The sequence below is a fragment of the Olsenella sp. SW781 genome, assembly GCF_012027725.1.
In the GTDB taxonomy this organism is placed as follows: domain Bacteria; phylum Actinomycetota; class Coriobacteriia; order Coriobacteriales; family Atopobiaceae; genus Thermophilibacter.
This window is the reverse complement of record NZ_SJOU01000005.1, coordinates 57,672-170,467: the sequence shown is the minus strand read 5'-3', so window position 1 is coordinate 170,467 and position 112,796 is coordinate 57,672. Positions and strand designations below refer to the sequence as shown.

Here is a 112,796-nt window from a genome sequence, read left to right as displayed (position 1 = left end):
CCCCAGGCGATTGGCTCCCGGAGCGGCTGGCTTGCGACGTAGAGAACCTCCGCTCCGCCGTCGCCCGCGGCGATGGTCAGCCGGTCGCCCCTCGTGAGGCGTGCCGCCGTCTTTTCCGAGACGGGCTCGCCCGCAACGCGCACGCTGCCCGTCAGCGTGAAGACGAAGGCGGTGCGCTCGGGGTCGAGCACGAGCGAGGTCTCAGATTCCGGCTCAAGATGGATGTCGTAGTAATCGAGAGGCAGGTAGGACCCTTCAAAGCCATGGACGTCCCCATATGTTCCCGCGAGGACGCGCAGGCGGCCGCCCGCAAGCGTAACCTCGGGGATGCTCTCGCGGCGGATGGCGTGATAGCTCGGGGGAACCATCTTGTCCCGTGCGGGGAGGTTGAGCCAGAGCTGGACCCCGAGCAGGCGCGTGACGCCCGGCATCATCTCCTCGTGCAGGATGCCGGAGCCCGCCGTCATCCACTGGACCTCGCCGTCGCGCACGGTGTCCTCGTGTCCGAGGCTGTCGCGATGCCGCATGGCCCCACGCGCGATGAAGCTGATCGTCTCGATGCCGCGGTGCGGATGCAGTGGGAAGCCGGCCTCCCAGTCCGCGGGGTCGGTGCTGTCAAATGAGTCGAGCATGAGGATGGGGTCAAAGCGCTCGGTTGTCTGCGGTCCGAGTACGCGCACGAGGCTCACTCCGCCCCCGTCCTCAGTGCGAAATCCCCTCACGCGTTCAGCAACGGTGCGTTCCATCGGATACCTCCCTTTCGTGTCCTGACGGGCCTATACCCGACGTCCCCCGGATGATTCATATGCTATTGCGATGCTCACATTTTGTGCATCGGTTGCGGGCGGGGGGATGACGAGAGGACGGGGCGGCGGGACCTCCGTCCCGACCCGCGTGTCAAATTGGCGTTGAGAGGCGCTCGTCCTTCTCGGCTGCTATGCTTAGCTGCGGATATACAGCCCTGTCAACGCCACGCAAGGGGGACCAATGCTCAAGGACAACGCCATCTGGATGGGCGTGGGCGCCGAGCCCGACAACAAGCCCGTCAGCCTGCTGCTCGACCAGGCCAACCGTCACGGCCTCATCGCCGGCGCGTCCGGCACGGGCAAGACCGTGACGCTCAAGGTCATGGCCGAGGGCTTCTCCAAGGCGGGCGTCCCCGTCTTCATGGCCGACGTCAAGGGCGACATCACCGGCATGTGCTCAGCCGGCGAGGACACCGAGGACATGCAGAAGCGCATCAAGAAGTTCGGCCTTGAGGGCTTCACCTACGAGGGCTGCCCCGTGCGCCTGTGGGACATGCTCGGCGGCCAGGGGATTCCGGTGCGCATCACCGTCTCCGACATGGGCCCCTCGCTCCTCTCGCGCCTGCTCGAGCTCACCGAGGTCCAGGAGGGCGTGCTCGACATCGTCTTCCGCATCGCTGACGACAAGAACCTCCTGCTGATCGACCTCAAGGACCTGCGGTCGATGCTCAACTACGTGGCCGAGAACGCCAAGCAGTACGAGACCACCTACGGCAAGGTCTCAAGCCAGTCCGTGGGAGCCATTCTGCGCAAGCTCATCTCGATTGAGGACGAGGGCGGTGACGTCTTCTTCGGCGAGCCGGACCTCGACCTCGCCGACTGGTTCGCGTGCACCCCGAACGGGCAGGGCTACGTGAACGTCCTCAACGCCGCCAAGCTCATCCAGAGCCCGCAGATCTACGCGATGTTCCTGCTGTGGATGCTCTCGGAGCTCTTTGACACGCTGCCGGAGGAGGGCGACCTCGAGAAGCCCAAGTTCGTCTTCTTCTTCGACGAGGCGCACCTGCTCTTCAATGACATGCCGGGCGAGCTTCTGGACAAGATCGTCCAGGTGGTCAAGCTCATCCGCTCCAAGGGCGTGGGCGTCTACTTCATCACGCAGTCGCCGAGCGACATCCCCGACGAGGTGCTCGCCCAGCTCTCCAACCGCGTGCAGCACGGCCTGCGCGCCTACACGCCGGCCGAGCAGAAGGCGGTACGCGCCGCCGCGCAGTCGTTCCGCGAGAACCCGGCGTTCAAGAGCGAGGACGTCATTCTGGAGCTGGGCACCGGCGAGGCGCTGGTGAGCTTCCTGAACGAGGACGGCCAGCCCGAGGTCGTGGAGCGCGCAAAGATCCTGCCGCCGCAGTGCCTCATGGCCGCCGCGCCCGAGACCGACCTCAAGGCCGCGCTCGATGCCCAGGCCGACCTCATGGAGAAGTACGGCGAGGCCGTGGACCGCGAGAGCGCCTTCGAGCAGCTGAGCGCGGAGGCCGAGAAGGACGAGGAGGCCGAGCGCCTCGCTGAGGAGCGCGCGGCCCTTGAGAAGGAGAAGGCCGAGCTCGAGAAGTTGAAGGCCAAGGAGGCCGCCAAGGCCGAGCGGGAGGCCGAGAAGGCCGCGGAGCGCGAGGCTCGCGCCCGCGAGAAGCAGCAGGAGCAGATGATGAAGGGCATCGGCAAGATTGCTGGCCAGATCTTCGGCACCTTCGGCCGCGAGGCCACGCGCCAGATCACCCGCAATCTCTTTGGCGGTCGCCGCCGTTAAAGGGCGCGTGCCACTGGCGTCAGGTTTATTTGGCACGCGGCCTACGCGTGCCAAATAAACCTGACGCCAGTGGCACGCCCGCCCCCTTTTACGCGCGGCGTCTGAGCTGACGCTCGCGCATCTCGCTCACCTCGGAGATCACCCAGAAGGCCGTGGGGTCGACGGACGTTATCATCTCGCGGATGGTCCAGAGCTTGCGCCGGGGGATGACGCTGAGCAGTGCCCTGCCCTCCTGGCGCGTGTAGCCCTGCTCGATGGGGATCACGGTGACGCCCGCGTCCTGCTCCCGCAGAATGTTCTCGCGAATCGCCTCATGCTCGGTCGAGAAGATGAGAAGCTGGACCTGCGAGCGGCCCATGACCATGACCCGGTTCATCACGATGGTGAGCAGCGTCAGGGCGAGCACGCCCAGCAGCACCTGCTCGAAGTTGGAGAAGGGGAGCTGGCAGGCGATGACGCAGACGTCGATCGCCCAGAGCAGGGCCGAGACGTTGGCGTGCAGGTACTTGTGCGCGATGAGGGCGATGACGTCGCTGCCGCCCGACGAGCCGCCAGCGCGCAGGATGAGTCCCGTTCCAGCTCCCATGAGCGCCCCGGCGCAGACCGCCGCGAGCATGGGCTCATCGGTGAGGTGACCAAATGGCAGCGTCTCGAGGACGGACATGGCAAGCGGGTAGGCGATTGTGCTGAAGATGGTCGACGCGGCGAAGTGCCGTCCGAGGATGAGCGCGCCCAGCAGGAAGAGCACCCCGTTGACGGCCAGCACCACGAGCGAGAGCGGCAGGGGCGCCAGATGGGTGATCACGAGCGAGATGCCGGTCGACCCGCCGAGCACGAGGCCGTGCGGGACGATGAAGAAGGTGACGGCAACGGCCACGAGCGCGTTGCCGAGCGCGATAGAGAGTAACTTGATCAGCCTGTGCGACATGGTTCTCCATCTGTGCGTTGGGGGCAGTTCCCAATGTACCGATGGGCAGCCCCTTTGTCATGTCATCCGGCCTGCACGGCCCATTCGCGGAGGAGCGCGCGGTAGCGTCCGGCATAGCGGCTCCCGCGCTGCCAGATGAGCGAGAAGTCATGTTCGATGGGAAGGTCCCTCGGCGTCACGTCCACAAGCGTCCCGGCTGCGAGCTCTCGCTCAACGGCCACGCGGTAGAGAAAGCTCACGCCCGCTCCGGCGGCCACGCAGGCCTTGATCGCGGGGATGCTCGCGAGCTCTATGACACCGGCGAAGTCATCCACGGAGAGGTCCCGTGCCGCGAGGTGGCGCTCGAGGATCTCTCGGGTGCCCGAACCCGGCTCGCGCAGCACGAGCCGCCGGGCGAGAAGTTCGGTGACGCTCGCGGGACGCTTCCCGGAGGCCGCCACTGCCAGGTACGGCTCGCGCGAGAGGACCTCGCCCTCGAAGAGCTCCCCGTCGAACGAGCCCTCAACCAGCGCGAAGTCGATCTCTCCGGCCTCGATGAGCTCCACGAGCTCGGCCGTGTTGCCCGTGCGCAGGTAGATGTGCTCGTCCGGGTGGCGTCCCAGGTGCTCTGCCAGCAGGCGCGGCGCCACGTAGTCCGCAATCGTGCGGGTGCAGCCGAGGCGCAGTGGCGGGCGCTCGTCCTTCTCGCCCTGCAGGGACCCGAGCTCTGCGCGTAGTCGCATCTCGTCGTTCTCCGCTACGTCAAGCGCGCGGTAGAGCAGATGTCCCGCCGGCGTTGGCTCCACGCCGCGGCCGGCCTTCGAGAAGAGGGCGCAGCCGTAGTATGCCTCGATCTGTCGGATGTGCTGCGAAACCGCTGGCTGGGTGACGTGCAGCTGCTCCGCGGCGCGCGTGAAGCTGCCGGAGCGATACACGGCGAGGAACGTGTGCGTGCGGTAGTCGAGCATGTCCTCGTCCTCCGGATATCGATAGAAACGCTTATGGGTTCATAAGCAATACGACAGAAAGAATTATATATACAGGGAGTAGGCTTGCGTCAGACAGCTAGGCCGACGGAGGGACATCCGCATATGGAACTCATCAAGGACTTTGGAAAGATGTGGAGAGGTGTGCTGTTTGCGCTGGCCATCGCCGTGCCGGCATGGCTTCTGGGCAAGCGGTTCGAGGTCATTGGAGGCCCGGTCTTCGCCATCCTCATCGGCATGGTGCTCGCCCTGCTGGTGCCGGCCGAGAAGGGCGATTCGCTTGTCGCCGGCGTCAAGTTCACGTCCAAGAAGGTGCTTCAGTGGGCGGTCATCCTGCTGGGCTTTGGCCTCAACCTCGCTCAGATCGCGCGGGTGGGCCTGACGTCGCTGCCCATCATCCTCTCGACCATTGCCACCTCGCTCATCGTCTCGTACGTGCTCTGCCGCACGCTCAACATCCCGAGCAAGATTTCCACGCTCATCGGCGTGGGATCTTCCATCTGCGGCGGTTCGGCCATCGCGGCCACCGCTCCCGTGATCGAGGCGGACGACGAGGAGATCGCCCAGGCCATCAGCGTGATCTTTCTCTTCAACGTGATCGCCGCGCTCGTGTTCCCCACGCTCGGCGGGATGCTCGGTCTCACCAACGAGGGCTTCGGTCTTTTCGCGGGCACGGCGGTGAACGACACCTCCTCCGTTACCGCGGCCGCGGCCGCGTGGGACGGCATGCATCCCGGTGCCAACACGCTCGATGCCGCCACCATCGTGAAGCTCACGCGCACGCTGGCCATCATCCCCATCACGCTGGCGCTCGCGTTCTGGCAGCTCCGTCAGGCTCGCCGCGCGGGCGGCGAGGTGAGAAACACCTTCAGCCTGCGCCGGGCGTTCCCGACGTTCATCGTGTTCTTCGTGCTGGCGAGCGTGGTGACCACGGTCTTTGCGCTGCCGGCGGTCGTGACCGCCCCCATCAAGGAGCTCTCCAAGTTCCTCATCGTCATGGCGATGGCGGCGATCGGCTTCAACACCAACATCGTCAAGCTCGTGCGCACGGGCGGCAAGCCGATCCTCATGGGCCTCTGCTGCTGGGTTGCCATCGCGTGCGTGAGCCTCGGCATGCAGCACCTCCTCGGCATCTGGTAGTCGGGTGCGGGCCGTGCCGCTGGCGTCAGGCTTATTTGGCACGCGCGGATCGCGTGCCAAATAAGCCTGACGCCAGCGGCACGGGAGAGAAACCCGTCCCCGATTACCACGCCCAGGTGCGGAGCTCGTCTGCGCTGGGATCTCCGTTGAGCATCCTGCCCTCGAGGACCGTGGCGCCCGGCGCGAGCGACGCCATGCGCCGCGGCGCCTTGCCCAACCCGCTGCTGCCGCTCGTGGCAAACGGGATGACCTTCTTGCCGGAGAGGTCGTGCGCCTCGAGGAAGGTGTCGATGATGCGCGGCTCAACGTACCACCAGATGGGGAAGCCCACGAATACGGTGTCGTAACCGCTCACATCGAGAGCGTCGCCCGCAATGGCCGGGCGGCACTTCTCGTCGGTCATCTCATGTGAGCTGCGGCTGTTCTTGTCGCGCCAGTCGAGGTCGGCGGCGGTGTAGGGCTGCTCGGGCACGATCTCAAAGAGGTCGGCGCCGACGGCCTCCGCCAGCCTGCGAGCGGCGCGCGCCGTCGTGCCGGTGGCCGAGAAGTACGCAACGAGGGTTCTCATGACAGCTCCAATCATATAAGAAACACTACGTCGCTTATATGATATCCCACCGATGTTCAGGCTAACCACTTTGCGAAGACTCCGTCTGTCTTAGCGGCTGCGGGACGCTTCTCGTGATATCAAGGTAGCCGGCCGACTCCCCGCGCTCCTTGGGAAGACAGACATTTGCGTTGTTGTCCGGTCGCGCCGATGGCCTCTCTGCATGGGATGCCCTGGGGGTCGGAGGGCACATGAGCGGGGGCGAGAAGAGCGAGCTGGCGGCGGAGGTCGCGCCGGGCGGGGCCGAGCGCGCGGAGCACGGTGAGGCGCCGGTCAAGGAGCCCTCCCGACGGCTTGGGGAGGACTTTGGGAAGGGGTTTGACGAGCGCAATTTCCGCTTCACGCGTCGGTTCTATCTCGCCTTCCCGATTCGGAACGCGCTGCGTACCGAATTGAGCTGGACGCACCACCGCCGACTTATGCGCGTCGCGGATTCCGAGGTGCGCATGTGGTGCACGAACGAGTGCGCCGAGAGCAACTGGAGAACGCGCGAGCTCATGAACGAGGGGGACGATCCGCCCGTGGGCATCGTGCTCCGCGCCGACAGGAGCGACTCGCTCGTCGAGTACACTCTCCTTGAGGACAACGCACAGTTATTCGCCGCCAAGGATCTCTCGCGCCCGCCCTCCAGGGAGGAGCTGGCGCTCGAGCTGAGCGCGGAGTACCGCGCGCTTGACGAGGCGGCGGTGGGCTGACGGGGAGGTTGCTTGATCTACGTCATCGACTCGCCGGAGCATCCGCTTGACGTGGCGGCGGCTGCGGAACGGCTGCGCTCACGTGTGGTGAGCGTGCCGGTGGCCGACTGGGGCGATGCGCTCACGCCGTGGCCCGCTCCGGCGCTGCGCCCGGGCGAGAAGGACTTTGGAGGGCATGCGGACGAGACGCTCGCCTCGCTCGCCGATGCGCTTGACGCGGCGCCCGGCCCTCACGCCATGTGCGGCTACTCGCTCGGCGGGCTCTTCGCGCTCTACGCGTTCGTGCGGGAGCCGCGCCTTGCGGCGTGCGCGTGCCTCTCGGGTTCGGTCTGGTACGAGGGCTGGGTCGAATGGCTGCGCGCGAACGCGCCGGACTGTACCGGGCGCTACGCGTACCTCTCGGTGGGGAAGAAGGAGAAGCGCGCGGGCCTGCCGTTTCGCCACGTGGAGGAGGACCTTGCCGCCTGTGCGGACATCCTGCGCGGCTGTGGCTGCGAGGTGGATGTGGCGCTTGGTCCCGGCAGCCACATGCAGCACGTGACCGAGCGCCTCGCCGCGGGCCTCACCGCACTCGACGCCAAATAGGGGACGGGTTATTTCTCTCAGGGGAAACGGGACAGGCCTCGGCGCAGGCCTGTCCCGTTTCCCCTGAGAGAAATAACCCGTCCCCCTTTACGTTATGAAGTGCATCACGAGTGCCACCATCACGTCCTTCTCCTCCGGTTTTGACTCGGCGATGAGGATGGTCATGGCCACGAGTGCGCTGTCGTCGATGGCTTTCTCGCCCGTCGACGTGAACAGCGCGTCATTGCGGTCGAGGAAGTACAGGAATACCGCGGCCGCGATGCGCTTGTTGCCGTCGAGGAAGCTGTGGTCCTTCACGACGAAGTAGAGCAGATGCGCGGCCTTCTCCTCAAGGGTGGGGTAGAGGTCATGGCCGTCGAAGCTCTGGAAGACGTTTCCGATGGCGCCCTTGAACGACGCGTCCTTCTCCACGCCAAAGAGCGTGCTATCTCCGCCGAAGCGCAGGGAGTCGATTACCTCGCGGCACTCCTCGTAGGTGATCTCTCGTGTAGAGGGCGTGCCCTCGGGCGCCGTCACACTGAGGTGGTCGTAGTCGTCCAGCAGGTCGAGCGCCCCGGTGTAGCTCTGGACGATGTCGAGGATCTGGCGGGACTCCAGGCTCTCGGGGACCCGCGCCATGATCCTGGCGACCTGACCCAACTGTTCGAGCCGTCGCTCGTTCTCCGCGTGGCCGGCTACGATGTAGCGACGCAGCACGTCCGTGGCCCAGCGGCGAAACTCGACGCCGCGCGCGGACTTCACGCGGTAGCCGACGGAGAGAACCATGTCGAGGTTGTAGTGCTCCGTCTGGTACGTTTTGCCGTCGCGGGCAGTTGTCGCAAATTTTGCGACAACTCGACTCTCGGACCCGGCAAGCTCCTCCCGCAACGCGTTGGCGACGTGCTTGCCGATGGTCTTGACGTCGCGCCCAAAGAGGGTCGCGAGCTGCGCGCGGCTTAGCCATACGTCCTCACGTTCCGGGTCAAGCATTACCGGCAGCTCGACCGACCCGTCCGCGGACTCAAACAGTACGATGCTCTTCTCCGTGCCCATGCGTGCCTCCGTTCTACCGCTCCTTCGATAGAACAAACGTACGCCATAGGCCGGACAATAATGAGGTCTCGTCCGGTCTGTAGGCTGGGGGCAGCCCCCAATCTACAGACGCATGTAGAGCAGCGGGTAGGGGCGGCCCTCCTCGTCCGTCTCCGTGCGCTGGTATGTCGAGAAGCCCATGTGCTCGTAGAAGCCAACGGCCTGCGGGTTCTGCTCGTTGACGGTGAGCTCGCTGACGCCGAGGCTCTCGATGCCGTAAGTGAGAAGCGTGCGACCGAGCCCCTGGCCGCGGGCGCTGGGGTCGAGGAAGAGCATCTCGAGACGACCGTCCTGCACGCCCATGAAGCCTGCGGGCGCGCCGTCCTTCTCGGCAACGACGAGCGTCTCCACCCCCATGAGCGCCTGCGGGACGAACGGCTTGATCGTCGCGACCTCCTCCTCGGAGAGAAACGCGTGCGTGGCGCGCACGGAGCGCCCCCATACGGCGACGAGCTGCTCAACGAGCTTCGGCGTGCGCTCGGTGACAGGACGGATCTCCACGTTGCTGGCGTCCATGCGGGTCCTCTCTCCCTGGCTGACAGGGCAGATGATAACCGACAGGGAAAGGGGGACGGGAAAGGGGGACGGGTTATTTCTCTCAGGGGTTCTGGGACAGGCTAGCGGCCTGTCCCAGAACCCCTGAGAGAAATAACCCGTCCCCCTTTCCCTAATACAGCGTTGCGCCGCCGAGCTGCTGATGGCGCACGAGGTCGCCGAGCAGCCACTTCACCGTGCCCAGATCAAAGTGGTCGAAGATGGGCGGGAAGCTCGGGTCCTCCATGCGGGCGAACGCGGCGAGGTCCTCGGCGTCCAGCGCGAAGTCAAAGACGTCGAAGTTCTCCTCCATGCGCTCGCGATGCACGGTCTTGGGGATAACGATGACGTCGGACTGGACGAGCGCGCGCAGGATGACCTGACCCACGGTCCGCCCGTGCTTCTCGGCAAGGGCGAGAAGGGCCGGGTTCTCGAAGATGTGGTTGCGCGCCTCCGCGAAAGGCGCCCATGCCTCGTGCACCACCCCGAGCTCGGCCATGTTCTCATGTGCGACGCGCTGCTGGCGGAACGGGTGCGTCTCGATCTGGTTGACTGCGGGCGGCACCTCCGCCAGGCAGCAGAGGTCCACGAGGCGCTCCGGATAGCAGTTGGAGACGCCGATCGCGCGCAGCTTGCCAGCATGATAGGCGTCCTCCATCGCACGCCAGGCGCCTGTGTAGTCGCCCATCATCTGGTGAAGCAGCATGAGGTCGATGTGGTCGGTCCGCAGGCGGCGTAGGGACTCGTCGATCGAGGCCGCAGCGCGCTCGTAGTTCATGTTGGAGACCCAGACCTTGGAGGTGATGAAGACCTCGTCACGCGGCACGCCGGACTTGGTAACGGCGGCGCCCACGCCCTCCTCGTTGTCATATGCCTGCGCGGTGTCGATGAGGCGATAGCCCACGGAAAGGGCCTCGGTCACGCAGCGCTCCGTATCTGCCGGCGGCGTCTGGTACACGCCAAAGCCGAGCACGGGCATCCGTACGCCGTTGTTCAGAATCCTGTACTCCATCGTTCCTCCTCTGCGTGCAAAAGCGTGCAAAAGTGCCTGTCCCTTTCGCACGCCCTACGCCTGCTTGCTGTAGTCGTTGTGCGTAAGGACAAAGTCCGGCGCGTCCTCGGGCACCACGTAGTACGGGCGCTGCGGCAGGGCGTTCACGCGCGCCATCTCGTCCGCGGTGAGCTCAAAGTCAAAGACGTCGAGGTTCTCGCGTAGGTGCTCCGCGCTGCGCGTGGTGGGGAAGACCACGTTGCCCTCCTGCAGGTGCCAGCGCAGCACGACCTGCGCCGGCGTCTTGCGGTGCTTCTCGGCCAGCTCCTGGAAGAGCGGCTCGGCGAGAAGGCCCTTGTCGCCATGGCCGAGCGGGTACCAGCCCTCAAAGACGGCGCCCTCGAGCCCGCGAGAGGCGAGCGCGGCCTTGTACTCGTGCTGGTTCCAGTAGGGGTTGATCTCAACCTGGAACACGGACGGCTTGATCGTGGCGACCTCGAGGATCTGGTCGACCTTGTGGAGCGGGAAGTTGGAGAGGCCGATCGCGCGGGCCTTGCCGGCGCGCACCGCCTCCTCCATGGCGCGCCAGCCGGAGACGTAGTCGCCGTAGGGCTGGTGGAAGAGCATGAGGTCCACGTAGCCCAGGCCCAGGCGCTCGAGGGAGGCGTCGATGTCCGGGCCGCACTGCTCGTAGGGGTAGCTCTGCGGGAAGAGCTTGGTGGTCACGAAGAGGTCCTCGCGGCGGGCGCCGGACTCGCGGATGGCGCGGCCGACCGCGACTTCGTTGAAGTAGGCGTTTGCGGTATCGATGTGGGTGTAGCCGGCGGCGATGGCCTCGGGCAGGCAGCGCTCGACCTCCTCGGAGGTCATGGTGTAGACGCCGTAGCCGAGCTGTGGGATGGGCCGACCGTTGGAAAGCGTGAGGCTCTGCATGTCCTTCTCCTTTGATTGATTGCGTATATGCATATGATTTGACGAGAAGAACCTGTTGTAAAATGCCAACCTAGAAAGTAATGATGCGTCAAACGCATGAGACAAAGGGGACGGGTTCATTTGTCTCACCAGACTCATGAGACAAATGAACCCGTCCCCTTTGTCTCATGCAAGAAGGATGGTGCCCATGGAGCTCGAGCAGCTGCGCCAGCTTGATGCCATTGCGCGGGAGGGGACGATGTCGGCGGCGGCGCGGGCGCTGCACATCTCGCAGCCCGCGCTCAGCCGCTCCATCCAGCGGCTGGAGGCGGACCTCGGCACATCGCTCTTCTCGCGTGCGGGCAGGGGCGTGACGCTCAACGATGCGGGGCGCGCGGCGGTGGAATGGGCCCGGCAAATTCTGCGCGACGAGCGGCTCATGCGCGATGCGATAGATGCCGCGGCTCGTCGCGCCCGCGCCCTTCGCGTGGGTACGGTGGCCCCGGCGCCGCTCTGGCGCCTCACGAGCCTCATGGTCGAGGCGTTTCCCCGCGAGACGCTCACCTCGGAGATCGCGGAGGGGTCGGCGGTTATCCGCGGCGTGCTCGACGGAACCTTTGACCTTGGCATCGTTTGCGAGCGACCGGCGAGCCCGCTTCTGCGCTCCCGCGAGCTCATGCGCGAGAGCCTCTCGGTCACGCTTCCGCCAAACCACCCTCTTGCCTCGCGTTCGTCCGTACCGCTGGCGGAGCTGGACGGCAGCACCTTCCTCATTCTCACGGGCATCGGCTTCTGGAGAGGGCTCGTCGAGCGCGCGCTCCCGCACGCGACCTTTATCGAGCAGGATGACCGCGTGGTGTTCACGCAGCTCGCGCGCACCACGCCGCACTGCACCTTCGTGACGGACGCACCGTACATGGAAAACGACGCCGTTCCCGGCCGCGCGGTCGTGCCGCTCGAGGACGACGAGGCTCGCGTGACGTTCTATCTTGTGGCGCGCTCTGGCGCGGCGGGCCTCGCCTCCCGGCTCTTCGACTGGGTTGCGTAAGCGGGAAGGGGGACGGGTTATTTCTCTCAGGGATTCTGGGACAGGCCGCTAGCCTGTCCCAGAATCCCTGAGAGAAATAACCCGTCCCCCTTCCCGCTAGCTCGTCATGAAGTGGAGGGCGATGTTGCTCAGAAGCGAGAGCACCGGGGCGAGGAAGCACAGGAGCGCTCCCGTGATCGAGCAGAGCATGCCGATGGCCGTGGTGAGGCTCTTGCGGTAGTCGGCCTTCTTCGCGCGCCGCGCGAGCACGATGCCGGCGACGCCGACGAAGCCGCCGATGACCTGCAGCCAGATGAACGGGGTGAATGCCGTCGCGAGCGAGAGCGCGCCGAGCACGATGGACGCGATGTCCATGGGACCTCCCGAAAGAAGCGTGAACGATTCCATACATCATACGCCACGGCGACCTGGCGTGCCTGAGCGAGGCTACCCCTCGTAGTCGTGGAGCACGGCCTCGATGTTGTTGCCCTCGGGGTCCAGCACGAAGCAGGCGTAGTAGCCGGGCTCGTAGTCGCGCGGCCCGGGCGCGCCGTTGTCCGTGCCGCCCTGGAGCGCGGCCTCGTAGAAGGCCTGCACGTCGTCGGTGGTCCTGGCGAGCCAGGCGTAGTGGCTCGGCGACGGGGTCACGCCCTCCTTGGCGGGGGAGATCCAGACGGAGTCGCCGTCCTCGTCGTTCACGAACTGCGTGCCGCCGGGGTACTCGACGCCCTTGCGGTAGCCGAGCGTCGCCATGACGCGCTCGTAGTAGGGGACCATGACCTCGGGGTCGGACACGCGGATGATCAGGTGGTCGAGCATCGGGGGATCCCTTCTCGCGGACTCGTCGTGACCCCATTGTGCCGGGACGGGCCGCTCGGCGCCGCGTGCCGTCGGCGAGCGAGATTTCCGAGGCCGGGGGTGGGAATTCCCGTTGACAACTACCTTGCGTCGTTTCGTAGCGTTGGCCGAGTACAGCCATAACGCGTCAATCGGCAGACACGAGAAACGAGACCGAACATGAGACATGCCAAACCGCTGTTGCTGACAGTACTTCTCGCCCTCGTCATCGGCGTCGCGCTCCCCGCGGGCGTGGCCCGGGCGGAGTCCTATCCCGGGGACTCGCTGGACAACCCCTATCTTCTCGACGCGAGCCAGACGGTAGAGAACCCCTTCCCGGACAAGATCTCCGACGAGGACATCGCCACGATGAGCAAGCAGGGGCCCCTGCTCTCCGATAGGGTCATCCGCAAGCTCGAGGTCGAGCTCACCGACGGCGAGCGGATCCTCCTGCCGACCAACTTCGAGGGCGGCACCGTGACCACGCCCGGCAGCGTGATTCCCCACGACTTCGTCCAGGAGCACGAGGGGCGCATCCGCAGCATCACCACCTACTACGTCTTCCCCGCCTCGGAGGACCACGAGAGCACTGTGTGCCTGGGCACCTGGGCGTATTCTGCCTATCTCCAGGGGAGGGTGTCCGGCGACCCGGATAACCACGTGGTGCGGGCGGCCCCGCGCACGCGGGTCCTGCACAACGGCCAGGAGATGGACCCCAAGCTCAACTACTTCTCCTTCAAGACGATTCCCACCACCCAGTACTTCGAGACGACGACGGAGTTCCCGGAGGACGCCAAGATCTCGAACATCTACACCCTTGACCTCCACGGCGTGCGCCGCTCCTTCAAGTACGGGTACGGGCGGGTCGGCGTGAGGATCTACATGCACCGCACGTACCTCTTCCCCACGGCGACGTTCCACTTCGTGGACGAGGCGGCCTATCGCGGCCTGACGGGCCAGCCGTCGGGCGCCGTCGCCAAGCGCAGCGACGGCGAGCCGGTCTTCTCGGTCGGCCCCTTCACGCGCCTGGACCTGACCGACCTCGCGCCCACGCTCACCACGAGCGACTTCTATGACGACAGCGGCGCCATCGACACCGAGCCCATGCTCAACCCCGAGGGCGGCACCGCACGCTCGCGCTACTGGGATCCCAAGGGCGCCGTTCCCAAGGGCGACGTCAAGCCCACCTACGCGCAGCTCACTGCCACCGAGATCCCCGGATACGTCTACGTGGACGACGACATCGACCAGCCGACCGGCGCGGGCGACCTCGACAACGCGACCCTCGACCCCGCCATCGTCGACGGCAACTGGAAGTACGACAAGGACTACTACCTGCTCTATCGCCCGCTTCCCGTGCCCGTCACGGTGCGCAAGGTCGACGCGGAGAGCGGGTCGGGCGTCGGCGGGGCGTCGTTCAGCCTGTATGCCGTCAGCGACGGCAAGGAGGTGCTCGTCCGCTCCGGCCTCATGAGCGACGGCGAGGGCCGCGTGTCCGGCCTTGTGGGGGCGGATGGCAAGACGTATGACGACCTCGTCGCCATCGCCAAGGGAGACGCCTACGACCCCGCGACGGGCGCATACGCCGTCGGTGAGTCGCTCTACCTCACGCCGGGAGACTACGTTCTGCGCGAGGACATCGCCCCGCGTGGGTACGACCGCGCCGACGACCTCGCCTTCACGGTCCAGCCGCTTCCGTTCACGACCTCCGGGGAGGGCGAGGCCGTGACCCACGAGCTCGGGGAGCTTCCCAGCTACACGGTCTCCGAGCAGCGCTCGCGCGCGGTGCGGGTGGTCATCCACTACATCGACGTCACCGGGTCGGGCAAGGGGTCCGGGCACGTCCCCACGGACGGCACGGAGCTGACCGAGCACGTCCAGAACCACGACGCGGTCCCCGGGGGGTCGTTCGATAACGAGCTCTGGGACTACGCCTCTGCCGGGTACCGGCTTGTCGAGAAGGACGATGGCGCCGACGGGGACACGCTCCCGCCGGATGCCCCTGACGTGACGCACTACTACGTCTACCTCACGCGCGAGAAGGACGTCGTTCCCCCGGAGCCGCCCGCGGGCGGGGGCGGCAAGACGACGACCCCGGGGACGAAGGAGGCCGCCGGGCGCCTCGCGCGGCCTGCCGTCCCGGATACGGGCGACGCCTCGACCGCGGCCCATCTCGCGCCTCTCGCGCTTTTTGTGGGTGCCGCTGCTGTTTGCGGGTCATGGCTGATGTGGCATACAAGCTCGAAGAAAAATTGAGACTAGGTTTGTGGCAAAAACATCATTTTTGGAAAAGTGTGGTCTGAGTGATAACAGACTGGGTAACCGTTACGTATAGTCACGAACCACGCGAGGGGGCAGAGATGTCAGAGTATTGGACCGTTGGAGAGTTCGCGCGGCGCGCCGGGGTGACGGTGCGCACCGTGCAGTTCTATGATCAGCAGAAGCTGCTCGCCCCTTCCGCCAAGGGGCCGCAGAACCGTCGCCTCTACTCGGAGGAGGACGAGCGCGAGCTGCAGAGGATCCTCGTCCTCAAGTTCCTGGGAAACTCGCTCTCCGACATCAGGAAGGTGCTCGCGCACAAGCTCGACGGCGTCGAGCTCTCGGAGCTCATCGACCGGCAGGTCGAGCTGCTCGGGCGCGACCTCGTGCGGCTCATGCACCGCATGTCCGCCCTCCGCGCCCTCAGGGCGCAGGTCAGCGACGGCGAGAGCCCCGACTGGGCGGGCATCGCCGGGCTCATCGACGAGGCTGGGTCCAACCCGTCCACGCTCAGGCACTCGATGCACGAGCAGGACTCCCGCCAGCCCGCCGACGGTCGGGACGAGCTCGCGCAGTGGCAGGACGTCATCGTGACGGCGCTCGGTCTCATGGCGGCGGGCGTCTCGCCGGACGACCCGTGGGCGCATGAGATCGCCCTTCGCTACGTGCGCCTCTGCGACCGGTTGGGACAGCATCGCCCGAGCGAGTTCATCCCGCTTGACGACTCGACGACGGTCCCCGACCGCGAGTCGCTCGACGAGCTGCGCCGCTCCGTCGACGAGTATCTCGCCTCTGCGGGGGCCGAGGCCCTCTCCCTTCCGGAGGACCGCGCGGCCGAGCAGGACGAGCTGATCGCCTGACGCTTGCGGCCGCGCTCGGCGGGAACGCGGCGACCCCCAGAAGCCAGCGGGCCGCCTGGCCGCGACGCCTTGCGTGTCGCTCCAGGCGGCCCGTTCTTCTCGCCCAACGTCCGCGGTCGGCACGAGGGGCGGTGGGGGCGTCGGCGGGCGTGCGGCCGGCTACATCCCCGGGAAGCCCGTCTGGCGCAGCGCCTCGTAGAGCACGATCGCCGCGGCGTTCGAGAGGTTGAGCGCGCTGATGCGGTAGTCCTCGGGGTTCACGAAGTTGCCGCAGACGTCCCGGGCGAGCAGCGCAGGGTGCCCGTCCTTCTCGCCCGGCGCGTGCCAGCTCTCCGCGTTGTCGAGCGATGCGGCGTCCGGCAGCATGGGGATGCGCTCGCAGCGACTCGCGTGCGCCGCGAGAAGGGCCTCGGGCAGCCCCACGCTCTCGCAGCCAAAGACGAGGAAGTCCCCGTCGGCGTAGCGCGCCTCGGCATAGGTGCGGCGCGCCTTCTTGGTGAGGAGGTGCAGGCGCGAGTCGTCTGCGGAGAGCCCGTTCCTCTCGACAAACTCATCCCAGCTTGCATACACCGTGACATTGAGGCTCTCCCAGTAGCCGAGGCCCGCGCGATGCAGCGCCCGCTCGTCCAGCGAGAAGCCGAGCGGGCCCACGAGGTGCAGCCGCGAGCCCGTGACCACGCAGGTGCGGCCGATGTTTCCGGTGTTCGCCGGGATCTCCGGAGCTACGAGCACGACGTTGAACAAGCCTGTCTCCCTCTCGGTTGGTCGGGGCGTCCGCCGTCCCTGAAATCGGTGTGCAATCACCGGGATAGTGCGAAGCTCGGGGGCGTGCGTAATGCAGTCATCGGGATAGTGTGAAGCAATTTCCTCAGATTCGCTCATTGTAATTAAATACTAGATACATTCAACTGAGCTTTTGTTGAGGGGGTACTTGAGGTGGGCCCAAAAACGCTTCGCACTATCCCGGTGACTGCACAGCACACGCCCCCGAGCTTCGCACTATCCCGGTGACTGCGCACCTTGCCGCCGGCTTCCGTGGAAACGCATGCGTCAGAAGGTGGATGAGTCTGCGCCCAAGGGCTCAGTCCGGAGTCGTGCTGTGCGGTCGCTATAATTGCCAGTGCAGCATACCCCAATCGAAAGGGATTCCCATGATCAAGGAGCTGGTGAAGGACGAGGCCGTCCTCTCCGTGCCGTGCGAGCCCGCCACCGCCGAGGATGCCGTCGTGGCGCAGGACCTCGTTGACACCCTCGCGTCCATCGATGACGCCGTCTGCCTCGCCGCCAACCAGATCGGCGTGACCAAGGCCGTCATCGCCTACCAGGACGACGACGGCAACGCCCACGTCATGTACAACCCCAGGGTCCTCATGGGCCTCGGCGGCGCCAAGGTCGAGGAGGCCTGCCTCTCCCACGAGGAGCCCGTGCGCGTGACGCGCTTCGCCAAGATCAAGGTGTCCTTCGACGAGCTCGTGGACGGCCAGCTCAAGCCCCGTCGTCGCGACTACATGGGCTGGACCGCGCAGATGATCCAGCACATGGTCGACCACTGCAAGGGCAAGCTGGTCTAGCATGCCCGCCCGCGGCGGCGCGGCGCCCGACCACATCGAGGTTCGCGGCGCCCGCGTGCACAACCTCAAGGGCGTGGACGTCGACATCCCGCTGAACGAGCTCGTGGGCGTGGCCGGGGTCTCCGGCTCCGGCAAGAGCTCGCTCGCGTTGGGCGTGCTCTACGCCGAGGGCAGCCGACGCTACCTGGAGTCGCTCTCCACGTACACGCGCCGCCGCATGACACAGGCGGGGCACGCCGCCGTCGACGACGTCCGGTACGTGCCGGCGGCGCTGGCGCTCCATCAGCGGCCGGCGGTGCCGGGCGTGCGCAGCACCTTCGGCACCATGTCCGAGCTGCTCAACAGCCTGCGCCTGCTCTTCTCGCGCGTGGCGAGCCATCGCTGCCCGCACTGCGACTCCTACGTCCCGCCCTCGACGGCGGTGGCGACGGACCAGCCCATCGCCTGCCCCGCCTGTGGCGAGAAGTTCTTCGGCCCCGGAGCCGAGGACCTGGCCTTCAACAGCACCGGCGCATGCCCCGCCTGCGGCGGCACGGGCATCGTGCGCACGGTGAACGAGGCCTCGCTCGTGCCGGACGAGTCCATCTCCATCGACGACGGCGCCGTGCTGCCCTGGGGCAGCCTCATGTGGGACCTCATGAAGCAGGTCTGCGGCGCCATGGGCGTACGCACCAACGTGCCGTTTAGCGAGCTCACGCCCGAGGAGCGAGACATCGTCTTCCACGGTCCCGCCGTCAAGAAGCACATCCTCTATCGCCCCAAGAAGGGCGACGACTTCGCCGAGCTGGACTTCACCTACTTCAACGCGGTCTACACCGTGGAGAACGCGCTCGCCAAGGTCAAGGACGAGAAGGGCCTCAAGCGCGTGAGCCGCTTCCTCACGGAGGGGCCCTGCCCCGACTGCGGCGGCACGCGCCTCTCGGAGGCGGCGCGCGCCCCGCGCGTGGCGGGGATCAGCCTCGTCGACGCCACGGCCATGACGCTCGGCGAGCTGGTGGCCTGGGTCGCCGCGGTGCCCGCCGGGCTGCCGGACGACGTGCGGCCCATGGCGGAGAGCATCTGCGAGTCCTTCCGGCACACGGCGCGGCGCCTGCTGGACCTGGGGCTCGGCTACCTCTCGCTCGACCGCGCGGCGGCAACGCTCTCAACGGGCGAGCGCCAGCGCGTGCAGCTGGCCCGTGCCGTGCGCAACCGCACGACGGGCGTGCTCTACGTGCTCGACGAGCCGTCCATCGGACTGCACCCCGCCAACGTGGACGGGCTTCTCGGCGTCATGCGCGACCTTCTGGTGGACGGCAACTCCGTCGTGATGGTCGACCACGACGCGCGCATCCTCGCCGAGGCGGATCACCTCATCGAGCTGGGCCCCGGCGCGGGCGCGGACGGCGGGCGCGTGATCTGCCAGGGGACCGTGGCCGAGGTGGCGGCGGACCCGGCCTCGCGCGTCGGCGGCTTCCTCACGGGCGAGAAGGACGTGCTCTCGCGGCCGCGCGCGGACGCGGGGGAGATGTTCGACCTCGGCACCATCTCGATGGAGACGTCGGCGCTGCATACCGTGCGCCCGCTCTACGTGGAGGTGCCGCGCGGGCGGCTCGTGGTGGTGACGGGAGTCTCGGGCTCGGGCAAGACGACGCTCGTGCTGGAGACGCTGGTGCCCGCGCTTTCCGCCGCGGCGGCGGGGGAGCGGCCGCCCGCGCACGTGCGCTGGGTGGACGCCGAGGGCGTGCGGCGCGCGAACCTCATCGACGCCACGCCGATCGGCATCAACGTGCGATCCACCGTGGCCACCTATGCGGGCGTCCACGACGAGCTGCGGCGTGCCTACGCCCGCACCGACGAGGCCCGCGCCGCCGGCTACAAGGCGGGGGACTTCTCGTACAACACCGGGCGCCTGCGCTGCCCCACCTGTGACGGCACGGGCGAGGTCTCGCTCGACGTGCAGTTCCTGCCGGACGTGGACATTCCCTGCCCGGACTGCCGCGGGTCGCGCTATGCCGCGGCGGCAGACGCCGTGCACCGTCCGCGAAAGGGCGAGCCTGCGGGTACGGGCCTCACGCTGCCGCAGCTGATGGCGCTCTCCGTGGACGAGGCGCTCGATGCTTGTCCTGATCTGCGGCGCGTTGCCACGCGACTGCAGGTGCTTCACGACCTGGGCCTGGGGTACCTCACGCTCGGCGAGGCCACGCCGGCGCTCTCCGGCGGCGAGGCGCAGCGCCTCAAGCTCGCGAGCGAGATGGGCCGCGCGCAGGATGACGCCGTCTTCGTCTTTGACGAGCCCACGATCGGTCTCCACCCGCTCGACGTGCAGACGCTGCTTGCGGTGTTCCAGCGGCTCGTGGAGGCGGGCGCCACCGTCATCGTGATCGAGCACGACCTCGACGTGATCCGCAACGCGGACTACGTGATCGACATGGGTCCCGGCGGCGGCGAGGAGGGCGGTCGCATCGTCTGCGCCGGCACGCCCGAGGAGGTTGCCGCCTGCCCCGACAGCGTCACCGGCCGCTACCTGTGAGACAAGGGGGAGACAAAGGGGACAGGTTCATTTGTCTCATTCAAAACGAATGAGACAAATGAACCTGTCCCCTTTGTCTCCCCCTTGTCTCACGACTCAGCAGCGGTGGGCGCTCGGGCAGATGTCCTCGAGGACGCAGCCGTCGCAGCGCGGGCCGCGTGCCACGCAGGTGTCACGGCCGTGCTTGATCCACTGGTGGTTCACGGGCCCCCAGAGCTCGCGCGGCAAAAGGCGCAGCAGGTCCTGCTCGGTCTTGAGCGGCTCCTTCTCGTGCGTCTTGGGCGAGAGCGCGAGGCGATGCGCGATGCGGTTGACGTGCGTGTCCACCGCGATGCCCTCGACGATGCCAAACCCCACGTTCATGACGATGTTGGCCGTCTTGCGCCCCACGCCGGGCAGCCTCGTGAGCTCCTCCATCGTGTGCGGGACCTCGCCGCCGAACTCGGAGACGATCATCTGCGCGCACTCCACGCAGTGACGCGCCTTGGACTTGTAGAAGCCGAGGCTGTGGATGTACTCGGAGACCTCCTCGGGCGTGGCGGCGGCCATGGCCTCCGGCGTGGGAAAGCGCTCAAAGAGCGCGGGCGTCACCTTGTTGACCTGCGCGTCCGTGGTCTGCGCGGAGAGCAGGACGGCGATGGTCAGGCGAAACGGGTTCGCGTGGTCGAGAAAGCACTCGACCGGGCCGTACTTCTCGTCAAGGCGTCGGCACACCTCGACGGCGCGCTCGACCTTGGCCTTCTTGGTCTCTCTCGGCATGATGCCCCTCCTGGTGGTTTGGGTTCATACTACGGGATGATAGGCGAGAAGAACGGGGGAGTCATGAACATCGGCTGGAATGCGGGCGGATACGAGCGGGATTTCTCGTTCGTTCCCGCGTACGGGAGGGACGTCGTCGGCCTCGTTGACGTGCAGCCCGGCGAGACGTGCCTCGACCTTGGCTGCGGAAACGGCACGCTGACGGCCGAGCTGCGCGAGCGCGGCCTCGACGCGTTTGGCATGGACGCGTCGCCGGAGATGCTTGCGCTCGCGCGCAAAAGTCATCCTGAGCTGCGGTTCATTGAGGGTGATGCGACGAGCTTCACGCTCGAGCGGACCGTTGACGTGGTCTTCTCCAACGCCGTGCTGCACTGGATCGACCGCGAGCGACATCCCGAGATGCTCTCGCACGTTGCCGCGGCGCTCAGGCCGGGCGGTCAGTTCGTCTTTGAGTGCGGAGGCCATGGGTGCGGGGCGCGCATCCACGCCGCCCTGGCAGACTCCTTCCGGCGGCGCGGCCTCGTCTACGAGATGCCGTTCTACTTCCCGACGGTCGGCGAGTACGCCCCGCTCGTGGAGGCTGCGGGCATGCGCGTGACGGACGCCGCCCTCTTTGACAGGCCCGCCGCGCTCAAGGGGCCGGATGGCATGGCGGACTGGATTCACATGTTCGTGCGACGGCCCTTCGACGGTGTGGACGAGGCGGTGGCGGGGGAGATCGTCGCCGAGGCGGTCGAGGGGCTGCGGCGCGAGATGCTGCGGGGCGACGTGTGGTATGCGGACTACGTGCGCCTGCGTATGCGCGCTGTGAAGATTGGCTGATCTGAGGCGCTCTCTGGAGTTCAATTTATCCTTGTGATAGAGTTTCCGCATTGAACTGTTTCAAACGAAGTTCAAAATCGTTACCGAAATTGAACTCAAGGAGGTATGATGGCTCAGGGGACGCTCGCGGACCGGTTGCGCGCCGTCATGGCCGAGCGGGGGCTCAAGCAGGCGGACCTCATCCACATGGCCGCCGAGAAGGGCGAGAAGCTCGGAAAGAGCCAGGTCAGCCAATACGTGAGCGGCAAGGTCGGGCCACGCCCGAACGTGGTGCGCCTGCTCGCCGACATTCTCGAGGTGGAGGAGGGCTGGCTTGCCACGGGGGAGGGCACGCGAGCTGCCGCGCGGCCTGAGACCGCGAACGAGACCGCTTCCCGTATCCCGCGTCAGCAAAGGAGCACTTCCATGCGAGAGTTCAAGAAGTCCTCAAAGCTCGAGAACGTCCTCTACGACGTCCGCGGACCCGTCGCCGACGAGGCGGCCCGCATGGAGGACGAGGGCCTGCGCATCTTGAAGCTCAACATCGGCAACCCGGCGCCCTTCGGCTTCCGCACGCCCGACGAGGTCGTCCACGACATGCGCCAGCAGCTGCCCGAGTGCGAGGGCTACTCGGACTCGCGCGGCCTCTTCTCCGCACGCAAGGCGATCATGCAGTACGCCCAGCTCAAGCACCTTCCCAACGTGAGCATGGATGGCATCTACACGGGCAACGGCGTCTCCGAGCTCATCCAGCTCTGCATGAACGCCCTTTTGGACACCGGCGACGAGATTCTCATCCCGAGCCCCGACTACCCGCTCTGGACGGCGTGCGCCACGCTCGCCGGCGGCACGCCCGTGCACTACCTCTGCGACGAGCAGGCCGAGTGGAACCCCGACCTCGCCGACATGGAGTCCAAGGTCACGAGCAACACCAAGGCCATCGTCATCATCAACCCCAACAACCCCACGGGCGCCGTCTACCCGCGCGAGGTGCTCGAGCAGATCGTGGAGATCGCGCGCCGCCACCAGCTCATGATCTTCTCGGACGAGATCTACGACCGCCTGTGCATGGACGGTCACGAGCACGTCTCCATCGCCTCGCTCGCGCCCGACCTGCCGTGCGTCACGTTCTCCGGCCTCTCCAAGTCCCACATGATCGCGGGCTACCGAATCGGCTGGATGGTCCTCTCGGGCAACAGGCGCTGCATGCGCGACTTCGTCTACGGCATCAACATGCTCTCCAACATGCGCCTGTGCTCCAACGTGCCCGCCCAGTCCGTCGTGCAGACGGCGCTCGGCGGCTACCAGAGCGTGGAGCGATACGTGGAGCCGGGCGGGCGCGTCTACGAGCAGCGCAACTACGTCTACGAGGCCCTCAACGCAATCGACGGCATCACGGCCGTGAAGCCCAAGGCCGCGTTCTACATCTTCCCCAAGATTGACGTCAAGAAGTTCAACATCACCGACGACGAGCAGTTCGCGCTCGACCTGCTGCACGAGAAGCGCATCCTCATCACGCGTGGCGGCGGTTTCAACTGGCCGGAGCCCGACCACTTCCGCATCGTCTACCTGCCGCGCATGGAGGTCCTGCGCGAGGCCATGACCGATCTCGCGGACTTCTTCGCTCACTACCGTCAGGGTTAAGCGGGGCGTGCCAGCGGCGTCAGGTTTATTTGGCGTGCCAGCGGCGTCAGGTTTATTTGGCACGCGCATGATGCGCGTGCCAAATAAACCTGACGCCGCTGGCACGCCAAATAAACCTGACGCCGCTGGCAGGGCTAGGGAATCGGCCTCACGCTCCAGATGTCGTCGAAGCGGATGCGCCGCCGCACGACCGTGAGCTCGCGGGCCACGGGGTCCATGCCGGTCACGATGCCCTCGGTCGTGACGTAGGCGTCGTGCTCGTAGTGCGTCACGCGGACGAGCCACCCCTTGTGCACGGCGGCAAGCTCGGCCGAGATGCGCGCGGCCTCCTCCTCGGAGGGCTCGCGGCGTGGCTCGGTCACGCGCTCGCGCTCCCGCACGAGGTCGTAGTAGCCGGTGAGCGCGGCGAACGGCATGAACTGCGCGGCGCGCTCGGCATGGCGCCTCGGCGCCCCATCCCTACTCATGATGGCCCCCAACCTGCACGTTTCGCTCGAGCCCGGTGGCGCCGGGCCGGTAGCTGACGCCGCGGACGAGGGCGTTCTTCCCAAAGCGCCGCTTCACCGCGATGGTGGCCTCGGCGAGCCGGTGCTCGGCCCCCTCGGCCTGCGGGTCCGTGAAGAGCGTGATCGAGGACAGCTCCTCCGGTAGGAGCCCTCCCATGCCGATGTTCAGGCGCCTGATCGGGCGGTTGGGATCGACGACCTCGTCATAGAGGTCAAGGAAGTATCGCGAGAGGCGCGAGCGGGAGTTGGTGAGCTCCCCGAGCTTGCGCGACGCGGATGAGCGCGGCATGTCCCGACCGATGCGCCGCGTGCCGTGCTCGCCCGTGAAGGTCCGCGTCGGCGCGTCGTCCCAGCCGCGCTCGATGGCATGCCCCACGGAGAGCGAGATGTGCCCGCAGACCACGCCCTTCTCCACGAGGTCGAGCACGGAGGCGTCGACCATCTCCCGCAGGACGACGCGCGCCTCGTCGAAGTCGTAGTCGCGAGCGAGCACCTGGCCGTTGCACGTGGACGTCGCCTTGGGCCGATAGGCGTGGATCTCGGCCATGGTGCAGGGCTCGATGCCCCAGGCGTGATCGATGAGCAGCTCGGCGTTGATGCCGAACTCGTCGTAGAGCGCCTTCTCGGGAAGGAGGGCCACGCCGCCAAGGTCATGCGCCCCCATCGCGGCGAGCCGGCGCGCGATGCCGGGGCCGATCCCCCAGATGTCCGTGATCGGCCGGTGGGGCCAGATGAGGCACTTGAAGCGCTCCTCGTCGAGCTCGCCGATGTTGTCCGGGGCGTGCTTGGCCGTGACGTCGAGGGCGACCTTGGCGAGGAAGAGGTTGGTCCCGATGCCGGCCGTGGCGCAGATGCCCGTCTCGCGGCGAACGAGCCCGATGAGCTCCACGGCGAGCTCACGCGGTCCCTTGCCGTAGAGTGCCAGGTAGGGGCCGGCGTCGATGAAGACCTCGTCGACCGAGTAGACGTGGATGTCCTCGGGCGAGAAGTACCTGAGGTAGAGGCCGTAGATGTTGGCCGAGACCTCCATGTAGCGCCGCATGCGCGGCTTGGCCATCTCGTAGGAGACCCCGTCCGGTATCTCGAAGACGCGGCAGCGGTTGCGCACCCCCGCCGCCTTCATGGCGGGGGACACGGCGAGGCATATGGTCTTGGACCCGCGCGTCGGGTCTGCCACCACGAGGCGCCGCTCGAACGGATCGTACCCGCGGTCCACGCACTCGACGGAGGCATAGAAGCACTTGAGATCGATGCAGAGATAGGCGTGCTCCATAGCTGCTCCCAAACAGACGTTCTTATCGTGAGACCATGATGCAACGCGCCCCGGACGCAAATCATCGTGCCCGGGGCGCTCACCATTTCTGCAACACTCGTTCGGTTTGGTGCGGGGCCGTGCAAAGGGGGCGTGCAAAGGGGACAGGCGTGCAAGGGGGGCCGCGCGAAGGGGACAGGCGTGCAAAGGGGACAGGCACTTTTGCACGCCTGTCCCAGCGTGCAAAAGTGCCTGTCCCCTTTGCACGCCTGTCCCCTTCGCACGGCCTCGGCGCCTACAGGTCGTCCACGAGGGCGGTGGACTTGGCGTAGGCGGTGCTCTTGGCCTCGAAGAAGTCGGTCTTGACCATGTTTGCGTTGCTGTACTGGGAGACCCAGGCCATGTCGGCCGGCTCGCGATCGCACCCCTCGAAGAGCGTGCCGAATCCGAGCGAGTGCCAGCGGAGGTTGCCGAGGTAGCGGATGTAGTCCTCGACCATCTGCCCCGTGAGGCCGTCGATGCTCTCCCCGATCACGTAGCGCCCCCAGGCAATCTCCTGGCGCAGGCCCTCCTCGAGCATGCCGCGCAGCACGTCGACGCGCTCGGGCGTGAAGAGCTGCGGCTCCTCGCGCTGGAGCTCCACGATCATGTTGCGGAAGAGCCAGAGGTGCGTGTTCTCGTCGCGGTTGATGTAGCGGATCTCCTGGGCGCTCCCGGGCATCTTGCCGTTGCGCGCGAGGTTGTAGAAGAACATGAACCCCGAGTAGAAGTACACGCCCTCGAGGATGACGTTGGCCATCATGACCTTGAGCAGGGTGAAGGCGTCCCGATGCTCGAGGAACTCGTTGTACTGCTCGCCGATGAAGGTGTTTCTCGCCAGCAGGCGCTCGTCGGTCCGCCACTGATAGAGGATCTCGTCGCGCTTCTCGGGGGAGCAGATCGTGTCGAGCATGTAGGAGTAGCTCTGCGAGTGGACGCACTCCTGGAAGGCCTGGATGTGCAGGCACAGGTTGACCTCGTTGGCCGTGACGTACTCGCCCACGTTGGGGAGGTTCGCGGACTGCAGCGAGTCGAGGAACACGAGAAACGAGAGGATCTTGTCGTAGGCCGTGCGCTCCGCCTCCGAGAGCCGCGGGTAGTCCTTCACGTCCTGGGAGAGGTTGATCTCCTCGGGGATCCAGAAGTTGTTCATCGCCTGGCGGTACCAGTCGGATACCCACGGGTACCTGAGGTTGTTGAAGTCGTTGAGGTTGGTGGTGTTGCCCCCGATCATCCTCCGCAGCCTCACGTCCGTGTCCCCGCCCGGGTTGAACAACGGCGTTCTCGTAAGCTTCTCGGTCACGATTCCCTCCTGCGTCTAGAAACGGTTGTAAAGATTCGACTCGAGAGGCCGCCGTTCTTCTCGCCGCGCGCAGTTTTGCGCAGCAAGCTGCTTGAGCACGGCGAGAAGAACGGCGGCTATGCCGCGAGGGACGCTAGCTGCTGCAGCTCTCGCACTCCTCGACCTCGAGCGACTTGCTCCGCACGTAGTAGATCGTCTTCACCCCGGAGCGCCACGCCTCGAGGTAGAGCTCGAGCACCTGCCGCATGGTGTGGTCGTTGGTGATGTAGAGGTTCACCGACTGCGCCTGGTCGATGTGGCGCTGGCGAACCCCGGCCGCGCGCACGCTCCAGCGCTGGTCGACGAGGTGGGCGGGCTTGTAGTACCAGTAGGTCTCGGGCGAGAGGTCGGGTGCCACGCGCGGCAGCATGGAGCCCTTCTTCTCCTCGAGGAAGAAGCGCCGCATGACGGGGTCCACGCCGGCCGTGGTTCCGGAGATGATGGAGGTCGAGCTCGTGGGGGCCACGGCGAGCAGGTAGGCGTTGCGCATCCCGTGCTCGGCCACGCGTCCCGCGAGCTCGCGCCAGCGATCGGACGCGTAGCCGCGCTTCTCGAAGAAGGCGCCCGTGGCCCAGTCGCTGCCGGGGAAGAGCGGGTAGGAGCCGCGCTCCTCGGCCAGGCGCTCCGAGGCGTCGATGGCGTGGTAGGCGATCCGCTCGAACAGCTCGTCCGCAAAGGCGAGGTGCTCGTCGCTCTCCCAGGAGATGCCGCGGCGGGCGAGCAGGTGGTGGTAGCCGGAGACGCCGAGCCCCACCGAGCGGTAGCGCCGGTTGGTGAGCCGGGCGTAGGGCAGGGCGTAGAAGTTGAGGTCAATCACGTTGTCGAGGGCGCGCACGGCGGTCTCCACCACCTCGGCGAGCGCGTCGTCGTCCTCAACGGGGATGCGGCCCAGGGTGAGGCTCGCGAGGTTGCAGACCACGAAGTCGCCGGGGCGCGTGGTGGTCACCACCACGGTGTCGCCGTCCTCGCCCACGACCTCGCGGCTCACCTCCTCGATCGCCGAGGTGTTCTGGGCGATCTCCGTGCAGAGGTTGGAGCAGTAGATGACGCCGGCGTGCGGGTTGGGGTTGGCCCGGTTCACGGCGTCGCGCATGAAGGCGAAGGGGGTGCCCGTCTCGACGGCGCTCCTCAGCACCAGGCGCACGAGGTCCTTGACGGAGATGACGCGCTTCTTGATGCGCGGGTCGGCCACGCAGTCCCAGTAGCGGCGCTCCCACTCCTCGCCGAAGCTGTCCTCGAGCGCGTAGCCCTTCGCGACGAGGATGTCGTGCGGGCACATGAGGTACCAGTCCTGGTCCAGGTCCTTCTCGGCCATTCGCCAGAAGAGGTCGGGCCAGCAGACGGCCGGGAAGACGTCGTGCGCCTTCATGCGCTCGTCGCCGTTGTTGGTGCGCAGCTGCAGGAACTCCGGAAGGTCGCGGTGCCAGGCGTCCAGGTAGACGGCCACGGCCCCCTGGCGCATGCCAAGCTGGTCGACGGCCACGGCGGTGTCGTTGATCACGCGGATCCAGCGGGTGGTGCCGCCCGCGACGCCGGCAAAGCCGCGGATGGAGCCGCCCTGCGCGCGGACCTTGCCGAGGTACATGCCCATGCCGCCGCCGTACTTGGAGACCTGGGCGAAGTTGTCGATGCTGCGGTAGATGCCCGTGAGGCTGTCGGGGACGGTGTCGATGAAGCAGCTGGAGAGCTGGTGCTGGGGCTTGCGGGCGTTGCCCATCGTGGGCGTGGCCATGGTGAGGCGCAGGGTGGAGAGCGCGTCGTAGAAGCGGCCGACCCAGTCCATGCGGACGTCCGCGGGCTCCTCCATGGCGAGGTGCAGCGCGATGCCGAGGAACATCTCCTGGGGGCTCTCCAGCGCCACGTGGTCGTGCGAGCGGATGACGTAGCGCTTGAGCAGGAGGTCAAGCCCGGCGTAGGTGAGCAGGTCGTCGCGCTCCGGGCGGATGAGGGCGGCCGCGCGCTCGAGCTCCTCGGGGGCGTAGCGCTCGAGGATGTAGGCGCCGTAGAGGCCCTCGTCCGCGAGGTGGCGGACCTTGTCGGCAAAGCCGGAGATCCCGCGCCGCGCGCAGGCGTCCGCGATGGAGCGGCGGGCGGAGAGCGAGAGCAGCCGCCCGGCGATCATCTCCCAGCGCGGCGCCTCCTGGCTCGTGAGCTCGACGGCGGCCCGGACGAGCGCGGAGAGTCGCTCGTCCGGGCGCATGCCGTCCTTGAGGAAGCCGCGCAGGCGGGCGAGAAGGGCGATGAGGGAGTAGGCCTCGTCGGGATAGTCGCGCTGCGCGCGAGAGAGGACGGCCGAGAGCTCGGGGGCGAGCGCGGCGTCGTCCCCCGCGACCTCACGCACCACCTCGTCGCGCGCGGCGCGCAGCTCGGAGCGGCGGTGGCGGTAGAGGATGTAGCGCTTCGCCACGTCGAAGTGACCACGCCGCATGAGGGCCTGCTCCACGAGGTCCTGGATCTCCTCGACGCGCGCGCCGTCCCCGAGGCGGGCCTCCACGTCGGCGAGGATCGCGGCAAGCTCCTCGCGCGCGGGGACGGCGTTCCCGTCCGCAAAGGCCCTGGTCACTGCCGAGATGACCTTCTCACCGTCATAGCGCTCCACGCGCCCGTCCCTCTTCACTATGTCCACGGGGTCTCCCGTCTGTCGCTGCCATGCCTATCGTCCGGTGGCCGTTAATGATAGTCAATCGGTGGCATTTTGGGTAGCGAGGAGGGGTGCCGGACATGATACCCTCGGGATGTCGGTCCGGCCCGTGGTGAGGAGGCTGGCATGAGGGCATTCATTGCGCTTGAGCTGCCGGAGGCGTTTGCGGACGAGGTAGACGCGCTCGTGAGGTGCCTCGAGGCCGCGTGCGCGGGCCGGTTCGTGCCGGCCGAGAACCGCCATCTCACGCTGGCGTTTCTCGGCGAGGTGGGGGAGGCGGACGCGCGGCGCGCCATGTCGGCGCTCGACGCCGCGTGCGCAGGCGCGGGACCGGTCCCGCTCGCCGCGGCCGGGCTCGGGACCTTCGGGCGGGGGCGTGACGCCACGCTCTGGCTGGGCATCGAGAAGAACGACGAGCTCCAGAGCCTTGCCGCGCGCGTGCGGGCAGAGCTTGCCGCTCGCGGCCTCACCTATGACGAGAAGGACTTCCTGCCGCACGTCACGCTTGCGCGACGTGCCCGCATGCCCCGAGGCGACCTCGGGGACCTGGCGTTTCCGCTGCCCGACGAGGCCCGTGACGTCACGCTCTTCCGAAGCATCCTCGGGCCGTCCGGCGCTCGCTACAAGCCGCTCTACACGGTAGGTCTCTGAGCGGGCGCGGTCGGGGTTGGGGCCGCGAAGCGCGGTTCTTCTCGCCGGGGCGCCGCGACGCCTCCGCACGGCCGGGTTGCGGGTCCCTCGCGACGGTCTGCCCCGCGGAAACGTCGCGAACCGCCCGCACGGCCGGGTTGCGGGGCCTTCGCGACGGTCTGGCTCTCCGGAGTATCGCGAGCCACCCGCACAGCCGCGCCGCGGGGCCTAGGCGACGCTTCCGCCCGCTGGAGTGTCGCAAACCGCCCGCACGGCGGAGCTGCGGGGCCTTGGCGACGGTCTGCCCCGCGGAAACGTCGCGAACCGCCCGCACGGCCGGGTTGCGGGGCCTTCGCGACGGTCTGGCTCTCCGGAGTGTCGCGAACCACCCGCACAGCCGCGCCGCGGGGCCTAGGCGACGCTTCCGCCCGCGGAAACGTCGCCAACCCTCCGCACGGCCGCTCCGCGGGGCTGCGGCGACACTCCCGTCCGCGCTCAGCCGTTGATGCGCGCGAGGAAGAGGTCGCCGTATCGCTCGGCCTTCTTGGCGCCCACGCCGGAGACGCCGAGGAACTCCTCGCGCGTCCGCGGCCGCTTGGCGCACATGTCCACCAGCGTCGCGTTGGAGAAGATGAAGTAGGAGGGCACGCCCTGCTCGCGCGCGAGCTCGCCGCGCAGCTCCGTGAGCTCGGCGTAGAGAATCTGGCCGAGCTCGTCCAGCTCGGAGACGTCCGTTGCCGCCCGGGTCTTGTCGGGTGCCGCCGGCACGTGCGCCGCCTTGGGCGCGCCGCGCGCCACCTTGAGGACGAAGGGCTCGTCCCAGGGCGCCTCGCGACGCAGGAACGCGCCAGAGGACCCCGTGAGCACGATCGTGGGGTAGTCCCCTCCCGTCCGCGCGAGCACGCCGCGGAAGACCAGCTCGTCAATCAGCTCGCGCACGCGGCCGACGGGGACGTCCGCCATGATTCCGTACGTGGAGAGCGTGTCGAACCCGCGGCGCAGGACCTTCTCGTTGCGCGACCCGCGCAGCACGTCCACGATCATCGACGCGCCCACGCTGCGCCCGCGCTGCGCGATGCGCGCCACGCAGCTCACCACCTTGAGGGCGTCGGTGGTGGCGTCCACCTCCTCGAAGTCCGTGAGGCAGTTTCCGCAGTTGCCGCAGAAGGCCGGCGCCTCCTCGCCGAAGTAGCGCAGGATGTGGGCGCGCAGGCACTCGGTGGTGGTGGCGTAGAAGACCATCTGGCGCAGGCGCTCGGCGTCGCGCTCCGCGAGCGCCTCGACCTGCTCCGGGGTGAGTCCCTCGCGCGGCTCGCCCCGGGAGAGCAGGAACTCGGCCGTGTGCACGTCGCCGGGGGAGTAGAGCAGGAGGCACTCCGCCTTGGTTCCGTCCCGCCCGGCGCGCCCGGCCTCCTGGTAGTAGTTCTCCAGGCTGAGCGGCAGGTTGTAGTGGACCACGTAGCCCACGTTGGACTTGTCGATGCCCATGCCAAAGGCGTTGGTGGCGACCATCACGCGGGCGCGGTCATAGAGGAAGTCGTCCTGGTTGCGGTCGCGCTCCGCCGCGGAGAGGCCCGCGTGGTAGCGCGTGGCGAGAAGCCCCTCGTCGCGCAGCTCGTCGCAGACCTCCTCGACGGCGCGCCGGCTCGAGCAGTAGACGATGCCGGAGCGCTCGGCGCGCTGCCGGCAGAAGGCGACGAGCATGCGGTCCTTCTCGGCGCGTCCGCGGGGGCGCGAGACGGCAAAGGAGAGGTTGGGCCGGTCGAAGCTCGCTATGACCACGAAGGGGTCCGCAAGGCCCAGCGCGCCCACGATGTCCTTGCGCACGGCGCGCGTGGCGGTTGCCGTGAGCGCCATCACGGGCGGACGTGCGGGAAGCGCCCCAAGAAACTCAATGATCCGCTGGTAGCTTGGGCGAAAGTCGTTTCCCCACTGCGAGATGCAGTGCGCCTCGTCCACGGCGACGAGCGCCACGCCGCGCGCGGCGACCGTCTCCGCGAAGGCCGGGTCGTCGAGGCGCTCCGGCGCCACGTAGACGAGCGTGAGCGCGCCGGAGGCGATGCCGTGGAGCACGCTCGCGCGCTCGGCGGCGGAGAGGGTGGAGTTGAGGTAGGACGCGGCCACGCCCGCCTGGCGCAGCGCCCCCACCTGGTCCGCCATGAGCGAGATGAGCGGCGACACCACGAGCGTGAGCCCTCCCGACCGCGCGGCGAGGGCGAGCGCCGGCACCTGGTAGCAGATGGACTTGCCGGCCGAGGTGGGCATGACGGCCAGCACGTCGCGCCCGGAGAGCGCGGCGTCGACGATCTCCGCCTGGTGCGGGCGGAAGCTCTGGTAGCCGAAGGTCTCTCGCAGGATGTCCAGGGCGGTTGGCGGTGTGGTCATGGCGCTCCTCGTGACGTGTGTCTTACGCCATGGTACGCCTCGGGCCGGACGGACGAGCCGGGCGGCTGACTCCTGGGAACGAGAAATAACGCGCACTCGTGCACGGTTCTTCTCGCGTTTTCCCAGTTGGCATTTAAGAACCCGTGCACGAGTGCGCGTTAATCGCAAGACGCCGGACGAGTGCCCACCCGAGTGCTATCTGTGTGACACTATAGCGCTTCGCGCACGCGCGCGTACGGCGTCTGACCACGGCCTCGTTTGCTACCGCCCGCGGATTGGGGGGCCGCGTCCGCCCGGCGATGCCCCATCATGGCGGCGCATCCAGCGAACCCGACGAAGGGACATTCATGAACTTGCGCGAGAAGTACGGCGAGTGGGCGGTCATCCTCGGCGCCACCGAGGGCGTGGGCAAGGCGTTCTGCGAGAAGGTCGCCGCCGGCGGCATGAGCGTCGTCATGGTGGGCCGCCGCGAGGAGAAGCTCCGCGAGCTCGCCGCGCAGATCGAGTCCGACTACGGCGTCGCGACCAAGGTGGTGCGCGCCGACTTCTCCGAGGAGGGGGCCGCCGAGACCGTCTTCACCGCGACCGAGGGCCTCGACATGGGCTTCATGAGCTACGTGGCCTGCCTGCACTCCTTCGGCAAGATCCAGGACACCCCCTGGGAGAAGCACCAGGCCATGATCAACGTCAACGTGGTCACGTTCATGAAGTGCTTCTATCACTACATGCAGATCTTCGCCGCCCAGGACCGCGGCGCGGTGATCAACGTCTCCTCCATGACCGGCATCTCCAGCTCCCCGTGGAACGGCCAGTACGGAGCCGGCAAGGCCTACATCCTCAAGATGACCGAGGCCGTGGCCTGCGAGTGCGAGAAGACCGGCGTGGACGTGGAGGTCATCACGCTGGGCACCACGCTCACCCCGAGCCTGCTCTCCAACCTGCCGGGCGGCCCCCAGGGCGAGGCCGTCATGAAGATCGCCCAGACGCCCGAGGAGGTTGTCGACGAGGCCTTTGAGAAGCTCGGCCACGAGCTCTCCGTGATCGCGGGCGAGCGCAACAAGGCCTCCGTCCACGACTGGAAGGCCAACCACACCGAGGACGAGTACATCCGCTACATGGGGTCGTTCTACTCGGAGTAGCGGACGCGCGACAAATTGGGTCGTTCGTAGCGCGCACCCCGCGCGAAGTCCCTCTTGCCATCCCGGGAGGATGCGCGGGGGAATCGCGCGGGGTGCGTGCCATGCGCCTCCGGGCAACCGTCCGCGACCCCTTACGCTGCGCTTACATCGCAGGCGGATAACCCCGGTAACCTGAAAAAGTTCAGACGAATTCATGGCGCGACCCCGAAAACGGGATGCCCCGTGCGCACTCTATCGCCGAGGGGGGACGATGAGACGGGACAAGGACCTGGCCGCCCGCGTCCGGGCCGCGAAGGGCGACTCGCGGGCAGCGGACGGCCTGGTGCGCGACTACCTTCCGTTCATCAAGGCGGAGACGGCCCGGTTCACGGGCCGGCCCGCGCGGGAGGGAGACGACGAGCTGGGGATCGCCATGTTCGCATTTCACGAGGCGGTGCTTGCGTACGACGAGGCGCGGGGCGCGTTTCTGCCCCTCGCGTCCATGAGCGTGAGGAACCGGCTGATTGACTTCCGGCGCCGGGAGCGTCGCCATGCCGAGGTGACCTCGCTGGACGAGCGTGCCGGCGGCGCGGATGACGGGGACGACCGCCCGCTCGTGGAGCGGCTGGCGTCGGAGCGCGACGAGATCGGGGAGCGCGAGACGCGCCGCGCCAGCCGGGCGGAGATCGCCGAGTTTGCCCGCCAGCTCGAGCGCCTGGGGGTGAGCCTCGCGGACGTGGCCGAGAACAGCCCCCGCCAGCAGCGGACCCTTGAGGCGTGCCGGGGTGCCCTTGCGTACGCGCGCGGTCGCCGGGAGCTGCTCGACAGGGTCGCCGAGACGGGCAAGCTGCCCATCGCGGAGCTTGCGCGCGGGGCGGGCGTCGAGCGCAAGACGCTCGAGCGGCACCGACGCTACCTCGTGGCGCTGCTCGTGGCCTACACCAACGGATACGACATCATCCGCGGGCACCTCCACAAGATCGTGGGGCCGACGGGAGGTGACGTTCGATGAGCTACCTCATCATGGAATGCGCCGCGAGCTATGCCGTGGCGCTCGACGAGGAGGGCCGCTTCGTGAAGGTCCCCAACCTCGGCTACGAGGTGGGGCAGGAGGTCGACGACGTCGTCGCCTTCGAGGGGAGCCCGTTCGGGGAAGCCGACGTCATCCCCTTCGAGGCGCGCCGGGCGAGAAGAACGCGCGGGCGCCGCGTGGCGCTGCTGGCTGCCGCGGCTTGCCTCGCCGCGGCCGTGGTCGCCGGCGCCGCGGTCTGGCAGGTGCCGGTGGGCACGGTCTACATGAGCATCAACCCCGAGGTGAGCATCGCGGTCAACCGCCTTGACCGCGTGGTGGGGCTCGACGGAGAGAACGATGACGGCGACGACCTCATCGAGGGGTTTGCGTACTACGGCCGGACGATCGACGAGGTCTCGGACGACCTCGCGGACCGCGCCGAGGATCAGGGCTACCTCGATGACGGCGGGACGATCGAGCTCACGGTGGAGTCCGACGACGAGGAGTGGAAGACCGCGACCGAGGACCGGCTGATCGTGGAGCTCGAGGTGCACCTCGACCACCGAGTGGTGGTGACGGGTGCCACCGGGACCGAGGATGCCGCGCCCGCGCCCCAGGCCGAACAGGTGACGGCCCCCGAGCCCTCGACTGAGGTGGCCGCGCCTCCCGTGGTCGATGACGATGACTGGGGAGAGGACGACGATGACGGGGCCGACGACGAGGATGACGACGATGACGACGACGGTTGGGATGACGACGATGACGGCTGGGATGACGACGGCGACGACGATGACGATGACGACTAGACCGGCCTGATGTTCTTCTCGCCCGGGGCCGCCGAAAAAAATTTCCGGTGACCCCGGTTTTGAGAAGGTGCCCACGCAACCTCTCACTGCAAGGCAAAGAAGAGGCTTCCCGACACCCAAGGAGGACACCATGAAGACCACGAGCCTGAAGCGCATCCTCGCCACCGCCACGATGGGCGCCGCCCTTGCGGCAGTTCTCGCCGGATGCGGAACCGCCCCCACCGCCCCCGCCAACCAGTCGGCGGGCGGCGCGGGGGAGACCCCCGTCGCGCAGGCCGCGGGGACCCTGCTCCTGAGCGTCAACCCCGAGATCGAGATCGAGTACGACGACGCGGGGCTCGTCACCGGGATCGAGGGCGTGAACGACGAGGGCAGGGGCGTCGTGAGCGGCTACTCGGACTACCGGGGCAAGGAGTGCCGCACCGTCGTCTCCGAGCTCGTGGGGGAGATCTACGAGGCCGGCCACTTCAACCAGACCGTTGACGGGCACGACCGCAACGTGGTGGTCAAGCTCGAGCAGGGGTCGGGCTATCCGGGGGACGACTTCCTGCGCGGAATAGAGGACGACGTCCGCAGCACGGTGGGCGGCTTCGGGCTGGAGTCCGACGCGCTCGCTGTGGCCCCCGAGCAGCTGGACGACCGCGGCTACATCGGCCTGGACGCGGCGAAGGACATCGTGCTCTCTCAGCTGGGACTTTCCGAGGCCTCCTTCAACGACCACGAGTACGAGCTCGATGACGGCGTCTACGAGATGGAGTTCACCTCCGGCGGCGTTGAGTACGAGTACGAGGTCGACGCCCGCACGGGCAAGGTTCTCGAAGCCGACATCGACGGCAACGACGACTGGGACGACCGCGACGACTGGGACGACTGGCACGATGACGGCTACGACCGCGACGACGACTGGGACGACGCCGATGACGACTGGGATGACCGCGACGACTGGGACGACGACCGCGATGACCGCGACGACGACCGCGATGAACGCGACGACGACCGCGATGACTGGGACGACGACCTGGACGACCGCTACGACGACTAGCCGCTAACGGCATCGAATGCGCGCGGGCGCCTCTCGGGGCGCCCGCCTCATCTCTCATTGGGCCATTAACGCGCACTCGTGCACGGGTTTTTCTCGCCCAACTGGGGAAACGCGAGAAGAACGTGCACGAGTGCGCGTTAATCGTGGGTCGGGCGTGCCGGGGGTGCCGGGTCGCCGGTCGGTCGCGGGCCCTACGTGGGCCCTAGAACGCCACGCCGAGCGCGATGAGCGCCACGCAGCACGCGAGCGCGAGCCAGTCGCGCGCGGCGAGCGGGTAGCGCTTGTAGCTGCTCTCGCGCGTGCGCAGGTAGAAGCCGCGCTGCTCGGCGGCGAGCGCCGTGGCGTCGGTCCTGCCGACGGAGCTCACGAGCAGGGGCACGCAGAGGGGCAGCATGAGCTGCAGCTTCTTGAAGGGGTTCTTGGTGTCGTACTGCACGCCGCGCGCCGTCTGCGCCTCCATGATGGCGTTCATCTCCTGGGAGAACACGGGGACGAAGCGCAGCGCGGTGGTGAACGTGAACGCGTAGCGGTACGGCACGTGGAGCACCTCCACGCACGCGTTGGCGAGGTCGGTGAGCTTGGTCACCATGAGCACGAGTATGAGCGGCAGCGCCACGCCCAGCAGGCGCAGACAGACCTTGGAGCCCGTGACCAGGCCGTCGGTGGTGACGACCCCCCAGACGGGCGCGCCGGTGCGCACGAAGACGAGCTGCAGCGCAAACATCACCACGGCAAGCGGGATGAGCACCTTGAGCAGGGGGGCGAGCCTTCCGGCCACCCCGGCGTACGCCGCGAGCGCAAACGTGAGGGCGAGAAGGCCGAGGAGCAGGGCGTAGGAGTCCGCGAGGAAGGTGGCCGCGATGATGGCGGCGGCCAACGCGAGCTTGGCCACGGGGTTGAGGCGGTGGAGGAGCGTCTGCCCGGGAACGTAGTCGATGATGTTAATCATGGCTGACCAGCTCCTTCACGAGGTCGACGATGCCCGAGACCTGGCTCACGCCCGCGAACTCGCGCGAGACGTCGCGCGCGAGCGCGGTCGAGAGGGCGATGATCTGCGGCGGCTCCACGCGGGCGCGGTCCATGAGCTCGACGTCCGCGAAGACCTCCGGGGTCTCGCCCTGTCCGAGGATGCGCCCGTCCGCCATGACCACGAGCCGTTCCGCGAAGTCGGAGACGACCTCCATGTCGTGGCAGACCATGACGACGGCGCAGCCGCGGTCGGCCATCTCGCGCACCGTCTCCATGACGGTCATGCACTCGCGGTAGTCGAGGCCGCTCGTGGGCTCGTCGAGGAGGATGACCTCGGGCTCCATCACCACGACGGAGGCAAGCGCGACCATCTGGCGCTGCCCGCGGGAGAGCGAGAAGGGCGCCTCGTCGAGCGGCAGGCCAAAGCGCTCGGCCACCGCGCGGGCGCGCTCGCGGGCCTCGTCGGCCGGCGTGCCCGTGAGCTCGAGGCCAAAGGCGACCTCCTCGAGGACGGTGTCCTTGCAGATCTGGCGGTCCGGGTTCTGGAAGAGCGTCGAGACGTGCGCGGCCACGGTGCTCGTGGGCGTGTCGCGCATGTCGAGCCCTGCCACGCGGATGGAGCCGGACGAGGGGCGCAAAAGGCCGTTCAGGAGCTTGGTGAGCGTGGTCTTGCCGGCGCCGTTCTGGCCGATGACGCCCACCAGCTCGCCAGGATAGACGTCGAAGCTGAGGTCGGTCACGCAGGCGCCGCTCCCCGGGTAGGCAAAGCAGACGTCGCGGAAGCTCACGACGGGCTCGGCCCCGGGCGCGCGCGTCGCTGCGGCGGGGATGTGGCGCGAGCCCGCGCGGAAGGGGGCGATGTCGGCGCCGCGCCCGGTGCGGCCGCGCACGAGGTCGGCCACGAGCGCCTCCGCCTCCTCGACGCTCAGGCAAGGGGGCATGGGCGGCATGACGCCATGCTGTGCCAGGCTGTTGGAGACGCGCGCCACGCGCGGGCTGTCCACGCCGAGGGCGCGCAGCTCGTCGGCGTGCGAGAAGACCTCGCGCGGCGCCCCGTCAAAGGCGACGCGACCCTCGCTCAGGACCATCACGCGGTCGCAGTAGGCGGTGAGCAGCGCCACCTTCTGCTCGACCACGATGACGGTCACGCCCTCCGCGTTGAGGTCGCGGAGCGTCTCGAAGACGGCCGTGGAGGAGGCGGGGTCGAGCGCCGCCGTGGGCTCGTCGAGCACGAGGACGCGCGGGCGAAGGGCCAGGATGGCGGCGATGGCGACCTTCTGCTTCTGGCCGCCGGAGAGCGTGGCGATCTCGCGGCCGCGCAGGTCGAGCACGCCGCACGCCTCGAGCGCGCCCTCGATGCGCGCCTCGATCTCGTCGTGCGGCACGCCGAAGTTCTCAAGGCCGAAGAGCATCTCGTCCTCCACGGCGGAGGCGACCATCTGGGAATCGATGTCCTGGGCCACGCTGCCCACCACGCGGGAGATGTCAGTGAGCGTGACCTCGCAGGTGTCGCGGCCGTCCACGAGCGTGGAGCCGAAGAGGGTCCCCCGGTAGTGGTGGGGGATGGCCCCCGAGAGCAGGGCGGCGAGCGTGGACTTGCCGGCGCCCGAGGGGCCGATGACGCCGACGAAGCCTCCCTCGGGAATCTCAAGGGAGACGTGGTCGAGCGCCGGCTCGACGGCGTCCGCGTACGTGAATGAGACGTCGTCGAGCCGGATTATCGTGGGCGAATCCTCGGTCATGAGAGCCTTTCAGTTACTGACAAAGGTGACGGGGTCGTTTGCCATGACATTGTCACACTAGTCGGCGAGCTTGAGGGCCTTCCTGATGGGAAGGTAGAGGGCCTGCACCAGAACGGCGTTGAAGACGGCGGTGAGCAGGACCACGGGCAGCATGGCGGCGGCGAGCTCGCCGGCGGCGCCCACCATGGCGATCTTGATGAGCATGAAGATCACGCCGGAGACGGCCGTGGTGACGAAGGAGCCGATGAGCGGGATGGCCTTCTTGGCGCCGCTCCCCATGCCGACGCGGACGATGAGGGCCATGAGCATGGCGGCGATGCCCTCGGCGGCGAAGTCGATGAAGGGCGAGGTGGTGGTGATCTGGATGACGGCGGCCGAGATGAGGCCGATCACGAGGGCCTGGCCCACGTTGGGACGGACAACGAGGATGGTGAGGCAGAAGGCGGAGATGATGAACTCGGGGCTGATGAGGCCGCCCGAGATGCCGGAGATCGCCTTGCCGACGGTGAAGTTGAGGATGAAGCCGGCGGCGAGAAGGACGGCGAGAAGGACGAGGGCCTGGATGTCGAGCTTGCCGTGGTCGGCGGCGGCGACGGTGCGGGCGACGGGCTGGGCGTTCTGACCGGAGGCGTTCTGGGACATGGCGGTTCCTTTCTGGAGGGGGTTCTTCTCGGGTTGGGCGCTTCCGGCGCCCGGGCGGCGTGGGCCCCCTCGTGGCCACGAAAAAAGGGCCCCCGGTCTCCCGGGAGCCCTTCAAGCGCTATTTTCGGCGCAGAAGACTCACGATCGACCGACCGCGGAGAGGCTGCGCCACCACCAGTTCATGGACGTGCGTGCGATGCGACTCATGTTTGGCGCCCCTCTCTCTGCTCGGCCCGAAGGCGTCCCTGTGCTTGGCGTCACAATACGCGCCTGACGTCCTGCGCGCAAGGGTGTTTTCTCGGACGAAACAATCCCTCTTGACTAATACAAACAAATGTTCGATAATCGAACAATCCCAACTCAAGATATTGATGCAGTGCGCGCCCTGCCGCCCTCGTTGTTTTATCTACTTGTAAGTAGTAAAGTGGAGGTGCTCGATGTGGGAGATTGAGTTCTTTCGGTCTGAGTCTGGTGAGTGTCCCTTCGAGAAGTACCTGAGAGAATTGCCTGCGTCTATGAGGGCTAAGACCCTCAGGTCGGTCCAGCTGCTCAGGCTGGAGGGGACCCGCCTGAGGGAGCCGGATACAAAGTCGCTGGGCAACGGATTGTTTGAGCTGAGGACGCAGGCGGGAGGCCTGCAGGGGAGGAGCGTCTTTTTCTTCTTTGCAGGGAAGCGAATCGTAATCACAACTGGCTTTCTCAAGCGTACGCGCAAGACCCCCTCGCGCGAAATCGAGAGGGCCCAGAAGCTGAGGGCAGATTATTTAGAAAGGTGCGGATGATGGGAGAGATGGACGATTTTGAGAGGGAGTTGGCCCATCAGCTCGAGGATGCTGACTTTCGTAAGGAATGGGAGGCCGGTGAGGAGGACTTCCAGATTCGGCTTGCCATCGTCCGCGCCCGCTCCCGCAAACGTATGAGTCAAGTGGAGCTCGCGCGTGCGTCTGGAATGGACCAGCGTGTTTTGAGCAGGATAGAGACGGGGGCGGTTGCGCCCACTCTCAAGTCACTGAGAAAGATTGCCCATGGCCTTGGAAAAGTCCTCTCGGTCAGCTTTGTTGACCCTACGCGCGCGGATTCCACGAACACGTAGGAAGGCATGATGCCGTGTGGATATCGCGTGACCTCGGTTGATGCCCCGTCCTTCTCGCCCATAATGTTGATTGGTTAACATCGTCGGCATGGGCCGGGAGGTCCTGACGGGGGAGAGTTGGCGTGACCGAGCAGCGCTTCGAGGACTTCGTGGGAATCATCAGCGCCCTCAACAAGGAGATCCAGCGCATCAAGACGGCTGAGGCCAGACGGCTCGGCTTCCGCGGCTCGGACGTGATGTGCCTCTACTACCTGGTCAAGCATCCCGAGGGCCTCACCGCCGCCGAGCTCGCCCGCATGGTGGACGTGAGCCGCGCGGCGATGTCTCGCACCGTGGCGCACCTCGCCGAGGACGGCTTCGTCGAGGTGGGGGGCTCCGACGAGGAGGCGTCTCGGTATCGCGCCCCCATCACGCTCACCGAGAAGGGCCGCGAGGCCGCGCGTCCGCTCGACGACATCATTCACCGAGTGCTTGACGAGGCTGGCGGGGAGCTAGCCTTCCGCGAGCGCCTCCAGATGTACGATTCCCTCAACCACATCCTCGAGCGCCTGAGGACCTTCGCGCGCGACTAGCCGCGAGGGCAGATCGGGCACGGCTCGCCAGGGGCAGAGAAAGGAACGACCATGGCCGTCCGCATCATCACCGACTCCGGCATCGACCTTCCCGGCGAGGTCGACCCTCGCGTCACCGTGGTGCCCCTGGGTATCACCTTTGGGACCACCACCTACGCGGACGGCGTCGACCTCACCAACGACCGCTTCTACGAGCTGCTCATCGAGAGCGACGAGCTGCCCAAGACGAGCCAGGCAACGCCCTTCGCCTACCAGCAGATCTTCAAGGACGTTCGCGCCGCCGGCGACGAGGCCGTGGTGATCACGCTCTCCTCGAAGCTCTCCGGCACCTATCAGAGCGCCGTCACGGCTGCGGCGGACTATCCCGAGGTCCGCGTGGTCGACGGCAAGAACGTCACCATCGGGCAGAGCCTGCTCGTGCTCTATGCGCTCAGGCTCCTCGACGAGGGCCGATCGGCCGCGCAGATCGCCGACGAGCTGACCGCCGCCGCCGACCGCGTCTGTCTGCTCGCGCTCCTGGACACGCTCGAGTACCTCAAGCGCGGCGGGCGCATCCCCAAGAGCGTGGGCACCATCGGCGAGCTGCTCTCCATCAAGCCCGTGGTGGGGGTCGAGGACGGCGAGGTCGTGATGCTCGGCAAGGCGCGCGGCTCCAAGAACGGCCGCAACCAGCTGCACCAGCAGGTCGAGAAGTACGGCATCGACTTCACGATGCCGGTCCTGCTGGGCTATACGGGCCTCTCCCAGAAGCTGCTGAGGAAGTACCTCGATGACAACCGCGCCATCTGGGAGGGCAAGGTCGCCGAGGAGGATCTGCCCATCGCCTCCGTTGGCGCCACCATCGGCACGCACGTCGGCCCCAACGCCATCGCGCTCGCCTTCTTCCGCGCGAACTAGATACGTCGTTTCGTTCCGTCTGCGTCGCGCCACTGGCGTCAGGTTTATTTGGCACGCGGCCCGCGTGCCAAATAAACCTGACGCCAGTGGCGCAAGCGGCAGACGCCGGTGGCATACGCGAGCGACTACGAGAAGATCTGGGCGAGCTCGGTGGCGTCGCTTGCCGCCCAGCCTTCGTCGGTCTTGGAGTAGCCAATCTCGATTGGGGTCTGCTGGAGCTCGACCCCGTCGAGCGTCTCCATGATGACCTCGCCGATGCGGGCGTTGAGGGCCTCCGTGTCACCGAGCAGCTCCAGGCCGGACGGGTCGTCCATCAGCTCGGTCATGAGGTCGGCCGCGGCCTGCTCGATCTGCTCGTTGAAGTCGGCCGCGGACTTGCAGGTCACGGTTACCGAGGCGACGGCACTCGTGCCCTCGTCGTCGACCGCGATGTCATCGATCGTGTAGTCGAAGCCGTCGAGCAGGGACGTGACCACGTCCGATGCCTCGATGCCATAGTCCTCGAGGCCGATCGTGCCCATGCTGCCGACGAGCTCCTCGACCGTGGCGTCATCGAGCTCCTTGACGCGGTCGAGGTTTGCCGCGAGGTCCTCGCGGATGAGCTCCTCAGGGCTGGGGCCGGAGCACGCCCCCAGCGCAAGGCCCGCGCCCAGGGCGAGCACGGCGGCAATCGAGCAGACCAGCACCTTTAGGACCCGGTTCTTCATGACGCTCCCATCTCCCTTCGTTGCCTTCCTTGGCGGGAGTGTATCAGCTTTCTTTCAGCTATGAGCCTGCGTACGGCGGGTGGGGGAAATGGCTCGGCAGGGTGCCGTCCGCGTAACCAAACGGACACCTCACCGATTACGTTGCGTAATGATTCGGGACGTTGACTAACATTTCTCATACTGTGCCGAGGTCGAGGGGACCCGGCGCGTACGACTCCCCGATGTGCAAGGAGAGGGCCTATGGCAAGAATGCACGTCATGGAGCAGAGCGAGACCCAGGCAATCATGTCGAGCATGCACGAGATGCTCGAGAAGCGCCTCTCGGTGAGCTCGCTCGCTCCGTGCCCCGTCGAGTTCACGGCCTCGTACGTGGCCATGTGCGCGACGCAGAGCTGCGGCAAGTGCACGCCGTGCAGGAACGGCCTGCGCATGCTGCGTCACCTGTTCAACGACGTCCTGAACAACCGCGCCACGATGGAGACGCTCGACCTCATCGAGTCCACCGCCCGCACGGTGTATCTCTCGAGCGACTGCGCGATCGGCTACGAGGCCGGCGAGGTGGCCCTCATGGCCATCCGCGGCTTCCGCGACGACTTCGAGCACCACGTGCAGAAGCACGCCTGCGGCTTCTCGCAGCACCAGACGGTGCCGTGCGTCTCCGGTTGCCCGGCCGGCGTGGACATCCCCGGCTACATCGCGCTCGTCGAGGCCGGCCGCTACACCGAGGCCGTGCGCCTCATCCGCAAGGACAACCCGCTGCCGCTGGTCTGCGGCCTCGTCTGCGAGCACCCCTGCGAGATGCACTGCCGCCGCGGCATGGTGGACGACCCGATGAACATTCGCGGCCTCAAGCGCTACGCCGTGGACCACGCCGGGGACTACCGCCCCATCATCAAGGCCCCCACCAAGAAGACCGTCGCGGTCATCGGTGGCGGCCCGGCGGGCATCTCCTGCGCCTACTACCTGACCCTCATGGGCCACAAGGTCAAGATCTTCGAGCAGCGCGCGCACCTCGGCGGCATGCTGCGCTACGGCATCCCCAACTACCGCCTGCCGCGCGAGCAGCTTGACTCCGAGATCCAGTGGATCCTCGACTGCGGCATCGACGTCGAGCTTAACCACAGCGTGGACGGCGAGGAGATGAACCGCCTGCGCGAGGAGTTCGACGCCGTCTACCTGGCCATCGGCGCCCACGCGGACAAGAAGCTCGGCCTTCCGGGCGAGGACGCCGAGGGCGTCATGTCCGCGGTCAAGCTCCTTCGCGACATGGGGGACAACAACCCGCCCGACTTCAAGGGCCTTACGGTCACCGTCGTCGGCGGCGGCAACGTGGCCATGGACGTTGCCCGCACCTCCGTGCGCCTGGGTGCCGAGAAGGTCATCATCGCGTACCGCCGCCGCGTGGCCGACATGACGGCCCAGGACGAGGAGATCGCCGGCGCCGAGGCCGAGGGCTGCGAGGTCATGGACCTCAACGCCCCCAAGGAGGTCGTCGTCGACGAGAACAACCACGTCGTCGGCCTTAAGGTCGAGCCGCAGATCATCGGCGGCCTCAAGCGCGGGCGCCCCGCGCCGCGCGCGGCAGAGGGCGGCGACATCGTGGTCCCGTGCGACCGCGTGATCGTGGCCATTGGCCAGGACATCGACTCCGCGACCTTCGAGGAGCAGGGCGTGCCCTGCAAGTGGGGCCGCATCGTCACCGACTCCGACGGCGCCGTGCCCGGCCAGGACGGCCTCTTCTCCGGCGGCGACTGCCAGAGCGGCCCGGCCACCGTCATCCGCGCCATCAACGCGGGCAAGGTCGCTGCCGGCAACATCGACAACTACCTCGGCTACAACCACCAGATCGAGCTTGACGTGGAGCTGCCCCCCGTGCAGTTCAAGGGCAAGATCTCCTGCGCCCGCTGCGAGATGCGGGAGCGCGAGGCCGCCGAGCGCATCAACGACTTCGACATCGTCGAGAACGGCCTCACCGACGAGGAGGCGCGCCAGGAGGCATCCCGCTGCCTGCGCTGCGACCACTTCGGCTTTGGCGCGTTCCGCGGGGGGAGGATCGAGCAGTGGTAAACCTCACCATCGACGGCCGCGCCGTGAGCGTGGCCGAGGGCACGTCCATCCTCGACGCCGCCGCCACCGTGGGCATCAAGATCCCCACGCTCTGCTACCTCAAGGACCTCAACGAGATCGGCGCCTGCCGCGTCTGCGTGGTTGAGATCGAGGGCATCGACCAGCTCGTCGCCGCCTGCAACAACACCGTGCTCGAGGGCATGGTCGTGCGCACCAACAGCCCCAAGGTGCGCGTTGCGCGCCGCATGAACATGGAGCTCCTGCTCGCGACGCACGACTCCGAGTGCACGAGCTGCGTGCGCTCCGGCAACTGCACCCTGCAGTCGCTGGCGGCCGACCTCGGCATCACCGAGCTGCCCTACGAGAAGCGCCTCATGCACGACCCGTGGGACAAGAGCTTCCCGCTCATCCGCAACAACGACAAGTGCATCAACTGCCTGCGCTGCATCCAGGTGTGCGAGAAGATCCAGGGGCTCGGCGTCTGGGACCTCGCCAACCGCGCCACGCACACGAGCGTGAACGTCCGCGGCGGCATGACCATCCAGGAGTCCGACTGCACCCTCTGCGGCCAGTGCATCACGCACTGCCCGACGGGGGCCCTGCGCGAGCGCGATGACACCCAGAAGGTCTTCGACGCGCTCGCCGACCCGGAGAAGGTCGTCGTGGTGCAGATCGCGCCGGCCGTGCGCGCCGCCTGGGGCGAGAGCCTGGGACTCCCGCGCGAGGAGGCCACCGTCGGCCGCCTCGTGGCCGCGCTGCGCCAGATGGGCGTGGACTACGTCTTTGACACGGACTTCTCGGCCGACCTCACCATCATGGAGGAGGGCACCGAGCTTCTGCACAAGCTCGCGCACCGCGCGGAGGATCCCACTGACGAGAAGAACACGTTCCCGATGTTCACCTCCTGCTGCCCGGGCTGGGTGCGCTACGTCAAGGCGGTTCGCCCCGAGCTCACCGACCAGCTCTCCACGGCCAAGTCCCCGGGCCAGATGTTCGGTGCCGTGACCAAGAGCTACTTCGCCGAGCTCAAGGGCATCGACCCGCACAAGATCTTCTGCGTGGAGATCATGCCGTGCACGGCCAAGAAGCACGAGGTCGCCATCCCCGTCATGAACGACGCCTGCGGCGACCCGGACGTTGACGTCTCGCTCACCACGCGCGAGGTCGACCGCATGATCCGTGCCGAGCACATCGACGCCACCACGCTCCCCGAGGAGGAGTTCGACCAGCCGCTCGGCACCGCCACCGGCGCGGGCGTCATCTTCGGCGCCACCGGCGGCGTCATGGAGGCCGCGCTGCGCACCGCCTATCACGTGGTGACCGGCGAGACCCCGCGTCCCGATGCCTTCTCCGAGGTCCGCGGCCTCGACGGCTGGAAGGAGGCCACGTTCGACCTCGCGGGCACCCCGGTGCGCGTGGCCGTGGTCCATGGCCTCGCCAACACCGCGTTCCTTCTCGACGCCATCGCCGAGGGCGCCGTGGAGTACGACTTCGTCGAGGTCATGGCCTGCCCCGGCGGCTGCGCGGGCGGCGGCGGCCAGCCCATCCACGACGGCGAGGAGCTGGCGGGCGTCCGCGGCGACGTCCTCTGGGGCCTCGACCGCAGGGCGAAGCTGCGCAACTCCTACGAGAACCCCGCGATTCAGGCCATCTACAAGGACTTCCTGGGCGAGCCCAACTCCGAGCTCGCGGAGGAGCTCCTCCACACCGACCACCACGCCTGGTCCATGCATTAACGTGGAAAAGGGACAGTCCCTTTTCCACGCTTGGGCCCGAGCCGTCTACCCCCGCGGCTCGGGCCCTCTCTTGTGCGCCTATGAGGCAAAAGGGACAGCCGCCTTTGGGTTATGCGAGGGGCCACTGCGCGACGCGGGCCCGCATGCCCTCCACGTCCAGCACGCCCTCGGCAAAGCCCTTTCGAATGAGGCTCTCGGGAACGAGTTCGTCGTACTTCTCGAAGTAGGGGACCTCGGCGGGGTAGAGCAGCTCCATCGGGTCCGTGAGGCGCTCCGCGGCGTCCTTCACTACCGAGAGGAACGTGCGCTCGTCCGCCTTCATCACAAACGTGATGAAGTAGGGGCGAGACGAGCTGAACGCCTTGATGCCGAGCTCGTCGGCGCACTTGATCTTGATGAGGCGCTCGAGCGCCAAGAACGCGTAGCTCCCCAGCCAGGGAAGCAGGCACCACATGGTCTGCTCCCTCTCGTTCTCGCCGAGGCAGACGAGGGGGCCCGCGGTGAGGCGGGAGGCCTCCGCGACGTGGCGCGCCTGGCGCAGGCGGGCGCGGGCGTGCGGCATGAGGTAGGGATAGGCGGCGTGCTCCTCGAGGGAGCGCCTCATCCGCTCGAGCACGTGCGTGTTCACGTCCCCGGCCACCTCGCCGAAGTAGGCGGGGACCTTGCCCTTGACCTGGGTCACGTAGAGCAGGTGACGCTCGTGGTCCACCTCGTCGACGATCCACACGTGCCCTGCGATGGCGACCTTCTCGCCGGGCGGCGGCGGGGCGCAGAGGGTGCCGATCTCCGTCGAGTCGCACCGCACCGTGTACTCCACGTTCTCCTGGAAGACGGCGAAGAACTTGTAGGAGTTCGTGACGCGCTCGCCGGCGAGGCCCACGATGAGGCCGCCTCCCTCGGTCTGCTCGACGTAGTCATTTCGGATGAGGTGGCGGAGAAGCTCGCGGAAGTCGTCGGTGGAGACGCGGTGGAAGTAGGTGAGCGTGAGCACGCGGCTTGCGAGCTGCGCGGGGGAGAGCTCGCCCTCCGAGGCGAGAATGGCGAGCGTCTGATGGCAGAGCAGGCTGTAGGGCAGCCGGTCGAGGCGCGGGGGCTCCACCCAGCGCTCCTCTCGGTAGAGCTGTACGAGCGCTATGCCCTGGAGGAGCTTCCAGGGGATGGTCTCGGGCAGGAGCGTGCGGGGCTCGGGCTGGTCCTCCCGCATGACGAACCACATCTCGGGCGGCCGCTCCCGGCGTCCCGTGCGGCCCATGCGCTGCAGGAAGCTGGAGACGGTGAAGGGGGCGTCAATCTGGAACGCCCGCTCAAGCCGCCCGATGTCCACCCCCAGCTCGAGCGTGGACGTGGCGACGATGCTCACGTCCGAGGCGTCGTCGCGCATCTGCTCCTCGGCCGACTCGCGAATGGCGGCGGAGAGGTTGCCGTGATGGATGAGGAAGCGGTCCGGCTCCCCGTTGAACTCGCAGTACGCGCGCAGCGTCGTGCAGACCTCCTCGGCCTCCTCGCGGGAGTTGGAGAAGATCAGACACTTGCGCCCGCGCGTGTGCTCGAAGATGTAGCCGATGCCCGGGTCGGCGTTCGCCGGCGCCGGGTCCGTGGGTGCCTCAGGAGGGGCGGGCGTTACCTCCGTGCTCAGACAGCTTCGCCCTTCGGGCTGCAGAACTGCGCGCGGGGATAACCCCCGGCCCTCTGATGTGGTCCTCTCGGCTTCGACTGCGAGGACGTCAGCCTCGACTTCCCTTCTCGTTGTCAGGAATTCTGATTCGTCTGCCTGAGGGTCGGTGTTGTAGAAGTGCTCCATCGAGATGCGCCAGGTGCGCGGGGGCTCATCCACGCGAGGTATCACGCAGTCGCGCCCGGTGCCGGTGGCAAGAAACGCGCCCACGGCCTCGGGGTCGCCGATGGTGGCGGAGAGGCCGATGCGTCGCGGACGGACGCCCGCGATTCTCGCCAGCCGCTCTATGAGGCAGAGACACTGGCCGCCGCGGTCCTGTCGCAGCAGCGCGTGCACCTCGTCGATGACGATGTAGCGCAGGTCGCAGAAGAGCTTGGCAACGGCGGCGTGACGGCGCATGAGGAGCGCCTCGAGGGACTCGGGGGTGATCTGCAGGATGCCCGACGGGCGCTTCATGAGCTTGGCCTTGTGCGAGGAGGAGACGTCCCCGTGCCAGTGCCAGACGGGGATGTCGGCCTCCTCGCAAAGCTCCTCGAGGCGGTAGAACTGGTCGTTGATGAGGGCCTTGGTGGGCCCGATGTAGAGCGCGCCCACCGATGCGGGAGGGCTCTCCCAGAACTCCGAGAGGATGGGGAAGAAGGCCGCCTCGGTCTTGCCCGACGCCGTGGAGGCGCACAGCAGCACATGGTCGTCCGTGTCGAAGATCGCCTCGCCCGCAGCCACCTGGATGCCGCGCAGGCTCTCCCACTCGTGCGCATAGATGAAGTCCTGCACGAACGGCGCGTATCGGTCGAAGACGCCCATGATGACCCTCCCTTCGGTGGGACCAGTATACGAACAAATGTTTCTGATTGCAAGAAAGTGGCCTAACTGATGCTAGACGAATATGCTAGCATCTGCTTTACGATTGAAAGGAGCGGTATGGACGCATCATCTGCCCAGATTAACGCACGCATAGACGCCGGACTCAAGGCTTCTGGTGACTCTGCCCTTGCAAAGGCCGGACTCACGCCCACCAAGGCGATACGGGCTCTATGGGAGCGCTTTGCCGAGCTGGCGGACCGGCCCGAGAAGATCAGGGAGCTCATATCTAGGGCGCCCGACGAGTTTGCAGCGGACGAGGTTATCGAGCGAGACCGTAAGCTCGCCCTGGCGCGAGAGGGGGCAACGATTGTCTCGCAATCACTGGCCGCGCGCGGCATGGCGGTGCCCGAGGGGTTTGAGGGGCTCCCCTACGAGGAGCTCAGGGAGCAGACGCTGATCGAGCGCCTGCACGAGAGGGGGCTGGACGCATGAGCCAGCGACTTGCGATGCTCTTGGACACCAACGTCTGGCTTGACTACTATCTCCCGTGGAGAAGGGGTAGCGCGAAGGCGCGTCGGCTCATAGAGCATGCGGTCGAGCATAATCAGACGCTCGCATATGCCGTTCCGTCTATCAAGGACGTCTTCTATATGATTGCGGCGGAGCACAAAAACGTCGAGCGAGCCGCGACGGGGACGCTCTCCGAGTCGGCCGCCAAAGCGGCTGCGGTGACGGCGTGGGGGTGCGTCAACAACATGCAAGGAGTCGCCTGCGCCGTCCCGCTGGACCACACGGATGTGTGGGTCGCCTCCAAGCAGCGCGCCCTGCACGGGGACTTCGAGGATGATCTTGTCATCGCCGCGGCGATGCGCGGCAAGGTCGACTACCTCGTGACCAATGACGAGAAGCTTCTGCGGCACTGTCCCGTGGCAGCGCTGAGTGCGTCCGACATGTGCAAGGTGCTCGAGATGCGCTCACGCTAAAGCATGCCACCCACGTCGAGAGGGACGACGTGGGTGGCAGTTTCTGGTGTGTCAGCTCGTTACGCCACGTGACGTGAGCGGCTTCTCCAGTTGAGGCCTATGCCGAGAAGCGCAAGGCCCGTGCAACCGAGAAGGGCGCCAGATGTGCTTGCGTCGCCAGTTGCGGGAACGGCCTCGTCGGAGATGGGTGTAGAGTCACCTTGGTCTGTCGACCCGTCAGAGTTCCCTGTGGGAGGCGTGGTGGTTTGCTCGGGTGCCGTTGGCTTCTCAAGCACGATGACGGTGCTCCCCATGAGGGTGTCATAGTTGGCAGAAGTGGGGACAAAGGTCCACCACAGCGTTACGAATCCGTCCTCGGCAAGCGTGATAAGCTGCGCGTCGGCTGAAAGCGCGTCAACGTGTCCCTCGTCGGAGTACCAGTTGAGGGTTCCTCCCACCGATTCGATTGTGCCGTCGGCCAGCGTAACTCCGCCGGCGGCGACAGGGGTCTCCACCTCTGCGAGGGTAGCTGAGATGCTAAGAATCTGATTGACAATTCTATATGTCGGCGGGGCAGGCTTGATAGTGAGGGTGGTCTCTGCGGAGGCAGGGGCATACCAGACACCCTCGACGTTCTTCTGTGGAGCGCTCGCGCGAACGCGGTATGTGCCCGCATCTTGGGGGAGCCCCTTAACAAACTCATCGGACTCCTTGGGAGCATAGGAAAAAGAAAGCTCATTGGGGCTGATTGCCTCGGTCCCATAGCTCGCCTTGGACACGACGTCAGCGGCCTCGACTGCATGCCCGTCGAATATGGTCATGGCGTCCTGAGCAAGCTCGAGAGATGCCTTCCTGTAGAGGCTTTCATCGTTCACGAGCACGGGGTAGGTAGTGGACGTGATGGGGTCGGGGTTGGGGACAACGATATAGCCGTCGGCGGGCGTGATGCCGTAGATTGAGTTGGCCGCCACAGCCTCTTCGGCGTTTGTCGCGAAGCAGCCTCCCGTTATCGAGACTCTTGAGGTCCCGCCGTCGGCATCTGTGGTAAGCAGTGGGTTTAAAGGCTCGAGGGTGTAGATATTAATGAGTCCACCTTCGAGAGAAATCGAGCAGTCGGAGCCACCGATAACTGGGGCCGTTGCGTAGGCGTCCGCTCCGACGTTGAGTGAGCCCGGGCTGCTGGAATCGCTCTTGATGGTGAGTGAGGAGCCTTCCTTGAGGCAGATTGCCTCGCGCGCATAGGACTCCTTAATGAAGAGAGAGTTTGAGCTGTCCGGCGCGAGGGTAATCTCAAGTCCTCGTCCGGGTTGAATGGTGATGGGACGATGCGAGGAACTAAAATTGACTCCGTCGAACACTAGGCGAGCAGGATTATCGGGCGATCCGGCGTCAATGGCGATGTGGTCAGCGTTGTTATTATTCAGCGAGCGAATGGTGAGTTGCTTAGTCGAGGTGATCCAGAGCGTTTCGGAATAATCGAAGTAGTAGTCAACGTCCTCCACGCCTCCGGTCACATCAAAACTTGTCGCTTCCCACGCCCGTGCTCTCGCGGGCAGGGCGAAGACCGTTGCGATGAGGATGAGCGCTGCTATGACAAGGGCGAGGAGCATGTTGCTCGGGCGGTGTCTTGCGGGAGTGCGACAGTTCATGGCATGCCTTTCGGAGAGGGTGTCGTGCAAACATAACCCCTCCTGCAGACTCCTCGACCGAACGGTCGATATGGCAACCGAATGGTAGGGTGTTAGCCCTGGGTTTTGCCCAGCGCCTCGCGTAGCTCCGCCATCCGTCGACGGCTGACGGGGAGCACGGTCCCGTCATCAAGTGCGAGGTCGCTGGCGCCCAGAGCACGCACGTGGCGAAGATTGACGACCACGGATCGATGGCAGTAGGCGAAGCGGTCCTTTGGTAGAGCGTCGGCGATTTGTGCGAGCGTCATGCTCATTTGGATGGACTCGCCGTCTCCAAAGTGGATGGCGCGAACGCGATTGAGCGAGTCGACGTACGTGATGTCGTCGGGCATGAAGCTTACCGCTTGGCTGGGCGTGGAGAGCACGACGGGTGTCTCCTCAGACGTCGGCTCATTTGCCCGCTCGAGCTGCGTCATGCGTTCGCGCGCAAGCGACAGCTCGTTCTCGAGCTCCTTTCGCGCATGGTCGTGCTCGCGCAGCGCCTGCTCGAGCGTCGCCTGACGCTGCGCCTGCTCGCTCACCTCACGGATGACGCGGAGCATCCACCAGACGAGGGCGACGCTGTCTATGACGACCACGAAGCTCAGGGTAAAGTACATTCCCTCGTTGTCGAGCGGGGGCAGCCACGCCCTACAAGCAGGGTGGCGACGATTCCCAGAAGGAACAGCGCCATGCGTAGCCACAGTCGAGGGGAGACGCTCGCGGAGAACGCTCTCTTGACCGAGCGCATTACGAGCCCCATGGCGCCGAAGAACACGATGTTGGTCAGCGCTAGAACCGCAAGGCGTGGTGGATAGTACATATAGCCGTCGCTCTGCTCCGCAAACCCCAGGAGATGCGAGACATTGGATGAGGTGGACGTCACCAGGAAGCCGTAGAGCATGACGACCGAGAACACAAAGACCTTGTGTGCCGTCTCGGCATCAACGACGCGCAGGTAAAGCATGAAAAGCGCGCTGACGGTAACGAGAAAAACAAGGTTTTGCAGCGGGTTGTATACCTCGAAGGGAACTCCGCCGGGGACGATGAGCGGCGAGACGGCCACGAGAAGGAACGGTACGAGGCCGATTGCGACGACAAGGGACGCCATGAGCCATGCCCGCCTCGCCCCGCATCGGAACCTCCCGTTAAACGGCATGAGACACAGGGCCGCGGCGGGCACGATCTGAACGAGGAATCCAATGACGTTGCGGACGATGATCTCAGCCATGCTCTTCTCGCCTAGATGGTGAACTCAGCGAAAGCGGCGTCCACGTCCTGGGCGCCCGCGGCGGCGACGGGGGCGGCCACGGCGCCGGAGAACGCGTCCGTCTTGAGGAGCGCGTCGACGTCCGCCCCCGGGTTCTGGCAGACGATGTCGAGAAGTTCGATGAAGTCGCGGATGACCTCGCGTGGCGTGAGGTGGGTGTCCGCGCCCACGCGGCCGAACTCGACCTTGAGGAAGCTCACGAGCTGCTCCTCGGTGAGCGTGCGCTCGTAGCCGAAGTAGCCGGCGTGGATGTCCGCGAGCTTCTCGATGAGCACGAGCAGCTCCTCGTAGGTGAGCGGCTCCAGGTGGATGACCGGCGCGAGCATGTCCGCGAGGCCGGCGCTCGCAAAGCGCCCCTGCGTGAGGCGGCTGCGCAGGGCCTCGTAGGAGAAGACGCCCCGGCGACGGTCCTCGATGGACTGCGGCGTGCCGCCCATGATGATGCCCAGGTGGTGCGCCTTGCCCTGGAGCGTGTCGTTGTACATGGTGAGGATCTTCTCGTAGTTGTACTGGCGCGAGGTGGCGTTGGGAATCTTGTAGAGGTTCACCAGCTCGTCGATAAGGACGACGAGGCCCCGGTAGCCGGCGCCCACGAGGAACTGCGCGAAGAGCTTGAGGTACTCGTACCAGGTGTCGTCGGTGATGCAGGCGTTGACGCCCAGCTCCGCGCGAGCCTCGGTCTTGGTGCGGAACTCGCCGCGCAGCCACTTGACCACGCCGGCGCGTGCCTCGTCGTTCCCCTCGAGGCTCGCGCGATAGTAGAGGCGCAGGACCTGCGTGAAGTCGAAGCCGCAGACGAGCTCCTGGATGGGGGAGAGCTGCGCCGCGAGCGCCGCCTCGGCGTCCGGCTGCTCGCGCAGGGCCGCCACCCAGCGGTCCAGCACGAGCGCCAGCGCGCCGCCCTCGGGGCGCGTCTTGGTGGAGAGGTTGCGGATGAGCTCGCGGTAGGTGGCAAGGCCCTGGCCCTGCCCGCCCTGGAGTCGTCGCTCGGGGGAGAGGTCGGCGTCCGCCACCACGAAGTCGTTGCCCATCGCGTGCGTGCGGATGGTCTGCAGGAGGAAGCTCTTGCCCGCGCCATAGCGACCAACGAGGAAGCGGAAGCTCGCGCCGCCGTCCGCCACGAGGTCGAGGTCGTGCAGGAGCGCCTGGATCTCCCGCTCGCGGCCCACGGTGATGTAGGGCAAGCCAATGCGCGGCACCACGCCGCCCTTGAGCGAGTTGATGATGACCGCCGCTATGCGCTTGGGGACCCTCGGTGCGCCTGTCATGTGCCCTCCTCCCTGTGGAAGATTCAGTCTAGCACACATGTTCGGTTAAGGAAGGGTTCCCATGGGACTATCCAAAGGTGCGCGTCACGGTGCTGGCGATCTCAAGTTGGATTTCCTTGACACGCCGCTCCGGGATGGGGATGGTCTCCCCGGTGGAGAACAGGATGCCCTCGCGCCCGACGCCCTGGACGTAGCGAACGTTGACCACATAGAACCGGTTCGTCCTCACGAATTGGTCGGGCAGCATCTCGCAGAGCTCTCTGAGGAGCACGCCTGCGGTCACGGTGCGATCCCTGAGATGCACGACGCAGCGCTTTCCTGCCGACTCGGCATAGACGATCTCCTCTGGGTCAACGAAGACGATCCCGCCCTCGGCGCGCAGCTGCAGCCGTCCTGGGGTGCGCCTCTCGGTCATCTGCTGCGCCTCGCCGTCGGGCCTGCGGCTCGGCCACTCGTTTGAGAAGTGTGCGAGGGAAATCTTCCAGTCATCGTCCACGCGGCGCAGGTTAATGGTGACGCGCTGCCTGACGGTGCCGTCTATGCACGGTCCGCTCAGGAGATAGGTCCCGGCCACGATCGCCTCGTCGGGACGGTTGGTGTAGAGGGGGCTGAAGGTTACGTTGCGCGCGCGGACGCCGGGTGGGTTGGGAGGCCAGCACTCGTATGCGGAGCGCCCGTTGAAGACCTTGGAGCCGGCGGAGACGAGCACGCTCCTCTCGTCCAGAAGCTCGAGAAAAGCGGCTCGTTCGTTGACAAAGACCCCGAGGACGCTGTCCCTCACGCGCCCAACAAGCTCGTCCCTCTCTGCTGTGCCCTCCATGGCCGCACCTCCCTCGCTGGCGTATGGGCGCTCTTGGCTGACCGTTCGCTCGTGCTCGCTGGCAGTCGAATCTCGTTTGCGGTGTGCCCGCGCTCTTTTCACGCATGGAGAAGAGTTTAGCAACCAGTTCGTTGCGTGCCATGCGGCATGCGTTGGAAAGCGGCTCAGCCGCGCGGGCGTCGTCCTATCGCATGGGCGGGCGTGGCGTTGTTTCGTTCTTTGGTGGGGTGTGTTCGTGACGAGAAGGACACCGTGCTGAGGATGAGGCGTAGGTTTGACCCTGCTGAGTTCTGGCTATCGAACGAGAGGCTGGCTGCATGAGGGACATTACGAGAAGAGGCTTGGGCATTCTGACGGCGCTCTTGGTTGCGCTGACCGCGGCCGTTGCGGCGCCGCCGGCCGTCGCGCTCGCCGATGAGGCGGGAACGGTCACGATCGTCCACACCAATGACTCGCACGGCGGCTACGGCTTCACCGACGAGTCCGGGGCGCCCGTGGGCTACTATGCCGCCGTCGCGGGCCTTGCTCGGTCAGTCGATGCCGACCTCGTGCTCGACGCCGGGGACACCTTCCATGGCGACTCCTTTGCCACGATCACCAACGGCACGAGCATCGCGCGCCTCATGGCAGCAGCGGGCTACGATGCCACCACGCCCGGCAACCATGACTGGAGCTATGGCTCCGAGCAGCTGTTGACGCTCTCCGAGCAGGTGCCCGTGCTCGCCGCCAACGTGCTGGGCGCAGACGGCGCGCCGTACTTCTCGACGCCCTACCTCGTGGAGGACGTGGAGCTGGAGGGCGGCGAGACCATCCAGGTGGGCGTGCTCGGCGTGATTGACGAGGCGTTCTATACCTCCACTCCCTCCTACAACGTCGAGGGCCTCACGTTTGCCGACCCCGTGACCTATGCCAACGAGCTTGCGGAGGAGCTGCGTTCCCAGGAGGGCTGTGAGCTGGTGGTCGTTATCACCCACAACGCGGACCCGCAGGAATTTGCGCAGGAGAGCAAGGGCATCGACGCGGTCATCGCCGGTCACGAGCACGTCCTTATCGATGATGTGGTGACGAGCGAGGATGGGCGCGAGGTCCCGGTGGCGGAGGCCGGTTCGCACATTGGCTACGTGGGGGAGCTGGAGCTCACGGTGGACCGCGCCGAGGACGGGACCTATTCCGTCACGGGTCACGAGGAGACGCCGCATGCCTCGACAAGCCTCGCTGCCATCGCGGACGCCGGCATCACGGATCTCACGATGCAGATCATGGCCGAGAACGAGGGCGTGCTCGAGGAGGCGGTGGGGGAGAGCTCCCAGGCCTATCCGTACCCCGATGCGGACTACGACATCCCCGCTCCCGGAGGCTGGGAGATGGTGCGCACCGAGGACACCCCCATCGGCCACGTGATCACCGCCTCCTATCTTGCGGCAACTGGTGCGGACCTTGCCTTCGAGAACGCGGGAGGCATCCGAGGGGGCGTGCCCGAGGGGACCGTCACCAAGGGCGACCTCGTGTCCATCTCCCCGTACGGAAACACGCTCTCCACGTACCAGATGACGGGCCAGCAGATCCTGGACGTGCTGGAGACCTCGCTCGAGATCAGCTCCCGGTGCCGCGACGTGCTGGCGCAGCAGCTCGAGGCGCTTGAGGCCGGCGAGGATCCCATGGCCTACACCTGGCCCGACAACAGCGGCAGCGTGCTCGTGAGCGGCGGCGCCACGATGGAGATCGACTGGTCCAGGCCCGAGGGCGAGCGCATCCGTTCCATCACCATGGGAGGGGAGACGCTTGACCCGGAGCGCGCCTACACCGTGGCCATGAACAGCTACCTGCCCGGATGCGACGACTACCCGCTCTTTGCCACGCTGACCGCGGTGCAGGACTTCGGCACCTGCGAGCAGGCCTTGAGGGCCCTCATTGGGCAGGATGGCTGGGAGGACCGGGTCTACGAGCTCTCCGGTACGGTGAGCTACGTTGACGCGGAGGACCCCGAGCCCGTGGACCCCGAGTCCACCCCCAGCCCCGCGGACCCGGGGCAGAAGCCCGGACCCGCCGATTCCGAGGCCGGACCGGAGCAGGGGCCCGCTGCCAAACCGGCGACCAGGCCCTCTGCCGAGCCAATTCCCGCCACGGGAGATTCGGGCTCGTTGGCGGGCGTCATGGCGCTGCTTGGGGGCTCCGGGCTGGTGTGCGCCGGCATGATGGCGCGCGGGCGGGCGGCTTGCCGGGGGCGTGGCCGTCGCTAGCCAAGCGCCTCGCGCACGTCCTCGGCATAGTCCTCGACGAGGCGGGGCGTCCCCGTCTCGTCAAACTCGACCACGACGTCGCCCACGAGGTCGAGGAGCTTCTCGTTTATGGCATCGACGAGCAGGTCGGCAGACGCCGTCTGCGGCGCTTGACCGGCGAGGAGGGCGTCGAGAAGGGACAGCTCCTCGGCGGTGAGGCCAAGCGCTCTGCTCTTCTCGGCCTGCGTCGGGGCGGGCTCGGGCGCTGTCGTGGGCACGAGCCCCGCGGCGGCCCCCGATTCGCGCTCCTCGTCGATTAGCAGTGCCTCGCGGGTCTCGGCGGCGGCGGAGCGGATGTCCGCGAGCTTTGAGAGGTCTATCTCCACATGCCGCGGCTCGTGCGCTCGCCTCCATGCGAGGTACTCCGCAATCACGCGCTCGATCATCTTCGTGAGGTACTTGGGGTCCCCGTGCTCCTTGAGGGGGTGGGGGTAGTCGAGCGAATCGCGGAGCTGTCGGTCGACGGCCCTGAGAATCTGGCCGAGCTTGGCGCTCCTCCCGCCCCCGTCATGAAGGGCCGTGCAGGTCCAGAGGCCGTTTCTGCACTCGTAGCGCCTGGTCTTGCCAAGGTCGTAGACGCAGTCCTCATGCCGTCCGGCGGGATAGAACACCGCCGAGGCGAACATGAGGTGAGGCATCGTCTGCCGCGTGCCGAAGAGCGACTCCACGAGGTCTTGCTTGCGGCCCGTGTGGTAGTAGCGCACGAGCTGCCGAAAGACGGCACAGGTGACGGCCCGCAGGTCGTCGGGGCTGTCGTGGTAGAGGCGCGAGCCGGCGGGGCGATAGGTCGAGAGCTGGTCGAGGGCGGAGAAGAGCTTCTGGTCGTCGTCTGGGTCGGCAGGAAAGCTCGCGGGGGAGCGGCGTCGGCCATGGGTGGCCTCGGACGGCCGGGACAGGACGTCGGCCTCGGCGTCCATGAGCGCCATGACCGCCTCGTCGTGCTCCGAGTTGGCGTAGGGGAGCACGAGCCGCTGGTCGAGCGCGTGGTAGGCGGCGTAGTCAACGAGCCAGGGGTGGACGTAGCGGTCGAGGCTCGGCTCAAACTCACGGTATGCCCTCCAGAAGGCCTCGATGGCGCGGAACCCCCGCTCCCCGGGATCGACGCCGATGCCGTTCAGGAGCTCGTAGACGTATACGAACGCGAACGACGTCGAAGTCTGCTGGATGTCGCCCCCGCGTACGCATGTGCGCCAGGTGAAGTAACCTCTGAGCTGTCGGTCATCCATCGCGTCGTAGGTCGGGAAGTAACTCGAGAACGTTCCGGCGAAGGGGCAGTCGTCCGCGTAGTCCTCCATGAGGCGGGCCTGCTCCACGAAGAGGCGCGCCTCGGACCATGACCTGGCCTCGGGGCGGCGTGCGAGCGCGCGCATCTGCCGTATCTCGTCGGGGACGTAGCTTCTGAGCTGCGAGCCGCGCATGAGGATGGGCTCGTCGGAGTAGGTTCTGGTGCCGGTGACGGCGCGCCCGCCCTTGGCCCGGCTTGCCGCCAGGATCTGCTGAATGAGCGCGTCGATGTTCGTCATTCCGCTCCCGCCTCCTTCCCTCGTGGGTCAATCATACGCGTCAGATCGGCGTTCGCATGGGGTGCGGCTGTGCAGTCAGGGGGCCGTCTTTTCGCACTATCCCGCTAATTGCACGGCCGGCATGCCCTATGCCGAGGCATCCCGGACGAACACGAGCGTCTGCTCGTCCGAGTCGTCGGCGCGGAGTCGGTAGCCGCGCTCGGAAAACGCGGCAAGCTCTGCCGCATCTTGGACTCCCCGCTCCGCGCACCAGCGGATGAAGGTGCCGCGCGCCGCCTTGGCCTCGGTGGCCGGCTGGCGGAGGCGTCCCGTGCGCTCCACGCAGAAGAGGCAGGTCAGCATCTTGGGGCCATCCGGGCGCATCCAAGGCGTGACGGCGCGGGTATACTCGACCGAGGCAACGTTGACGATGAGGTCGCACTCTGCGGCGAGGGCGTCATGGAGCGTCGGCCCCCAGAACTCGTAGAGGTTGCGCGCGCCGCCGACGGCCAGCCGGGCCTGCATCTCCAGGCGATATGGCGTCACGCCGTCAAGCGGGCGCAGCATGCCGTAGAAGCCAGAGAGGATGCGCAGGTGCTCGTCGAGCCAGGCGAGCTCTCCCTCGGTCATCACCTCGGGGGCCATGTGTTGATACTGGATCCCCTCGTAGGAGACGGCGGCCGCCGTGAGGCCGCGATCGAGGTCCATGGACCGCAGTCGGTCGTAGTTGAGCGCGGCGAGCCGGTCGCTGCACGCCCAGAGCTCCTGCGCCTCCGCGGGGGAGAGCCGGCGGAGCGCCTCGAGGAGAAGTCTCGTCCTCCCGAGGAGGGCGGGCGTGCTCCGGGGCAGAGGCGACGCGTCGATGACGCGCATCTTCTTCGCGGGGGAGGTGATGATCCTGAGCGTCACGGTTCCTCCTGTCAGGCACGTGCGTTTCGGGGAGATTCTAGCAGCGGGGAGGTTGCGCGGCATATCATGGTCGCGAGGCATCTCGCGGGACGGGGGTCGCATGGGCGGGTGGAGGCGCACAAGGTTCGTCGCGGCGACGGTCGCCGCCATCGCGGCGCTCGGCGCGGCCGTTCGCGTCCGGATGCTCGACCCGCACGTCGTCCGCACCATGGGCGGTCTTGCGCTCGTGTACACCATCAGGGGTGACGGCGCCCGCGTTCGCGTCCTGCGCTGCGGGGGCGTCTACCAGTCTGCGACCTATCTCGGGGACCGTAGGATGGAGCCCGTCTTCGAGTACTATCGCGCCTTCGGGCGGCTCTTTGACCTGCGCCCCGACGCTCGTCGCGTCCTTGCTGTCGGCGGGGGAGGGTTTGCCTTCCCCAAGATGGTCGCCTCCGGGCACCCGGGGGTCAGGACCGACGTGGTGGAGATAGACCCCGCGGTCATCGGCGCCGCGCGCAGGTGGTTCTTTCTCGACGAGGCCATCGCCCGGGCCCGGGCGGACGGCGGGGACCTGCGCGTCATATGCGACGACGGCCGGGCGCTCCTCGAACGTGGGGCGGGCCCCTATGACGCGGTGGTGCTCGACGCCTTCGTCGGCGCGGATCCGGTGCGCTCGCTCGCCACGGTGGACGCCCTGCGCGCCGCCCGGCGATCGCTCGCCCCCGGAGGGGTTCTTCTCGCCAACGTGGTCTCGCGCGATGGCGGTTCCGACGTCAGCTTCCTCCGCTCCTTCGTGGCAACGTCGCTTACGGTCTTCTCGCATGTCGAGGTGGCGCTTGCCACGGATGACGACCACGCGGGGGAGGACAACTACCTCGTCGCCGCCTCTGACGGGCCTCTTGGCCTGCGGGATGCCATCCCCTATGACGCCGACTTCCTCGGGCCGGTTCTTCTCGACTAGACGCCGGAGGGCCGGCCCTCTTTTCTTTTTATATATCTAAGCGCTCCAGACTGAGATTATCTAAAAACGGGTACACTACCCCTCGTTCAACAACGCAGCACGAAAGGGGAGCGCCGCATGCGCAAGTTCAAGACAGAGAGCAAGAAGCTGCTCGACCTCATGATCAACTCCATCTACACCAACCGCGAGATCTTCCTGCGCGAGCTGGTATCCAACGCCTCGGACGCCATCGACAAGCTCTATCTCAAGAGCCTTACGGACAGCTCCGTGCAGGTTGACCAGGCAAACCTTGCCATCAACGTGGCCTTTGACAAGGACGCGCGCACCATCACCGTCTCCGACAACGGCATCGGCATGACGGCCGAGGAGTTGGAGAAGAACCTCGGCACCATCGCCCACTCCGGCTCCGAGGAGTTCAAGGCAGCCAACGCCGAGGCCCAGGGCGACGCCGTGGACATCATCGGCCGCTTTGGCGTGGGCTTCTACTCCGCCTTCATGGTGGCGCGCGAGGTCAGCGTGATCAGCCGCGCGTACGGCTCGGACGAGTGCAACCGCTGGACCTCGGACGGCGTGGAGGGCTACACGATCGAGCCCGTCGCCGCCGACGATCCCGCCTGGCGCTCCGAGCCCGGCACCTCCGTCGTCATGACCCTCAAGGAGAACGCCGAGGAGGCCAACTACGACGAGTTCCTCAGCGAGTGGAAGCTCCGCGAGCTCATCAGGAAGTACAGCAACTACGTGCGCTATCCCGTGCAGATGTTCGTGACCAAGAGCCGCGAGAAGGAGAGGCCCGCGGACGCCGGCGACGACTACAAGCCGGAGTGGGAGGACTACACCGAGCTCGAGACCATCAACTCGATGACTCCCATCTGGAAGAAGCGCGGCTCCGAGGTCACCGACGAGGAGTACGCCGAGTTCTACAAGTCCACGTTCCACGACTGGGTGGACCCCGCGCGCACCTTCAGCCTGCACGCCGAGGGCACGCTCGAGTACGACGCCCTGCTCTTCATCCCCGGACAGGCGCCCTTTGACCTCTACAGCCGCGACTACGAGAAGGGCCTCGAGCTCTACAGCTCCAACGTCCTCATCATGGAGAAGTGCGCCGACCTCCTGCCCGACTACTACAACTTCGTCCGCGGCGTCGTGGACTCCTCCGACGTCTCCCTCAACATCTCGCGCGAGACGCTCCAGCAGACCCGCCAGCTCCAGGCCATGGCGCGCCGCATCGAGAAGAAGATCACCTCCGAGCTCGAGGCCATGCGCGACAACGACCGCGAGGCATACGAGAAGTTCTTCGAGAACTTCGGCCGCGGCCTCAAGTACGGCATCTACTCCAGCTACGGCATGAAGAAGGACGAGCTTGCGGGGCTGCTCCTGTTCTGGAGCGCGCGCGAGCAGAAGATGGTCACGCTCCAGGAGTACGTGGCCGCCATGGCGGACGGTCAGAAGGCGGTCTACTACGCCGCCGGCGACGACCGCGAGCGCCTGGCCAAGATGCCCGTGGTGGAGTCCGTCCTCGCCAAGGGCTACGACGTGCTCCTGGCCACGCAGGACGTGGACGAGTTCTGCTTCCAGGCCATGCGCGACTTCACGGCAAAGGGCCTGCCCAAGGTCTACGGGGACGACGCCGCGCGCGAGGCGGCGGAGAAGGCCGTGGCCGACGGCGCCGAGCCCGAGGTCGAGGACCGCACCGTCGAGCTCAAGAACGTGACCTCCGGTGACCTGGACCTCGCGAGCGACGAGGAGAAGAAGGAGGCCGAGGAGGCCACCAAGGCAAACGAGGGCCTGTTCGACGCCATGAAGGACGCGCTGGCAGGCCAGGTCGAGAAGGTCGCGGTGTCCACGCGCCTCGCCGCCGACGGCGCGCCTGCCGTGATCACCTCCGAGGGCCCGCTCTCCCTTGAGATGGAGAAGGTCCTCGCCGCCGGTCCCGAGGCCGGTGAGGCCCCCAAGGCCGTTCGCGTGCTCGAGGTCAACGCCAAGCACCCGGTCTTCGAGAAGCTCCGCGCCGCTCAGGAGGCGGGCGACGCCGAGAAGGTCAAGCTCTACGCGGGCCTGCTCTACAACCAGGCCCTGCTCGTGGAGGGCATCCTGCCCGAGGACCCCGTGGCCTTTGCCACCCAGGTCTGCGAGCTCATGTAGGCGCGTCATCTCCGCGCGGACCCGGCGTTGCGTGATTGGGGCTTGTGGCAATCGCGCACCGTCGGGCGTTGGGAGATGCGGGGTTATGGCAGGACAGTAAAGGTTCGACCTGCGCGTTTGTTGAGGTGCGTTGTGAAAGATGGGGCCGTGGCAGCCGTCGGACTGCCACGGCCCCATTTCTGTCAACGCCCGCTCTCGGACCTCTGCCACGGCCCCGCCTCGCGCAGCGCCCCCTCGGTCAGCCAGCCGTGTCACATCTCTGAAAACCGCTCCCCGAAGCCGAGAACTCGGCGAACGGCTAAGGGCTATGCTGAAAAGTCGTTGGCAGCGAAGGACGGGGGACACATGGTCAAGACGCTGGTTCTCGTTCGGCACGGAGACCCCGAGGCGACGTCCGCCTCGGGAACGGACCTCGACCGCAGGCTCACGGCCTCGGGCGCCCGCTCCCTCAAGACGGCCTACCCGCGCACCTTTGCCCTGCTCGGGGAGGACGTCGAGGCGGCGGTGTGGAGCAGCCCGGCGATTCGCGCGCTCGAGACCGCACAGATCGTGGCCGACGCCATCGACGCCGAGGACATCGAGGTCCACGACTCGCTCTATGCCCAGGACGTCTCGGCGTTTCTCGCCGAGCTCTCGGAGGCCGAGGGGCCGGTCGTGATCGCCGTCGGGCATGCGCCCTTCGTCGACCAGCTCTCGGCGCGGCTTCTGGGCGGCTCCCCCGGCTTTGGGAAGGGCGCGGCCGCGGCCATCGCGCTTCCGGAGGGCTTCTCCGGCACGGGCAGGCTCCTGTGGTTCGTCGCCGGCCCCGAGACCCGGACGTGGGACGAGCTTGCCATCGTCGAGCATGAGATCGGCGGCGCGGCACGCGACCTCGTTGCCCTCTCGGAGGCGTTTCTCGCCAAGCCGGAGGACCCCGAGGGGCTGCTGCGCTTCAGGATCGGCCTCAGGCGCATGAGGTCGCTCCTGCAGTTCATCGCTCCGTGGCAGACGAAGAAGCAGAACCGCCGCTGCGAGCACGTCCTCAAGGAGCTGCAGGTCGCCTCGGCGCACCTGCGCGCCCTCGACATCCTCTCCCAGAGCGTCGACGGCCTCGTTGAGAGCGGCGAGCTCGGCGACAACAGCCTCCTTCCGATGGCGTGCGCCAAGGAGCGCTCGCTCGAGTGCGCCTCGCTGGTGACGCTCATGCGCAAGCGCCATTCCGGCAAGCAGCTCGTCAAGATCGCCAAGGACCTCGCACACGTGGGCTGGAAGTCGAAGGTCTCCGAGCGCGGGCTCTCCGCCGACGACCTGAGGAGGCACTTCGACGCGGAGTTTGCGGAGCTTGACGAGGACCTCTTCGGCCTTGACCTTCGCGACGGCGACGCGGTCTACTCCGCGCGCCGGGACGCCAAGGAGATGCACTACGTCGCGGAGCGTCTGGGGGCCGTGCTCGGCCCGGACCGCGCCGTCATGAGCGAGTACATGGACGAGATCCAGCGCGAGCTGGGCGCCCTCTCGGACGCCTGGGGCAACCGCCGCCTCGCCGAGGAGTACTCGAAGAGCCCGCGCTTCCGCGGCGTGCGCGCCGACCTCGGCGTCGTCGGCCGCGACCAGGCGGAGATCGTCTCCGCGATCACCTCGGGGCTCGAGCGCTTGGAGGCGGACAGCCGTGCCGACGAGGACCGGGACGATGATGGGAAGAAGGACGGGGAGGACTAGCAGGTGGCCGAGAAGAACGACGGGTGGCGCGTCGAGCGTGACTCGATGGGCGAGATGCTCGTGCCGGCGGACGCGCTCTGGGGCGCGCAGACCGAGCGCAGCCACGAGAACTTCCCGATTGGCACCGAGCGCATGCCCGAGGAGATCGTGCGCGCGTTCGCGCTGGTGAAGAAGGCGGCGGCACGGGCCAACTGCGGCCTCGGACGTCTTGCGCCCGAGGCGCGCGACCTCATCTGCGAGGCTGCCGACGAGGTGCTTGCTGGCTGCCATGACAGGGACTTCCCGCTCGTGGTGTGGCAGACGGGCTCCGGCACGCAGTCCAACATGAACATGAACGAGGTGCTGGCCAACCGCGGCAACCAGCTCGCCGGCGAGAAGAACATGGCGCTGGAGCGCCCGCTCCACCCCAACGACTCCGTCAACATGAGCCAGTCCTCCAACGACACCTTCCCCACGGCCATGCACGTGGCGGCCGCGGTTGCGGTGACGGGACGCCTGCTTCCCGCGATCGACCAGCTCGTGGGCACGCTGCGCCGCCTCGAGGAGGAGAATGCCGGCGTGGTCAAGAGCGGCCGCACGCACCTCCAGGACGCGGTGCCCATCTCGTTTGCGCAGGAGATCTCCGGTTGGCGCGGCCTGCTCGAGGGCAGTCGCGAGGAGCTGCTCGCCGCGATGCCGGGGCTCTATCGCCTGGCGCTCGGCGGCACGGCCGTGGGCACGGGCCTCAACGCCCCCGAGGGCTTCGACGAGGCGGTGGCGGCGGAGCTGGCCGAGCTCACGGGCCTGCCCTTTGAGACGGACCCCAACAAGTTCCGCGCGCTCACGGGCAAGGACGCGCTCGTGTTCAGCCATGGCGCCGTGAAGGGCCTCGCCGCCAACATGATGAAGATTGCCAACGACGTGCGCTGGCTCGCCTCGGGCCCGCGCCTCGGCCTGGGGGAGATCACGATTCCGGCCAACGAGCCGGGCAGCTCCATCATGCCGGGCAAGGTCAATCCCACGCAGTGTGAGGCCGTCACCATGGTGGCCGTGCAGGTCATGGGCAACGACGCCGCGATCGGGATGGCGGCGTCCCAGGGCAACTTCGAGCTCAACGTCTTCATGCCGGTGATCGCCTACAACTACCTGCAGTCCGTGCGCCTGCTCGCCGACGCGATCGCCTCCTTCGACGAGCGCTGCGCGAGCGGCATCCGCGCCAACCGCGAGAAGATGGACGAGAACCTCCACCGATCGCTCATGCTGGTGACGAGCCTCAACCCCCACATCGGCTACGACAACGCCGCGCGCGTGGCCAAGAAGGCCTTCGCCGAGGGGACGTCGCTCAAGGAGGCCTGCGTGGCGCTGGGGCTTCTCACCCCGGAGCGCTTCGACGAGGTCTTTCACCCCGAGCAGATGGTGTGAAAAGGGGACGCGTTTTTTCTCTCAGGGTTTTTGGGACGGGCGCGCCACTGGCGTCAGGCAAAAGGGGACGGGTTATTTCTCTCAGGGAGTTTGGGACGGGCCTGCCACTGGCGGCAGGCCCGTCCCAAACTCCCTGAGAGAAATAACCCGTCCCCTTTTGCCTGACGCCAGTGGCGCGCCCGTCCCAAAAACCCTGAGAGAAAAAACGCGTCCCCAATCAGAGCGCTCTTCTCGCCAGCTCGAGGCAGCCCATGATGCCCTGGCGCCCCTCGAGGCTGTTGTTCACGATGTAGGAGTCGACGTCCTCGAGCTCGGGCGTGACGATGTAGCCGCCCAGGGCCTCAAGCGTCTTGGCGCGCGCGAGCTGGACGATGGGGGTGTGGTCCGCCACGCCGCCGCCGATGATGATGCGCTTGGGCGAGTAGCAGAGGACGTAGGTGGCGAGCGCCTGGCCAAGATAGCCGGCGAGCAGGTCCATCGCCTCGGCGTCATCGGCCATGTCGCCGGCGCTCTTGCCGTCCCAGCGCCGCTTGATGGCGGGGCCGGCGATGAGGCCCTCGAGGCAGCTGGGGTGATAGGGGCAGCCGCTCTCGTCGGCGGGCAGGGTCTCCCGCGGGTCGCGCGTGACGAGGACGTGGCCGGCCTCGGGGTGGAGCATGCCGTGGACGAGCTTGCCGTCGATCATGACGCCGGCGCCCACGCCGGTCCCGATGGTGAGGTACACCACCGCGTCGAGGCCGCGCGCGCAGCCGAACGTCGCCTCGCCGAGGCAGGCCACGTTGACGTCGGTGTCATAGCCGCACGGGACGCCGAGCGCCCCGGAGAGCGTGCCGAGGAGGTCGAAGTAGCGCCAGGCGGTCTTGGGGGTCTCGAGGATCTGGCCGTAGCGCGGGGATGCGGGGTTGACGGCCGTCGGGCCGAAGGCGCCGATGCCAAGCGCCTCGACGTTCTTCTCGGCAAACCAGTCGACGATCGCGTCGCACGTCTCCTTGGGCGTCGTGGTGGGGATCTGCTCGGACTCCAGCACCGTGCCGTCCCCGTAACCGATCGCGCACACCATCTTGGTGCCGCCCGCCTCAAGCGCCCCGAGAAGCCTCTCGCTCATCCCGCCATCCTTTCCCCGGACCCATAATGTTTCAGTAATAGTAACTACTTGAAACACAAAGAATAAGCACAAGCGGTGTGAGCGCACGTGAACGAGCGGTGGACGGCAGGTCGGGCGGCGTCGGAACGCCGATGACCAAGGACTTGAAAGAGGCAATTACCTATCAAACAACTGGGGATATTCAGAATGTTTCACCGGAAGGCGTCTCCTTTGAACCCTAAGGGCGACGTAAGGTACCGCTCACGCCCCAGAATTGACCGTTTACCCGCAAATGCGGAGAAACAATGCGATTTGTTTCAGAACAATCTATAGTTATGAAACAACGAGGGGATCAACACACAGAGAGGAGGGAACGATATGGCAGAGGGAACCAGCCAGGAGTTCAACATCTCCAACGTCATCGACGAGGAGCTCATCGCGCTCGACCTGGACGTCAGCAGCAAGGAGGAGATGCTGACCCGACTGACCGACCTGCTCGAGGAGCAGGGCAAGCTGAATGACCGGAAGAGCTTCTTCGATGACGTGCTGTGGCGCGAGGAGCAGGGCCCGACCGGCATCGGCATGGGTGTCGCTATCCCGCACGGCAAGTCCTCCGGCGTCAACCAGACCGCGCTCGCGATCGGAACGTCGAAGAACCCGATCGAGTGGGAGTCGCTCGAGGACGAGGCGGTCACCGTGGTCATCCTGTTCGCCGTCACCGACGGCGACTCCAACGTGCTTCACATCAAGCTGCTGCAGCACGTTGCCATGCTGCTCGCGCACGAGAGCTTCGCGGAGAAGCTGCACGCCGTCAAGACGCCGGCGGAGATGCTCGCGCTGCTCGAGTCCAGCCCGGATGACTACGACGACTAGCTCGTTTCGGCGAGAACGGCGCCAAGGCCAGCCCGCCCGGCGCCGAGACAGGTAAACAGGTACGAAGCAGAGGGGGAGAATCATGAAGCTCGTGGGAGTCTGCGCCTGCACGTCCGGCATCGCGCACACCTACATGGCCAAGGAGAAGCTCGTCAAGGCCGCCCAGTCGCTCGGTCACGAGATCCACGTGGAGACCCAGGGCACCATCGGCGTCGAGGACGAGCTCACGCCGGAGGAGATCGCTGAGGCCGACGCCGTCATCCTGGCCGTCGACATCAAGATCGACCACTCGCGCTTCGAAGGCAAGCGCGTCATGGAGGTCCCGACCTCCGTGGTCCTCAAGGCGTCCAAGCAGATCATCAACAAGATCGAGGAGAGCCTCAACGCCTAGCGCGCCCCGGCTCACACCCGCACAGCACAGAGAGGAGCATCAATGAGTGGCAAGCTCAAGGGCAAGTTCACCATTGCCGAGATCAAGAAGCACCTGCTCACCGCGATCAGCTACCTGCTTCCGCTGATCGTCGCGTCCGGCCTGCTCATCGCCATCGGCAACCTGACCGGCGGCACCACCATCTCGTCGCTTGACGACCTCGGCTCCATGACCGTTCCGTCCGCGTTCACCACGCTCGGCGGCATGGGCATGGGCCTCATCCCGGCCTTCATCGGCGGCTACATCGCCTACTCCGTCGCCGACCGTCCCGGCATCGCCCCCGGCTTCCTCATGGGCGAGATCGCGTCGTTCCTCGGCGCGGGCTTCCTCGGCGGCCTCATCGGCGGCCTCATCGTGGGCTACATCGCCCTCGTCATCGAGTCCTACCTCAAGGTTCCGAAGTGGGCCCAGGCGCTCATGCCCATGATGATCATCCCGCTGCTCTCCGCGATGCTCGGCGCGCTCATCATGTTCTTCATCCTCGGCGGCCCGCTCACCATGTTCACCGCCGCCCTCACCAACTTCATCACCGGCCTCGACCAGAGCCAGAAGGCCCTGTACGGCTTCGTGATCGGCTGGATCGGCTGCCTTGACTACGGCGGAGCCATCTCCAAGGTCCCGAACCTCATCTGCGACGGCCTCATGGCCGACGGCATCTACGGCCCCGAGGGCATCAAGGTCCTCGCCGCCATGGTCCCGCCCATCGGCGTGACGCTCGGCTGGCTGCTCTCCAAGGCCATCAAGAAGCCGATCTTCAAGCAGACCGAGGAGGAGAACATCAAGGTCGCCTTCCCCATGGGCATCTGCATGATCTCCGAGGGCGTCATCCCCATCGCCATGAACGACCTCGTCCGCACCGTCATCTCCACCTCCATCGGCTGCGGCGTCTGCGGCGCCATCTCCTTCTCCATGGGCGTCGAGTCCATGGTCCCCTCGGGCGGCGTCTTCGTCATCCCGGCCATGACCAACCCGCTCTGGGCCGTCGTCGCCCTGCTCGTTGGCTCCTGCGTGACCGCCCTGCTCCTGGTGCTCATCAAGAAGCGCCTCACCCCCGAGCAGGTCAACGACCTCGACGTCCCCGAGGACGACGAGGAGCAGGAGGTCGACCTCTCCGGCTTCAGCCTCTCGTAGGCACGCTCTAGCACCATCCCTGCGGGAGGGCCTCTCCCCGGCCCTCCCGCACCGAGTCACAGATCAGGAAAGGATGTCAGCGCATGTACGAGTCGATGAAGGGCATGCTTGCCAAGGCCAACGCCGAAGGGTATGCCGTCATGGCCATCAACGCGTTCAACCTGGAGACGGCGCGCGGCGTCATCACTGCGGCCGAGGAGATGGATGCCCCGATCATCATCGACCTGCTCCAGGACCACGTGAAGTCGTTCTTCGACTGCGACATCCTCACGCGTCCGATCATCAAGATGGCGCAGGCCGCTCACGTCCCCGTGGCGATCAACCTCGACCACGGCAGCGACATCGCGCACCTCAAGCGCTGCCTGCACGAGGGCTTCTCGAGCGTCATGTGCGACGCCTCGGCCTACGACGCCCAGGAGAACGCGCGCATCACGCGCGAGATCGTCGAGCTCGCCCAGGTCTACGGCGCCTCCGTCGAGGCGGAGGTCGGCAACATGGGCCGCATCGACGAGTCGGGCGCCCTTCTGACCGATGACGACATGTACACCGACCCGGACGTCGCCATTGAGTTCATCCGCGCGACCGGCGTCGACTGCCTCGCGGTCTCCTATGGCTCCACGCATGGCGACTACCCCGAGGGCTACGTCCCCACGTTCCACTTCGACATCGTCGAGAAGATCAAGCAGGCCACCGGCACGCCGCTCGTGCTCCACGGCGGCTCCGGTGCGGGCGACGACAACATGCGCCGCTCCGTCGAGGCCGGCATCAACAAGATCAACGTGGGCACCGACTACATGATCGCCCAGCGCGAGTTCGTCGCTCGCGCGCTCGCCGAGAACCCCGGCTACGACTATCCCACGCTCGTGGAGGACAGCTGGCGCGCCGGAGTGGCGACGATCAAGCACTACATCGAGATCTCCGGATCTGCCGGCAGGGCGCGCTAGGGAGGGAAGCGCCCGACCGGAATGGTTTCACGCCCCGCCAGGGGCTGGGACATATGGGTTCAACCAAGGAACGACTAAGGAGAAAGACAGATGCTCATCAACATGTCACAGATGCTCGAGGTGGCCAAGGCCAACCACTTCGCCGTGGGCGCCTATAACGTCTCCGAGAGCAACCTGTTCCGCACGGTGGTCGAGACCGCCGAGGAGATGGACGCCCCCGCGATCATCGCCGTGCACCCCACCGAGCTCGCGTACTGCAAGGACGACTTCGTGAAGTACATGGTCGCCCGCTGCGCCAACAGCCCCGTGCCCTTCGTCATCCACATGGACCACGGCGACAGCATCGAGAGCATCATGCGCGCCATCCACGACGGCTTCACCTCCGTCATGATCGACGGCTCCGCGCTCCCCTTCGAGGAGAACATCGCCAAGACCGCCGAGGTCGTGCGCTATGCCCACATGGTCAACGTCTCCGTCGAGGGCGAGCTGGGCACCATCGGTGACACCGGCACCTCCATCGAGGGCGGCATGACCGAGGTCATCTACACCGACCCCGACGACGCCAAGAAGTTCGTCGAGGAGACCGGCGTTGACACCCTCGCCGTCGCCATCGGCACCTGCCACGGCCTCTATCCCAAGGGCGTCACGCCGAAGCTGCGCATGGACGTGCTCAAGGCCATCAAGGAGAAGGTTGACCTGCCGCTCGTCCTCCACGGTGGCTCGGGCAACCCCGACTCCGAGATCGCCGAGGCCGTCGAGATCGGCATCCAGAAGGTGAACATCTCCTCCGACTACAAGAGCGCCTTCTTCATCAAGGCTCGCGAGATCCTCTCGCAGGAGGGCTCCGGCTGGGATCCCAACAACCTCTTCCCGGAGTGCATCGAGGCCGGCAAGGCCGTCATCCGTCACAAGATGGACCTCTTCAACTGCGTGGGCGCCGCGAAGTACTATCGCGACCCCGTCACCCCGCAGTGGCGTCAGGACCTCGCGTAGGCGAGAAGAACCGCGTGGCGTTCCAGTTTTTTCGCTGACGTGAGACAGGAGGGGGCCCGTCGCCGGGCCCCCTCTTTGCTATCATGTCCCCCGAGTTGAGGGGTGGGAGCACTATGCAGCAGCGTAGAGGCAGTGTCATCAACGAGATCTGTTCCCTGTACGACCGCATGAGCGAGAGCGAGAAGCTCATCGCCGATTTCATGATGGCCAACCAGGGTGACATACCCTCCATGACCACGCGCGAGATAGCGGCGCGCAGCGAGACGTCGGCCGCGACGGTCTCGCGCTTTGCGCGCCACCTCGGCTACGAGAGCTTCACCAAGCTCCGCGACGCCATGCAGCAGGAGAACGGCTTCGTGGCGGATGCCGGCGAGCTCCCCTCGACGCGCATCGCGCTCGACGACCCGCGCGGCGCGATGGAGACCGTCCTTAGCGCAAAGAGCCGCGAGCTCCACGACACCCTGAGGCTCGTTGACGAGAAGGACCTGATCGCGGCGGTGCACCTCCTCGAGCAGGCCGACTCGATCGTCTTCGCCGCCGTGGGCAACACCATCCCCGCCGCGCTCTCGGCGTCGTTTCTCATCGCTCAGCTCGGCCTCAGGACGCACTGCGCGCCCACGACCGAGGCGATGATGCTCTCCTCGCTCTCCCTCACGCCCCGCGACGTGATCGTCTTCATCTCCAAGTCCGGTCACTCGAAGCGCCTCAACAAGATGATGGACAACGTCATCGACTCGAGGACCCCCTCCATCGTGATCACCAACATCCCCGACTCGCCGCTCGCGTGTCGGGCGACGTGCGTCCTGCAGGCGGCCACCCTCGACAAGATGCTCAACAGCAACCTGCCCTTCTCTCACAACTCGATCAACTTCATCATCGAGGTCATCTTCCTGCTGCTCTGCTCCGACGTGCCCAACTTCGAGGCGCGCGCGGGCCTGCTCTGGAAGTCGCTCGGCGAGGACAAGGGCGTACCGGGCGAGGTCTTCGGCGCCTGATTCGTTCCAAAAGGGGACGGGTTATTTCTCCCGGGGGGCTTGGGACGGGCCTGCCACCGGCGTCTGCCACTGGCGTCAGGTTTATTTGGCACGCAGCCCGCGTGCCAAATAAACCTGACGCCAGTGGCAGACGCCGGTGGCAGGCCCGTCCCGAAAACTCTGAGAGAAAAAACCCGTCCCCGAATCAGGCGCCCGAGCGACTGGGAATATCATGGGAAGCGCCGCAATCGCGGCACCAACCCGAGAGGAGTCCCATGGCAGACCAGAGCATCGCGACCCGCTGCGTCCAGGCCGGCTACACCCCCGGCGACGGCGAGCCGCGCCAGATTCCCATCGTCCAGTCCACCACGTTCAAGTACGCCACCTCCGAGCACATGGGTCAGCTCTTTGACCTCGAGGCCGAGGGCTACTTCTACACGCGCCTGCAGAACCCCACCAACGACGCCGTCGCGGGCAAGATCTGCGCGCTCGAGGGCGGAGCCGCGGCCATGCTCACGAGCTCCGGCCAGGCGGCCAACTTCTTCGCGCTCTTCAACATCTGCGAGGCGGGCAGCCACATCGTGGCGAGCTCGGCCATCTACGGCGGCACGTACAACCTGATCGCCCACACCATGGCCAAGATGGGCGTCGAGTCCACGTTCGTCTCGCCCACGGCGACCGAGGAGGAGATCGCGGCGGCCTTCCGCCCCAACACGCGCGCCGTCTTCGGCGAGACGATCGCCAACCCCGCGCTCGACGTGCTCGACATCGAGCTCTTCGCCAGGGCCGCGCACGACCACGGCGTGCCGCTGATCGTGGACAACACCTTCGCCACGCCGGTCTTCTGTCGTCCCATCGAGTGGGGCGCCGACATCGTGACCCACTCCACCACCAAGTACATGGACGGGCACGGCGTGGGCGTGGGCGGCGCCATCGTGGACTCGGGCAACTTCGATTGGATGGCGCATGCCGAGAAGTTCCCTGGCCTCACCACCCCGGACGAGTCCTACCACGGCATCGTCTACGCCGAGAAGTTCGGCCAGGCCGGCGCCTTCATCACCAAGGCCACCTCGCAGCTCATGCGCGACCTCGGCTCCATCCAGAGCCCGCAGAACGCGTTCTACCTCAACATGGGCCTCGAGAGCCTGCACGTGCGCATGCCGCAGCACTTCAAGAACGGCCTCGCCGTGGCCGAGTACCTCGAGAAGAGCGACAAGGTGACCTCGGTGCGCTTCCCGCACCTGCCGAGCGACCCGTACTACCCGCTCGCCCAGAAGTACCTGCCCGAGGGGGGCTCCGGCGTGGTCTCCTTCGAGCTGGCCGGCGGCCGCGCGGCTGCCGAGAAGTTCATGGCGGCCCTGCGCCTCGCCGCCATCGAGACGCACGTGGCGGACGCCCGCACCTGCTGTCTGCACCCGGCCTCGGCGACGCACCGCCAGATGAACGACGAGGAGCTGGCCGCCGCCGGCATCTCGCCCGCGATGGTGCGCTTCTCGTGCGGCCTCGAGGGCACCGAGGACCTCATCGCCGATATCGAGCAGGCGCTCGCCGCGATCTAGCGGATTGGCCCGGCGGGCTCTTCTCGGCGCTCGGACAGCTTGCCGCAAAGGGCGCGGCAAGAACTCGCGGCGAGAAGAGCCCGCCGGGCCCTAGCTCGGGCGGCGCCTTTACCGGAGGGGTGGGTGTGCGATGAGGTACGTGCTCGACAAGGTTGACTATGCTGACGCAGGGGTCCTGGAGGTCAATCGGCTCCCAGCGCGGAGCTACTTCGTTCCGTATCCGGATCGCGCCTCGGCCGAGGCGGTGACGACGGCCGGGCGGCGCTACGGGTCGCCGCTCGTGCGGTGTCTGAGCGGCGAGTGGGACTTCCGCTTCTACCCTCGCCCCGCCGAGCTGCCTGACGAGCTGGACACCGACGCCGTGACGTGGGACCGCGTCGCCGTGCCCGGCTGCTGGCAGTTCCAGGGCTACGACCGACCGTTCTACGTGAACCTCCGCTACCAGTTCCCCTTCGACCCGCCGCGCATTCCCACGACAGGGCCGGTGGGGCCGGTCTTCTCGCTCATGGGCGAGGGGAGCATCGGGCCGCGCGTGTACCATCCCGTCGACGAGTACAACTTCGTCGGCGTGTATCGGACCTCCTTCGAGCTCGCGCCGCATGAGATGGCGTCCGGGCACATCGTCTCGTTCCTCGGCGTGGCGAGCTGCGTTGACCTCTACTGCAACGGCGAGCGCGTGGGCTACTCCGAGGGCTCGCACAACACGGCGGAGTTCAACCTCACCCCGTTCCAGCGTGCCGGCGAGAACGAGCTTCTCGTGGTGGTGCGACGCTGGTGCACGGGGAGCTACCTCGAGTGCCAGGACATGTTCCGCAACAACGGGATATTCCGCGACGTGCTGCTGCGCGAGGTGACCCTCTCGAACGTCTGGGACGTCTCGACCTCCGTCAGGCGAGAAGAGCGTGCGGGCAGGGTGCGCTACCGCCTCCGCGCGGACGTGACCCTTCTCGACGACGGCGAGGCGCGCGTCACGCTGCGGGGCCACGGGCTCGAGCGGACGGCCGTCGCCTCTGCGCACGACCGGAGGCTCGAGGTCTCCTTCGACGAGCTCGACGTGCGCGATTGGACGGCGGAGACCCCCGTCCTCTACGACCTCTACGTGGAGACGGCGTCCGAGTGCGCTTGCTGCCGCGTGGGCTTTCGCGAGGTGCGGGTCGACGGCAGGCGGCTGCTCGTGAACGGGCGGCCGGTCAAGCTCCACGGCGTCAACCATCATGATGCCACGCCCGATGCGGGCTACGCGATGACCCCCGCGCAGATAGAGTGTGACGTGCGCCTCTGCAAGGATTACAACATCGACACCATCCGCACCTCTCACTACCCTCCCGACCCGCTGCTCCTCGAGCTCTGCGACGAACTTGGCATCTACGTGATCGATGAGGCGGATCTCGAGACCCACGGAGCCATGGTGGGGAGGGTCCCGCCGAGCTACAGCTGGCTCACGCGCGACGCCCGCTGGCGGGGGCGCTACCTCGACCGCGCCGATCGCCTCTTTGAGCGGGACAAGCTGCATCCCTGCGTGATCATGTGGAGCCTGGGCAACGAGTCGGGCGGTGGCTGCAACGCCGACGCCATGTACGAGCTGCTTCGCTCGCGCTCGGACCTGCCGGTGCATTACGAGGGCGCTATCCACTCGCGTCGGCGCGCGTACGACGTGGGAAGCGAGATGTACCCCACGGTCGAGCGCGTGATGTCGGTGGGAGAGGGTCGCTCGAGCGTGCGGCGTCTCAACGACCGTCCGTACGTGCTCTGCGAGTACGCGCACGCCATGGGCGTGGGCCCGGGCGGCATCGAGGACTACTGGCGGCAGATCTACGCCCACGAGGCGCTCGCGGGCGGCTGCGTGTGGGAGATGGTCGACCATGCGGTGCTGCACGGGGACGGAAGCTACACCTACGGCGGCGACCACGGCGAGTGGGAGCACGACGGCAACTTCTGCTGTGACGGCATCTTCTATCCCGACCGCACGCCCTCGACCGGCGCGCGCGTGGTGCGCCACGCCTATCGGCCGCTCCGGGTGCGCCACGTGGGCGGGGACTTCTTCATGGTGTTCAACGCAACCTCCTTCACGGCGGGGGATGCGTTCACCATGCGCTTCGAGTGGAGCGACGGGGGCGTTGCCGAGCTCGTGTGCGACGTCGACCCGCTGCGGCAGCAGTCCCTCCTGGTCCGGCCGACCGCGCAGGGGCCAGCCGACGAGGGCGAGGGCCTGAGGCGAAACCGGATGAGGTGGGTCACCGTGGTGGTCACCCGGCGGGAGACCGGCGAGGAGGTGTCGCGCGAGCAGATGGCGCTCACCGAGATGGCGCCGCTGGACGCGGGCCACCTAGAGCGTCGCGCGTCGTTCCCTGAGGGCTGTGAGGTCGGCGAGCGGGGCCTGGCCCTGCCCGGCGTGATGGCGCCCGCGGCAGAGCCGCTCCTGCTGACGCGCGTCTCCACGGACAATGACCGGGACCTCGTGGGAAACCGACCCCTCGAGGAGTTCTACGATGCGCGCCGCGAGGTCGTGAGCGTCGTGCGCGGGGAGGGGAGCGCCGTCGTCACGACGCGCCTCGTGCTGCCCCGCCACCAGTTCCTCTGCACCACGACGTACGAGGCGGTGGCCGCGGGCGTGCTCGTGACCGCGCGGCTCCACTGCGAGCGCGGGCGTGGTGACCTGCCGCGCTTTGGCATGTGCTACCGGCTTGACCCCTCCTGGGACGAGGTCGACTACCTCGGGCGCAACGGCGAGTCCTATCGGGACATGCGCGAGCAGGTGCAGGTCGCGCGCGTGGGCTGCCGCGTGGAGGACATGACCGAGCCCAACATCCGTCCGCAGGAGAGCGGCAACCGCATGGACTGCCAGTACGTCCAGCTCTCGGACGGGCGGCGTCGCGTGCAGGTCACGGCCGTCTCGCGGCCTTTCGAGTTGGGGGTCAAGCCCTACTCTGACGGTGAGCTGCGCGGGATGCTCCACCGTGAGGACGAGGTCCGCACGGGCACCTACGTGACCGTCCAGGCCTTTCAGATGGGCATCGGGACGGGAAGCTGCGGCCCGGCCACGCGCCCGGAGTATCGCTTCGACTGCCGCGAGGACTACGAGCTCAGCTACCTCGTCTCCTGGGAGTAGGCGCGGGGCGAGAAGGACGTCCCCTCGTCTTTCTCGCCCTCCGCGCTCATGCGAGCCGGATGGTCTTGTCCCCAATCTGGATGAGGGCCTCGAACGTGCCGCCGAGCGCCTCGGCATACCGCATGAGCGTGCTCACCTTGAGCGAGCCGATGTCACCGCTCTCGACCTCCGAGACGCGCGCCTGGCTGATGCCCATGCGCTCGGCGACGTCCGTCTGCGTGAGGTGCTCCGCCCTGCGCGCCTCCTGCAGCTCGTAGGCTCGGCACTCCGCTATGAGCCTGAGCGCCTCGCGGTGTATCTCCTCCCGGTCAAAGCCCCTGCGGGCAATAAAGTCATCAAGCGTGTCCACCGTTATCCTTCCATTCGAGATAGCGTCTATAGCGTCGCTCTGCCTCTGGTATCGCCGCCTTGTACCACTTGCCCCACTTCGGCCCTCGCTTGAGGAAGCCAGCCTTATCTCCCGCCAAGAGCGTCACGGCGCTTCTGTCTTCATCAAAGACGAAGAGAATCCTTATCTCGCTCCTTCCGGTTGATCTTGGCCTCAGTTCCTTTAGGTTGTGAATCGAAGATCCGTGGATGGAATCTACGAGAGGACGTCCGAGCGCGGGGCCGTCTGCGGCAAGGGCTTCTAGAGCTTCCGCAACGCGTAGCGCAATGGGCTCATCGAGCGAATCGAGCCAGCTTCGAATAAATTCGGTTTGTACGGTCCACCTCATACTATAACCTTTCCCCTATATTGTTCAAGGGCCAATGGCCCCCTACGAACGGGAGAATCAGACTGGGTTGTTCGTGTGAGATGGTCGCTACCTAAACGTTCGGATTCGGCGACCCATCCAATGCGTTCGTCGCTGCGGCCGCGACCTGCCGTCGCGCGCCCCCCAGCATTCCTTCGCTGGCTGTGCCACAACCATATTGCAAACAAATGTTCGTGTCAAGAGGAAAGAGAAAGGCCCGTGACGTCTACGACATCACGGGCCGGTGCCGCACGGGCGTCTGTGCTAGCCCTCGACCTCGATGAGCTCGATGTTGAAGTTGAGTGCCTTGCCGGCCATCTCGTGGTTCATGTCAAAGGTGATGTTGCCGTTCTCCACCACCGTCACCACGGCGGGGAAGGGCTGGCCGGTCGGCGCGGTGAGCATGACGCGGTCGCCTGCGGAGAGAGTCTCCGCGCCGGGCATGGCAGACACGGGGACGGTCTGGATGAGGCGTTCGTCGCGCTCGCCGTAGGCCTCGGCGGGCTCAAGGCGCACGTCGACGACCTGGCCGACCTCCATCTCGCGCACGGCCTCGTCGAAGCCCTTGATCATCTGGCCGGCCATGCAGGTGAAGGCGAGCGGCTCGCCGCGATCGCGCGAGGAGTCGAACTTCGTGCCGTCATCGAGCGTGCCGACGTAGTGGACCTTGACCTTCTTGCCCTCGTTGCTCATGGTTCTCCCGTTCTGTCTGGGGCAGTTCCGGTCCCTGATTGTGACAGAACGGGAGGATGCGTGCTCGGGACGGGTGCGCACGTGCGGCGCAGATTATGCTGACTATGGGATTGGGCTGCTCTTTTCCGTCTTCAAGACCTTTGTCGGTGCATATAGGTTATCGAAGTGGAAGTCTATGTTCTGCGAAGCGACAATAATTGAATCACCGGACATGATCTTCTGCTCGCTTATCTCATCACCGTCAACCTCGACAGTCAAGGCGGCTATTGCTTCCATCCCTCTGGAGGTGAAATATCCCTCATCTGTCGTTAGCTCAATTGCGGTTTCGAATGTGTCGCCGCTTCTTGTTAGCCAGTCGCTCTTGGTTGCGTTCACTTGAGCGTGAATGATATAGGTTGCACCCTCGAACCTATCAGTGTAGTAGGCTTCATCATCGTTGATGGCCTCTAGAAAGTAATCCAGCCCGTAGGCGTATCTCTTGCCGCTGTTGTCCTCACTGCTGTTCTCAAACTTGTCAACCGTGCCGTCTCTGAGAATAACCCAGATTTCACCTGCGGCATAGCTGTATAGTCCTCAAGGTTGATGCCGGCGAGAGCGTCACTTTCAGAGCCTTCGCTTTCCAAAATTGCGTCTGAGGCGCCATTGCCCTCTTGAACGTGATTCGCAGTATCGATTTCGCAACCGACTAATCCGACGGAAAAGATTATGACAGCAAGTAATGCGGCAATTAATCTCATCTTGATCACCTATTCGACAATGAAAGCGTCTACGAGACGAGAGATATTTGGCGACTCTGCATATTCGAATGTTCCGCAGGCGGTAATCTCCTGCTCCTTCATCAATACAGCAATCACATCTTCAGGCAATTCAACGATAATCGGGTTGTAGTAGACCCCGTAACCAAATTCACTAAGGATGATATAGTCCGTTGTAATCTCCTCAACATAGCCCGAGGCGCAGAATATCTTGCCGTCATACTGTTGCTTCGTCTTGGCCTCGTTCTCATTTCTCATTTCGTAGAAGGAATCTCCGTTGAAATCCTCCGCCTGTGCAAGCATGTCTTCTTGCGAAATCTCTTGCATATCTGGTTCGGTGTCGTCGCCAGTCGTAGGGTTATCGCCGCAAGCCGCAAGCCCGAGTATGCCAGCGACTCCAAAAAAGCTAAAAATGAGATTCCTGCGGGTCAGATTCGTCATAGAACGCCTCTTTCAAGAGGGGTACAACGGCATGGGAAGGAAATTCAATCGACTACTGGATGGCTATGGTGTAGCCATGTCCCACGAGATTCAAGTCAACCGATACCGATCCTCCGCTTAGGGCGTCAGAAGGAATCGTTGTGTAAACGTAGATGTGGTTTGGAAGGTTTGCTTCCTGGTAAGTATGGAAATAGTAGAGCCATAGCTCACCGGATAGATACGACATAGTCCACCCCTGATAGACATTTTCGTTGTAGTTAGCAACCAAGTCAGTGATTACATAATCGTCGATGGCTATCTTGTCAGAGGTGAGGGCGGTGACGTCGAACTCAAGGATTACAAAGGCTCCGCCGTCCGCCGGCTCCCAATAAGTCGAGGACTGGCTTGAAGACAGCGTGTTATCTACCCTTGCGGCAGTTAGGGTAATCGTGAACTGTTCGTTGCTAATGGTGTCCCCAACGGTAAGCAGGTCAGGCTTTAGCGCCTCCTCGATGGCGCCTTTTGACTTCTCAGCTACTTTATTTGTCTTATCGGCCATATCTTGCGCTGCCGAGATGACAGCACCCTCGATGGCGTCGGCTGTTGTATCAGCCTCGCCGGTTGTTTCCGATTGTTGCGCGGAGGAATCGGGAGTTTTGGCGTTGACACTGCATCCGCCAACACAAAGCGCGAGGGCGAAACAGAGCGGGGCGGCTAGCAGGGCACTCCTTTTCATTGTCGTTCCTTCCAACAGCGATCAATCGGACAACTGTGGAGGAAGACCCAGGATCAAGCAGTGAGGGGGAGTCTCCGCCCACAGTTGCCACACTGCCCTTGGTGCCTACGTATACGTAAGCAGTCTCAGGGAGGGAGAAGACTCCCCCTGACTACTGCTTACGCAATCAGTTGTAGACACCACCCGTTAGGGCGGCAGTGTGGCAACTCTGATTCTAACAGGGAACATGTGATTAATGGCCTAGCGAAGCACAAATGAAGTGACGTCCTAGGGGGATGGTCCCTAGGTCGCCGATTAACCTTTTCTCAGCATCTTTCTGCTACGTCTTGGACTTGGCCACTCGCTTTTTCTCGGTGTCACAAGCGTTGAGCCACACGTATGCATTGATGTAAACGTCTTCAGGAATGACTTCGGCAAATTCGTGGAAACATGTCTCGGATGGTTCTCCGACTGACATGCATTCTTTAGCGTCCTAATAATACGGGTGTTGTGTCTAAAGACGATATTCGCCTAAACTGTCTGCTTCGCGTACCCGAAGCGGGCAGATATGAACCGACGTCCGTTGCTCTTCCGGCATGTGATTAGAGAGTAATCGGGGGTGGCGTCGCCGCGGTAAAACAGCTTGGTGCGCACGTGCGGCGCTTTGGCTCCCTGTGGAAGGCCGAAAGCGCCGCACGTGTACGGTCGGCGGGCCTAGTCGCGCTCGGCGCGGTCCGTGGCCTCGTCCCACACCCGCTTTGACATGAGCTGGTCGCGCACGGAGCTCCAGGCAGAGGGTCCAAGCTGGCTCTCGTCGAGCGTCACCCCGAGGAGGTACTCGAGGTCGGAGCGCCTGAAGGAGTAGCGGTCCACGTCGACCTCCCGGTCCTCGAGGTCGGTCTCGACGAGCGTGACCGTCCAGGTGCTGACGTCGGGCATCGAGCAGAACACGACGGCCGCGTCATAGGTGAGGGCCCGCTCGACGGCGTCGTCGTCGAAGTACATGAGCCGCTCGTCCTTGCCGAAGTCATACTCCGTGAGGAGCTCGTCGGACTGGGTGCCCGCCTCCGCGGACGCGACATGGCAGCCGAGGGGAAGGGAGGTCACGACGTCGAGTGCCGACCCCTGGGCGAGAGTCGCGTAGGAGCTCGGGTCGTTTGAGAGGATGAGGTCGTCCAGCTCGTCGGTCACGAGCAGGGTATCGCTGTCGACGGGGCTGCCCTGCGGCTGCTGCGTGGTGGTCGTGCTGGGTGTCTGCGTGTTCGTGGTGACGGTGTCGCCCCGGTTCTGGTCCGTGTAAACCGTTCCGTCCGGCTCGTCCACCTGCTGGACGGTCGCGTCCGTTGAGCTGTCGTAGGCATTTCGGGCGTCATCCGTCCTCAGGAGGCCGAATGCCGTCACCGCGACCATGCCCACGACCAGCACGCACGCGATCGCGACGGCAGCGATCACCCCCGTCGACCAGCGTCTCTTCTGCGGGGTGGCCGCCTCCGCCATGGGCACGGGCGGGACGTCCGTCCTGGTGCCCGTCTCCTCCGCGGCAGCGACTGCAGGCGCCACGACCGTGTGGTCGGCCGCGGCATCTCCGTCCTTCTCGCCCATGACGTCCTCGACGCTCGTCACGGCCTCGCAGGTGCGACGATACGCCTCGGCCTCGGTCATGCCCTGCGCGAGGTAGTCCTCGTAGCGCGCCACGAGGTTGCCGTAGATCTCCTCCTTGAGCTCGATGGTCTCCGCGTCGAGCGTGCGCCCCTCGAAGAGGTGCTCGACGTACATCCTGATGTCGCTGATGCCACTCATTTGGCGCCTCCGTCCTGACTGAGGAGTCGGTCGATGATGGTCCGGGCGCGGACCCACCGCGCCGTGGCCTCGGCGAGCTCCCCGCGCCCGCCCTCGGTGATGTGGTAGTACTTGCGACGCGCCCCCTGGGACTCGCTGCCCCAGTAGCTCTCCACGAGCCCCTGCCCCTCGAGGCGCTTGAGGCTCGTGTACAGCGAGGGCTCCTTCATCTCGTAGGCGCCGTCGCTCGCGCTGGCCACGTCCTTCAAGATCTCGTATCCGTAGGAGTCGCCGCCGGTGAGGGCGTTGAGCACGATGGCGTCGATGTTGCCCCTGATGAGGTCGCTCTCCGCGTCTCTGCCTGCCATGGGTCACCTCCTCGTCCGTCGTTGTGCTTAGTCTAACGTACTACTTCGACAGACATAGTACACTGATATGCGATATACCGTGAGCGGCGAGGATGCGGAGGCGAGCGGCAGAACAGAAAAGCGGCGCCCCGACCTCAGCCGGGGCGCCGCGTCCTAGCCCTCCTGCCCCTCTTGGGGCGGTGTCTCCGTCGTACCCTCGGCGGGCGGCTCGTCGGGGCCCGTCGGGGCCTTCGCCTCGTCCTTCTCGCCTAGCGACGTGGCCGTCATCACGCGGTCGGACTCGGCGGCGCAGGTGAACGAGATTGCGTCCCCAGGCTGGTACGTGACGATCTCCAGCATTCCCGGAAGCGCGAAGTCGTAGATGGCGTCGTCGCCCTCGAGGGTGACGTAGAAGTGGGAGTTGCCGTCCACGACGGCCTGCACGATCGTCTCCACCACGCCCTCGACGTCCTGCCTGTCGGAGGCGGCCGCGGCCTCGTCCTCGCCGAGGACGCCCGCGCCCGCCATCATGTCGAGGTACGCCTCCTGGCACTCGGCCACCGTGGAGCCCGTGGCCACGGTCTGGTACTGCTCCACGTTGATCATCGCGTACATCTTCACGAGGCCCGCGTCGTCCTTGAGGCTCATGAAGTAGGTGGGCTGGCCGGCCACGTTGAGCAGGAGCGGGAACGTGGACTGGTAGCCGAGGTTCTGGACCTGCCCCTCGGCCGAGGCCATCGCGGAGTCCTCCGTCGCGCCGGCCACGGGATAGTAGTGCGACTCGCCCGTGCGCTGGTTCACCAGGATGAATCCCACGTTGGAGCTGTCGGCCGTGACCGAGCTCACGCCGGAGTACAGGTAGATGTCCCCGCCCTGCGCGAGGTAGTTGTAGCCGAGCTCCCCGTTGGTCCCCGGGGTGGTGCGCACCACGCCCTGCTGGCCGAGCCAGGAGTTGAGCCAGCCCCCGGAGTAGGCGCCGCTCCAGTTGTACTGCTCGATGATGAGGTCGGCGGGATAGGCGCGGTCGACCCACTCGGGACAGTCCTCGATCGCGTAGTCCTCGGTCTCGCCGGTGCAGGCGTCCACGAGGACGACGCGCGCGATGGTGGTGCCGTCGAAGAGGCCGATCGTGCGGCGCTGGACGGGGTAGACCCACCAGGGGTTCCCGTCCTCGTCGAGCTCGAAGGACTTCTGGTCGAAGAGGTAGGTGGGGTAGCGCAGCTGCACGTGGCGGTCGACGTTGCGCGCGAGCGGCTCGGAGTCGGAGTACATGATGGGCCGCTCGAGGCGCACGACCTGGGTCTCCTGCGACGCCATGTCCACGAGCACGTAGGCAGGGATCCCCGTGTCGCGGTTCGAGAGCCACTTGAAGAGGTCGGCGTAGGCGAGCGGGCTCACGCGCACGGGGCGGCCCTGGTAGTTGATCTGGCTGTAGGTGTCCGCGATCTCGAACTGGCTCACGTACTCCGGGATGGAGCCCATCGCGCGGTTTCCGAGGATGATCGCGGAGTCGCGGTCGATGACGGGGACCTCGGAGTAGTCGACCTCCTCGATGTCCTCCGCGAAGGTGCCCTCCGTGGTGTCGAGGACGGAGGCGTAGCGCTCGGCGTTGCCCGGGATGAAGGGCTGGCCGAGAAGGGCGCCCAGCACGAAGGCGGCGACGACGCTGGCGGGGATCACCATGAGGCGGCGAAGGAGCGCGCCGTGGCGCGATGAGCGCAGCGAGGCGACCCAGAGGCCGCCCGCCGCGAGGGCCGCGACGGCGATGATCCAGGTCCAGACCTGCCGGCTTCCCAGGTTGATCGCGGGGTGGAACCACCAGTAGCAGGCCGCGAGCGCCAGCGCGAGCACGACGGCGAGCACGATGAGCGCCCGGCGGCTCCATCGGGCGATCGACTCGAGCCTCGTGCCGAACGCGTCGGAAAAGATCTGGTCGAAGGGACCATGTCCCTGGGGCATGCTCGCTCCTCTCATGACAGGGGCGACGGGGTCGTTTGTCAGGCGGGGCCCCGACGCCGGCGGCGTGCACCCCAGTATGCCCGAGGGGCGCGCCGCTGTCACATTGGGTATCCTATAACCCGTAGGTGACGTGCTGGAGGAGGTGCGCATGGACGGCTTCGTGGGGGTCTTCGACTCCGGCGTGGGTGGCATCAGCGTCCTGCGGTCCCTCGTGGCCGAGCTGCCGCATGAGGACTTCCGCTTCTTCGGCGACTCCGCAAACGCTCCCTATGGCGAGAAGACCGAGGACGAGGTGTTCGACCTCTCCCGCTCCATCGCCGAGCGCTTTCTTGCGGACGGCGCTAAGGCGATCGTCATCGCCTGCAACACCGCCACGTCCGTCGCCGCCGCCCGTCTGCGCGCCGCGCATCCGGCGGTTCCGATCGTCGGCATCGAGCCCGCGCTCAAGCCGGCCGCGAAGGCGCTTCCGCACGGGCGCGTCCTCGTGATGGCCACCGAGGTCACGCTGCGGCTGGAGAAGTACCACGAGCTCGCGCGTGCCTGGGGAGGGGAGTGCGAGGTCATCTCGGTCCCGTGTCCGGGCCTCGCGGCGCGCATCGAGCGCGGGGAGCTTGACGCGCCCGACCTTTCGGAGATGGTTCGGGGCTTCGTGGGCCCGTATGCGGGGTCCGTTGACGCCGTCGTGCTCGGCTGCACGCACTACCCCTTCGTTCGTCGGCAGATTGCCGAGGTCCTGGGGTCGGAGGTGCGCTTCTTCGACGGCGGCGCCGGGACGGCCCGGCAGCTGCGCGCGCGCCTCGCCGAGGAGGGCCTCCTCTCCCGCGAGGCCCGCCCCGGCCGCGTGGCGTTTGCCTCGAGCCTCGACACCCCTGAGGAGATTGCCCTCTACGAGAGGTTCTTCTCGATTCCTCTGTAGCGTCGTGCCGATTGTCGGCGATTTTCGGCGAGACCCCGAAGTACTTCCTCGCTAGTAGCATTTTTTGACCTGCGGTTGTTCAGGCGAATTGTGGCGGATACTTGTGGTATCCCGGAAAAATCACCGACAATCGTCAGGGAGGCGGCCACGGCCCCCCGCGCGTGACAAGAAGGGGGCGGCCGCCGAGCCGGCGACCGCCCCCCAAGCGCTTGTGTCCGGCGCCTACACCCTCCGCTGGCCCCAGAAGAACGTTGCCACGGTGCCCGGTCCGGTGTGCACGCCGATGGTGGCGCCGATGGGGAAGATCTCCACCTTGCCGTCGAGCTTGGGGAAGGTCTCCTCGATGCGGCGCGCCACCTCCTGCGCGTCCGCGAGGCACTCCGACTGGCTGATGAAGCACTTGCCGGAGTAGTCGCGCCCGCCCTCGGCGAGCTCGACCATCTTCTCCACCACGCGGTTGATGGCCTTGGCCTTGGTGCGGATCTTCTCCTTGACGGCGAGCGAGCCATCGGGTTCCACGTCCATCACGGGGCAAATCTTGAGCACGCCGCCCACGAGCCCCGCGGCCTTGGAGATGCGCCCGCCGCGCACGAAGAACGTGAGGTCAGACGAGAAGAACCAGTGCTGGACCTCGTGCTTGTGGTCCTCCGCCCAGGCGGCGAGCTCGTCGATGCCCATGCCGGCGTCGCGAAGCCCCGCGAGGCGCTCCATGAGCAGTCCGAAGCCGGCGGACGCGGCGAGCGAGTCGATGACGTAGATCTTGCGGTCGGGGTACTTCTCGGCCAGCTGGTCGCGCGCGGCGCACGCGGAGTTGAAGGTGCCCGAGATGCCGGTGGAGAGCGTCACGTGAAGGACATCGAGCCCCTGCGCGAGGTACCGCTCGAAGTGCTCCATGTAGTCGCCGGCGCTGATCTGCGAGGTCTTGGCCTCGGCTCCCGCGAGCATCTTGGCGTAGAGCTCGGCGGGGGAGTTGGTTGCCCCGAAGTCGTCCTTGCACATCTCGCCGTTCAGGTAGTAGTTGAAGTAGAGGTACTTGATGTCGTGGTCGTCGAGCCACTCGCGCGTGACGTCGGCAGTGGAGCAGCAGCTGAGAACGTAGCTAGGCATGGAAGACTCCTCTGACGGGTACAATACCATCTCGAATCATAGCCGAACTCGCCCCCGCGCATCCCGCGCCGGGCGGCTTCCCCCAGAGGAGGAACCCACATGAACGACGCCGTGAAGTTCAAGGACATGCCCTACGAGCGCCCTGACCTCGAGGCCGTGAAGGCGGAGTACGCCCGCCTCGCCGAGGCGCTGGCATCCGCCGAGACCCTCGAGGCCGCGGAGGCGGCGTTCCTCGAGAAGGACCAGCTCGACCGCCACACGCAGACGGCCGCCGAGCTGGCCATGATCCGTCACGTCATCGACACGCGCGACGAGTTCTACGACGGCGAGGCGTCCTTCTGGGACGAGGCCCAGCCCGAGCTGCAGTCCGCCGCGGACGCCTTCACCGCGGCGCTTCTTGCCACGCCCTTCCGCGCGCAGCTTGAGGAGAAGTACGGGACGCTCCTCTTTGCCCAGGCAGAGCAGGAGCGCCGCACCATCAAGCCCCAGATCGTGGAGGACATGAAGCGCGAGAACGCCCTCGCGCAGGAGTACGTGAAGCTCATCGCCTCCGCGCAGATCCCCTTTGAGGGCGGCACCTACACGCTCTCCCAGCTCACGCCGTTCAAGAAGTCGGCCGATGACGCCCAGCGCCTGGCGGCCTGGAAGGCTGAGGGCTCCTGGTACAAGGAGCACCAGGCGGACTTTGACCGCATCTACGACGAGCTCACGCACGTGCGCGACGCCATGGGCAAGAAGCTCGGCTATAAGAACTACCTGCCGCTCGGCTACGACCGCATGGGGCGGCTCTCCTACGGCCGCGAGGACGTGGAGCGCTTCCGCGAGGCCGTGCGCACCTACGTGGTGCCGCTGGCCGACAAGGTCTACCGCGCGCAGGCCGAGCGCCTGGGCGTGGAGTACCCGCTCTCCTTTGCCGACGAGGCGCTCACCTTCCGCTCCGGCAACCCCGCGCCGCGCGGCACCGCCGATGACGTCCTCGAGGCCGGCCGCACCTTCTACCGCGCGCTCAGCCCCGAGACCGGCGCCTTCTTCGACATGATGCTCGAGCGCGACCTCATGGACGTCCTCTCCACCGAGGGCAAGGCCGGCGGCGGCTTCATGACGCAGATCCCGGACTACGACGTGCCCTTCATCTTTGCCAACTTCAACGGCACGCAGGGCGACGTCGAGGTGGTCACGCACGAGGCGGGCCACGCGTTCTCCTACTACATGAACACCCATGTGGTGCCCATCACGCTCTCCATGCCCTCGACGGAGGCCTGCGAGGTCCACTCCATGTCCATGGAGTTCATGGCCTGGCCGTGGGCCGAGGAGTTCTTCGGCGACGACGCGCGCAAGTACCGCTACGCGCACCTGGCCGGCGCCATCACCTTCATCCCGTACGGCACGATGGTCGACCACTTCCAGCACGAGGTCTACGAGCACCCCGAGATGACGCCCGCCGAGCGCCACGCCACCTGGAAGCGCCTGCTCGGCGTCTACATGCCGTGGATGCGCCTCGACGGCGACATCCCCTTCTACGCCGAGGGCGAGGGATGGCAGCGCCAGAGCCACATCTACGAGAACCCGCTCTACTACATCGACTACTGCCTCGCGCAGACGGTGGCGCTCGAGTTCTGGGCGATGTCGCAGGACGACTTCAAGGCCGCCTGGGAGCACTACATGGCCTACACGCGCCAGGGCGGCACGCGCGCCTTCACGGACCTTCTCGCCCACGCGGGCATGACCTCGCCCTTCGACGAGGGCTGCCTCAAGGCCATCTGCGAGCGCGCCACGGCCTGGCTCGAGTCCTATGACCTCACCGGCATCGAGTAGCGTGCAAAAGGGACAGGCACTTTTGCACGCCGGGGGAAGGGCGAGAAGAACGTGAGGAAGAAGGCGCGCGAGCGGCTCAAGGACTTTGGGCCTGATGACAACGGCAAGATGGCCTACCTCGGCGACCACGTCCGCCTGGCCGGGGGCCAGGACCGGCGCCGCCTCGTCGTTACGCTGTGGGTGGCGTGCAGCGTCGCGACGCTCGCCGTGCTCGGCGCGTCGCTCGCCAACCCGGCCGGGCTCTCCGGCTGCCCCCACGTGGTGATGCCGTATGTCGCGCAGTTCGTGGCGATGGTGTCGGTGCTCTGGGGCATGGGCAGGCTCTCCGTCGCCGGCGAGCGCGTGCGCGTCTACGTGCGGGACGAGACCGTGGGCGCGCTGCCGCGGCGCTGCGTCGTGGCGGCCGCGCTCGGCCTCGTCGCCGTGGTGGGGGAGGTCGTCCTTCTCGCCACGGGCGGGTCGTCGCCGGTGGCAGCGGACTTCGCGTTTCTCGCCTGCGAGGCGGTCTCGGTCGTTGCCCTGGTGACGCTGCGCCGCCTCTGCCTCTCCACCGAGTGGGAGTCCTGCTAGTCGGGGACGTCCTCCCAATTGGCGGGGCCGCCAGGCTCGGGGGCCTGCTCGCTTAGGTGACTCGCTTAGGTGACCCGTTTAGGTGACTCGCTTAGGTGAGCAAGAACGTTCAATCATCGCTGCTCACCTAGTGGCGGAGGCCTGCTACGAGCTGGGAATATCTTACTCACCTAAGAAATCGGTGCACGATGGTTCAACGATTGTGCTCACCTAAGCGAGGGCCGGGGTGCGGTCGGGGCAAGGCGCGGGCGGACGAGCCGAGAAGAGCCGTCGAGAGAAACCGCCGAGAAGAACGGAGGCCCCATGGAGAAGACGGACGTCTGCTGGGAGCGCGAGGACGGGCACGTGCTGCGGCTCGCCCGCGCCGAGGACGCGGAGGCGTACTGGGCGGGGCTCTCGACGCTCGATGCGGAGGCGGCGCTCCTCACGGGCAGCAAGGACCATTACGAGAAGGACGAGGCCACGAGCTTCTTCCTGCGCTGCGTGGATGACCCGGACCGTCGCGACCTGCTGATCCTCTCGCCCGGAGGCGCCGTTCTGGGGGAGAGCGTCATCAATGAGATTGACTGGCGGGCGAGAAGCGCCAACTTCAGGATCTGCATCTTCGGCGCGGCGGGGCGCGATCGGGGGCTCGGCTCCTGGGCCGTGGCCCTCACGCGCGACTATGCCTTTGCCGAGCTGGGCCTGCACCGCCTCGAGCTGGACGTCTTCTCGATCAACCCCCGCGCTGAGCGCGTCTACGAGCGCGCCGGCTTCCGTCGTGAGGGAGTCCTGCGCGATGCCATACTCCTGCCCGACGGCACCTACTGCGATGACGTCCTCATGGCGATCCTCGAGGAAGAGTGGCGCGCCCAGGCCTGCCAATCGGAGGCTGCCCCCGATTGACGGACCGTGGCAGGTTCACGTCTGGTGAAACCAGTTTGTAACCAGTGCGTGAAAGCGATACCGCTCCAGTCGCTTTTAAGATTTCCAAAAAGTAACATTCATCAGGAGTGTGAGATACTAGGTATCCTGCACCGAGGCTCTACGCCGGACGCGCTCGGGGAAGTGCGCCGGTTGAAAACGATCCCCGCATGGGAGGAAGGTAGGGAAAGATGCTCGTAACCAGAAGAAGGATGCTCGGGCTCTCCGCAGCCACGATGGGCGCCCTCGCCCTCGCCGCGTGCAACAACGGCGGCAACGGCGGCGAGACCAGCAACGGCGGCGGCGAGGCCACGTCCGATCACGCCGGCACCCTCGTTGCGTCCACCAACGGCCTTGAGGGCAAGTTCTGCCCGCTGTTCACCGCCTCTGCGGCCGACCAGGACGTCGTGAGCTTCAACAACATCACGCTCCTCGCGACCGACCGCATGGCCGAGCCCATCTACAACGGCATCGAGGGCGAGACCAAGGAGTACAACGGCACCGAGTACACCTACACCGGCCCGGCCAACATCGAGATGGTCGAGAACGCCGACGGCACCGTCAACTACAACGTCCAGCTTCGTGACGACCTCAAGTTCCACGACGGCTCCAACATGACGGTGGACGACATCATCTTCACGTTCTACTCCTACTTCGACCCCACCTACGACGGGTCGGCCACCCTCTACTCCAACGACATCAAGGGCCTCGCGGAGTACCGCTCCGGCATGGCCACGCTGGCCTCGCTCATCGGCAACGCCGGTCGCGAGAACACCGACTTCACCTACTTCACCCAGGAGCAGCAGGACGCCTTCTGGGCGGCCGTTGACGACGGCGGCACCAAGTTCGCCCAGGAGATCGTCGACTACATGATGGAGAACGGCGCCACCGACGTCGCCTCCGCCGCCGCCGGCTGGGGCTACGCTGACCTCTCCGCCGACGCCACCGCCACCGACTTCTTCGAGGCCATCGGTGCCAATCCCAACTATGACTGGAACTTCTCGCTGATGGAGGCCGAGACGGCCGGCACCCCCCTCTCCGAGCTCATCCCCGAGGACGTCTACAACATGGGCGCCCAGGGCGTCGAGACCGGCGAGGCCGCCCCGAACGTCGCGGGCATCGTCAAGGTTGACGACTACAACATGTCCGTCGTCACCAACGGCGTCGACGCGACGATGATCTACCAGCTCTCCATCGCCCCGTGCTCCTACAAGTACTACGGCGACGAGTCGCTCTACGACTACGAGAACAACTCCTTCGGCTTCACCAAGGGCGACCTCTCCAAGGCCCGCGGCCTCAACGGCCAGCCCATGGGCTCCGGCGCCTTCAAGTTCGACGACTACACCTCCGGCACCGTCCACATGTCCGCCAACGAGGAGTACTACAAGGGCGCCCCGAAGACCGCCCACCTCAACCTCGTTGAGTCTCAGGAGGCCGACATGGTGACCGGCGTCCAGGCCGGCACGCTGGACATCTCCCAGCCGTCCTACTCCATGGAGGTCGAGGGCCAGATCAAGGAGATCAACGGCAACGACTCCACCTCCGGCGACGTCATCACCACCTTCCTGCACGACTACCGCGGCTACGGCTACCTGGCCATCTCCGCCAACAAGGTGAACGTCGCGGGCGACCCCGCCTCCGACGCTTCCAAGGCGCTGCGCAAGGCCATCTGCACCGTGATCTCGCCGTTCCGCGCCTCCGGCGTCGCCTCCTACTACGGCGACACCGCGTCGGTCCTCAACTACCCGATCTCCACGTCCTCCTGGGCGTCCCCCAACGAGACCGACCCGGGCTACGCGGTCTGCTACTCCACCGACGCCTCCGGCAACCCGCTCTTCACCGACGGCATGAGCGACGACGAGCGCATCGAGGCCGCCAAGGCCGGCGCGCTCACCTGGTTCGAGGCCGCGGGCTACACCGTCGCTGACGGCAAGCTCACCGCTGCCCCCGAGGGCGCCAAGCTCGAGTACCAGTGCAACATCGGCGGTGGCGGCCAGGGCGACCACCCCACCTTCATGATCCTGCAGGAGGCCAAGAACGCCTTCTCCGAGATCGGCATGAACTTCATCGTGAACGACATCGCCAACGCCTCCGACCTCTTCGCCTCCTACCAGTCCGGCGAGGCCGAGATGTGGTGCGCCGCCTGGCAGTCCACGGCCGATCCCGACATGTACCAGCTCTACCACAGCCAGGGCTCCACGAACTACTACTGCATCAACGACGCTGACCTCGACGAGCTCATCGAGGCCGGTCGCCAGACGCTCGAGACCGAGAGCCGCAAGGCCATCTACAAGGAGGCCATGGACATCATCCTCGACTGGGGCGTCGAGCTGCCCGTCTACCAGCGCAGCGAGTGCACCCTCGTCTCCTCCGAGCGCGTGAACATCGACACCGTCGTCCAGGACCAGACCCCGTACTGGACCTGGAAGGACGAAATCGAGAAGCTCGAGCTCAAGTAAGTCCATTTCCCAGGTAGATCGCGTTGGGCGCGACGGCCGAGTGCCGTCGCGCCCCGCGCCATCGCTAGGGGCTGGCCCCCTGTTGGATTGAGAGACCTCCTTCCCGTGCTGGAAGACAGAGGAACTGCGCCTTCCAGCGCAGAAACGGGGTCTCTTCTGCCCGCAAGAGGCGGGCACAAGTGAGAGGAGCGTTTGCGACGTGAGAACCTATATCGTCAAGCGCATCGGAATCTCGGTCATCATCCTGCTGTGCGTGACCTTCATCATCTACGGCCTGATGCGCGCGCTGCCGTCCTCCTACGTGGAGACCATGGCGATGCAGCTCTCCCAGGCGCCGGGCGCCAAGTCCTTCGAGGAGTGGATGGCCCAGCTCAACGCCCAGTACGGCCTCGACCAGCCGGTGCCCATCGGCTACATCACCTGGCTCGGCGATTTCCTGACCGGCAACTTCGGCGACTCCTGGAAGTTCAACGTGCCGGTCCTGACCGAGTTCCAGAACACCATCGGCATCTCGTTCGCCATGGGCGGCATCGCCTTCGTGCTCTCCACGGCCATCGCCGTCCCGCTCGGCATCCTGGCCGCCACGCACCAGTACTCCAAGGCCGACTACATCATCTCCGCCGTCGCGCTCGCGGGCATCTCGCTGCCCACCTTCTTCTTCGCGACGCTGCTCAAGCTGATCTTCTCGGTCGGCCTCGGCTGGTTTGACCTCTACGGCCTCATGGGTCGCGACTTCGCCCAGCTCGATGCCGTTGGCCAGGCGCTCGACATGGTGAACCACATGATCATGCCCGTGGTCACGCTCACGGTGATCCAGATCGGCTCGCTCATGCGCTACACGCGCACCAACATGCTCGAGGTGCTCAACGCTGACTACATCCGCACGGCGCGCACCAAGGGCCTGCCCGAGCACAAGGTCATCTACAAGCACGCCTTCCGCAACACGCTCATCCCGCTCGTGACCGTCATCGGCGGCTCGCTCCCGGGCCTGTTCTCCGGCGCGCTCATCACGGAGACCCTCTTCATGATCCCGGGCACGGGCTATACGTCCTACCAGGCCATGACCGGAGGCGACATCCCGTACACGATGTTCTTCCTCACGTTCATCGCCATCATCACGCTGCTCTCTAACCTCCTGACCGACATCCTCTACGCGGTGGTCGACCCCCGCGTTCGCATCTCCTAGGAAGGCGGGTGTAACTCATGAGCGATTCCAAGAACGGCATGCCCGCCGAGAAGAACGACCAGTCGAGAGACGATGCGCAGGAGTACTCCCTCAACGACGACCGTCGCGTGAAGGTGCTCTCGCCGGGCGCCCTTATCGCCAAGCGCTTCTTCCGCAACCGCCTCGCGGTCGTCGGCCTCGTCATCCTCGTCGTGATGTTCGTGTTCTCGTTCATCGGCGGTCTGGTGAGCCCCTATGGCCAGGACCAGACCTTCTCCACGATGACGAAGCTCGACACCCAGTACGCGGGCATCACCGAGACCACCTCGCTGCGCTATGCGGCCGCGCCCGACGCCGACTTCGGCGCCCTCGTGCAGTCCAGCGCCAACACGGCCATCAGCTCCGGCGCGACGTCCTTCGAGCGCAGCGGCGTGACCTACACGATCGAGCAGCCCGCGCCCGACCTCTATGTGTTCAGGCAGGGCGGCGAGGTCGTGGCCTACGCCTCCACCGAGGTCGTGAGCGTTCCGTCCGGCGCGTCGGCGCTCTCCTTCGACTTCCAGATCGCCGCCATCACGGCCGTCTCCAACGCGACCGCGGCCGGCGACGCCGCCCCCGCCCCCGAAGTGACCGAGGAGGGCGTCGTCGTGGTCGAGAGCGGCGAGGACGATGCGGCGGCGGAGGCCGCCGAGGCCCAGGCCGCCGGCAACACCTTCGAGGCTGACGGCCAGACCTACTCGTTCGACGAGTCCGGAAACGTCATGGACGCCTCCGGCGCCACCGTCGCCATGGTGAGCCCGTTCGTGATCTCGGCCTCCGACGGCAACACCGTCATCCCCGACGACCTGCGCGAGGCGCTGCTCACCGCCGTCTCCGCGGACGTGAGCGACGTCACCTACACCGACGCCAGCGGCGCCGAGCACACCTACACGATCTCCTATGACGCCTACTCCAAGGTCTACAACGTCACCGAGACCACGGAGAACCTGGTCTACGACCGCTACGCCAGCCCCTCGGCCGAGCACTGGCTCGGCACCGACGGCAACGGCATGGACATGCTCACGCGCCTCATGTACGGCGGCCGCGTCTCGCTGATCATCGGCTTCATCGTCGTCTTTATCGCCGCGGGCCTCGGCGTCATCATGGGCGGCATCTCCGGCTACTTCGGCGGCTGGGTGGACAACCTGATCATGCGCATCGTCGACATCTTCTACTGCCTGCCCTCGATGCCGATCATCATCATCCTCGGCTCGGCGATGGACGCCATGCGCCTCGACCCCTGGATCCGCATGATCTACCTCATGCTCATCCTCGGCTTCCTGTCCTGGCCCTCCATCGCGCGCCTCGTGCGCGGCCAGATCCTGTCCCTGCGCGAGCAGGAGTTCATGCTCGCCACCGAGGCCACGGGCATCTCGATTCCGCACCGCATCGTCCGTCACCTCATCCCCAACGTCATGCCGCAGCTGATCGTCTCCTGCACCATGAGCCTGGGCTCCACGATCATCACCGAGGCCACGCTCTCGTTCCTCGGCCTGGGCGTGAAGTTCCCGTTCGCCTCGTGGGGCAACATCATCTCCGACGTCAACAACGCCTTCGTCATGACCAACTACTGGTTCATCTGGATTCCCGCCGGCATCTGCCTGCTGCTCGCGGTCCTTGGCTTCAACTTCGTGGGCGACGGCCTGCGCGACGCCTTCGACCCCAAGATGAACCGCTAGGGAGGGGCAGCCAATGTTTGGATCCGAGAAGAAGAAGGAGGCGGGCTACCTCTCCGCGAAGGAGTCCCGTCGCATCTCCAAGGAAAACCGCAAGATCACGCAGGAGTACGAGAAGAAGCGCAAGCGCAAGAACGTCGACCCCTCCGAGTACGCGTGCGAGATGCGCGACCCGGGCAACGCGGTCGAGTTCGACGACGTGCACACGTACTTCTTCACCGACACGGGCGTCGTCAAGTCCGTCGACGGCGTGTCCTATGACGTCCCCGTGGGCAAGACCGTGGGTGTCGTGGGCGAGTCCGGCTGCGGCAAGTCCGTCACGTGCCTCTCGCTCATCCAGCTCCTGCAGCGCCCGCAGGGCCAGGTCACGGGCGGCTCCATCCGCCTCAACCTCGGCGACCACGCCATCGACGTGACCAAGGCGCCCGAGGAGGCCATGCAGAAGATCCGCGGCTCCGAGGTCTCCATGATCTACCAGGAGCCCATGACCTCGCTTAACCCGGTCTTCAAGGTTGGCGAGCAGATCGAGGAGGTCATCGCCCTCCACGACGGCAAGGACTGGTCCAAGGAGCAGATCAAGGCCCGCGCGATCGAGATGATCGAGACCGTCGGCATCGCCAACTCCGAGGGCGTCTACGGGATGTACCCGCATGAGCTTTCCGGCGGCATGCGCCAGCGCATCATGATCGCCATCGCACTTGCCTGCAACCCGCGCATCATCATCGCCGACGAGCCCACCACGGCCCTCGACGTGACCATCCAGGCGCAGATCCTCGACTTGCTCCGTTCGCTCAAGGAGAAGATCAACTCCTCGATCATCCTCGTCACGCACGACCTGGGCGTCGTCGCCGAGATGGCCGACTACGTCGTGGTCATGTATGCCGGCCGCATCGTCGAGCGCGGCACCGCCGAGGAGATCTTCGACCACCCGGCTCACCCCTATACCATCGGCCTCATGGCCTCCAAGCCGGTCGTGGGTAAGAAGGTGGAGCGCCTCTACTCCATCCCGGGCAAGGTCCCCAACCCGGTCAACATGCCGGACTACTGCTACTTCAAGGACCGCTGCGAGCTCTGCGTCAAGGCATGCTCCGGCGAGTACCCGCACATGGTGCGCCTCTCGCCCACGCACGAGGTGAGCTGCTACCGCTACTACGACAATGCGACGGCCGAGGCGGCCAACGAGACCGCCGCGGTTCTCGACAATCTCATCACCGGCACCGACACCAAGGGGGAGGAGAAGTAGCATGGCTTCCGCGAACACGGCCGTGGACGTCACGTCCACCGACGCCTCCGCCAAGAGCGACGACATCATCCTCGAGGTCAACGACCTCAAGAAGTACTTCCCCATCAAGGGGGGCATGTTCAACCGCGTGCAGGGCTACGTGAAGGCCGTCGACGGCGTCTCCTTCAAGCTGCGCCGCGGCCACACGATGGGCCTCGTGGGCGAGTCCGGCTGCGGTAAGTCCACCACGGGTCGCACCATCCTGCGCCTCGCGGGCGAGAAGACCGGCGGCGACGTGCTCTTCAACGGACGCGAGGTCTACAGCCTCAGCGCCAAGGAGCTCCACGACGCCCGCACCAAGATGCAGATCATCTTCCAGGACCCGTACTCGAGCCTCTCGCCGCGCCTCCCGATCTCCGAGATCGTGGGCGAGGCGGTCCGCGAGCACAACCTCGTCCCCAAGGACGAGCTCGACGACTACATCGACAAGGTGATGGAGGAGTGCGGCCTGCAGCCGTACCACAAGATGCGCTACCCGCACGAGTTCTCCGGCGGCCAGCGCCAGCGCATCTGCATCGCCCGTGCCCTCGCCCTGAACCCCGAGTTCATTGTCTGCGACGAGCCCGTCTCGGCGCTCGACGTCTCGATTCAGGCGCAGATCATCAACCTCCTGCACGACCTGCAGGAGGAGCGCGGGCTCACCTATCTCTTCATCAGCCACGACCTCTCCGTCGTCGAGCACATCTCGGATGCCGTGGGTGTCATGTACCTGGGCGGCATGGTCGAGTACGGCTACACGGCCGACATCTTCAAGAACCCGCTGCACCCCTACACGAAGGCGCTCTTCTCGGCCATCCCCATCCCGGATCCCAAGGCCAAGCAGAACCGCATCGTGCTCGAGGGCTCCATCCCCTCGCCGGCGAACCCGCCCAAGGGCTGCAAGTTCCACACGCGCTGCCCGTTTGCCAAGGAGTGCTGCAAGGAGATCGCGCCCGAGCAGAAGGAGCTGGAGCCGGGCCACTTCGTCTCCTGCCACCTCTACGACGAGTAGGGCGCGTCGTGGCAGCAGGACGCCGCGAGAGGAACGACTTCGAGGACGACGGCCGCGTCATCGCCGACATGTCGGCGGTGGGGCGGCCGTCGCTCCTTGGCCACGTTCCCGAGCGCGGACGGGACGTCGAGCCCCGAGCCCCCCGTCGGCCCCGGGTCGAGCTCACCACGAAAGAACGGATCTGGATGGCCCTCGGCGCCCTCAAGGCCGGTCTCACCATCGGCTGCGTCTATGTGGTGGTGCTCGGGCTCGTGATCGTCGCCCTTCTCGCCCTCTGGACTTCCATGCAGGGTTGAGGCCTCAGGCCGTGCCACTGGCGTCAGGTTTATTTGGCGTGCCACTGGCGTCGGGCTTATTTGGCGCGATTTAGGACGCGCCAAATAAGCCCGACGCCAGTGGCACGCCAAATAAACCTGACGCCAGTGGCACGGCGGCGGCACGGCACCCGGGTCGACGCAAACGACGTCACCGGCTCCCCGTATACTTGAGTGAAGAGACAATGACGAGAGGGGTCCCTATGGGTAGGTCTGGCGGCGGTGGAGGAGGCTTCTCCGGCGGAGGGCGCAGCGGCGGCTTCTCCGGCGGCGGTCGTCGTTCCGGCGGCTTCTCCGGCGGGGGCGGCTTCAGGGGGTCCGGCGGTCGCTCGGGAGGTGGCTTCGGCGGCTTTGGTGGGCGCCCCGCGGGCGGCCCCCCTCCTGGCGGGCCTGGCCCTGCCCCTCGTCCCCACGTGCACATGGGCGTGCCGTTCTTCGGCGGCTTCGGCGGATTTCGTCGCTCCCCCGCGCCGGGCGGCGTCGCCATGGGCAGCGGCTGCGGTGGCTGCCTGGGTGGCATCATGGGCCTCATCCTGGCCGCCCTGCTTATCGCCCTGCTCACAACCGGCCTCTCGACCTGCGGCGGAGGCTATTCAGACCCCTATGCGTACGGCACGAGCTACTCCGACGGCCAGGCGTCCGCCACGGTCCGCGAGAAGCTCCCCGCTGACGCCGTGACGCGCACGGACTACTACACGGACGCGGACGGAGACTGGATTCACAGCGCCGGACGTCTTACCGAGGGACTTGAGGACTTCTACGACAAGACGGGCGTCCAGCCGTATGTCTATATCCTTCCCAACGGCACGACGACCTCGGTCGACGAGCTGACCGCGCGTGCCAAGCAGCTCTACGGCGAGCTCTTCCAGGACGAGGGTCACTTCCTCCTGGTGTTCTGCGACGCAGGTGACGGCACCTTCAACTGTGGGTACACGGTCGGAACCGCGGCTTCGGCCATAATGGACACCGAAGCGCTCGACATCCTGGCCGACGAGCTTGACTACGCGTACAACAACGCGGACACCGACGAGGAGGTCTTCTCGGACGCCTTCTCCCGCACTGCGGACAAGATCATGTCCGCGGCCGAGGAGGAGCAGCAGGGCAAGACGACGATGCTCGTCGTGGGGGGCGTCATCCTGGTCGTCGCGGTCGGAGCCGGCATCGCGTATGTCGTGAAGCGCCGCAAGGCCAAGGAGGCCGAGGAGAAGCAGAGGATGGAGGACATTCTCAACACCCCGCTCGAGAAGTTCGGGGATAAGGATGTGGAGGACCTCGCGGACAAGTACGAGGACAAGGACTAGAAGGGAACCGTCATGGGCATTCTTGACCGCTTCACCACCATCGTGAAGGCCAACATCAACGAGCTGCTGGACAAGGCCGAGGACCCGGCCAAGATGGTCGACCAGTACCTCGTCGACCTCACCGAGTCGCTCGCCGACGTCAAGCGCGAGACCGCCGGCGTCATGGCCGAGGAGGCTCGCACCAAGCGCGCCGCTGACGCCAACGCGGAGGAGGTCTCCCGCATGGAGGACCTCGCCAAGAAGGCCCTCAAGGCCGGCAACGAGGGCGACGCTCGCGTGTTTCTCGCCAAGAAGCAGAAGCTCGAGACGGCTGGTGCCGAGCTCCAGAAGGCCGCCGATGCGGCCAAGGCCAACGCCGACAAGATGCGCCAGATGCACGACAAGCTCGTGAGCGACATCGAGGACCTCAAGAGCCGTCGCGAGACGATCAAGGCCAAGATGGCCGTCGCCAAGACGCAGGAGAAGGTCGCCGGCTACACCTCCGGCGCCGACAAGGCCGAGAGCGCCATCGAGGCGTTCAACCGCATGGAGGAGAAGGCCGACCGGATGCTCGACACGGCCGACGCCATGGCCGAGCTCAACACCGAGCCCGTCGACGACGCCGAGAGCCTCGCCGAGAAGTACGCGGGCGCGGCCGACAGCGCCGCCGTCGACGACGAGCTCGCCCGACTCAAGGCCGAGATGGGCCTCTAACCCGACAAAGGCGACACGCCACTGGCGTCAGGTTTATTTGGCACGCTTGCTTCGCGTGCCAAATAAACCTGACGCCAGTGGCACAAAGCGCGGGGCGAGAAGAACGTTCTTCTCGCCCCGCGCTCGTCTTGTGTGAGGCGTGAGGTGCTACGCCATGAGCGCCATCTGGCGGGCGCGCTCCTTGAGGACGTCGACGGCCTCGTAGGGCTCCCAGACGTTGGTGACGGACTCGTCCATGGGGCACTGACCGCTCTTGGCGCGGTTGCTGATGTGGGGCACGAGGACGTCGTGGCTGACGAAGATGCCGGCGGCGAGAAGGACCGCGCGACCGGTCCAGGACATGACGGGGGAGAAGACCGCCTCAGGTCCGAGCACGGCATAGAGGAGCGCAGGGGCCTTGCCGACGACCTTGTCGGCGACGGAGAAGCCCTTGAGGCTGCGGCCCTCGGCGATCATCTTGAGGAGCGGCTTCACGCCGCGCTCGTGGCAGACGACGATCTCGTCACCGCGAACGGCCACGAGGGTGGCGTCCTTGTTGGCGATGAGCAGGGCACGTGCAAGGTCGAGGTCGGTGGCGTCCATGTCTTCAATCCTCCCAGTCCGCGGGTGAATTCAGATCAAGCGGGTACTGTACCACAACGGCGGCCGCCCGCAACGCCGTTCGCCGAAACCGATACCACCTATGCCATTGGCGTCAGGTTTATTTGGCATGCCACTGGCGTCAGGTTTGTTTGGCGCGTTTGTTTGAGCGTCCTGTGCACAGAAAAGCACGTGACTGACCTTTACTTACAGTTATCTATCAGTTATCTCCTTAACGAAATAGATAAATTATGAATTAGAGAACGAGAGGGAGAGGATGCGTGTCGAGTCATACCCTTGGAGCAGGTCGAAGGTAAGGGGGGCGCATGGCACGGGCCGTCTCGGAGTCGGGAATCTACCACGTTGTATCGCGGGGGAGTGGTCGGCAGCTCATCTTTGAGGATGATGCCGATCGGATGTCATTTATTACCACGTTGGGCGAGAGCGCAAGGCGGGCGGGTGTTGACATCCTTGGATGGTGTCTCATGCCCAACCACGTTCATCTCATCCTGCTCGATTGCGAGCAGAGTCTCAGCGATGTCATGCAACGCGTGCTCACGAGCTATGCAAGGCGATTCAATTGTAGGACGGGACATGTGGGGCATGTCTTTCAGGGGAGATTCTCGAGCGCCCCGATAGAGGGCGAGCGATATCTGCTCGCTGCCGTCAGGTATCTTCACCTCAATCCGGAGAGGGCGGGAATCTGCTCGGCGGAGCAGTACGACTGGAGCAGCTATCGAGAGTATGCCGGCGGTGTGCCGAGGGTCGAGGTCGCCGACACCTCCCTCGTCCTTGAAATGCTTGGCGGCCAGTCGGGGTTTGTGGAGCTTTGCCGGGACGACGCCAAGGGGGTGGAGCCCTATGCCCCGATGGGGCTTTGTCGTGGAACGGACGAGGTTGTAATCGCGGCCCGTGGACTGCTGGATGACGCCGGCCTCGGAGATCCCGGCAAGGTGAAGGCGCTTCCGCAGGAGAGGAGGGACGAGGCGCTGAGGCTGCTGAGAGGTTCGGGCCTGTCTGCGAGGGCCGTCGAGCGGCTTACTGGGGTGGGGAGAGGCGTGGTTGAGCGTGTGACGGCGCGTGCCAAATAAACCTGACGCCACTGGCATGCCAAATAAACCTGACGCTACTGGCGTGACACTGGCACGTTGGCATGCGAAAGGGGCCGCCACCCGAAGGTGACGGCCCCTGTGCCAAATAAACCTGACGCCAGTGGCGCGGCGCCAGTGGCGCGGCGCGCTACTCGTTGAGAGCGGCGTTGACGGCGACGGCGCAGGCGACGGTCGCACCGACCATGGGGTTGTTGCCCATGCCGATGAGGCCCATCATGTCGACGTGCGCGGGCACCGAGGAGGAGCCGGCGAACTGGGCGCTGGAGTGCATGCGGCCCATGGTGTCGGTCATGCCGTAGGAGGCGGGGCCGGCGGCCATGTTGTCCGGGTGCAGGGTGCGGCCGGTGCCGCCGCCGGAGGCGACGGAGAAGTACTTCTTGCCGGCGAGCACGCGCTCCTTGAAGTAGGTGCCGGCAACCGGGTGCTGGAAGCGCGTCGGGTTGGTGGAGTTGCCGGTGATGGAGATGTCGACGTTCTCGTGCCACATGATGGCAACGCCCTCGCGGACGTCGTCGGCGCCGTAGCAGTTGACCTCGGCGCGCGGACCATCGGAGTACGGGATCTTCTCGACGATGTTGAGCTCGCCGGTGAAGTAGTCGAACTGGGTCTTCACGTAGGTGAAGCCGTTGATGCGGGCGATGATCTGGGCGGCGTCCTTGCCGAGGCCGTTCAGGATGACGCGCAGCGGCTTCTTGCGGGCCTTGTTGGCGTTGAGCGCGATGCCGATGGCGCCCTCGGCGGCGGCGAAGGACTCGTGGCCGGCCAGGAAGGCGAAGCACTCGGTGTCGTCACCGAGGAGCATGGCGCCGAGGTCACCGTGGCCCTTGCCGACCTTGCGGTCCTCGGCGACGGAGCCGGGGACGCAGAAGGCCTGGAGGCCCTCGCCGATCATGGCGGCGGCCTCAGAGGCGCTCTTGGCGCCCTTCTTGATGGCGATGGCGCAGCCGCAGACGTAAGCCCACTTGGCGTTCTCGAACGCGATGGACTGGACGCCCTCGACGATCTCGCGCGGGTTCACGCCCTTGTCGAGGCAGATCTGCTCGGCCTCCTCGAGGGAGGAGATGCCGTTCTCAGCGAGCACCTTGTTGATCTTGTCGATGCGGCGCTCATAGCCCTCAAACGAAACTGCCATTTGGTTTTCCCTCCCTTTCTACTCGTGAACGGGGAAGACGTTGGCGACCGTGTGGGTCTCCTCGTCCGTGCGCGGATCGATGTACTTGGCGGCGTTCTCCCACTGGCCGTAGTGACCCATGGCGCCGGCGATGGCGTCCTCGGGGGTCTTGCCGGCCTTGAGGGCCTCGGTGAACTTGCCGAGGTTCAGGAACTCGAAGGCGATGATCTCGTTGTTCTCGTTGAGCGCCATGCGGGTGACGTAGCCCTGGGCGAGCTCGAGGTAACGGGCGCCCTTGGCCTTGGTGCCGAACATGGTGCCGACCTGCGTGCGCAGGCCCTTGCCGAGGTCGTCGAGGGAGGCGCCGACGGGCAGGCCGTCCTCGGAGAAGGCGGTCTGGGAGCGGCCGTAGACGATCTGGAGGAACAGCTCGCGCATGGCCACGTTGATGGCGTCGCAGACGAGGTCGGTGTTCAGGGCCTCGAGGATGGTCTTGCCCGGGAGGATCTCGGAAGCCATGGCCGCCGAGTGGGTCATGCCGGAGCAGCCGAGGGTCTCGACGAGGCACTCCTCGATGACGCCCTCCTTGACGTTAAGGGTGAGCTTGCAGGCACCCTGCTGGGGCGCGCACCAGCCCACGCCGTGCGTGAGGCCGGAGATGTCCTTGATCTCCTTGGCCTGGACCCACTTGCCCTCCTCGGGGATGGGCGCGGGGCCGTGATATGCGCCCTTGGCGACGGGGCACATATTCTCGACTTCTGCGGAATACTGCATGTATTGCTCCTCTCCATGAATCTGTGCCGGTGCCATGCCCCGGCGCGAACGAACCGGTCCCCTCAGACCGGCCAGAGCCATGCGGCGGCCCAATGGGCAGCCCGTCCATAAGTTTACGGCAAAATGGCAGGGCGAGAAGGCCGCAGCGTCACGAATCTGCCGCGGGCGGACGTTCTTCTCGCCCCGCGGGCCCTGTCTGCTGCGGGCGGGCGCCTAGCGGAAGATCTCCCGATGCGTGCCCGTGCGCTGGAAGACGGCGAGGTTGTCGCGCACGGCCCATACGAGCAGCCAGTCCCCGGCGTTGCAGACGTGGCACTCGTTGGAGCCCGCCCACTGCCCGGCGAGCCGGTGCATGTTGTGCCTGCGGACGAGCTCCTGCCGGGCGGGGAGGGTGTTGGAGAGGATGAGATTGATGACGTGCTCAAGGGCAAAGGGGTCGACATTCTTCCTCTCAAGTCGCTTGAGGTCGCGGGAGAATTTGGGGTCGAACTTGGCCTCGAGCCTTCCCATCATTGCATCGCCGCCTCGAGAAGCTCCCGGGCGTTCTTGTACCCGGTTCCCGGGACGTGGGCCGCAAAGATCTCCTCGGTCTCTCGGATGGCCTCGAGGGACTCCTCGTTGGGCTGCTCGCCGTCAAAGGTGATGGGGATGGAGCCGGTGCGGACCATGTAGGTCCAGAACGCGCGCGTCACCGACGCGAGGTCAAGCCCGAAGCTCCGGGCGACGTTCGCGGCGCCTTCCTTGAGGTCCTCGTCGACGCGAATGGCATAGCTCGTCATTTGTAGCTCCTTTGTAGTATTGGCATCACTATATGTATAACCAGAATCGCACGATTCTATCCATTTCCAATTGGTGAGCGCGGGCGTCCGCACAGCTGGTCGGCGCTATACTTTCCCACCATGGATACCGAGAAGAACATCGGCCCGGGCACGCGGCATGGGGAGGCCGCCGTGCCCCAGTGGGCCTGGAAGCTCTCCCTCGCCGCCTGCGCCGCCATCTGGGGCGGCTCGTTCGTGGTGATGAAGGACACGCTGGACAACATCCCGCCCGCGTGGCTCATGGGCATACGCTTTGCCGCGTCAGCCGTCATCGTGGGCGCGCTCTTCTGGCGGCGCCTGCGGGACAACCTCGACGGGAGCCACCTCGCCATGGGCGCGATCCTGGGCCTGGCGTCCGGGGCGGCCTTCGTGGTGCAGAACATCGGCCTCGATGACACCACGCCGGGCAGGAACGCCTTCCTCACGGCCACCTACTGCGTGATGACGCCGTTCATAAACTGGCTGGTCACGCGGCGGCGTCCCGATGGGGGCAACGTGCTCGCGGCGGTTCTCGCCATCGTGGGCGTGGGGCTGGTCGCGCTCGGCGACGACCTCTCGCTCATCATGAGCGGCGGCGACTGGATGACGCTCGTGGCGGCGGTGCTCTTCGCCGTGCACATCGTGCTCGTGGCGCGCTTCTCGTCGGCGCACGACGTGATGACGCTCACGGTGGTCCAGCTCGCCGTGAGCGCCGTGGTCGCGCTCGGAACGGCGCTCGTGCTGGAGACGCCGCCCGCCCCTGCAGTCTTCGCCTCCCCGGACACCTGGTTCTCCCTGGCATATCTGGTACTGCTCTCGTCCTGCGTGTGCATGGTGTTCCAGAACCTCGGCCAGGCGCACGTGCCTCCCGCGCAGGCGTCGCTCCTGCTCTCGCTGGAGAGCGTCTTTGCCGTGGTGGCGAGCGTGCTCTTCTACCACGAGCTCGTCACGCCTCGGATCGCGCTCGGCTTTGGCACGATCTTCGTTGCCGTGCTCGTGAGTGAGCTCGGCGTCAGGCGCCGCGCGCGGGGGTAACGCCGGGCCGCGGCGCGCGTTGCGGCTTCCGGGGTTCTGGCAGACGGCCGCGGGGCCGCGCTGTCGAATGTGGGGCCGTGGCAGCATTCGCGCTGCCACGACCCCCTTTTCCGCAGCGAGGGCGAGAAGAACCGCAGGTCGCGTCTCCGCGCCGCTGCCATAACTGCCATATCGGCAACGTGAATTCGCCAAGAGCTGCCACAACCCTGTTCTTCTCAACGCGGACCAGGGCTATCCTGTACGCATCTTCGACTGACGGGAGAGGCCATGATTCAGGAGTTTGGCGCCGAGCACGTCTTCGACAACCACTTCGAGCCGCATGAGCCGGCTGCCGGCTCCTATGTCCTGCACTTCCGCGAGGGCGGCTGCCTCACCCACGTGACGCACGTGGGCGGGACCGACGCCGATGCGGGGGACGCGGGGGAGGAGATCGAGCTTCCGCGTCTGGCGGACTACCCGCGCAGGCCCGCCCACATGACGTATCTCTTCTCGCTCGGGGAGGAGCGGTTCTTCCTCGTCCTCGACGACAGGGTGGCGACGCCGGCAGGCTTCACGTACGAGTCCGTCAACTGGCTGCGCCGGGCCGAGCCGCAGCACCTGCTCTTTGCCGCTGCCACGGCGTCCCAGCTGGACCGGTGGTACCGAGAGAACCGCTACTGCGGCCGCTGCGGCGCGCCGACGGAGCTTGCGCCCGCGAGCCGGGAAATCGTGTGCCCCGAGTGCGCCAGGATCGTGTACCCCAAGATCTGCCCGGGCGTCATCTGCGCGGTGGTGAGCCGCGGCGAGGACCCCGCGGACGATCGCATCGTGCTCACGCGCTACGCGGGGAGGACCACCGCGCTCTGGGCTCTCGTCGCCGGGTTCACCGAGATCGGCGAGCCTCTCGAGGGGACCGTTCGTCGCGAGGTCATGGAGGAGGTCGGGCTCTCCGTCAAGAACCTGCGCTTCTACAAGAGCCAGCCCTGGAGCTTCACCGACACGCTCATGGTCGGCTTCTGGTGCGAGGTGGACGGCGATGACGCCCTGCGCGTGGACCACTCAGAGCTCAAGGAGGCCTGCTGGTTCAGGCGTGACGAGATTCCCCCGGAGCGCGCGGGCGACCGCGCGAGCATGACCGGGGAGATGATCGAGCGCTTCCGCCTCATGGGGCGGGCTGCCTGGGAGTAGCCCCCCTGGCTGCGGACTGGCGAGAAGAACGAGGCGCCGCACCACCGTCGCTCGCCGAGGGTGTGCGAGCGGGGCAGTGCGGCGCGTGGCATGCCGGAGCAAGAAGAGTGACTAACCGCTAGCCTCGCTTCTCGTAGTTCCTCTCGCGGATCTCGCCGAGGGTGCGCTCGGCCTGCTCCTCCTCGGGGGTCATGTAGTCGATGATGTCCCCCGGCTTGCAGTTGAGGACCTGGCAGAGGGCCTCAAGCGTGGAGAAGCGCATTCCCCTGATGTGGCCGTTCTTGATGTTGGAGAGGTTGACCGTGGAGGTGCCAACTCTCTTGGCAAGCTCCGTCGACGTGATCTTTCTCTCGGCCATGACACGGTCAAGTCGCATGACGATAGGCAACTTTTTCACCTCCAGAACGGCGTTCATTTCGTCTAACAATACTAAACGAAAGCGTCGGAATCTTCCTTGAGGGCATCTCCATACCGAACGACCATCGCAAGGCAGACGAGAAAGACGACCATCACGACGACTTTGAGGTCAAGCGTTGCTGCTGGTGCGAGAGAAATGGAAGAACCATCAGGAAGGGTGGATTGGTATAGGGCAGAGGATGGTCGACAATCAGCTATTCCCCTAATGACTAAACACATGGCAGCAAAGAGCAGCCGGTTAAATTGCCTCCGTCCAAATGGAGTCTTACCGCGAGAGAACTGACTGAAAAATCGTGCAAGTAATAGTGTCGCTGCTGCTGATGAGCAAATTCCTAAGATGCTGATTAACCACCAGGATAGCGATTGCAGAGGACTCTCAACTTGGATGAGGCTTGTGAGATATACAGCTAAGACAATGCCTTCAAAGCCGGCTAATGCATACATAACAATCGAGCCTGCTCGGGCAGCTCTTTTTGCGCGAAGGTATTCAGTCTTAAGAGGCTCAGGCATGTTAATCATCCCTTCCGTTACACGCCGATGCTAATTCCTGCAAATTCGAAGCAAATGGGAGTGCGTCCCTCAATCTCAAACAGCATGTGAATCACCTCCCTTCGGAGAATCGCTGCCGCAGGCGCTCGCCAAGGCGGTCGTAGTACGCGCTCGGGAGCGCGCAGTACGGGTCGCATCCGGCGAGGCTGCCCGTGGACATGAGCGCCCGCGCGCGGCACCCTCCACCGCACATCGGACGCCGGCTGCAGGCGTCACAGCGATCGAACTTCCTGGCGTCGAGCCCGGCAAACTGGCGCGCGACCTCACCGCCCATGATCTTCTCGGCATCGTCGGAAAAGGCGTTGCCCATGGCGAGGCGACGGTCGTGCAGCATGTGGCAGGGGTAGACCGTTCCGTCCGCGGCAACGCTGAGTGTTCGGACGCCCGCGCCGCAGGACCTGCGGACCCCGAGCGAACCTCCCCCAGGCAGGTCGTCCCCGTAGTCGAGCCCGTCATCGGCGGTGGTACGGCCCAGGTCGGCGAGCTGATCGTCGTTGATCGTAAACTCTCCGAGCTCGGAGAGGGGAGCGGTGAGCATGCTGAACCCCACGCTTGCGCCCAGCTTGCGCGCGACGTCCCGATAGCGGTCCATGTCCTCGAGGTTGCGCCCGTGAATCGTCGGGAGGACCCGCGCTGCGATTCTCGCCGTGCGGATCGCCTTGATTGCGGCAGCAAGCCGGTCGAAGTTCTGCTCCCCACGCAGGTGGGCGTCGGCGTCCTGCGAGCACCCGTCGAACGCGACGCCAATGCAGCTCACGACGCCGGCAAGCGGCGTCACGTTCTTCTCGCTGACGAGCAGTCCGTTGGTGAGAACGACTATCTCCTCGATCCCCGCAGTGGCGGCGGCGCGGGCGATGTCGGGGAGGTCGTCCCGGAGGAACGGCTCACCGCCCGAGATGACGAGGCGCTCCGTCCCAAGCGAGGCAAGCATCCCGATTGCCCTGTCCAGGTGCTCGGCCGAGGGGTCAGGCAGGAGGTTCCTGTCGTCGCCTTCCGAGTAGCAGAACCTGCAGCGAAGGTTGCAGCGCTGCGTAACGTGCAGGTATGCGGAGCGCACGCGTTCGCGCCGCGTCGTGGAACATTCCGGGGAGGCGAGGTAGCCCCCACGTCGCAGGTGCTCTACGAGCGACTCGCATTCGGCGGGAACCCCGTCCGCCGCAACGTCGTGCTCTGACATCTTCCGGCAGAGCGCCTCGCCCGCGCCCGTGAGTCCGATGACCCCGCCCGTCTCCAGGTTGCCCGCCATGGGGATGTCTCCCAGAGAGAAGAGCTCGACGTGGTCGGCAAGTCTCATGTCCCCTCCTCCGATGGTGCCGGATATGATGTTTATTATGATACGGGGTCAATATATAGGTTTAAGTACTTTTCTGTTAACGGTACAAACATCTTGGAAAATATTCCTCATTGTCATATTGAAGATTAAGATAGTTATTTATAAAAAGATAACTAAGGGGATGGGAGACATACCCCCTACCACATTTTTGTGACGGGGGATGGCATACCGTGAGCTTATGGTCACCTAAGCGTTAGAAAAGTGAGCGCTGGCGGGCATCTCCGAGCGAACGGTTGCGCGCTCTATGCGCGAAGGACAAACTTCTCAATTGCCTCCGCCACTCCGCCAGCGTCGTTGTTGTCTCGGCAAACGTAGTCCGCGGCAGCCCTGGTCTCGTCCGTCGCATTCGCCACGGCCACGCCAAGGCCGGCGGCACGGATCATGGGGATGTCGTTAGAGCTGTCGCCGATTGCCATCGTCTCCTCGGGCGGGATGCCGAGTATCCGCGCGAGCTCGAGCAGCCCGGCGCCCTTGTTGATGCCCGGGGCGTTGAACTCGAGGTAGCGGTTCGAGGAATAGACGACCTCGAGTCCCTCCGTGAGGCCCAGGTCAGCAAGCTCGTCGGCGGTTGAGCGCAGAAGGTCCATGTCGAGGCTCATGAAGAGGAGCTTGACCACGCGCTCCCCGGTTCGGGCGAGAAAGCCCAGGTCCTTCTCGTCCGTCTCGACGATGTTCATGCGCCCGCCGATGTAGGCGCGCTCCTCGGGGAGGTAGTTGCTCACGTAGACGTGGTCAAGCGTGTAGAGGTGCATGCAGAACCCGCGTCGGGCGCCGAACGCGTAGAGCTCCGCGGCGCGACGCGCGTCGAGTCCGCATGAGGTGAGCGGCGCAGGTCGGGAGTTCTCGGTGATGACACCGCCGTTGAAGGAGAGGACATACTCGCCCGGCATGTCGGAGAGGCCCAGCTCGTCGAGCGTGCCTGCCACCGAGGCGAAGGGTCGCCCCGTCGCGGGGACGAAGCGCACGCCGAGCTCGCGGGCGGCGGAGATGGCGGCGCGGACGCGCTCGGGCACGTGATGGCCGGAGTCGAGCAGCGTCTCGTCAAGGTCGGCGGCGATGAGGCGGTACATGGTTCCTCCCTGACAGGGGCGTTCTGACCCGCTCAGGGTACTCCGTCTGGCGCCAGATGGCGAGCCCCGCCACGTTTGCTCGTGCAAACTCCGACGGCCATAGGTGCCCCATGTTCACCATTACTCTATCTACCAGCAGAAACGCAGTGACGGTCATCGATGGGGCCAAATTGCGCGCCGCGTTTGCTCGTGCAAACTCGAGAGGAGGGGAGGAAGGGGAGAGGGAAGGAGAGGAGAGGCAGCGCGCGTGGCGAGAAGAACCCGCCGCCCGTCCGCCGCCGCGCGCCGTCCGCGGAATCGATTGTTTCGGGTCCGAATCCTTATCCGGACCGTAGCGTCATCTATGGCATAGTGCGACGTATCGCGTCCGCTGGGGGCGCTCGACCATCAAGGGGGTCCGGCAATGGTACGGCATGGGGCTGCTGTCATTCGAGTTACCGAGCGCGCGTCCGCGCTCGTGCTTCTCGGCAGCCGGGACCTCCTGCTTGCCAAGGCCAACCTACTCGACCTAACCAGCGCGCGCTAGGGTTAGCACACCCCTGCGCGCGCCAGCTGTGCCGCCGTCTCCCTGAGGGGACGGGGCACTTTTTGTGCTCAGCCCCGCCGCCCTGCGGCCCTCCCCACGAAGGCATCGGAGAAAGGCACTCACATGACCAGGAAGATTCACATCTTTGACACCACCCTGCGCGACGGCGAGCAGAGCCCCGGCGCGTCAATGAACACCGAGGAGAAGCTCGTCATCGCCCAGCAGCTCATCCGCATGGGCGTGGACGTCATCGAGGCGGGCTTCCCCATCTCCTCGCCGGGCGACTTCCGCTCCGTGCAGGAGATTGGCCGCATCGCCGGCGACGACTGCGTCGTGTGCGGCCTCACGCGCGCGGTCGAGAAGGACATCGACCGCGCGGCCGAGGCGCTGGCCACCGCCAAGCGCCCGCGCATCCACACCGGCATCGGCGTGTCGCCCTCCCACCTGCGCGACAAGCTGCGCATCACCGAGGACGAGTGCGTCGAGCGGGCCATCCACTGCGTGGAGTACGCCAAGAAGTACGTCGAGGACGTCGAGTTCTACGCCGAGGACGCCGGCCGCGCCGACCAGGCCTTCCTCGAGCGCGTGATCCAGGCCGTCGTGAAGGCCGGCGCCACCGTCGTGAACATTCCCGACACCACGGGCTACCAGCTGCCCGAGGACTTCGGTCGCCGCATCAAGGGCCTCGCGGACAACGTCATCGGCATCGAGGACGTCATCATCTCCGTGCACACGCACAACGACCTCGGCATGGCCACGGCGCTCGCCCTCCAGGGCGTCAAGAACGGCGCCCGCCAGATCGAGTGCACGATCAACGGCCTGGGCGAGCGCGCCGGCAACACCGCGCTCGAGGAAGTGGTCATGGCCATCAAGATGCACGGCGAGGAGCTTGACGCCCACACCGACATCGTGACCCAGGAGCTCACCCGCGCGAGCCACCTCGTCAGCCGCATCACGGGCATGAGCGTCCAGGCCAACAAGGCCATCGTGGGCGCCAACGCCTTCGCGCACTCCTCGGGCATCCACCAGGACGGCGTCCTCAAGGCCCGCAACACCTACGAGATCATTGACCCCGCCGACGTGGGTGCCGCCGGCTCCGAGATCATCCTCTCGGCGCGCTCCGGCCACGCCGCGCTGCGCCACCGCCTGGCCGAGCTCGGCTACACCTTCGAGGACACCGAGTTCGACGAGGTCTACCAGCGCTTCTTGGAGATCGCGGACCAGAAGAAGGAGGTCTACGACGAGGACCTCGAGTCCATGGTCCAGGAGCGCCAGCGCGACGTCGCGGCCGTCTACACGCTCGACGCCCTCCAGGTCTCCTGCGGCGACCCGCTGATTCCCACGGCCACGGCCACCATCACGGACGAGCTGGGCGTGAGCCACGTGGTGGCCGCCACCGGCACCGGCCCCGTCGACGCCGCCTACCAGGCCATCGACAAGGTCGTGGCGGTCCACGGCGACCTCGCGGAGTTCTCCGTCAAGGCCATCACCCGCGGCATCGACGCCATCGGCGAGGTCACGGTGCGCATCACGGCCGAGGACGGCAAGGTCTACACCGGCCGCGGCGCCGACAACGACATCATCGTCTCCAGCGCCAAGGCCTACGTGAACGCCATCAACCGCATGATCCAGACCGCTCGCTCGAAGGAGGGCAAGTAAATGGCACGTCCCCAGACCATGGCCGAGAAGATCCTCGCCGCCCACGCGGGGCTTGAGGAGGTCGTCCCCGGGCAGCTCGTCGAGTGCGACCTCGACCTCGTTCTCGCCAACGACATCACCGCCCCTATCGCCATCAAGACCGTGCGCGAGATTGGCGCCGGCGTCTTCGACAAGGACAAGATCTGCCTCGTGCCCGACCACTATGCCCCCAACAAGGACATCAAGAGCGCCGAGCAGACCAAGGTCACCCGCGACTTTGCCCACGAGTACCAGATCACGCACTACTACGAGCAGGGCTGCATGGGCATCGAGCACGCGCTTCTTCCCGAGCGCGGCATCGTGGTGCCCGGCGACCTCGTGATTGGCGCCGACTCCCACACCTGCACCTACGGCGGCATCGGTGCCTTCTCCACCGGCGTGGGCTCCACGGACGCCGGCGTGGGCATGGCCACCGGACGCGCGTGGTTCAAGGTCCCCGAGACCATCCGCATCGAGGTCGAGGGCGAGCTGCCCGAGGGAGCCTCGGCCAAGGACATCATCCTCCACGTCATCGGCAAGATCGGCGTGGACGGCGCCCTCTACTGTGCGATGGAGTTCGCGGGCTCCACGATCGAGGCGCTCTCCGTGGAGGGCCGCCTCACCATCGCCAACATGGCCATCGAGGCCGGCGGCAAGGCGGGCCTCTTCGAGGTCGACGACAAGTGCCGCGAGTACGTGAGCCGTCGCTCGCAGCGTCCCATCGTCGAGTACCACCCCGATCCCAACGCGGCCTACAAGCAGGTCATCCACATCGACGCCGCCGACGTGGTGCCCACCGTCGCCTGGCCGCACCTGCCCTCCAACACGCACCCCGTGGCCGAGAGCCGTGACATCAAGATCGACCAGGTGGTCATTGGCTCATGCACCAACGGACGGATCGAGGACATGCGCGCCGCGGCCGACGTCCTCTGCGGACGCACCGTCGCCGATGGCGTGCGCTGCATCGTGATCCCCGCGACGCAGGGGGTCTGGCTCGAGTGCGTCCACGAGGGCCTGATGGACATCTTTATCAACGCGCACTGCGTGGTGTCCACGCCCACGTGCGGCCCGTGCCTCGGCGGCTACATGGGCATCCTCGCGGCGGGGGAGCGCTGCGTCTCCACCACCAACCG

At 66.1% G+C, this 112,796-nt stretch carries 105 protein-coding genes (2 of these 105 cut by a window edge); 55 read left to right on the top strand and 50 right to left on the bottom strand.

The features are described 5' to 3' along the window. Positions 1-680, bottom strand: partial view of a pirin family protein gene (locus E0L17_RS04630; RefSeq protein ID WP_353652950.1) — the 5' portion only. It extends 76 nt beyond the left edge of the window; only the first 680 of its 756 coding nucleotides appear in the window; it begins with the start codon at positions 678-680; the stop codon falls past the left edge of the window. Positions 681-987: 307 nt separating this feature from the next. Between E0L17_RS04630 and E0L17_RS04625 the strand changes: the two genes are divergently transcribed. Continuing rightward, positions 988-2,550, top strand: coding sequence for a helicase HerA-like domain-containing protein (locus E0L17_RS04625; RefSeq protein WP_167930079.1), 1,563 nt, complete (start codon positions 988-990; stop codon positions 2,548-2,550). An 88-nt stretch (positions 2,551-2,638) separates the two neighbouring features. On the opposite strand, the gene E0L17_RS04620 is transcribed toward E0L17_RS04625, so the two are convergent. Both E0L17_RS04620 and E0L17_RS04615 read right to left on the bottom strand, forming a co-directional pair. Further along, positions 2,639-3,478, bottom strand: a complete 840-nt coding sequence (locus E0L17_RS04620) for a YitT family protein (RefSeq protein WP_167930078.1) — start codon at positions 3,476-3,478, stop codon at positions 2,639-2,641. Between the two features lie 62 nt (positions 3,479-3,540). Further along, positions 3,541-4,425, bottom strand: a complete 885-nt coding sequence (locus E0L17_RS04615; RefSeq protein WP_167930077.1) for a LysR family transcriptional regulator — start codon at positions 4,423-4,425, stop codon at positions 3,541-3,543. 123 nt (positions 4,426-4,548) lie between these two features. Between E0L17_RS04615 and E0L17_RS04610 the strand changes: the two genes are divergently transcribed. Beyond that, the gene (locus tag E0L17_RS04610) at positions 4,549-5,583 is read left to right on the top strand and encodes a YeiH family protein (RefSeq protein WP_167930076.1); all 1,035 of its coding nucleotides are present in this window, start codon (positions 4,549-4,551) and stop codon (positions 5,581-5,583) included. 103 nt (positions 5,584-5,686) lie between these two features. On the opposite strand, the gene E0L17_RS04605 is transcribed toward E0L17_RS04610, so the two are convergent. Beyond that, positions 5,687-6,151 carry a flavodoxin gene (locus E0L17_RS04605; protein WP_167930075.1) on the bottom strand — a complete coding sequence of 155 codons (465 nt, stop codon included), beginning with the start codon at positions 6,149-6,151 and terminating at the stop codon, positions 5,687-5,689. Positions 6,152-6,381: 230 nt separating this feature from the next. Between E0L17_RS04605 and E0L17_RS04600 the strand changes: the two genes are divergently transcribed. Next, entirely contained in the window at positions 6,382-6,885 is a 504-nt protein-coding gene (locus E0L17_RS04600) for a DUF1016 N-terminal domain-containing protein (RefSeq protein ID WP_167930074.1), read from the top strand. A 12-nt stretch (positions 6,886-6,897) separates the two neighbouring features. Beyond that, the gene (locus tag E0L17_RS04595) at positions 6,898-7,470 is read left to right on the top strand and encodes an alpha/beta hydrolase (RefSeq protein WP_167930073.1); all 573 of its coding nucleotides are present in this window, start codon (positions 6,898-6,900) and stop codon (positions 7,468-7,470) included. A gap of 87 nt (positions 7,471-7,557) precedes the next feature. Here the strand turns inward: E0L17_RS04595 and E0L17_RS04590 are convergent, their stop codons facing one another. The 4 genes from E0L17_RS04590 to E0L17_RS04575 all read right to left on the bottom strand — a co-directional run bounded on the left by E0L17_RS04590 (position 7,558) and on the right by E0L17_RS04575 (position 10,999). Next, positions 7,558-8,502, bottom strand: coding sequence for a virulence RhuM family protein/type II toxin-antitoxin system death-on-curing family toxin (locus tag E0L17_RS04590; RefSeq protein ID WP_167930072.1), 945 nt, complete (start codon positions 8,500-8,502; stop codon positions 7,558-7,560). Positions 8,503-8,604: 102 nt separating this feature from the next. Continuing rightward, on the bottom strand, positions 8,605-9,057 hold the full coding sequence (locus E0L17_RS04585) for a GNAT family N-acetyltransferase (RefSeq protein ID WP_167930071.1): 453 nt from the start codon (positions 9,055-9,057) through the stop codon (positions 8,605-8,607). A gap of 151 nt (positions 9,058-9,208) precedes the next feature. Continuing rightward, complete coding sequence (locus E0L17_RS04580; protein ID WP_167930070.1) at positions 9,209-10,087, bottom strand: aldo/keto reductase; 879 nt, start codon at positions 10,085-10,087, stop codon at positions 9,209-9,211. Positions 10,088-10,141: 54 nt separating this feature from the next. Further along, the gene (locus E0L17_RS04575; RefSeq protein WP_167930069.1) at positions 10,142-10,999 is read right to left on the bottom strand and encodes an aldo/keto reductase; all 858 of its coding nucleotides are present in this window, start codon (positions 10,997-10,999) and stop codon (positions 10,142-10,144) included. Between the two features lie 187 nt (positions 11,000-11,186). Between E0L17_RS04575 and E0L17_RS04570 the strand changes: the two genes are divergently transcribed. Beyond that, positions 11,187-12,026, top strand: a complete 840-nt coding sequence (locus tag E0L17_RS04570; protein ID WP_167930068.1) for a LysR family transcriptional regulator — start codon at positions 11,187-11,189, stop codon at positions 12,024-12,026. Positions 12,027-12,122: 96 nt separating this feature from the next. Here E0L17_RS04570 and E0L17_RS04565 read toward each other — a convergent pair whose 3' ends face one another. Both E0L17_RS04565 and E0L17_RS04560 read right to left on the bottom strand, forming a co-directional pair. Next, complete coding sequence (locus tag E0L17_RS04565; RefSeq protein ID WP_167930067.1) at positions 12,123-12,380, bottom strand: hypothetical protein; 258 nt, start codon at positions 12,378-12,380, stop codon at positions 12,123-12,125. A 72-nt stretch (positions 12,381-12,452) separates the two neighbouring features. Beyond that, complete coding sequence (locus E0L17_RS04560) at positions 12,453-12,824, bottom strand: VOC family protein (protein WP_167930066.1); 372 nt, start codon at positions 12,822-12,824, stop codon at positions 12,453-12,455. A gap of 198 nt (positions 12,825-13,022) precedes the next feature. On the opposite strand from E0L17_RS04560, the gene E0L17_RS04555 reads away from it, so the two are divergent. Together E0L17_RS04555 and E0L17_RS04550 are read left to right on the top strand one after the other, a co-directional pair. Further along, positions 13,023-15,098, top strand: coding sequence for a SpaA isopeptide-forming pilin-related protein (locus tag E0L17_RS04555; RefSeq protein ID WP_167930065.1), 2,076 nt, complete (start codon positions 13,023-13,025; stop codon positions 15,096-15,098). Between the two features lie 104 nt (positions 15,099-15,202). Then, a complete protein-coding gene (locus tag E0L17_RS04550) occupies positions 15,203-15,961 on the top strand; it encodes a MerR family transcriptional regulator (protein WP_167930064.1) in 759 nt (252 codons plus the stop codon). A 159-nt stretch (positions 15,962-16,120) separates the two neighbouring features. Here E0L17_RS04550 and E0L17_RS04545 read toward each other — a convergent pair whose 3' ends face one another. Then, positions 16,121-16,705, bottom strand: a complete 585-nt coding sequence (locus tag E0L17_RS04545) for a tRNA (cytidine(34)-2'-O)-methyltransferase (protein WP_167930063.1) — start codon at positions 16,703-16,705, stop codon at positions 16,121-16,123. A gap of 407 nt (positions 16,706-17,112) precedes the next feature. Between E0L17_RS04545 and E0L17_RS04540 the strand changes: the two genes are divergently transcribed. Together E0L17_RS04540 and E0L17_RS04535 are read left to right on the top strand one after the other, a co-directional pair. Continuing rightward, entirely contained in the window at positions 17,113-17,532 is a 420-nt protein-coding gene (locus E0L17_RS04540; RefSeq protein WP_167930062.1) for a peptide deformylase, read from the top strand. A gap of 1 nt (position 17,533) precedes the next feature. Beyond that, complete coding sequence (locus E0L17_RS04535) at positions 17,534-20,044, top strand: excinuclease ABC subunit UvrA (protein WP_167930061.1); 2,511 nt, start codon at positions 17,534-17,536, stop codon at positions 20,042-20,044. Between the two features lie 96 nt (positions 20,045-20,140). Here E0L17_RS04535 and nth read toward each other — a convergent pair whose 3' ends face one another. Beyond that, positions 20,141-20,803, bottom strand: a complete 663-nt coding sequence (nth, locus tag E0L17_RS04530) for an endonuclease III (RefSeq protein ID WP_167930060.1) — start codon at positions 20,801-20,803, stop codon at positions 20,141-20,143. 63 nt (positions 20,804-20,866) lie between these two features. Between nth and E0L17_RS04525 the strand changes: the two genes are divergently transcribed. Both E0L17_RS04525 and E0L17_RS04520 read left to right on the top strand, forming a co-directional pair. Further along, the gene (locus tag E0L17_RS04525; protein ID WP_167930059.1) at positions 20,867-21,625 is read left to right on the top strand and encodes a class I SAM-dependent methyltransferase; all 759 of its coding nucleotides are present in this window, start codon (positions 20,867-20,869) and stop codon (positions 21,623-21,625) included. A 108-nt stretch (positions 21,626-21,733) separates the two neighbouring features. Then, a complete protein-coding gene (locus E0L17_RS04520; protein ID WP_286163289.1) occupies positions 21,734-23,248 on the top strand; it encodes an aminotransferase class I/II-fold pyridoxal phosphate-dependent enzyme in 1,515 nt (504 codons plus the stop codon). Positions 23,249-23,382: 134 nt separating this feature from the next. Here the strand turns inward: E0L17_RS04520 and E0L17_RS04515 are convergent, their stop codons facing one another. The 4 genes from E0L17_RS04515 to E0L17_RS04500 all read right to left on the bottom strand — a co-directional run bounded on the left by E0L17_RS04515 (position 23,383) and on the right by E0L17_RS04500 (position 29,013). Continuing rightward, the gene (locus tag E0L17_RS04515) at positions 23,383-23,715 is read right to left on the bottom strand and encodes a YolD-like family protein (RefSeq protein WP_167930058.1); all 333 of its coding nucleotides are present in this window, start codon (positions 23,713-23,715) and stop codon (positions 23,383-23,385) included. Then, entirely contained in the window at positions 23,708-25,027 is a 1,320-nt protein-coding gene (locus E0L17_RS04510) for a Y-family DNA polymerase (RefSeq protein ID WP_167930057.1), read from the bottom strand. The genes E0L17_RS04515 and E0L17_RS04510 overlap by 8 nt, the downstream gene beginning before the upstream one ends. 274 nt (positions 25,028-25,301) lie before the next feature. Then, positions 25,302-26,348 carry a ribonucleotide-diphosphate reductase subunit beta gene (locus E0L17_RS04505; protein ID WP_353652949.1) on the bottom strand — a complete coding sequence of 349 codons (1,047 nt, stop codon included), beginning with the start codon at positions 26,346-26,348 and terminating at the stop codon, positions 25,302-25,304. A gap of 133 nt (positions 26,349-26,481) precedes the next feature. Next, positions 26,482-29,013: a ribonucleoside-diphosphate reductase subunit alpha gene (locus tag E0L17_RS04500; protein WP_167930056.1), complete on the bottom strand. Its 2,532-nt coding sequence runs from the start codon at positions 29,011-29,013 to the stop codon at positions 26,482-26,484. A 141-nt stretch (positions 29,014-29,154) separates the two neighbouring features. On the opposite strand from E0L17_RS04500, the gene thpR reads away from it, so the two are divergent. Continuing rightward, a complete protein-coding gene (gene thpR / locus E0L17_RS04495; protein ID WP_167930055.1) occupies positions 29,155-29,679 on the top strand; it encodes an RNA 2',3'-cyclic phosphodiesterase in 525 nt (174 codons plus the stop codon). A 474-nt stretch (positions 29,680-30,153) separates the two neighbouring features. Here the strand turns inward: thpR and recQ are convergent, their stop codons facing one another. Next, positions 30,154-32,043, bottom strand: coding sequence for a DNA helicase RecQ (gene recQ / locus E0L17_RS04490; RefSeq protein WP_167930054.1), 1,890 nt, complete (start codon positions 32,041-32,043; stop codon positions 30,154-30,156). 347 nt (positions 32,044-32,390) lie between these two features. Here recQ and E0L17_RS04485 point away from each other — a divergent pair, with 347 nt between their 5' ends. The 4 genes from E0L17_RS04485 (at position 32,391) to E0L17_RS10905 (ending at position 36,021) form a co-directional block, all read left to right on the top strand. Continuing rightward, on the top strand, positions 32,391-33,182 hold the full coding sequence (locus E0L17_RS04485; RefSeq protein WP_167930053.1) for a 7beta-hydroxysteroid dehydrogenase: 792 nt from the start codon (positions 32,391-32,393) through the stop codon (positions 33,180-33,182). 250 nt (positions 33,183-33,432) lie between these two features. Further along, a complete protein-coding gene (locus tag E0L17_RS04480) occupies positions 33,433-34,173 on the top strand; it encodes a sigma factor (protein ID WP_167930052.1) in 741 nt (246 codons plus the stop codon). Next, positions 34,170-34,979 carry an anti-sigma-I factor RsgI family protein gene (locus tag E0L17_RS10910; protein ID WP_206109004.1) on the top strand — a complete coding sequence of 270 codons (810 nt, stop codon included), beginning with the start codon at positions 34,170-34,172 and terminating at the stop codon, positions 34,977-34,979. The genes E0L17_RS04480 and E0L17_RS10910 overlap by 4 nt, the downstream gene beginning before the upstream one ends. Positions 34,980-35,109: 130 nt before the next feature. Further along, positions 35,110-36,021 (top strand): PepSY domain-containing protein, encoded by a 912-nt coding sequence (locus tag E0L17_RS10905; protein WP_206109003.1) that lies wholly within the window; start codon positions 35,110-35,112, stop codon positions 36,019-36,021. A 202-nt stretch (positions 36,022-36,223) separates the two neighbouring features. On the opposite strand, the gene E0L17_RS04465 is transcribed toward E0L17_RS10905, so the two are convergent. From E0L17_RS04465 to E0L17_RS04455, 3 genes are read right to left on the bottom strand one after another with little or no spacing between them, the layout of a single operon-like run. Beyond that, positions 36,224-36,970, bottom strand: a complete 747-nt coding sequence (locus E0L17_RS04465; RefSeq protein WP_167930051.1) for an energy-coupling factor transporter transmembrane component T family protein — start codon at positions 36,968-36,970, stop codon at positions 36,224-36,226. Continuing rightward, positions 36,963-38,732 (bottom strand): ABC transporter ATP-binding protein, encoded by a 1,770-nt coding sequence (locus E0L17_RS04460; RefSeq protein WP_167930050.1) that lies wholly within the window; start codon positions 38,730-38,732, stop codon positions 36,963-36,965. The genes E0L17_RS04465 and E0L17_RS04460 overlap by 8 nt, the downstream gene beginning before the upstream one ends. A gap of 57 nt (positions 38,733-38,789) precedes the next feature. Further along, a complete protein-coding gene (locus E0L17_RS04455; RefSeq protein WP_167930049.1) occupies positions 38,790-39,374 on the bottom strand; it encodes a hypothetical protein in 585 nt (194 codons plus the stop codon). 437 nt (positions 39,375-39,811) lie between these two features. Between E0L17_RS04455 and E0L17_RS04450 the strand changes: the two genes are divergently transcribed. The 4 genes from E0L17_RS04450 (at position 39,812) to E0L17_RS04435 (ending at position 41,936) form a co-directional block, all read left to right on the top strand. Beyond that, positions 39,812-40,156, top strand: coding sequence for a type II toxin-antitoxin system RelE/ParE family toxin (locus tag E0L17_RS04450; protein WP_167930048.1), 345 nt, complete (start codon positions 39,812-39,814; stop codon positions 40,154-40,156). Further along, positions 40,156-40,467 carry a helix-turn-helix domain-containing protein gene (locus tag E0L17_RS04445; RefSeq protein WP_167930047.1) on the top strand — a complete coding sequence of 104 codons (312 nt, stop codon included), beginning with the start codon at positions 40,156-40,158 and terminating at the stop codon, positions 40,465-40,467. The genes E0L17_RS04450 and E0L17_RS04445 overlap by 1 nt, the downstream gene beginning before the upstream one ends. 122 nt (positions 40,468-40,589) lie before the next feature. Further along, positions 40,590-41,039: a MarR family winged helix-turn-helix transcriptional regulator gene (locus E0L17_RS04440; protein ID WP_167930046.1), complete on the top strand. Its 450-nt coding sequence runs from the start codon at positions 40,590-40,592 to the stop codon at positions 41,037-41,039. A gap of 51 nt (positions 41,040-41,090) precedes the next feature. Beyond that, a complete protein-coding gene (locus tag E0L17_RS04435) occupies positions 41,091-41,936 on the top strand; it encodes a DegV family protein (RefSeq protein ID WP_167930045.1) in 846 nt (281 codons plus the stop codon). Between the two features lie 125 nt (positions 41,937-42,061). On the opposite strand, the gene E0L17_RS04430 is transcribed toward E0L17_RS04435, so the two are convergent. Then, on the bottom strand, positions 42,062-42,643 hold the full coding sequence (locus tag E0L17_RS04430; protein ID WP_167930044.1) for a hypothetical protein: 582 nt from the start codon (positions 42,641-42,643) through the stop codon (positions 42,062-42,064). A 240-nt stretch (positions 42,644-42,883) separates the two neighbouring features. Between E0L17_RS04430 and E0L17_RS04425 the strand changes: the two genes are divergently transcribed. Together E0L17_RS04425 and E0L17_RS04420 are read left to right on the top strand one after the other, a co-directional pair. Next, positions 42,884-44,710 (top strand): NAD(P)-binding protein, encoded by a 1,827-nt coding sequence (locus E0L17_RS04425; protein ID WP_167930043.1) that lies wholly within the window; start codon positions 42,884-42,886, stop codon positions 44,708-44,710. Next, entirely contained in the window at positions 44,704-46,446 is a 1,743-nt protein-coding gene (locus E0L17_RS04420; protein WP_167930042.1) for an NADH-dependent [FeFe] hydrogenase, group A6, read from the top strand. Before E0L17_RS04425 ends, E0L17_RS04420 begins: the two co-directional genes overlap by 7 nt. Before the next feature lie 109 nt (positions 46,447-46,555). On the opposite strand, the gene E0L17_RS04415 is transcribed toward E0L17_RS04420, so the two are convergent. Continuing rightward, a complete protein-coding gene (locus E0L17_RS04415) occupies positions 46,556-48,925 on the bottom strand; it encodes a DEAD/DEAH box helicase (RefSeq protein WP_167930041.1) in 2,370 nt (789 codons plus the stop codon). 117 nt (positions 48,926-49,042) lie between these two features. On the opposite strand from E0L17_RS04415, the gene E0L17_RS04410 reads away from it, so the two are divergent. Together E0L17_RS04410 and E0L17_RS04405 are read left to right on the top strand one after the other, a co-directional pair. Further along, positions 49,043-49,417, top strand: a complete 375-nt coding sequence (locus tag E0L17_RS04410) for a type II toxin-antitoxin system RelB/DinJ family antitoxin (RefSeq protein WP_167930040.1) — start codon at positions 49,043-49,045, stop codon at positions 49,415-49,417. Further along, positions 49,414-49,908, top strand: coding sequence for a type II toxin-antitoxin system VapC family toxin (locus E0L17_RS04405; RefSeq protein WP_167930039.1), 495 nt, complete (start codon positions 49,414-49,416; stop codon positions 49,906-49,908). Before E0L17_RS04410 ends, E0L17_RS04405 begins: the two co-directional genes overlap by 4 nt. 59 nt (positions 49,909-49,967) lie before the next feature. Here the strand turns inward: E0L17_RS04405 and E0L17_RS04400 are convergent, their stop codons facing one another. The 5 genes from E0L17_RS04400 to E0L17_RS04380 form a co-directional block, all read right to left on the bottom strand. Further along, the gene (locus tag E0L17_RS04400; protein ID WP_167930038.1) at positions 49,968-51,497 is read right to left on the bottom strand and encodes a hypothetical protein; all 1,530 of its coding nucleotides are present in this window, start codon (positions 51,495-51,497) and stop codon (positions 49,968-49,970) included. Between the two features lie 131 nt (positions 51,498-51,628). Then, positions 51,629-52,174: a LytR/AlgR family response regulator transcription factor gene (locus E0L17_RS04395; protein WP_167930037.1), complete on the bottom strand. Its 546-nt coding sequence runs from the start codon at positions 52,172-52,174 to the stop codon at positions 51,629-51,631. Then, the gene (locus tag E0L17_RS04390) at positions 52,159-52,785 is read right to left on the bottom strand and encodes a hypothetical protein (RefSeq protein WP_167930036.1); all 627 of its coding nucleotides are present in this window, start codon (positions 52,783-52,785) and stop codon (positions 52,159-52,161) included. The genes E0L17_RS04395 and E0L17_RS04390 overlap by 16 nt, the downstream gene beginning before the upstream one ends. A gap of 11 nt (positions 52,786-52,796) precedes the next feature. Continuing rightward, the gene (locus tag E0L17_RS04385; RefSeq protein WP_167930035.1) at positions 52,797-54,092 is read right to left on the bottom strand and encodes an ATP-binding protein; all 1,296 of its coding nucleotides are present in this window, start codon (positions 54,090-54,092) and stop codon (positions 52,797-52,799) included. A 67-nt stretch (positions 54,093-54,159) separates the two neighbouring features. After that, entirely contained in the window at positions 54,160-54,912 is a 753-nt protein-coding gene (locus E0L17_RS04380) for a LytTR family DNA-binding domain-containing protein (RefSeq protein ID WP_167930034.1), read from the bottom strand. A 341-nt stretch (positions 54,913-55,253) separates the two neighbouring features. Between E0L17_RS04380 and E0L17_RS04375 the strand changes: the two genes are divergently transcribed. Beyond that, the gene (locus tag E0L17_RS04375) at positions 55,254-57,152 is read left to right on the top strand and encodes a 5'-nucleotidase C-terminal domain-containing protein (RefSeq protein WP_167930033.1); all 1,899 of its coding nucleotides are present in this window, start codon (positions 55,254-55,256) and stop codon (positions 57,150-57,152) included. On the opposite strand, the gene E0L17_RS04370 is transcribed toward E0L17_RS04375, so the two are convergent. Further along, the gene (locus E0L17_RS04370) at positions 57,149-58,714 is read right to left on the bottom strand and encodes a TerB N-terminal domain-containing protein (RefSeq protein WP_167930032.1); all 1,566 of its coding nucleotides are present in this window, start codon (positions 58,712-58,714) and stop codon (positions 57,149-57,151) included. The genes E0L17_RS04375 and E0L17_RS04370 overlap by 4 nt on opposite strands. A 126-nt stretch (positions 58,715-58,840) precedes the next feature. Next, entirely contained in the window at positions 58,841-59,602 is a 762-nt protein-coding gene (gene yaaA / locus E0L17_RS04365; RefSeq protein WP_353652948.1) for a peroxide stress protein YaaA, read from the bottom strand. A 100-nt stretch (positions 59,603-59,702) separates the two neighbouring features. On the opposite strand from yaaA, the gene E0L17_RS04360 reads away from it, so the two are divergent. The 4 genes from E0L17_RS04360 to fumC all read left to right on the top strand — a co-directional run bounded on the left by E0L17_RS04360 (position 59,703) and on the right by fumC (position 65,786). After that, the gene (locus E0L17_RS04360; protein WP_167930030.1) at positions 59,703-60,545 is read left to right on the top strand and encodes a spermidine synthase; all 843 of its coding nucleotides are present in this window, start codon (positions 59,703-59,705) and stop codon (positions 60,543-60,545) included. 117 nt (positions 60,546-60,662) lie between these two features. Then, positions 60,663-62,687, top strand: coding sequence for a molecular chaperone HtpG (htpG, locus tag E0L17_RS04355; RefSeq protein WP_167930029.1), 2,025 nt, complete (start codon positions 60,663-60,665; stop codon positions 62,685-62,687). Between the two features lie 345 nt (positions 62,688-63,032). After that, positions 63,033-64,385 carry a CHAD domain-containing protein gene (locus E0L17_RS04350; RefSeq protein ID WP_167930028.1) on the top strand — a complete coding sequence of 451 codons (1,353 nt, stop codon included), beginning with the start codon at positions 63,033-63,035 and terminating at the stop codon, positions 64,383-64,385. 3 nt (positions 64,386-64,388) lie between these two features. After that, positions 64,389-65,786 (top strand): class II fumarate hydratase, encoded by a 1,398-nt coding sequence (fumC, locus tag E0L17_RS04345; protein WP_353652947.1) that lies wholly within the window; start codon positions 64,389-64,391, stop codon positions 65,784-65,786. Positions 65,787-66,003: 217 nt separating this feature from the next. Here fumC and E0L17_RS04340 read toward each other — a convergent pair whose 3' ends face one another. Beyond that, positions 66,004-66,891, bottom strand: coding sequence for an ROK family protein (locus E0L17_RS04340; protein WP_167930027.1), 888 nt, complete (start codon positions 66,889-66,891; stop codon positions 66,004-66,006). A gap of 357 nt (positions 66,892-67,248) precedes the next feature. Between E0L17_RS04340 and E0L17_RS04335 the strand changes: the two genes are divergently transcribed. The 8 genes from E0L17_RS04335 to E0L17_RS04300 all read left to right on the top strand — a co-directional run bounded on the left by E0L17_RS04335 (position 67,249) and on the right by E0L17_RS04300 (position 76,883). Further along, entirely contained in the window at positions 67,249-67,743 is a 495-nt protein-coding gene (locus E0L17_RS04335) for a PTS sugar transporter subunit IIA (protein WP_167930026.1), read from the top strand. Positions 67,744-67,825: 82 nt separating this feature from the next. Then, positions 67,826-68,134: a PTS fructose transporter subunit IIB gene (locus E0L17_RS04330; RefSeq protein ID WP_167930025.1), complete on the top strand. Its 309-nt coding sequence runs from the start codon at positions 67,826-67,828 to the stop codon at positions 68,132-68,134. Between the two features lie 42 nt (positions 68,135-68,176). Further along, on the top strand, positions 68,177-69,304 hold the full coding sequence (locus tag E0L17_RS04325; protein ID WP_167930024.1) for a PTS fructose transporter subunit IIC: 1,128 nt from the start codon (positions 68,177-68,179) through the stop codon (positions 69,302-69,304). A gap of 83 nt (positions 69,305-69,387) precedes the next feature. After that, on the top strand, positions 69,388-70,248 hold the full coding sequence (locus E0L17_RS04320) for a class II fructose-bisphosphate aldolase (protein WP_167930023.1): 861 nt from the start codon (positions 69,388-69,390) through the stop codon (positions 70,246-70,248). 90 nt (positions 70,249-70,338) lie between these two features. Next, positions 70,339-71,241, top strand: a complete 903-nt coding sequence (locus E0L17_RS04315) for a ketose-bisphosphate aldolase (protein WP_167930022.1) — start codon at positions 70,339-70,341, stop codon at positions 71,239-71,241. 113 nt (positions 71,242-71,354) lie between these two features. Beyond that, entirely contained in the window at positions 71,355-72,236 is an 882-nt protein-coding gene (locus E0L17_RS04310) for a MurR/RpiR family transcriptional regulator (protein WP_167930021.1), read from the top strand. A 254-nt stretch (positions 72,237-72,490) separates the two neighbouring features. After that, positions 72,491-73,774: an O-acetylhomoserine aminocarboxypropyltransferase/cysteine synthase family protein gene (locus E0L17_RS04305; RefSeq protein ID WP_167930020.1), complete on the top strand. Its 1,284-nt coding sequence runs from the start codon at positions 72,491-72,493 to the stop codon at positions 73,772-73,774. A 130-nt stretch (positions 73,775-73,904) separates the two neighbouring features. Further along, complete coding sequence (locus tag E0L17_RS04300; protein ID WP_167930019.1) at positions 73,905-76,883, top strand: glycoside hydrolase family 2 TIM barrel-domain containing protein; 2,979 nt, start codon at positions 73,905-73,907, stop codon at positions 76,881-76,883. 46 nt (positions 76,884-76,929) lie between these two features. Here E0L17_RS04300 and E0L17_RS04295 read toward each other — a convergent pair whose 3' ends face one another. From E0L17_RS04295 to E0L17_RS04250, 10 genes are all read right to left on the bottom strand, one after another. After that, entirely contained in the window at positions 76,930-77,232 is a 303-nt protein-coding gene (locus tag E0L17_RS04295; RefSeq protein ID WP_167930018.1) for a helix-turn-helix domain-containing protein, read from the bottom strand. Further along, on the bottom strand, positions 77,219-77,599 hold the full coding sequence (locus E0L17_RS04290; RefSeq protein WP_167930017.1) for a type II toxin-antitoxin system RelE/ParE family toxin: 381 nt from the start codon (positions 77,597-77,599) through the stop codon (positions 77,219-77,221). The genes E0L17_RS04295 and E0L17_RS04290 overlap by 14 nt, the downstream gene beginning before the upstream one ends. A 282-nt stretch (positions 77,600-77,881) precedes the next feature. Beyond that, positions 77,882-78,310, bottom strand: coding sequence for an FKBP-type peptidyl-prolyl cis-trans isomerase (locus E0L17_RS04285; RefSeq protein ID WP_167930016.1), 429 nt, complete (start codon positions 78,308-78,310; stop codon positions 77,882-77,884). Between the two features lie 102 nt (positions 78,311-78,412). Then, complete coding sequence (locus E0L17_RS04280; protein WP_167930015.1) at positions 78,413-78,685, bottom strand: hypothetical protein; 273 nt, start codon at positions 78,683-78,685, stop codon at positions 78,413-78,415. Between the two features lie 71 nt (positions 78,686-78,756). Further along, positions 78,757-79,056: a hypothetical protein gene (locus tag E0L17_RS04275; RefSeq protein WP_167930014.1), complete on the bottom strand. Its 300-nt coding sequence runs from the start codon at positions 79,054-79,056 to the stop codon at positions 78,757-78,759. Next, entirely contained in the window at positions 79,057-79,506 is a 450-nt protein-coding gene (locus E0L17_RS04270) for a hypothetical protein (RefSeq protein ID WP_167930013.1), read from the bottom strand. It lies immediately after the preceding gene. 52 nt (positions 79,507-79,558) lie between these two features. Continuing rightward, complete coding sequence (locus tag E0L17_RS04265; RefSeq protein ID WP_167930012.1) at positions 79,559-80,221, bottom strand: hypothetical protein; 663 nt, start codon at positions 80,219-80,221, stop codon at positions 79,559-79,561. Positions 80,222-80,914: 693 nt separating this feature from the next. Then, positions 80,915-82,000, bottom strand: a complete 1,086-nt coding sequence (locus E0L17_RS04260; protein ID WP_167930011.1) for a permease prefix domain 1-containing protein — start codon at positions 81,998-82,000, stop codon at positions 80,915-80,917. Beyond that, a complete protein-coding gene (locus E0L17_RS04255) occupies positions 81,997-82,347 on the bottom strand; it encodes a PadR family transcriptional regulator (RefSeq protein ID WP_167930010.1) in 351 nt (116 codons plus the stop codon). The genes E0L17_RS04260 and E0L17_RS04255 overlap by 4 nt, the downstream gene beginning before the upstream one ends. A gap of 153 nt (positions 82,348-82,500) precedes the next feature. After that, a complete protein-coding gene (locus tag E0L17_RS04250) occupies positions 82,501-84,285 on the bottom strand; it encodes a Tat pathway signal sequence (protein ID WP_286163285.1) in 1,785 nt (594 codons plus the stop codon). Between the two features lie 148 nt (positions 84,286-84,433). Here E0L17_RS04250 and murI point away from each other — a divergent pair, with 148 nt between their 5' ends. Beyond that, complete coding sequence (gene murI / locus E0L17_RS04245; RefSeq protein ID WP_167930009.1) at positions 84,434-85,201, top strand: glutamate racemase; 768 nt, start codon at positions 84,434-84,436, stop codon at positions 85,199-85,201. Between the two features lie 222 nt (positions 85,202-85,423). On the opposite strand, the gene E0L17_RS04240 is transcribed toward murI, so the two are convergent. Then, positions 85,424-86,308 (bottom strand): DegV family protein, encoded by an 885-nt coding sequence (locus tag E0L17_RS04240; protein ID WP_167930008.1) that lies wholly within the window; start codon positions 86,306-86,308, stop codon positions 85,424-85,426. Positions 86,309-86,407: 99 nt separating this feature from the next. Here E0L17_RS04240 and E0L17_RS04235 point away from each other — a divergent pair, with 99 nt between their 5' ends. From E0L17_RS04235 to E0L17_RS04185, 11 genes are all read left to right on the top strand, one after another. Beyond that, positions 86,408-88,123 (top strand): M3 family oligoendopeptidase, encoded by a 1,716-nt coding sequence (locus tag E0L17_RS04235; protein WP_206109002.1) that lies wholly within the window; start codon positions 86,408-86,410, stop codon positions 88,121-88,123. Positions 88,124-88,174: 51 nt separating this feature from the next. After that, entirely contained in the window at positions 88,175-88,693 is a 519-nt protein-coding gene (locus E0L17_RS04230; RefSeq protein WP_167930007.1) for a hypothetical protein, read from the top strand. A gap of 303 nt (positions 88,694-88,996) precedes the next feature. Beyond that, positions 88,997-89,578, top strand: a complete 582-nt coding sequence (locus E0L17_RS04225; protein WP_167930006.1) for a GNAT family N-acetyltransferase — start codon at positions 88,997-88,999, stop codon at positions 89,576-89,578. 209 nt (positions 89,579-89,787) lie between these two features. After that, positions 89,788-92,055, top strand: a complete 2,268-nt coding sequence (locus E0L17_RS04220) for an ABC transporter substrate-binding protein (RefSeq protein WP_167930005.1) — start codon at positions 89,788-89,790, stop codon at positions 92,053-92,055. A 199-nt stretch (positions 92,056-92,254) separates the two neighbouring features. Next, positions 92,255-93,241, top strand: a complete 987-nt coding sequence (locus tag E0L17_RS04215) for an ABC transporter permease (RefSeq protein ID WP_167930004.1) — start codon at positions 92,255-92,257, stop codon at positions 93,239-93,241. A gap of 17 nt (positions 93,242-93,258) precedes the next feature. Further along, complete coding sequence (locus tag E0L17_RS04210; RefSeq protein WP_167930003.1) at positions 93,259-94,938, top strand: ABC transporter permease; 1,680 nt, start codon at positions 93,259-93,261, stop codon at positions 94,936-94,938. A gap of 13 nt (positions 94,939-94,951) precedes the next feature. Beyond that, positions 94,952-96,178: an ABC transporter ATP-binding protein gene (locus E0L17_RS04205; RefSeq protein WP_167930002.1), complete on the top strand. Its 1,227-nt coding sequence runs from the start codon at positions 94,952-94,954 to the stop codon at positions 96,176-96,178. A 1-nt stretch (position 96,179) separates the two neighbouring features. Continuing rightward, positions 96,180-97,208, top strand: coding sequence for an ABC transporter ATP-binding protein (locus E0L17_RS04200; RefSeq protein WP_167930001.1), 1,029 nt, complete (start codon positions 96,180-96,182; stop codon positions 97,206-97,208). An 8-nt stretch (positions 97,209-97,216) separates the two neighbouring features. Then, positions 97,217-97,504: a hypothetical protein gene (locus tag E0L17_RS04195; RefSeq protein ID WP_167930000.1), complete on the top strand. Its 288-nt coding sequence runs from the start codon at positions 97,217-97,219 to the stop codon at positions 97,502-97,504. Positions 97,505-97,725: 221 nt separating this feature from the next. Continuing rightward, a complete protein-coding gene (locus tag E0L17_RS04190) occupies positions 97,726-98,823 on the top strand; it encodes a hypothetical protein (RefSeq protein ID WP_167929944.1) in 1,098 nt (365 codons plus the stop codon). A gap of 12 nt (positions 98,824-98,835) precedes the next feature. After that, complete coding sequence (locus E0L17_RS04185) at positions 98,836-99,516, top strand: PspA/IM30 family protein (RefSeq protein ID WP_167929999.1); 681 nt, start codon at positions 98,836-98,838, stop codon at positions 99,514-99,516. Positions 99,517-99,663: 147 nt separating this feature from the next. Here E0L17_RS04185 and E0L17_RS04180 read toward each other — a convergent pair whose 3' ends face one another. After that, positions 99,664-100,098 (bottom strand): DUF1893 domain-containing protein, encoded by a 435-nt coding sequence (locus tag E0L17_RS04180; RefSeq protein WP_167929998.1) that lies wholly within the window; start codon positions 100,096-100,098, stop codon positions 99,664-99,666. 323 nt (positions 100,099-100,421) lie between these two features. On the opposite strand from E0L17_RS04180, the gene E0L17_RS04175 reads away from it, so the two are divergent. Continuing rightward, entirely contained in the window at positions 100,422-101,186 is a 765-nt protein-coding gene (locus E0L17_RS04175) for a transposase (RefSeq protein WP_167929997.1), read from the top strand. A gap of 148 nt (positions 101,187-101,334) precedes the next feature. On the opposite strand, the gene E0L17_RS04170 is transcribed toward E0L17_RS04175, so the two are convergent. The 4 genes from E0L17_RS04170 to E0L17_RS04155 all read right to left on the bottom strand — a co-directional run bounded on the left by E0L17_RS04170 (position 101,335) and on the right by E0L17_RS04155 (position 103,871). Next, positions 101,335-102,339, bottom strand: a complete 1,005-nt coding sequence (locus E0L17_RS04170; protein WP_075278803.1) for a GGGtGRT protein — start codon at positions 102,337-102,339, stop codon at positions 101,335-101,337. A gap of 18 nt (positions 102,340-102,357) precedes the next feature. Then, positions 102,358-103,092 carry an iron-sulfur cluster assembly scaffold protein gene (locus E0L17_RS04165; RefSeq protein WP_087315670.1) on the bottom strand — a complete coding sequence of 245 codons (735 nt, stop codon included), beginning with the start codon at positions 103,090-103,092 and terminating at the stop codon, positions 102,358-102,360. Between the two features lie 213 nt (positions 103,093-103,305). Then, entirely contained in the window at positions 103,306-103,605 is a 300-nt protein-coding gene (locus E0L17_RS04160) for a type II toxin-antitoxin system RelE/ParE family toxin (protein ID WP_167929996.1), read from the bottom strand. After that, the gene (locus E0L17_RS04155; protein ID WP_167929995.1) at positions 103,602-103,871 is read right to left on the bottom strand and encodes a type II toxin-antitoxin system RelB/DinJ family antitoxin; all 270 of its coding nucleotides are present in this window, start codon (positions 103,869-103,871) and stop codon (positions 103,602-103,604) included. Before E0L17_RS04155 ends, E0L17_RS04160 begins: the two co-directional genes overlap by 4 nt. A 120-nt stretch (positions 103,872-103,991) precedes the next feature. On the opposite strand from E0L17_RS04155, the gene E0L17_RS04150 reads away from it, so the two are divergent. Continuing rightward, the gene (locus E0L17_RS04150) at positions 103,992-104,924 is read left to right on the top strand and encodes a DMT family transporter (RefSeq protein ID WP_167929994.1); all 933 of its coding nucleotides are present in this window, start codon (positions 103,992-103,994) and stop codon (positions 104,922-104,924) included. Between the two features lie 267 nt (positions 104,925-105,191). Next, positions 105,192-106,091 (top strand): NAD(+) diphosphatase, encoded by a 900-nt coding sequence (gene nudC / locus E0L17_RS04145; protein WP_167929993.1) that lies wholly within the window; start codon positions 105,192-105,194, stop codon positions 106,089-106,091. Between the two features lie 118 nt (positions 106,092-106,209). On the opposite strand, the gene E0L17_RS04140 is transcribed toward nudC, so the two are convergent. The 4 genes from E0L17_RS04140 to E0L17_RS04125 all read right to left on the bottom strand — a co-directional run bounded on the left by E0L17_RS04140 (position 106,210) and on the right by E0L17_RS04125 (position 109,460). Beyond that, complete coding sequence (locus E0L17_RS04140) at positions 106,210-106,467, bottom strand: helix-turn-helix domain-containing protein (protein ID WP_286163280.1); 258 nt, start codon at positions 106,465-106,467, stop codon at positions 106,210-106,212. Positions 106,468-106,520: 53 nt separating this feature from the next. Further along, positions 106,521-107,018 carry a hypothetical protein gene (locus tag E0L17_RS04135; protein ID WP_167929991.1) on the bottom strand — a complete coding sequence of 166 codons (498 nt, stop codon included), beginning with the start codon at positions 107,016-107,018 and terminating at the stop codon, positions 106,521-106,523. 91 nt (positions 107,019-107,109) lie between these two features. After that, entirely contained in the window at positions 107,110-108,351 is a 1,242-nt protein-coding gene (locus E0L17_RS04130) for a radical SAM/SPASM domain-containing protein (RefSeq protein WP_167929990.1), read from the bottom strand. 281 nt (positions 108,352-108,632) lie between these two features. Next, complete coding sequence (locus tag E0L17_RS04125) at positions 108,633-109,460, bottom strand: Cof-type HAD-IIB family hydrolase (protein WP_167929989.1); 828 nt, start codon at positions 109,458-109,460, stop codon at positions 108,633-108,635. A gap of 403 nt (positions 109,461-109,863) precedes the next feature. Between E0L17_RS04125 and E0L17_RS11040 the strand changes: the two genes are divergently transcribed. The 3 genes from E0L17_RS11040 to leuC all read left to right on the top strand — a co-directional run. Then, positions 109,864-109,986, top strand: a complete 123-nt coding sequence (locus E0L17_RS11040) for a hypothetical protein (protein ID WP_286163279.1) — start codon at positions 109,864-109,866, stop codon at positions 109,984-109,986. 123 nt (positions 109,987-110,109) lie between these two features. Beyond that, on the top strand, positions 110,110-111,645 hold the full coding sequence (locus tag E0L17_RS04120) for a 2-isopropylmalate synthase (RefSeq protein WP_167929988.1): 1,536 nt from the start codon (positions 110,110-110,112) through the stop codon (positions 111,643-111,645). Next, positions 111,646-112,796: the 5' portion of a 3-isopropylmalate dehydratase large subunit gene (leuC, locus tag E0L17_RS04115; protein WP_167929987.1), read on the top strand. 112 nt of this gene lie beyond the right edge of the window; the window shows 1,151 of its 1,263 coding nt (coding positions 1-1,151); it begins with the start codon at positions 111,646-111,648; the stop codon falls past the right edge of the window.

Bases quoted from the DNA above. Each gene is read 5' to 3' on its own strand.
- E0L17_RS04390 (WP_167930036.1), bottom strand. From the start codon at position 52,785: ATGGCTGAGATCATCGTCCGCAACGTCATTGGATTCCTCGTTCAGATC.
- E0L17_RS04610 (WP_167930076.1), top strand. From the start codon at position 4,549: ATGGAACTCATCAAGGACTTTGGAAAGATGTGGAGAGGTGTGCTGTTT.
- nth (WP_167930060.1), bottom strand. From the start codon at position 20,803: ATGCCGAGAGAGACCAAGAAGGCCAAGGTCGAGCGCGCCGTCGAGGTG.
- E0L17_RS04165 (WP_087315670.1), bottom strand. From the start codon at position 103,092: ATGCAGTATTCCGCAGAAGTCGAGAATATGTGCCCCGTCGCCAAGGGC.
- E0L17_RS04125 (WP_167929989.1), bottom strand. From the start codon at position 109,460: ATGTACCGCCTCATCGCCGCCGACCTTGACGAGACGCTGCTCGACTCC.
- E0L17_RS04310 (WP_167930021.1), top strand. From the start codon at position 71,355: ATGCAGCAGCGTAGAGGCAGTGTCATCAACGAGATCTGTTCCCTGTAC.
- E0L17_RS04580 (WP_167930070.1), bottom strand. From the start codon at position 10,087: ATGGAGTACAGGATTCTGAACAACGGCGTACGGATGCCCGTGCTCGGC.
- E0L17_RS04575 (WP_167930069.1), bottom strand. From the start codon at position 10,999: ATGCAGAGCCTCACGCTTTCCAACGGTCGGCCCATCCCACAGCTCGGC.
- E0L17_RS04330 (WP_167930025.1), top strand. From the start codon at position 67,826: ATGAAGCTCGTGGGAGTCTGCGCCTGCACGTCCGGCATCGCGCACACC.
- E0L17_RS04520 (WP_286163289.1), top strand. From the start codon at position 21,734: ATGGCTCAGGGGACGCTCGCGGACCGGTTGCGCGCCGTCATGGCCGAG.
- E0L17_RS04400 (WP_167930038.1), bottom strand. From the start codon at position 51,497: ATGCTCCTCGCCCTTGTCATAGCAGCGCTCATCCTCATCGCAACGGTC.
- E0L17_RS04515 (WP_167930058.1), bottom strand. From the start codon at position 23,715: ATGAGTAGGGATGGGGCGCCGAGGCGCCATGCCGAGCGCGCCGCGCAG.
- E0L17_RS04415 (WP_167930041.1), bottom strand. From the start codon at position 48,925: ATGGGCGTCTTCGACCGATACGCGCCGTTCGTGCAGGACTTCATCTAT.
- E0L17_RS04615 (WP_167930077.1), bottom strand. From the start codon at position 4,425: ATGCTCGACTACCGCACGCACACGTTCCTCGCCGTGTATCGCTCCGGC.
- E0L17_RS04130 (WP_167929990.1), bottom strand. From the start codon at position 108,351: ATGAGACTTGCCGACCACGTCGAGCTCTTCTCTCTGGGAGACATCCCC.
- E0L17_RS04460 (WP_167930050.1), bottom strand. From the start codon at position 38,732: ATGACCGAGGATTCGCCCACGATAATCCGGCTCGACGACGTCTCATTC.
- E0L17_RS04335 (WP_167930026.1), top strand. From the start codon at position 67,249: ATGGCAGAGGGAACCAGCCAGGAGTTCAACATCTCCAACGTCATCGAC.
- E0L17_RS04135 (WP_167929991.1), bottom strand. From the start codon at position 107,018: ATGCCTGAGCCTCTTAAGACTGAATACCTTCGCGCAAAAAGAGCTGCC.
- E0L17_RS04395 (WP_167930037.1), bottom strand. From the start codon at position 52,174: ATGTACTTTACCCTGAGCTTCGTGGTCGTCATAGACAGCGTCGCCCTC.
- E0L17_RS04585 (WP_167930071.1), bottom strand. From the start codon at position 9,057: ATGGACGCCAGCAACGTGGAGATCCGTCCTGTCACCGAGCGCACGCCG.
- E0L17_RS04235 (WP_206109002.1), top strand. From the start codon at position 86,408: ATGAACGACGCCGTGAAGTTCAAGGACATGCCCTACGAGCGCCCTGAC.
- E0L17_RS04220 (WP_167930005.1), top strand. From the start codon at position 89,788: ATGCTCGTAACCAGAAGAAGGATGCTCGGGCTCTCCGCAGCCACGATG.
- E0L17_RS04570 (WP_167930068.1), top strand. From the start codon at position 11,187: ATGGAGCTCGAGCAGCTGCGCCAGCTTGATGCCATTGCGCGGGAGGGG.
- E0L17_RS04525 (WP_167930059.1), top strand. From the start codon at position 20,867: ATGAACATCGGCTGGAATGCGGGCGGATACGAGCGGGATTTCTCGTTC.
- E0L17_RS04550 (WP_167930064.1), top strand. From the start codon at position 15,203: ATGTCAGAGTATTGGACCGTTGGAGAGTTCGCGCGGCGCGCCGGGGTG.
- E0L17_RS04225 (WP_167930006.1), top strand. From the start codon at position 88,997: ATGGAGAAGACGGACGTCTGCTGGGAGCGCGAGGACGGGCACGTGCTG.
- E0L17_RS04445 (WP_167930047.1), top strand. From the start codon at position 40,156: ATGGGAGAGATGGACGATTTTGAGAGGGAGTTGGCCCATCAGCTCGAG.
- E0L17_RS04150 (WP_167929994.1), top strand. From the start codon at position 103,992: ATGGATACCGAGAAGAACATCGGCCCGGGCACGCGGCATGGGGAGGCC.
- E0L17_RS04435 (WP_167930045.1), top strand. From the start codon at position 41,091: ATGGCCGTCCGCATCATCACCGACTCCGGCATCGACCTTCCCGGCGAG.
- E0L17_RS04255 (WP_167930010.1), bottom strand. From the start codon at position 82,347: ATGGCAGGCAGAGACGCGGAGAGCGACCTCATCAGGGGCAACATCGAC.
- E0L17_RS04360 (WP_167930030.1), top strand. From the start codon at position 59,703: ATGGGCGGGTGGAGGCGCACAAGGTTCGTCGCGGCGACGGTCGCCGCC.
- E0L17_RS04565 (WP_167930067.1), bottom strand. From the start codon at position 12,380: ATGGACATCGCGTCCATCGTGCTCGGCGCGCTCTCGCTCGCGACGGCA.
- E0L17_RS04155 (WP_167929995.1), bottom strand. From the start codon at position 103,871: ATGACGAGCTATGCCATTCGCGTCGACGAGGACCTCAAGGAAGGCGCC.
- thpR (WP_167930055.1), top strand. From the start codon at position 29,155: ATGAGGGCATTCATTGCGCTTGAGCTGCCGGAGGCGTTTGCGGACGAG.
- E0L17_RS04320 (WP_167930023.1), top strand. From the start codon at position 69,388: ATGTACGAGTCGATGAAGGGCATGCTTGCCAAGGCCAACGCCGAAGGG.
- E0L17_RS04325 (WP_167930024.1), top strand. From the start codon at position 68,177: ATGAGTGGCAAGCTCAAGGGCAAGTTCACCATTGCCGAGATCAAGAAG.
- murI (WP_167930009.1), top strand. From the start codon at position 84,434: ATGGACGGCTTCGTGGGGGTCTTCGACTCCGGCGTGGGTGGCATCAGC.
- E0L17_RS04210 (WP_167930003.1), top strand. From the start codon at position 93,259: ATGAGCGATTCCAAGAACGGCATGCCCGCCGAGAAGAACGACCAGTCG.
- E0L17_RS04340 (WP_167930027.1), bottom strand. From the start codon at position 66,891: ATGAGCGAGAGGCTTCTCGGGGCGCTTGAGGCGGGCGGCACCAAGATG.
- E0L17_RS04185 (WP_167929999.1), top strand. From the start codon at position 98,836: ATGGGCATTCTTGACCGCTTCACCACCATCGTGAAGGCCAACATCAAC.
- E0L17_RS04240 (WP_167930008.1), bottom strand. From the start codon at position 86,308: ATGCCTAGCTACGTTCTCAGCTGCTGCTCCACTGCCGACGTCACGCGC.
- E0L17_RS04120 (WP_167929988.1), top strand. From the start codon at position 110,110: ATGACCAGGAAGATTCACATCTTTGACACCACCCTGCGCGACGGCGAG.
- E0L17_RS11040 (WP_286163279.1), top strand. From the start codon at position 109,864: ATGGTACGGCATGGGGCTGCTGTCATTCGAGTTACCGAGCGCGCGTCC.
- E0L17_RS04190 (WP_167929944.1), top strand. From the start codon at position 97,726: ATGGGTAGGTCTGGCGGCGGTGGAGGAGGCTTCTCCGGCGGAGGGCGC.
- E0L17_RS04560 (WP_167930066.1), bottom strand. From the start codon at position 12,824: ATGCTCGACCACCTGATCATCCGCGTGTCCGACCCCGAGGTCATGGTC.
- E0L17_RS04485 (WP_167930053.1), top strand. From the start codon at position 32,391: ATGAACTTGCGCGAGAAGTACGGCGAGTGGGCGGTCATCCTCGGCGCC.
- E0L17_RS04620 (WP_167930078.1), bottom strand. From the start codon at position 3,478: ATGTCGCACAGGCTGATCAAGTTACTCTCTATCGCGCTCGGCAACGCG.
- E0L17_RS04370 (WP_167930032.1), bottom strand. From the start codon at position 58,714: ATGACGAACATCGACGCGCTCATTCAGCAGATCCTGGCGGCAAGCCGG.
- E0L17_RS04380 (WP_167930034.1), bottom strand. From the start codon at position 54,912: ATGGAGGGCACAGCAGAGAGGGACGAGCTTGTTGGGCGCGTGAGGGAC.
- E0L17_RS04555 (WP_167930065.1), top strand. From the start codon at position 13,023: ATGAGACATGCCAAACCGCTGTTGCTGACAGTACTTCTCGCCCTCGTC.
- E0L17_RS04140 (WP_286163280.1), bottom strand. From the start codon at position 106,467: ATGCGACTTGACCGTGTCATGGCCGAGAGAAAGATCACGTCGACGGAG.
- E0L17_RS04455 (WP_167930049.1), bottom strand. From the start codon at position 39,374: ATGTCCCAGAACGCCTCCGGTCAGAACGCCCAGCCCGTCGCCCGCACC.
- E0L17_RS04540 (WP_167930062.1), top strand. From the start codon at position 17,113: ATGATCAAGGAGCTGGTGAAGGACGAGGCCGTCCTCTCCGTGCCGTGC.
- E0L17_RS04625 (WP_167930079.1), top strand. From the start codon at position 988: ATGCTCAAGGACAACGCCATCTGGATGGGCGTGGGCGCCGAGCCCGAC.
- E0L17_RS04285 (WP_167930016.1), bottom strand. From the start codon at position 78,310: ATGAGCAACGAGGGCAAGAAGGTCAAGGTCCACTACGTCGGCACGCTC.
- E0L17_RS04350 (WP_167930028.1), top strand. From the start codon at position 63,033: ATGGTCAAGACGCTGGTTCTCGTTCGGCACGGAGACCCCGAGGCGACG.
- E0L17_RS04465 (WP_167930051.1), bottom strand. From the start codon at position 36,970: ATGATTAACATCATCGACTACGTTCCCGGGCAGACGCTCCTCCACCGC.
- E0L17_RS04425 (WP_167930043.1), top strand. From the start codon at position 42,884: ATGGCAAGAATGCACGTCATGGAGCAGAGCGAGACCCAGGCAATCATG.
- E0L17_RS04315 (WP_167930022.1), top strand. From the start codon at position 70,339: ATGCTCATCAACATGTCACAGATGCTCGAGGTGGCCAAGGCCAACCAC.
- E0L17_RS04265 (WP_167930012.1), bottom strand. From the start codon at position 80,221: ATGAAAAGGAGTGCCCTGCTAGCCGCCCCGCTCTGTTTCGCCCTCGCG.
- E0L17_RS04250 (WP_286163285.1), bottom strand. From the start codon at position 84,285: ATGCCCCAGGGACATGGTCCCTTCGACCAGATCTTTTCCGACGCGTTC.
- E0L17_RS04510 (WP_167930057.1), bottom strand. From the start codon at position 25,027: ATGGAGCACGCCTATCTCTGCATCGATCTCAAGTGCTTCTATGCCTCC.
- E0L17_RS04410 (WP_167930040.1), top strand. From the start codon at position 49,043: ATGGACGCATCATCTGCCCAGATTAACGCACGCATAGACGCCGGACTC.
- nudC (WP_167929993.1), top strand. From the start codon at position 105,192: ATGATTCAGGAGTTTGGCGCCGAGCACGTCTTCGACAACCACTTCGAG.
- E0L17_RS04430 (WP_167930044.1), bottom strand. From the start codon at position 42,643: ATGAAGAACCGGGTCCTAAAGGTGCTGGTCTGCTCGATTGCCGCCGTG.
- E0L17_RS04600 (WP_167930074.1), top strand. From the start codon at position 6,382: ATGAGCGGGGGCGAGAAGAGCGAGCTGGCGGCGGAGGTCGCGCCGGGC.
- E0L17_RS04270 (WP_167930013.1), bottom strand. From the start codon at position 79,506: ATGACGAATCTGACCCGCAGGAATCTCATTTTTAGCTTTTTTGGAGTC.
- E0L17_RS04605 (WP_167930075.1), bottom strand. From the start codon at position 6,151: ATGAGAACCCTCGTTGCGTACTTCTCGGCCACCGGCACGACGGCGCGC.
- E0L17_RS04260 (WP_167930011.1), bottom strand. From the start codon at position 82,000: ATGAGTGGCATCAGCGACATCAGGATGTACGTCGAGCACCTCTTCGAG.
- E0L17_RS04450 (WP_167930048.1), top strand. From the start codon at position 39,812: ATGTGGGAGATTGAGTTCTTTCGGTCTGAGTCTGGTGAGTGTCCCTTC.
- E0L17_RS04300 (WP_167930019.1), top strand. From the start codon at position 73,905: ATGAGGTACGTGCTCGACAAGGTTGACTATGCTGACGCAGGGGTCCTG.
- E0L17_RS04290 (WP_167930017.1), bottom strand. From the start codon at position 77,599: ATGAGGTGGACCGTACAAACCGAATTTATTCGAAGCTGGCTCGATTCG.
- E0L17_RS04200 (WP_167930001.1), top strand. From the start codon at position 96,180: ATGGCTTCCGCGAACACGGCCGTGGACGTCACGTCCACCGACGCCTCC.
- E0L17_RS04160 (WP_167929996.1), bottom strand. From the start codon at position 103,605: ATGATGGGAAGGCTCGAGGCCAAGTTCGACCCCAAATTCTCCCGCGAC.
- E0L17_RS10910 (WP_206109004.1), top strand. From the start codon at position 34,170: ATGAGCTACCTCATCATGGAATGCGCCGCGAGCTATGCCGTGGCGCTC.
- E0L17_RS04480 (WP_167930052.1), top strand. From the start codon at position 33,433: ATGAGACGGGACAAGGACCTGGCCGCCCGCGTCCGGGCCGCGAAGGGC.
- E0L17_RS10905 (WP_206109003.1), top strand. From the start codon at position 35,110: ATGAAGACCACGAGCCTGAAGCGCATCCTCGCCACCGCCACGATGGGC.
- E0L17_RS04385 (WP_167930035.1), bottom strand. From the start codon at position 54,092: ATGACAGGCGCACCGAGGGTCCCCAAGCGCATAGCGGCGGTCATCATC.
- htpG (WP_167930029.1), top strand. From the start codon at position 60,663: ATGCGCAAGTTCAAGACAGAGAGCAAGAAGCTGCTCGACCTCATGATC.
- E0L17_RS04175 (WP_167929997.1), top strand. From the start codon at position 100,422: ATGGCACGGGCCGTCTCGGAGTCGGGAATCTACCACGTTGTATCGCGG.
- E0L17_RS04170 (WP_075278803.1), bottom strand. From the start codon at position 102,339: ATGGCAGTTTCGTTTGAGGGCTATGAGCGCCGCATCGACAAGATCAAC.
- E0L17_RS04305 (WP_167930020.1), top strand. From the start codon at position 72,491: ATGGCAGACCAGAGCATCGCGACCCGCTGCGTCCAGGCCGGCTACACC.
- E0L17_RS04180 (WP_167929998.1), bottom strand. From the start codon at position 100,098: ATGGACGCCACCGACCTCGACCTTGCACGTGCCCTGCTCATCGCCAAC.
- E0L17_RS04405 (WP_167930039.1), top strand. From the start codon at position 49,414: ATGAGCCAGCGACTTGCGATGCTCTTGGACACCAACGTCTGGCTTGAC.
- E0L17_RS04535 (WP_167930061.1), top strand. From the start codon at position 17,534: ATGCCCGCCCGCGGCGGCGCGGCGCCCGACCACATCGAGGTTCGCGGC.
- recQ (WP_167930054.1), bottom strand. From the start codon at position 32,043: ATGACCACACCGCCAACCGCCCTGGACATCCTGCGAGAGACCTTCGGC.
- E0L17_RS04205 (WP_167930002.1), top strand. From the start codon at position 94,952: ATGTTTGGATCCGAGAAGAAGAAGGAGGCGGGCTACCTCTCCGCGAAG.
- E0L17_RS04590 (WP_167930072.1), bottom strand. From the start codon at position 8,502: ATGGGCACGGAGAAGAGCATCGTACTGTTTGAGTCCGCGGACGGGTCG.